Consider the following 115,343-nt stretch of genomic DNA (forward strand, 5'->3'; position numbering starts at 1 on the left):
TTCTTAAATGTGTGAGATAGCGCTTTAGCAGTTGATTTACGAACTTCTCTATCAGAATCAAGTAGTAATTGATATGCATTTGTCAAAGAAATTTTTTTGTCATTTACTTTAAATCGTAGAGATTCTAGAGTTTCAGAGAAAAAACGTTTGAGTGCGTCTCTACCTGTTTGAGATGTGTCGGAAAAGAGGCATTCCATCTCGTTTGACAATAGATGTTTCTTAATTTTTCTTATATTGTTTATCCAAGAAGAGTATTTAGGTGTTAAAGAATCTTGAGCATATGATTTTTCTAAAATCGTATCATCTAGATCATTTATCTCTAGTGTGAAAAAGATGAGTGTTTTTTCAAAATCAGTCAGCTTTGCCATGATATCTGTATAAAATTTTCGGATGATTTGATCCGACAAATTGCAGTGGTATAATAACACTGCATAGGATGCAATACGCCCGATGAGTTCAGCAATTCTTTCATATTCAGTAATAGCCGCGCCTAATCCATGACAATCTTTCTGACTGGCGGCGTGTGTTAAATTACCTTTCCAGCGTGATCTAAAAGCTAAGCTTTCATGTTCAATGCGTTCGAGATCATCCTTAATTTCTTGGCTATCATGAGATGGATATAGATCATTTAAATTCCAACGAGGAAGATTTCCTAGATTTTCTTGAGAATGAGTTGTTGTTTCTATATCACCAAAAATTCTAGGGAATAACGCACTGGCGCGATATTTAACATCAAAATATTTCGTCATTATTTTTTAGGCCCACCGGTTAAAAGAATAGAAAAGATTATACTGGAATACAGAATAGAAAGCAATTTGATTATTTGTGAAATAATTTTCCTAAAATTAAAACAATAAATCCAACATTTTTTTTAACTATAATCAGTACTCTGATAGGTATTGGGTTTTTTATTCTATAATGAAGGAAAAGTGAAAAAAATGCCTAAAGTAAAGAGCATGAATTATCGCAAAGGGGTTTTAATTATAGATGAGGATGACGAACAAAGCAATTTTATAAAAAGTTATTTAAAATCATATGGATATGATGTTTTTATTGTAAATAATTCGGATGCATTGGTTTCGTATAAGATACGAGTAGATGTAATTTTTTTAAGTCTTATGAAATTTGAGAGAGATAAAAGAAACATTTTAAAAAACATTGTAGAAAATATACCACTTGTTCCGATTGTTGTACAAACGAGACAAGATGATATGAAAAGTATTCGTTATTTTCTACATGATAGAATCGTTAAATTTTTTTTCAATATCGTTTCAAAAGACTATATTTGCGATTCTATTATATCTGTTTTAGAAAAAAATTTAGTATCTGCTATGCAAGCCGTTGAAGATTGTACGTTGAATTCTTTAGTTGCCGTGAGTCCTGCCATGACTCACGTATTAGATTTAGCGTGGAAGGCGGTAGATTGTGCGACTCCATTGATGATAGAAGGGGAATTTGGTGTCGGGAAAAAAAAAATAGCTAATTCTATTCATGCATCTGGAAGGCGTTCATTGTCTCCTTTCGTGATTGTGAATTGTAGATTTTTTGATCAAGATAAAATTGAGCATATTTTATTTGGTAATGTGGATTTAAAAACTAAAAATAGTACGCAGTATCTTGGAAAATTTATTGAAGCAAATGGAGGTACTATCGTTTTAGAAGAACCAGATGCATTACCTTTGAGGGTACAAAGCAGGATTTACCATTTTATAAAAACAGGGAAATTGAGATTATATGATTCTGAAGCTTCTCGAAAAATAGACGTTCGGCTTATTTTTCTGACAGAGAAAAATTTACTTCAAGAAAAAAATGTATTCCGTAAAGATCTATATTATAAAATTAGTGTTTTTCTTATAAAAATTCCTTCATTGCGTGATCGTCCAATGGATATTCCATGGTTGGCACACTTTTTTTTGAAATCTTTTTGTGTGGCGAATAGTCTAAATAATATTAATATATCGGATGAAGCTCTTGCTTTATTAACCGATTATCATTGGTCTGATAATGCGCAAGAGCTTAAAAATACTATACTACGATCTGTAATTGGTCTGAAAAAATCTTATATTACAGCAGATGATTTTATGTTTTTACTACCGGGGAAAAAAGCACAAATCAGTTCAAAAAAATTAGATACTTGTTATACGATAAGTGAAAATAGCGATCTTCTGTCTGACAAAAGTATTGCTGCTCTTGACCAAGATGGAGAAGTACGTCGTTTATCTGATATTGAAAAAGAAGTGATTGGATTAGCAATAAAATTATATCGAGAACAGATGAGCGAAGTTGCTAGAAGGCTTGGTATAGGGCGTTCTACTCTTTATCGCAAAATTAGAGAGTATAATATCGAGGTATAGTAAGGCATTCAATTTAAACGTTTTATATCGATTTACTCTGCATCTTATTTATGGATTCGGATATAATGGGAAAAGAAATAATCCTTAAATTTTGAATGCCTAAGCGTATTCCATTGGCTAATTTGAGGATATTTTAGTGATTATTTTTTCTAACTATCTTCTACCATTATATGGTATTTCCTTCTACTTCTCCAATAAATAGTGAATCATTGCACTTCATTGCGGATGTAGATCTAAATGCTGGAGGATAATAAATTACTCTCAATAGTAGAGTAAAAAACAATCAATTTTTAAAAGGAAGATTAAAAGAATACGTTCGACGCTAAAGATGGGTTTTAGAAAAAGTACAAGATTATCATGGAAAAATGATATGATTTTCAATTTTCCTAAAGCGTGCATAGAAGCGGTAGAACAAGATATTCTTAGACATATACCAACTTTGGACAAAAGATTGTTCCGATATCCTAGGAGAAAAATTAACTGTAGCTAAAGGAATATCTCCACGTTAACAGTAGCACGAAACTTAGAATCTGAGGGAATTTAAATATGGGAAATAATGGAAAAACACCTGGCTTAATTTCATATATTTAATACTTTAAACTCGTTTCAATGGTTCAAAGATAAATCCATAAATGCTGTCGATACTAGGGGGATGATGAGTTTTGTTAAGATAAAATAGGTATCATAAAACTTTAAAAAAACACTTCAATAAAATAAAATCAATAAAAGGTAGTGTTGAAGTTTGCTTTGTAGGGTGGAAAATAATTGCCATTCTTTGCAGTTGAGGCGGTAAATATGAACGACTCGATGATTTTATATGCTATTATTTGCTATCCTTTATTGTATAATTTAGGTGGGGAGATAATTGAAAGGAGCCGACGACATTATGCGCGATTAAAGGTGAATTAAAGAAAAACTAGATAAGTAGGTGTAAAATTATTTTTCTTTGATATACCTTATGTTAATTTTAAGTAGCATTAGGCGATGATCATATATAAAACCGTAAGGAGAGAAGAGGTCATATCAGAAGATGGGATAATAAAATTCAGCAATGATTGAAAATAATCGTTTTTTCATATCGGGTTATTAACAATTATTGATGCAATACCTATTAAAATTATTTTTTTAATTTGGGATTATACTATAAAAATATAGTGATCTATTATTCTAGACAATTCTCAGTATAATTAAGGATGATATGTATATAAAATATAATATTATCGCAATTAAATAGTTTTTTGGCATTGTTTTTTCAATAGAAATAGATGTGAATTTAGGTGGTTGTTTTTTTACATTTATTACTTTTCGAAGTAATAAATCTTATTTGGTATAAATAAACCAATTTGATATTGGGATACTAATTAATAATTAATCGTCTAAAAACATTCAAGTATCGTATTATCTATTTTTAAAGAAGGGGGATTATTTTTTCAATAATGAGGAATTTTTTTTGTGTTAGATAAGATATTATCTCCTGCCGATAGAGAGATTCTGTTGCGTATTGCAAAAGAGAATATTCATAAGCATGCATGGTGGTATTCTGTGTCCATTATTGCAATGATAATTGTTTCTGCAATGACGTCATCTAGTGCATGGATTATGCGTGATGTGATGAATGCAATGGTTGTATCAAAGGATATGTTTCATATTATTACTGTTTCTAGTACAGTAGCAATAATATTCATTGTTAAAGGTATAGCATCTTTTGTGCAAAATTACTATTTGAGTTGTGCGGGTAACTCCATTATTGCAGAACAGCAGAAGAAAATTTATCATCGCCTTCTTCAGTATGGTATGGACTTTTACGATAGTAGTCAATCTTCGGATTTGCAGGTACGGTTCATCCACGCTACGCAGTCAGTAAGAAGTGTTATTGATATACTCATTACTTCTTTTCTTCGAGATTTTTTATCACTCATCGGTTTGATAGTAGTAATGTTTCTACAAGAACCGACTTTATCATTTTGTACAATTATTATAGGGCCTCTTTGTATTTTAGGTATTCGTATTCTAGTTAAAAAGGTACGTTGTATTATGGAACAAGGTTTGGTCGCGACTGGTCATATTATTCAAAATTTGCAAGAGACTGTTATAGGTATCCGGATTGTCAAATCTTTTGCAATGGAAGAAGTTATGAATCAGCGCATGTGTGATATGATAAAAGCAGTTGAAGATCGTTTGAATAAGGTTGCTAAGATAGAATCTGCGACAAGTCCAATCATGGAAACTATTTCAGGGTTATCTATAGCAGGAATTATTCTTTTTTCTGCTTTTTTAGTCTCTAAAAAAGGCACTAGCAATGCTGGTGAAATCATGTCCTTTATTACGGCTTTGCTTATGGCATATGAACCAGCAAAGCGTATAGCACGTACTCGCATTACTTTAGAAGGAGGAATGGTTGGGGTACGTTGCATGTTTTCTATTCTTGATCATCCTATTACAATACAGGAAAGCCCTAATGCAGTAGATTTGCCTGCCGGGAAAGGACAGGTTGTATTTCGGGATGTCTGTTTTTCATATCATCCAGGACATCCTGTCCTCTCGGGAATAAATCTGTGTTTCGAAAATGAAAAAATGACAGCTTTAGTTGGCCATTCGGGAAGTGGAAAATCGACGATCGTTAACTTATTAATGCGTATGTATGATCCGTCATCTGGATCAATTGAGATTGATGGGATTAATGTTCGTGACATTAGTTTTTCTTCTTTACGGGAACGCATCTCATATGTTGGGCAGGATATTTTTTTGTTTTCTAATACGGTGCGGTATAATATTCTTGTAGGACGTCTTATGGCTACAGAAGAAGAAATGATCGAAGTGGCTAAATCTGCTAATGCACATGAGTTTATTATGAATTTGCCTCAGGGATATGATACGCATGTAGGAGAAAATGGTAGCAATCTTTCTGGAGGACAGAAGCAGCGTATAGCAATTGCGCGTGCTATGTTACGCGATAGTCAAATTCTTGTATTAGATGAAGCTACTAGTGCCTTAGATACGCATACTGAAAGTCTTATTCGTCAAGCTCTTTCTCGTTTAATGAAAGGACGTACTACAATTGTGATTGCTCATAGGATATCAACAATTACCGAGGCAGATCAGATTATTTTTATAGAAAACGGAAAAGTATCTGAAATGGGAGACCAAAAATACTTATTGCAGCAAAAAGATGGTAGTTTATATAAGAAAATGTATGATTCTCAGATTCTTGGCAATCCATCATAATGGACGTGCAAAAAATGACTACATGCATGATCTAATGGAGTAATGATATCCTATTCTACTTTTCATGCATTTTTAAATGATACGATGTTTTCAATATTGATATATGCTATAGAAGTTTTTTCTTCTATAGCAAATAATTTATGTCAAATGTTTTCTTATTATGTGGTGTGAGCAAGCATATCTAACCGAGGTGGATAGGCTAGGGCGTGATGTCCTTCGTATAAGAGGCTTAAGTTTGGATTATAACAAGGATCTCGTTTGATAATTTTTCCCCAACGTTTTTGCAGATACGCAGACGCTTTGTAAAAGGCCATAATTTTTTCTCTAGTTTCATAATCATATTTTCTTGTACTAGATTCGTCATGATATAAGTCTGCATGAGGCGTCCAAACATTCCTATATTTTTTTTCAAGTACTCTCAAGCAAAGATCAGTATCACTGAATGCAACAGGAGTGTTTTCGTCGTCAAATCCACCGACATGCATAAAGCATTTTTTGCTCATAACCATACAAGCACCTGTAACAGCAGTGATTGAATGTGTAAAGATCATTGCAAAATATTGATAATTAATAGTACGTGGTCTTGCTCTATGATGTTTGTTTTTATGTCCTGCAATGCCGCCTATTCCCATAACAACACCACCATGTTGTATGCGTCTTTTACGGGTTTTCTGGAATCTTTTTTCACGATACCACAGACGTGCACCAACAATACCAACTTTTGGTTGGCTGGCTATTGACACCATTTCATATAACCACTCTCCATTAATAACTTCTGTATCATTATTGAGAAAGCAATAATATTGTCCTTTAGCATGTAGTGATGCACGATTATTTATCCGTGAATAATTAAAGGGATATGTATCGTCAGGTACAACACGCAAGTTTGAATGTTTTTTTGAAATATTTGTTAGATAAGATAAGGTTTTTGGATCATCAGATAAATTATCAACGACAATGACTTCAAAATTAGGATAGGTGGTTTTTTGATAGATGCTTTCCAGACATATCTTTAAGAGATGATGGTTATTATAAATAGGGATGATAATACTGACCAAAGGATAATCCGCACCAGTCATTATGTAGTGAGTGCGATATTGTGAACCATCAAAAATTGCCTTAACTGATATTCCAGAACGCTTAAAATGTTCATTTAAAGCACGTTCACCTGCACTTCCAGCATAATTTTTATTACTTATATTTTTAGATGTACTTCCATCATGAATACGCCAGTGATAAAGAACCCGAGGTATGTGTATTATTTGTGAAATGTTAATTTTCTCTAAGAATCTAAGGACTAGATCATAATCTTGTGCTCCTTCGAATCCTTCTCTGAATCCTCCTATTTTTTCAAAGGTTTTTTTTCTATAAACTCCTAAATGGGTTATCATATTCTGCACATAAAAAAGATCAATATTAAAATCATATTTGAAATATGGTGCACATCGCAGTTCATTTTCATTAATTTTATCTTCGTCGGAGTAAATGATTTCAGCATTTGGATTACGATTAATGGTGTCTGCTACATGGTATAGTGCTGTGGGATGCAATAAATCATCATCATCTAGAAGAGCAAGCCACTCACCTGTTGCTAATTCAGAGGCGCTATTAGAAGCAGCGGAGATATGTCCATTTTTAGATCGAAAAACAACTTTAATGCGTGGATCCATATTGGCATATTTTTTGAGTAGGGGTACTGTTTCCGTATCATCGGAACAATCCTCTGCAATGCATAATTCCCAATTGGTATAAATTTGGCTTCGAACAGATTCTATCGCCGCTTCTAACCATTCCTTTTTTGTATTATATACTGGCATAATCACGGATATAAGTGGTTTTTCTTTCCACTGTGACATCTCTAGAATCATTCTTTTTGTTAGTTGAGTAGATGCATCATGAAATACTGCAGACCATTCTCTATATTCTTTTTCAAAATTTTCGAATTTTCGAATACGACGTCTATATCGCCAAGACAATTTAAATCTTATTTTTCGAAAGATTGGCCTAGCAATATTTTTAAAGGATTTTAACATGGTTATTTTGTCCGTTATTTTATGTAAAAGTTTCTTTTTTTTTAAGTGCATTTTGAATTTTAAGTGCATTTTGAAGCTGTGTTTTCTATATACATGAAATTAATAAAACAACGATGAAAAATTAAATTAAAAATACAAACTAACAAAACATATATTTTAAAATGAATAAAAATATGTACATTTTAGAGATTTTATGTTTGATACTCATTCTACAATTATTAACTGTTTTTGTATATCTGTAAAATGATTTTATGAATTTTTTGACAATTAAATGAATGAGTTTTAATATGGATAGTAATCCCGTACGCGTTATAAAGACGAGAAAATTTGAGGATTCAAGAGGATGGTTTTCTGAGACTCATAATGATAAGTTTTTAAAAAAAAATGGTTTTCAAGATTTTTTTGTTCAAGACAATCATTCTTGCTCATTTCATTCTGGCACAATAAGGGGATTACATTTTCAGTATCCTCCATATGCTCAAGCAAAGCTTGTGAGATGTGTTTTTGGTCGTATTTTTGATGTTGTCGTAGACATAAGGAAAAATTCTCCTACTTATGGTCATTGGGTTTCTTTAGAACTCTCTGCCAGTAATGGTTTTCAGCTTTATGTACCAGTTGGATTTGCACATGGATTTATCACTTTAGAAATGAATACAGAAGTAATTTATAAAGTCACAAATTTTTATTCTGTAGAGCATGATTCTGGGATTGTTTGGAACGATAGAAGTATAAATATAACATGGCCTTTATTAGAACAAATATCGCCATATCTGTCGGAGAAGGATAAGAACCTCCCGTGTTTAAATCAATTAGATAGTCCGTTTGAGTACGATGGTTTTCCTCTTCGTTCATTGGAATTAGATAGGAACTTGTTATGCGTTTAATTGTTACGGGAGGAGCAGGTTTTATAGGCTCAGCATTGTGTCGATATTTAGTAAATGATCTAAAAATACACGTTTTAATAATAGATAAGTTGACTTATGCCGGAAATTTCAATTCTCTCAAAGAGATTTCTCATAGTAATTTGTTTTCATTTTTACAAGGAGATATTTGCGATCGAGAGTGTATTCGCTCTGCTCTAAAGGATTTTCAGCCCGATGCTATTATGAATCTTGCTGCTGAAAGTCATGTGGATCGTTCTATTTTAGGTGCAGATGCATTTATTACTACTAATATTATGGGCACTTTTGTTTTATTGGAAGAAACAAGATTATGGTGGTCGTGCTTATCGGGAAACAAAAAAGATAATTTTCGTTTTTTACACGTTTCAACAGATGAAGTATATGGATCTTTAGACAAAGGCTTGTTTTCTGAAGATATGCCGTATAATCCATCTTCTCCTTATTCTGCCACAAAGGCTTCTTCAGATTATTTAGTTTTGGCATGGGGAAACACATATGGAATCCCAGTTCTTTTATCTAATTGCTCTAATAATTATGGACCGTATCATTTCCCTGAAAAATTAATACCTTTGGCGATTACGAGGATGATAGAGGGGTCTCATGTATTTCTTTATGGTGATGGGAAAAATGTACGTGACTGGCTTTATGTTGAAGATCACGTTCGTGCATTATACTTAGTTCTTAAGAAAGGTAGGATAGGAGAAAGATATAATATTGGTGGCAATAATGAAAGAAAAAACATTGATATTGTTCTTCAAATTGGACGGTTATTAGATTTATTAAGTCCAAAATCTTATTCTCATACTGAATTAATTAGTTTTATAGAAGATCGTCCGGGACATGATCGTCGTTATGCTATTGATTCTTCTAAGATTAAATCTGAAATAGGATGGTCTGCTCAAGAAGATATGGAAAGCGGATTAAGTAAAACTATGCATTGGTATTTGAATAATAATTGGTGGTGGTATCCTTTATATAAAGAATTAAACCTTGGTAATAATTATTCCAAATGGAAAGATTTAAATGAAGTGTCTTGTAATAGGAAATAACGGACAAGTCGCACAATCACTATCTAATATATCTATGCAAGATGTTGAGGTTGTTAGAGTAGGGCGTCCTGACATTGATCTTTTAAATCCAAAAGATTTTGCGGAATTTTTTTTGAGCTTCTCTCCAGATATTATTATCAATCCTGCTGCGTATACAGCTGTAGATAAGGCTGAAGATGAGCCAGAGGATGCTTTTTCTATTAATGCCACAGGTGCAGGTGCCGTTGCAAGGGCGGCTAATTCCATTGGAGTTCCTTGTATTTATATATCTACAGACTATGTTTTTGATGGTTCATCCCATGCTCCTATTAATGAATCCTCTCGGACTAATCCTCGTAATATATATGGAAAAAGTAAATTAGCTGGAGAAAAAGAAGTGGCATCTTCTACTAGTAATTACGTTATTTTACGTACAGCATGGGTTTATTCTATGTTTGGTACAAATTTTTTACTTTCTATGTTGCAATTATCAAAAGAACATCATGAAATAAATGTTGTAAGTGATCAATTTGGAGCGCCAACCTCAGCATCGCAAATTGCTAAAGCAGTTATTCAAGTCGCTCGCAATTTAATAGAAAACTCTGATCCATCATTACGGGGTATATTTCATATGATAGCTGATGGAGGTCCTATTAGTTGGGCAGATTTTGCTGAACAAATTTTTCTATTATCGGTAGAACATGGGGGTTCTTATTCTAAAGTTTGTCGTATTCCCACAAAAGAATATCCTAGAAAAGCACATCGTCCAGCATATTCTTGTCTTGATTGTAGTAAACTAGAAAAAATCCATAAGGTACGGATTCCCTCTTGGAGAGAAGGGCTTCGTGATGTTTTTTTTGAACATTTAAACAGATAATAGGTATATGCATTTTTTATTGGAGGTAAGATGAAGGGTATTGTCCTTGCTGGTGGTTCTGGTACACGTCTTAAACCATTGACGGATTTGATTTCTAAGCAGATGTTGCCGATTTATAATAAGCCGATGATTTACTATCCTGTGAGTACTCTCATGGATGCGGGAATTCGTGATATATTAATTATTGCTACGCCAAGAGATCTTCCTGTTATGAAGGAATTTCTTGGATCAGGAGAAAAATGGGGGGTACAGTTTTCATATATAGCCCAGCCTTTTCCAGGTGGTTTGGCGCAATCTTATATTTTGGGCGCAGAATTTGTTGGGAATTCTCCTTCTGTTCTTATTTTAGGTGATAACGTTTTTTACGGTTATGATATCTCAACTGTTTTTCAGAAAGCGATTGCTCGACCACAGAATGCCACTATAGTTGCTTATCATGTTAAGGATCCAAGACGTTATGGTGTTGTTGAAGTGGATTATTTGAATCGAGCTATTTCTATAGAGGAAAAACCTCAAAATCCCAAATCATCTCTTGCCGTTACAGGAATTTATTTTTACGATCAAGAGGTCGTTAATATAGCTCGTAATCTTCAACCTTCTGCTCGTGGAGAATTAGAAATTACGGATGTTAATGCTTATTATCTTAGCAAAGGTTTGCTTTCAGTGGAAATTTTGCGTGAAGGTAGCTGGTGGTTTGATGCAGGTACAGCAGATTCTTTATTGGATGTTTCTGTCTTTGTTCAAAGTATTGAAAACCGTCTAGGATTATCTGTTGCTTGTCCTGAAGAAATAGCGTATCGCCGTAACTTTATCAGTGAACAACAATTTTTTCATCTGATTGATGAATTTGGTAATTCTCCTTACGGGTTATACCTTAAAGAAGTCGTTGAGAAAAAATGTACTGTCGTTGTGTAATAAACGGTGAATTTTACTTACATTTTTGAGTAATATGTATGATGATACCTTTTCCCACTGTATATCGTCTGATTCTGAATCGTGAATTCCGAAATTATTCGTTATGTATTGTTCAGATGACTTCTTCAAAGAAGAAAAAAATAGTTGTCTGTTTGCCGGTTAGTAAATACAACGAAGGTTATTTTTTATTCACTTCTCGTTTTGAATCTTGGAATTTTTCTAGCGATCATTTTACTATTGTGAAGGTGGATTATTTTAGAGGTTTTTTTTTCTGGGTTTGGTCTTTTTTGCATAGGCGTGCAAGAAGATTGTGTTACAATGAAAACTACGTTATAGCGTATGGTTCAAAAAAAGGAAGGAAACTTTTTTATAAATCTAATCGTTATATGATGAGACGAGGACTCCATTTTGATGGACAAAAAATTCATAATTTCCCAAATTTACTGTATGGGTGGCAATCTCCTATCACGGAAAAGGTTGTACAGGTTGCGATCAAAGCAAAAATAGCTATTGTAGTTCACATTTATTATTTTGACCTTTGGGCGGAGATAGCAAATCTACTTTCGAATTTAAATTTTTCTTTTGATTTACATGTCACGCTTGTTGACGAAAGTGCATCTATAAAACTGGAAATTTTAAAAATTTTTCCTGATGCTCAAATTCATATGATGGAAAATTGTGGACGTGATGTTCTTCCTTTTCTCATATTGCTGGAAACAGAAAAATTGAGTTGTTATGACTATATATGTAAAATTCATGGAAAGAGATCCTATAGACAAGGGCATGTTTGGTGGGAGGGGGATTTATGGAGAAGATGGCTTTTTTATGATCTTCTTGGAGCACCTGGTATTGCTCTTAAAATTATTCGCACTTTTGATACAAATAGTGAAATAGGGATGATTGGTTCTCGAGCATATCGTTATCCTAATAGATATTGTAATGATAAGTCCTCTTTAGGAACAAATCATAAGATGATTTGTTCTATTGCGGGTAGAATGGGCGTTGAATTTCAAGATCAAAATCTTGATTTTTTTGCTGGAACAATGTTTTGGGTTCGAACTAAAGCTTTAGATCCTATAAAAAAAATAAAGCTTTCACGGGATTTTAAAAGAAAATCTCATAAATCTTTAGATGGAGAGATTGAGCATGCTATTGAAAGGTGTTTTCCCTTATCCGTTAAAAAATCAAATTTTCACATTGCTGATTTTGATTGCGTTTTAGAAGAAAAAAATGAAAAAGAGCTGTAAATACCCATTTCAAAAGTTTAATATTTAGGGTAAAGTATTCTTTGATTGTATACTCCTCGTAAATGCACTTTTGGACAAGATTTAAGACTATGGATATTTGTAGAAGCAATGAAATGTATTCTTAATAGGTAATATGAGCAATAGAATGAATTTTGTGAATACTTTTATTTAAATTTATGTCTTTATTTCATACTAGTCATTCCAAGTACACGATTTATTAGGAATTTTCAATCATTAAGGTAGTGGGTTGTTTTTATTCCCATTTAAAGAGTTTTTAGCTTTTTTTTTACGTAGTACATAGTACGCTATAAAGTCCTAGGCGAAGGAAAAAAAAGTTAATGTTCTTACATATTGATCAGAAGATATTTTATGTAGGGTGACTACGAGATTGATTTTTTAATTATACATATTATTTGTTTTTCTCGTGTTTACAAAATATTTTATGATGTCTTTAATCTAAGAAGATGATTTATTTCATCTTATGGGGATTTTTTATGTCGCACGAGACACCTTTTATGACTACCATTATATGGGGTTTTGTATTGGCTTTTATTTTTGGAGCCATTGCAAACCGATGTCGTTTGCCGACATTAGTCGGGTATCTTGTGGCGGGTATTCTTGTAGGCCCTCGTACTCCGGGATTTGTTGCTAGTCAATCTTTAGTTCCTTCGCTTGCAGAGATAGGAATAATCCTATTAATGTTCGGAGTTGGTTTGCATTTTTCTGTAAAAGATCTCATTTCTGTACGTGGTGTTGCTCTTCCTGGAGCTCTTATTCAAATACTTTTAGGCACAGTGCTTGGCGCCTTAATGGGAATGGTTATGGGTTGGTCTCTAGGGGGTAGTCTTGTATTTGGCCTCGCTCTTTCCATTGCATCCACGGTTGTTCTTTTAAAAGCTCTTCAAGAGAATCGTATTCTTGAAACAGAGCGTGGGAAGATTGCTGTTGGATGGTTGATCGTTGAAGATTTAATAATAGTCCTTGCGCTTGTTTTCATTCCCGCTGCTGCAAATAATTATTCAACAGGTTCTTCTGCTGTATCACATCCATGGAATTTTTTTGCCAGTCAATTGGTAGGTTTTGAATTGGGAATGGTGGGGCTTATTATTGTTACCTTGTTAAAAGTTATTGCTTTTATTGGGGTAATGTTGGTTTTTGGTCGGCGAGTTATTCCTTGGATATTGCATAAAATATTTTATACAGGATCCCGAGAACTATTTCGTCTTGGCGTATTAGCTATAGCACTTGGATTTGCATATGGATCCTCAAAACTTTTTGGAGTTTCACTGTCTTTGGGTGCTTTTTTTGCAGGAATGATTTTAGCAGAAAGTGAGCTTAGTCAAAGTGCGGCACAAGAAAGTCTTCCTTTACGTGATGCGTTTTCAGTGCTTTTCTTCATTTCAGTTGGGATGATGTTTAATCCTGACATTTTGATCAGCAATCCTATTCTTTTAATTATGGCGGTAATCATTGTTATTTTAGGAAAAGCTTTAATAGCATTTATGGTAGTGATTGCTTTTGGAAGGTCTATCGCAACGGCTTTGACAATTGCAGCTAGTTTATCACAAATTGGAGAGTTTTCTTTTATTTTAGCTAATCTTGGAGTAGAACTAGGGATCTTGCCAGATCAGGCTAGAGATCTTATTCTAGCATCATCCATTATATCTATTATATTAAATCCACTTGTATTCGTTTTAGCTGAATCTTTGCAGTCTTTTCTTGTTTTCCGTTTGGCTAAAAGAACGGATAATAATGGTATAGAAACGTTTTCTCATACTCATACGGAACAAGATGCAAAAGAAATTCTTGTGGAATCAGTGTTAGAACAGCAAGAAGTTGCAATACAGAATACAGATCTGTGTGATCATGCTATTTTAGTTGGGTATGGACGTATTGGTAAAATAATAGTGCAAAATTTGAAAGCAGCAGGTATTTCACTTCTTGTTATAGAGGATTCGGAGAAGAGAATTGAAGAATTGCGGTCATTAGAGATTGATGTGATATACGGCAATGCTACCCTTGAAAAAGTTCTTTCAATGGCTAATATTGAGAAAGCTCGATCTCTTGTTATATCTATTCCTACTGCATTTGAAGCAGCATATATTGCACAAGAAGCACGTAAATCAAATCCCTCTATATTGATTATAGCTCTTGCTGGTTCAGATTCTGAAGTAGAACATTTAACTCGACATGGGGCAGATACTGTTGTTATGAGTGCACGAGAAATTGCTTTGGGCATGTTAGGTAGATTAAATCAAGTTCACCATGAAAATGTTGTATACGAACAGTGTAATGACGATGAAGTTAATTCAAAAGACAACCCTGCAATAGTAGGCGTTGATTTATAGATGTTTTTTCTCGTTAAGCATATTTTTTGTCTTTGAAAATTACGTGAGTGGTAGTTAATGTATTTTAGAATGAAATTATAGATGCGAAATAATCCTTGGCTTGTGGGCTTATATGCAATGATCTGTGGTATAGGTATTCTTTTTGCTTTGCCTAATTTTTTGCCAAAATATTTTTTAGATGAATTTCCTTCGTTCATGCCGAAAAAGCATGTTTCTTTAGGATTGGATTTACAAGGAGGATCGCATTTAGTCTTGGAAGTAGATGAAGATGATTTGATTAGTGAATATTTGAACACATATTTAGACGAATTGCGCTCTTTTTTAAGAACAGATAATGTATCTGTTCTTTCAATGCGTCAGATCAAAAATCGAATAACACTTTCTTTCCCTGATTCTAGATCAAAGGAAAATGTTGTCGGTAAAATTAATAATTTTCTTCAAAGTCTTTCTTCTAAATTCAATATGGATCCAAAGAAAAATTTGTTGATTGCAACTAATATCGAAAATGAAATATCGATTGTATTAAGACAAGATGCGATTGATTCGTTAGTTTCTCCTGCGATTAAACAAAGTATGGAAATTATTCGTCAACGTATTGACCAAATTGGCATCAATGAACCAACGATACAGCGTTTAAGTTCAAACCGTATACTTATTCAGCTCCCAGGAGAACAAAATTCTTCCCGTTTGCGTCAATTATTAGGCACAACAGCTAAAATGAGTTTTCATAAAGTATTGCCGAATGATCGTAATAAAGGATTTGTTCTTGGTGCGAGTCTTTTGAAAGATAATGATGGCAATCAATATCTTGTCGAAGATAAAGTTGAAATTTCTGGCACACACTTGAATGGTGCTACTGCTAATTTTGATCGTGGAACACATAATCCAGTAATTGATATTAGTTTTGATGACATAGGTGCTCGTCGTTTTTTTGAGATGACGCGTGATAATGTAGGAAAGGTTGTAGCTATAGTTCTTGATGGCAGGGTTTTAACTGCTCCTGTTGTGAATCAGGCTATTCCAAATGGTAGAGCACAAATATCTGGTAAGTTTACGATTGAAACAGCCGGCATTTTAGCAGCGATGTTACGTGCGGGTTCTTTGCCAGTAAAATTAAATATTGTCGAAGAGAGAAGTGTTGGTGCAGATCTTGGTAGCGATTCTATTAATAATGGAATGTATGCTATTACATCAGGATTGGTTCTTGTAGTTTTTTTCATGATCTTTCTTTATGGGAGATGGGGGCTTCTTGCTGATTTTTCTATTTTTTTAAATATTATTTTAACCCTTGCTCTTTTGAGTTTGTTGGATGTTACTTTAACGCTTCCTGGTATTGCAGGAATTGTATTAGGTATAGGATTGGCTGTTGATTCTAATATTTTAGTAAATGAACGAATACGAGAAGAGAGTCGTAAAAATCAAAGTGTTTTTTATAGTTTAGATATGGGTTTTTCCCGTGCTTTTTCTACTATTTTCGATTCTAATATGACGGCTTTGATATCGAATGTTATCTTGTTTTTTTTCGGTACTGGTCCAGTTCGTGGTTTTGCTGTTACAATGGGTTTATCCATTTTGATCTCTATGTTTACGTCAATCTCTATTGTTCGTGCTATGATGATTTTTATTGTACGATACACACAAAATAGATCTATAAATATCCAGCCTTTATTGCGATTTTTTCTGATTCCCGATCATACCACTATTCAGTTTATGAAAATGCGTTTTTGGGGAATTGGAATTTCTATTATTTGTTCCATTGGTTCTATGGTTTTATTGTATACACATGGATTAAATTATGGAGTTGATTTTGAAGGTGGTATTCAGATAGGTGTACTCACTAGTAAATCCGTAGATTTATCTGTAGTGCGATCTAATTTAGAATCTTTGCAAATAGGGGATGTCTCTTTTCAAAATTTTGATGGAGATAAAAATTTTCTTGTTAGGTTAAAATATCAGCATGGTAGTATTGCCGATCAAACTCGTGTTTTAGAAGAAGTTAAGAAAAAAATAACTGAAACAGTGCCCTCTGCTATGATTCAACACACAGAAATAATAGGTCCGAAAGTTTCTAGAGAATTAATCGAAAAGGGAATTACAGGGGTTATTATCTCTGTAATTACAATTTTAATTTATATTTGGATTCGTTTTGAATGGCACTTTGCTGTAGGTGCGATAACAACATTGATATTAGATATAACTAAAACATTGGGTTTATTTTCTTTATTTGCAATAGAATTTAATCTCACAGCGGTTGCGGCGATTTTGACGCTGATCGGTTATTCTGTTAACGATAAGATCGTGGTATACGATCGAATGCGTACGAATATGAAACTGGATTCTTCTATTCCGTTTCGAGATTTGATAGATAAGTCTATCAATGAGACTTTGAGGCGCAGTATTTATACTTCCACAGCTGCTTTTATGTCTGTATTGCCTATGGCTATTTGGGGTGGAACTGCTATAGCAAGTTTTGCAGTCCCTATGGCATTTGGTATTTTTATAGCAGCTTCTTCTTCTATTTTTATTGCTGCTCCGATATTGCTCTTTATCCATAAATGGCGCTTTAAAAATGCTATGATATAATAAAGAAATATTGCATCAAATAGATGTTTTTTCGTTTTAAGGCAAGGGTTTATCTAAAAAATATGTTTTTATTTTTCGCAACAACATTCTTTCATAGGAGAGATAAAGAGATCTTTTTGTTTATGGTGCTGCAAGAGAGAATCGGACTCTCGACCTCTCCCTTACCAAGGGAGTGCTCTACCACTGAGCTACTGCAGCGTATCTGATAGAATAATTATATTGCTTATCTATATGTATATCAGTTACAATTTTATTGCTATATCTTATTATAATATATTATAGAAAAATGTGCTGACTTTTTTGTATTCTAGGGGATTTTTGAATGAAAATTAGTAATAATAAAGACGATTATAGTAGTGAAAAAGATATTTTATTTAATGAAAGAAAAAATGTTAATTCTCAGGAAGATCGCAAAAAAAGATTAGCGTCTATGCTAAGAAAGAATCTTCATCGTCGTAAAGAGCAGGCACGTCTTAAAGATTAAAAATATAAAAAAATCTTAGATGACATGAATTTCTTTTTTGTCTATGTTATAAAATTATTGTGAAATAAGAGTTTTTATTTGTGGTTTTCATAAGAAAAGATTGTTTGTTTTTTAGAGGAGAATTTAGGTTTTAAAAACCTTGTAGAAAATGGAGCGTATAAAGATTATAGGGGGCAATAAACTTAATGGTATTATTCCAATTTCTGGGGCAAAAAACGCTGCTTTGCCGCTAATGATAGCATCATTACTTACAAGTGAAACGTTAACGTTGGAAAACATTCCTAATTTAGCGGATGTGAAACTTCTTATTCGTATTTTAAAGTCCCATGGAGTTGAGATATCAAGTGATAGTGGTGATCAGGATGATAATTATTCTTCAACAATGCACTTTAGGTGTCCTCTTATAGTTGATCTGACTGGATCATATGACTTAGTTTCTAAAATGAGAGCTAGTTTTTGGGTCATTGGACCTTTATTGGCACGAGCAGGATATGCTCGTATATCTTTGCCTGGTGGCTGTGCTATTGGCACACGTCCTGTTGATTTGTTCGTAGATTCATTAAAATCCTTAGGTGTTATAATAAAAATTGATGGTGGTTATGTAGATGCTCGTGTTTCTAGTAAAGGCTTGAGAGGAACGGATTATACATTTTCGAAAGTCTCTGTCGGCGCAACACAAGTGATGATGATGGTCGCGTGTTTGTCGAGTGGAGATACATCTATTCATAATGCGGCATGTGAACCAGAAGTTGTTGATCTTGCCTATTGTCTTAATGCGATGGGAGCAAAAATTTCTGGGATAGGTTCTTCTACTCTAATGATAGAAGGAGTTACGAGTTTATCTGGAACACGTTATAAAGTTCTTCCAGATCGAATTGAAGCAGGAACTTATGCAATGGCTGTGGCAATGACAGGAGGAGATGTCATTTTAAAAATCACTGATTCTTCTCCTTTAAAAACAGTTTTTAAAGTAATGCGCCAGACCGGGGTGGATATTGATGTTATAGATAAGGGTATTCGTGTACGATGGAATGGAGATAAATTAAGGCCTGTTGATATTGTAACAGCTCCTTTCCCTGGTTTCCCAACTGATTTGCAGGCGCAATTTATGGCTATGATGTGTTGTGCATCGGGTGTTTCACATATCACTGAAACTATTTTTGAAAATCGTTTTATGCATGTACAAGAACTAGTTCGACTTGGTGCTCAAATTTCTCTTTTGGGACAAACAGCAAGAGTTGAAGGGGTTGATTTATTACGAGGAGCTCCTGTCATGGCGACTGATTTGCGCGCTTCAGTTTCTTTGGTGATAGCAGCATTAGCAGCTCAAGGAGAAACAGAAATTTCTCGCGTGTATCATCTTGATCGAGGTTTTGAATCTTTAGAAAAAAAATTGAGCGGATGCGGTGCCTTGATACAGCGTATTTAGAAATAAATTATGAATAACATATCCATTTGAACGTCATTCCTTATTGTAGTAGTTATGATTTAATATAAAAACTAGTCTTTTTTGTAAAAATATAATGCTGTTTCTTTGGTGATAGCAGCATTAGCAGCTCAAGGAGAAACAGAAATTTCTCGCGTGTATCATCTTGATCGAGGTTTTGAATGTTTGGAAAAAAGTTGAGCGGATGCGGTGCCTTGATACAGCGTATTTAGAAATAAATTATGAATAACATATCCATTTGAACATCACTCTTTATTTTAGTAGTTATGATTTAATATAAAAACTAGCCTTTTTTGTAAAAATATAATGCCGTAGAATGTTTTTTAAAGAATTATTTGAAACGAAATTTTCTATATTTCTTCTTTGGTATATTGCAATATTCTTTTTACAGTAGAGACTAATTCAGAAACAGGAATCATAGTTTGAGCTACGCGCGCTTCACGCCAAGATTCATTATTTTGTATTTCTTTGGAGAGTTCTTTCCCTTTGATTAGGTCTTTAATTTGTAGCATTCCTTGAGATCTTTCTCCTGTTCCTTGAATAATAGCAATAGGGCAATTACGTCGATCGGCATATTTCAATTGATTGCCAAAATTCTTAGAAGATCCTAGAAACATTTCAGCACGTATACCCGCTGATCGTAACATTTGGGTATACATTTGATATTTGCTTAAGCTATCTGGATCATGATCCATGGTGGTTATGAGTACTGGTCCTATTTCTTTTGTATTATTTATGGAACTTTCAAGGCTTTTTAGAGCAACGATCATACGTGAAATTCCAATAGAAAAACCTGTTGCAGGTACGTTTTGTCCTTTGAAACGTGATATGAGTCCATCGTAACGACCACCACCTCCAACGGATCCAAAAATTACAGGTTGTTGTTTTTTGTTCATTACAGGAAAACGTAGGACAGCCTCGTAGACACATCCTGTATAGTATTCTAGACCTCTGACAATCGTAGAAGATATTGCAATGCGTTCTGAATCATATCCAGATTTTTTGACAAGTTCACTAATCGAAATAAGTTCATTATATCCTTTTTCTCCGATAGCTGAGCCTTTCACTAGTTCGTACAACTCATTCATCGATTTTTCAAGTTCAATGGAAAGGAAAGACATCACCACATCGATTTGCTCAGATGTAAGATTGGCTCCTGTCGTGAAATCTCCTGAGCTATCTATACGTCCTTTCCCAAGCAATAATTTAACTTCTTGCAGTCCAAATTTATCCAGTTTATCAATTGCGCGTAAGACAATTAATCGTTCTTTGAGCTTATTATCACCATGCAATCCAATTTTTTCTAAGATACCATCAAGTATTTTACGATTATTGATTCTTATTTGGTAATGATTTTGTTTTATTCCTACGGATTCAAGTGTATCTGCCATCATCATACACATTTCGGCATCAGCTGTTTCGGCTGAAGATCCGACGTTATCTACATCACATTGTATAAATTGTCTAAATCTTCCAGGTCCGTGTTTTTCATTACGGAATACAGGTCCAATACGGTATGTGCGATATGGAAAAACTATTGTATCAAAATTTTCTGCAACATGGCGTGCTAAAGGAGCGGTTAAGTCATAGCGCAAGCTAATCCACTGACCGTCATCATCTTGAAGAGAAAAAACACCTTTGTTAGGTCTATCGTCATCGGGGAGAAATTTTCCCAAGGCATCAGAATATTCTAATAAAGGTGTTTCAATGGGATCAAAGCCATATTTTTCATATATATTACGAATGGCATCAATAATCTTATCGCGAATACGTATTTCTTTTGTTGGACAATCAACAAATCCACGAGGTAATTCTGCCCTTAACTTTGTTGTTTTTTTCATATCTCCTCGCATATATCAAAGGTATATTATTCTGTTATGGTGTAAAAATAAATTTGGACTGCAACTAATGGGCGATAAAGTGATGAGAGTTATTTGGGCTATCGCTGGATAGATCATATCTATGGTTATATTGTATGTTATTTAAATTATTATGTATACATTGTTTATATTAAGGTTAGAGAAGATTGTTCTTTTGTGCTGTCATTATTATCTATTTTTCGGTGGATTGTATCCACTTCCAATTGCAGTATAAAGATCTACATAGTCTTTTGCTAATTGTTTTTTAGCTATAGATAAATTAATTTTTTCTTTTTCGGTAGTACGTTGTATGTCTAATAGATTATACAAAGAGTATCTTCCTTGTGTATGGTTGATCATTGATAGTTTTGTAGCTTTTTCATATAATTCCACAGTATCTTGGATTTTTATGATGATTTTTTTATCTGCGTCAATAGCTACTAATGCATCTTCTACTTCTTTAATAGCTTGTAATACTGTTTCTTTCCATGCAACGTACTGCTCTTGTGCTAAGGATTCGGCTCTGCGTATGTTAGATTTAATTTTTTGTCTGTTAAAAATTGGTAGGGATATTTTTGGACCAAAAGACCAGTTAGTATTTTGAGGAAATCTACTATCGTGTGTAAGGGAGATAGAACCATTTAATGAAATCGAAGGATAAAGATCGGATTCAGCTATACCTATTTTAGCTGTTAACTCAGAAAGTTTTTTCTCTTGATAACGAATATCTGGTCTATTTCGAATCATGTCTGCCGGGATTCCGATATTAATAGGTACATATAAATTCAACTGAAAGGGAGCAGGCTTCTTTTGCATATCATGTAAAAGATCAGTGGCGGGATAACCAAGAAGAGTAGAGATGTTATGCACGTTAACACGAAATTCTTTTTCAAGATTCAGTATATCAGATTCGGCTGATTTTATTTCTGCTTCTAGTTTTATAAGAGATAATTTTGATATGGCTCCTTTGGAGTATTGAAGATGACTTAGTTCTATATTTTTTTTGTGTAAATCTACTATTTGATGAGCAATTGATATTCTTTCTTTAAAATGACGTGCGTTTATATATGAGTATATTATTTTGGAAATAATGGTGAGTTTTGCCATATCTGCTTGAGCATATGCACCATCAAAATATGCTACGGCACTTTCCATACGCTTTTTTTGTCCAAATAAGTCAATTTTCCAATCAGCATCTAATCTTCCTGTGGAATTAGTGTTCAATTCGGGCATAATGTCATGGGATATTGACGTATGCAAAGAAGGGGCCATCTCTGCTTGAGCAGATAGGATGTTTTCCTTTGCGATATTTATACGTTCTTTTACTTGAAGTATTGTGAGATTTTGTTGTAAGGCAATTTGGACAAGTTTATTAAGATAGGTATCGTTAAATGATTCCCACCATTGTAGTGTGTCTATATGGATGATTTTTTTTGAATTTCCTATAGAAAATTTTGTGGGTAACATTGGTATTTGAGGGCTTGTGTATTTAGGACCCACACTGCATCCCGGCAACAATACAATAAAGAGAGAAAAAATTATTTTTATAATATTCATGAAAATGAGATCTTTTAGATAAAAATAAAAAAGAAAATTGGTAATGCTACTTGAATGAAATATGTTATATAATTCGAAAATGTTTATTTTTTCGCATTAATATACATAATATTGAAAATAGTCTTAAGCATTTGATTTAAGAGTATTTTTTATATTTACTGTGTGCTTTTTTATGGAATTCATGGTTATTTTATTTCTTACATTTTCAATCTATATGGGAGAAAGATGATCTTTTATTTTTGGAATACTCAAGGGTATTTTATTGTCTTCTTTTATATGCTTTGTTGTCTGTGATCCTGATTTATTTGTATACCGATAATCAATTCAAGGGTATTAAATGCGAGCTCTAATTACTGCTTATCTATGCAATATCTTTTTTTAAAACATTTCCCCATTCGATTGAGATTTAATGCCACTAGCATAAATTTTTTTGTAATATTTGATTGCATATTGCAGATTCGAACAAAACATCACAGTTGTTCAAACAACAGCCTATTTTTTAGTATTTAATAATCTCGGCATTAATAGATCATTTATTCACGATCGTTCAAACTTGTTTCGTATCCTTTTGACCGATTTTTTTGTATTTGAATATCAATGGTAAAGAAAACAGATTTAACTATATGACCCAATGCAATGAATTATGGACATGATTATATATGATTTACAGGTTGTGGGAAATGATATGTGCGACAATTGGCAAACACGTTGAATTAAAATATTTCTATATTTTAAGTGAAGATGATACCAACTATTAGTTATACAAAATCTTATATAAAATTCACATGGAGGCCTCGCCCAGAATCGAACTGGGGTTGAAGGATTTGCAGTCCTCTGCGTAACCATTCCGCCACGAGGCCGAAGATATAAAGCAATAAAAAAAGGTAGAAATCTTCTTTTTTTAAACATCTAGCGCTTCATAAAGGATACCACCACAATCCATATAACAGTAAATTTTTTTTCTCGCAAGGATAAATTTAATTAACGTCAAATATTAATAATCCAAAAAGTAAATTCGTCTATAATGGAATTTATGAATTATATGAGTGTATTTTTTGATAAGTAACATTTCCATTATTAATTATTTTAAAACAATATTCCCATTATGAATGAAAAAATTGTGAAAAATTAATAATTTCTTAATAATATCAAATATTTTGGTTTATTTTTTGAAATGATTTTTATATATTGATCGTGGCTGTTTTGGTACTATCATGAAAAGATTGTAACAGGTAAATGTCAAAATGATACTTTGCGATAGGTGGGTTAGTATATGAAAGTAGATTGTGATTTTAGATTAGTGTAATTTTGCTATGTCTCTTCATGATAATGCCATTTTGATGGCGGTTTAGAATAGAGATTTAAAATTAAAATAAATAGTTCTTTTCTTATATATTTTTTTTAAAAGGGGATAAAAATGGTTCAATCTACTAATGCGGTATCCGAACCATCTATGGAAGAAATTGTCAATTCTATTCGTAGAATATTAGAAAGTAATGATCAGGAATTTTCTTCGTCTAATAATGTGCAAACTCAGGTTCAAGAGCGCAAAGAAGGTGTGGATGAGAACAAAGATCTTATGCAAGAGGATAAAATGTCGACTCGTCTTTTTTCAGATTCAAATTCTCGTTTGAGAAAATATACTGTAGAGCGTCCGCAACAGGAATCTGTATCACTTTCTGATATTGCGGCGCGTGTTCGTTCTGAAGCACGGAGCGATTATCCTCGTGCGTCTTCCGATGTATCTTCTCCTGTAGAAGGGTTGATGCCTACGAAGAGTGTGTCAGAAGAAGATATTATCCAAGATGAATCTTTGAATGAAGATATTTCTTCAAATTTGGATCTTAATGTGCAGATGAAAGACCCAATGCATTCTTCCGATGTCGTGGATGTATGTAAAGAAGAAGATCAGGCGATTATTTCATCTGACATTGAAAATCAAGTTGCTTCTTCTTTTGATCAGTTGGTAAAGGCTCTTAAGGAATCGGATAGTCGTTCTCTTGACCAGCTTTCTATAGATGTATTGCGTCCTATGTTGCGTGAATGGTTAGATGATAATTTGCCAGGCATTGTAGAGAGACTTGTACGGGAAGAAATAGAGAGAATTGCTAGGGGTCCTGTTCGGCGTTAATCTGTTTTTTTGAATTTTTAGTCTTTTTCTAGGAATTTTGTTTTTCATTTTAAAGCATGATTAGAGGTGATATTTTAATTGGTTTTTGTGGATGATAGATAAAACATATGATTTCTCTCTGGTAGAAAGAAAAAGTGCAGACAAATGGCATTCCATTGATGCATTTCGTATGGGTGCGAATGCTAGTCTGAATTCTGAATCTTTCTGTATTGTTATGCCTCCTCCAAATGTAACGGGTTCGTTACATATGGGGCATGCTTTTAATAGTACTATACAGGATATCATCATTCGTTTTGAACGCATGAGAGGGAAGAATGTATTGTGGCAACCAGGAATGGATCATGCTGGTATTGCTACGCAGATAACAGTTGAATCTCGTTTGCTTTGCGAATCTTCTCTAACTCGAGAAGATATTGGGCGTCAGGCTTTTATTGAGAAAATTTGGGATTGGAAAGAAAAATCTGGAGGATTCATTCTCAGTCAATTAAAAAGGTTGGGTGCATCATGTGATTGGTCTCGTGAGAGATTTACAATGGATCAGGGAATGTCTCAAGCAGTCATCAGTGCTTTTGTCATTCTTTATAAAGACGGTTTGATTTATAGAGATAATAGGATTAGTAATTGGGATCCGCATCTTAAAACTTCTGTATCTGATCTTGAAGTAATTCAAGATGAGGTTGATGGAAGTTTATGGTATATACGTTATCCATTAGTTGACGGAGTCACGTATTGTCATCCAATTACATTTGATAATGATGGGATTCCTATTGATTGGGAAGTTCGTGATTATATTATTGTGTCTACGACTCGTCCAGAAACAATGTTTGGGGATGTCGGTATTGTTATTCATCCCGATGATTGTCGTTATAAAGATCTTGTGGGGAAATATGCTAAGATTCCCATAGTTGATCGTATTATTCCTATTATATGTGATTCTGATCCTGATCCTGAATTTGGATCTGGAGTAGTTAAAATAACTCCTGCACATGATTTTAATGATTTTGAAGTTGCAAAGCGTCATGGATTGGATTTCATAAATATTTTAACTCCTGAAGCAAAGATTTTTCTCTTAAGAAACGAAAGTTTTTTGAAAGATCTTGTTATTTCCGATGAAATTAGAGATATTTTAAACGAATTTGAGGGTTTAGATTGTCTTACTGCTCGCTCGAAAATAGTTTCATTTCTTGAAAAAATTAATCTTCTTGATGAAGTTAAATCTTATAGGCATGTTGTACCTCGTTGTGAGCGTAGTGGTGTAATTATCGAACCTCGTATAACAGAACAATGGTATCTTGATGCTAAAGTTTTAGCGGAATCTGCGATTCTTTCGGTAAGAAGCTCTCGTACCTCTTTTATCCCTCAATCTTGGGATAAAAGTTATTATGAATGGCTAGAAAATATTCAACCTTGGTGTATTTCACGGCAGATTTGGTGGGGACATCAAATTCCTGTTTGGTATGGTCCCGACGGGAAGGTATTTGTTGAAAATACTGAAGATGTTGCTTTGCGTTCTGCTATTGATTATTACCTTGCGCAGAATAATGACATGACGCTCAATGTGCAAAAAATGATACAAGAGGGAAATGTATCAAAACTTTTAAAACGTGAGGAAGATGTATTAGATACTTGGTTTTCTTCTGCGCTTTGGCCTTTTGCATCTCTTGGATGGCCAGAAAAAACTACTGAATTAAAAACTTATTATCCTACAAATATTGTGGTAACTGGATTTGACATTTTGTTTTTCTGGGTCGCACGTATGATGATGATGGGTCTGTATTTTATGAAAGATACGGAAGGTAAGGGAATTGAGCCTTTTCAGATCGTTTATATGCATGCGTTGATTAGAGATAAAAATGGACAAAAAATGTCTAAATCTAAAGGCAATGTTATAGATCCAATTGATTTGATAGATCAATATGGTGCAGATGCTTTGCGATTTTATTTTTCTATCATGGCCGTTCAAGGGCGTGATATTAAGTTGGATTTAGAGCGTATTATTGGTTATCGCAATTTTGTCACTAAATTTTGGAATGCTGTGCGTTTTGCAAAAATGAAAGATGCAAAACACAGTGTTTCTTTTATTCCCCAAAATGTAGAGTGGATTATTAATAAATGGATTATCGCACGACTTGCCGCTGTGATTAATGAAGTTACAATAGGGATAGAGAATCGTCGTTTTAACGATGTGTCTGCTATTTTATATCGTTTTGTGTGGAATGAGTTATGCGATTGGTATGTTGAATTTATTAAATCAATTCTCAATCAAGAAGATAATAGATTTGTTTCTGAAACTTTATCATGTTTCTCTTACGTATTATGTAATGTTTGTAAGTTGTTGCATCCAATTATACCATTTGTGACAGAAGAACTTTATGCGCATGTTTCTCCTTATGATGACATGAAAAAAAGTGGTTTTTTATGTCATGCACAATGGCCATCACTTTCGTTCTATGAACCTGCATCTGTAGAAGAAGTGAATTGGGTTATTCGTTTGATTTCTGAAGTTCGTTCCGTACGTACAGAAATTAATGTACCATTGAAAGCAGTAGTACCATTAGTTTTTGTCAACATAGATCCAGTTATGCGAGAAAGATTAATGTTTCATAAGCATATTATTGATCGTTTATCTTCTGGAAATATTATATTTGCAGATTCTCCTCCAGATCATTCAATTCAAATTATTCTTGATGGAATGGTATTTTTTTTGCAAATTGGTGATTTTATTGACTTTGTTAAAGAAAAACATCGCCTCGAAAAATCTCTGGAAAAAGTAATCAAGGAATTATCTTCTATAAGAAAAAGGTTAGATAATAATTGTTTTGTAGAAAAAGCTCCTCCTGAGGTTTTACAGCTAGAAAAAGAAAAGCTTTCTAAAGTTCAGAAGAAAAAACTATCTATAGAGATTTCTCTTGAGCGTATAAAAATTTTCTAGGTATGAGGATGTTTAATATAATAAAACAACCATCTTAAATCATAGTTCATATAACGAAAATGTTGTTATAGACTTTGAGAACCTTTGGCACTATCCTAGCGCTTTTGTATACTGGTTTTTTATATTTTAAAATAGATAATAATTTGAAATACAGTATTAATATCGTCGTTTTAACGATGTGTCTGCTATTTTATATCTTTTTGTATGGATTGATTTAATAAATTCAACATACCAATCGCATAACTCATTCCATACAAAATGTGCAGACAGAATAAGGTTACTTCATAAATATTATTTAGATTTACCGTATTTTGGATATTTCTACGTTTATTTTATAAAAAAGGCGTATTTGTCAATATTTGATAATGTGATTGTCATATTAATTGTCATATTAGGTGTGCGCCGGAGGATATTACACGGAAAAAATTTATAGAATCATCTATTCTAAATACGATTTCATTTATTAAAAACTATGGTGAAATATTCAGGGTATTAGGAGTAATATTTCACTTTTTTCAAAAAATCAAAGATATGATTAGCAACGGATAGCCTTTTTTCTTTTTCATATTTTGCAATAGCATATTAATCTCAAGAAGTCTCATTAAACTTTTAGGAAGTTCAATGGTTACAATTGTTCCTACTTTCTGGGTTTTGATAGAAAAGATATCACCTTTAAATTCTGATATTCCGCTCGACAAGCGTCTGAGACTCTTAATCCCATGTATAATAGAAAATCAAAAGCAAGATGTGGAAGTGTCCCTTCTTCCCAGTAAAGTTTGGACTTTTGCATTTCTTCTATTGTCCACGGTTTAAAGCCATCAGTTTTATGCCGAGGTTTTTCAATGCCAATACAAGGGTTGATCGATATGTACTTATGCTGATGTGCCCATTTAAATAAAGACCGCATTGTAGCCAAAAATTTTACTGCTGCAGCAGGTGTATTCTTTCTTGCTTCAATTTCTTCACGAATATGCATAGAAGTTATTTTTTTATAGTCAAAATCTCCTGATTTTTTAATAACTTGAGTAAAGCAAAAATTGAAAATCTTTTTAGAATTAAGAGATAAACCAGTCCAATCTGAGCTTTTTTAGTATTTCCCTATCAACTATTTTAAGGGAGCAAGGGGTTTTCTGGGGTGGGGGCACTTGGGTAGAAACTTTTTCTGTCAGTATTCCAGATAAAATAGAAATATAAGTATCCATAAAGTGAGGTTCATGCGGGTATGGTAGACTCGTACGAGGCCCGTGACTTTTTCTAAAATAATAGATTACTTTCCCATGGCGTGTTTTCTCTTTCCCTAACAAAAGGAGGAATTCTAAGTTTTGGTGGCATGCTCTTATAACCTACAAATATCATCTTCATCAGGAATAGGTGTCTTTATCTTCTTTACTTTTAAAGGCTCAAATCGAAATATTGTCCCATCTGTTTCAATTTCATAAGGATATTCATTTCTTGGACGAGACGAGCTGTTTCATACATTCTAATACGTCGTTTTTGATGTTTGCTCATTATATTTCTCCTTAAGCATGTTCTACCCAAACATCATAGTTTTCTACTGGTAGAATTGCCCTTCCAAATACAGATGTGTTTGTCTTGTAGTGGTGTCCAATCAGTTTTCGCAGGATCAGTATTAGCCCCTTGCATTGCTTTTGTTGCCATAAATCCACTTTTGATCAAAGCCTCAGCGCATTTTTCACCTTCAACGACAAAAATATTCTTGGATTTTAACAATCCAACTTGATTGTACAAAGGACGATTAATTGCAGGTATACCCGTATTTTGTGTTGTAAAATCAAAAGGAAGATATGTTTTTTACCATCAATGTCTCGGCGTGATATCCTAACAATGGGATTGCCTTGAGCATCTGTGTAAATCCATTCTTTGCGATGGATATCACTGCTATGCTTTACTTTAAAATCTTTCCCAAACCATTGAGCAATTGATTGCAAAACCTTAGGGAAATCTGCTCTAGCATCTAATCCTTTACTGATTGCCCAAAGATCAAAAATATCTCCTTTATCACCTGTAGCGAAATCATACCAAAGACCAAGAGTGTTACCTTCTAAATTAACATTTAGACTACTGCCTTTACCGCCCGTAACGTCAGACGTTCTGTATTTGCCATTTTTCCTTGTGCCGTTAGGTAATAAATACTGCACAACGGAATGAATATTATCAAACAACAGTCTTTCAGCATCTTCTCTTGTTAATACAGGGTTTCCTCCGCTTATGACATCACTGAAGTCAAGCTTGTTCATCCCAACACCTTTTTTTATAATCACAAAAACGGCACTGGAAACATTCAGGATCTGTAGATATTCTAGGGAACGTATAACCTGCCTGTGTGTCTTGTACAATGTATAAAGCTTTATCGCTCAATGATTGTGCAAGTTTAACATCAAATGGAATAAGCTCAAAATAAATTTCTTCAGTATCTTTGTTTATAGCCATGAATAAAGCAGGATTTTCGTGGTATTCCATATACGCTTGATACAAAGCAATCTGTGCAGAATACAATGGTTTTGATTTCGCAAGACCTCTATTAGAAGTAGCTAACCATGATTTGTTGTTCATGGTTTTGCACTCCAAAATACAAGGTACAGCCAAATTAAGTTCTTTTGGAGCAGATGTGATTACACCATCGATGTGACCTTGAAAAGCACCATCTAATTGCGAAAATCCAAGCTGTTCGCCGTTTTCGTCTTTGGTGATAAGTTCAAATCCTGCTTTACGTAAACATTCTATTGCTAACTATTCAAACGCATGTCCTTTATCGAATATACGTAGTGTTCTGCTTGAGAATTCTTCGTCTTTTGGTGTTTGTGTCAAATGGTATTGAAGCTTGTGAGAACAAGGATCACCTATAACAGAAGCTCCTAAATATTTTCTAGGCTTCTGTTCAGGTTTAGTCTCTTCAATTAATTCATTTACTATATCTGAAAATGTTTTAAATCTAAGCAATTTTTACCCCCAGTATCTTTTTGATTTCAGAAAGTCTGCTTTGAACGGTAATTAAGGAAGAAGCATGGGCTTTAGTTAAACTATAGTCATTGGCGAATGTTGGATTCAAAAGGCTTAGTTGTTTTTGAGTAGCAGGCTCATTAATCCATCTTTTGTTTTTAAATGCTTTATCAGTTTGTTCTTTTAAGTTAATCCAATCATTAGCCTTAGCTAAGCAATTTGCCTTTTCCCCTCGCATTAAAAAGCGAACTTTCTTATCGTCTCTTATTCCGCCAAAAGCAAACCACGTGCCTTTTGTGTACGTCACATATCCCCATGCTTCAAAACCTGTAGAAGTAAATTGTGTCCCTTGGCCTTTAACGTTGTACCATTCAAATGGCGATCCTATTAATCCATCGCATTCCTTCATTTGGAAATTAGAAATTATTATACGATCTTTTTTTGATCTATCAGGGGGGTCTTCTTCTTCTCTTGTTCCTTTTATTCTTCCATCTAAGTTTGCTTTTTGTTCTAAGAAACCATGTTTGATAAGAGAAATTCCAAAATCCATGATGATACAGTCTTTTTTTATCACATCTGGGTAAATTTCTGGATCAACAATACGTAATCCTCTTCCAATCATTTGCAAAACAGTTGATTTGTATGAAGAAGCACGAAGTAAGACAACACAAGAGACAGGTGGACAATCCCAACCTTCTGTTAGTACAGCAACATTAACAAGTACTTGAATTTTTCCCTTGTTCAAAATCTTTTAAAACTTTTGATCTTTCGTAACTTCCCATCTCTCCCCAAACCATCCCCGCATTAACACCACCTGCAATAAAAGTTTGGGTAACATCTGATGCATGTTTAAGAGTAGAACAAAATATTACAGTACTCCGATCAACAGCTTTTTCTTTCCAATGACGAACTATTTCCGAATTAATCGGTTCAGTGTTCATGATATCAGCCACTTGATCCATGTCATAATCAGAACCTTTTTTCTAACCTTATCAAGTTCTTCCTTTATTCCTACATCAATGACATAAAAACTTGGCTTAACGAGATGACCAGATGAAATTAATTCCGTCATGGAGATCTGATCAGCGACATTGCTAAAGACTTTTATTAATCCTTCTCCATCTCCTCTGTTAGGAGTAGCGGTCATGCCAAGAATTTTACAATCAGGATTGACTTTTTTCACAATATTGAGAATTTTTTGGTAGGTTTCTGCTGTTGCATGGTGAGCTTCATCAATCACAAGCATATCCAACTTTGGTATTCTATACTTGTGGTTATTGAGAGTGTGAACCATAGCAAAACACACTTGACCATTCCAATTTTTATTTGAAGAGGTAAATCTTGATGTGGTGATACCTGGGTTAACCATCTTAAACTTTGCTTCGTTCTGCTTTGTTAATTCGTCTCTATGGGGGATAACACATGCTTTGCTTGCTTCTTTCTGCTGAAAGAAATGCCCTATAATTGCAGATAACATGATTGTTTTTCCAGCCCCTGTTGGAGAAACTGCCAATGTATCTCCGTTTTTTTTTAAGGCGTAAATGGCTTTATTAACCAGATCTTTTTGTCTCTCTCGTAACAACATAATTTAAAATGGAACATCCTCATTGAAAAACCACCCACAGTATCTACAGGATAATTTTGTGGTTGTGGTTGTGGTTGTGGTTGTGGTTGTGGTTGTGGTTGTGGTTGTGGTTGTGGTTGTGGTTGTGGGGGGTATCATGCAGGTATTATGTGTATGTATCCCGCATCAAGGTATTATATCATTGTGTTCTGGTTTTATGATTTTTACGATCTTGTTTTGCTCTTCATAACCATTTGACGTCTCTTCCAATTTTTACTTCAGCCAAAAATACAAGACCATTGAGTTCCTAATAGAAATTGATTGTGACAGCTTTTTGAGAACGGGGTGATTTCTCTTTAAGCGGTACTCTTATAGCCGAAGACAATATTCCTTTAATAAAGGAGTGCCCCATATTCCTCCATGCATTATCTTTGTTAGGACTGCAGATACCTATGAAATCAAATATTGTTATATTATAATATTCTCCTTCAACCACATTAGTATTCACTGTCCAAATAGATAGAGCCTGTTTTAAAATCTAATACTGGCATGGTTTTATCCTTTATTGTTTGTAAGTAATGTTACGGACTTTATGCTGGCGACGGCCGTTATGAATTTTTTCCATGATATAAATCTAAGTGCGGTTCTTCATATAAGTCTAATTTCCCAGAACGATCCTTTGCAGTCACGTCATAGAGATTGTCTGGTTGGCATATAAAGATACGAATACGTTTTGATGGGTCTTTAGGATTTACGGTTAGCGCCATGACTAAAATTTCATCAACGATCCCTACAAGCTCATCACTTGTTTTGCTCCCTTCAATCTGGAATGAATATACAGGTATATCATGATCGTCAAGTTTCTTATCCAAAATCCCAACAAGCCAAATGTTTTTTGATCTTGCTATTTGTAAATGCCTGACCCAATCCAACATCTCTTTACTATGAATTCTGTAGATAGCCTGACCGTCTATTCCCCCATTGTTTGTGGATTCTGACTTTTGTTCACAATAGAGGAAGGCTCATACGGCTTGCTTGACTGATACTGTCTATGAAGATTGTTTTGTACTTTCCAAAATTTTCTTTTGGGTCCCCAAATCTAGCACACACATTTTGATAATGCTTTTTTGAGTAGGGGACGTTGTTGTCTCCAAGATCTGGATTAGGTACTGCTATATATACAGCTAAATCTCGCAATTCTTTCCAAGTGGTTGGTTTTAAGGCGTCTCCTTTCCAATCCTTAACAGGTAAGTCTCCTGCTTCCAAATCAACAAAAAGCGTCTTTCTTCAGGAAGTGTCTAGAGAAGGGAGCTTTTACCAATCCCGATTTCACCAAAAACACAGCATTTGATTCCTCGTTTTTCTTTCGATCGTTCATCATATGTTATAATCGACATCATGAGTTATTCTCCTTAAAATAGGTAGTCTTCTTCCTTTATTGGTTGAAAGTAAAGTCGCTGGCTGTAGGGCCGTAGTAGTTATGAATTTTTTCCATGATATGATAGTTTCCCATAGCGATAGGCTTAATCTATTTAAAGACCCTCTCTTAACTAGATTTGACGTCATTAATGACAACAGTTTAAAAGATGGCTATGGCAATATTCTGAGTATAAAATTTTACGCGAGCAATGCCATTCCTGGAAGATCTATAAAAGATAATGATGGTGATGGTAATCCATACTGGACTGAGGAAAAATTAGGCAAAGGCGTCAAACGTCTTGTTCCTTTATTTGACAGAAACGCCGTTATTTTAGGAATATGGAAGAACATTAAGAAAGAAGTTAATTTTCTGGACGACAACACTATGCAACTTACTTATGCTATGAAAATGGGTGCTACACGAATAAATGAAAAGCTTGTTGCTAAAATTTGTGTTGGTGAAACTGCAGGATATGGTGCGCCATTTAAAATCCCAGCAAAACCCTAAACAAAAGTAGGCTCTAATGCTAAAAACTTGTAATCGTGCATTACAGAAACTGGGTATCCCTCCTATAACTTCTTTAGGAGGGAAAACCAAGGTATACGAATAGTACCCTCTTTGGCTAGCGTTTATCCCGCTCCTCTTAGAAGTTAGTGATGGCGTTTTGTCATGCGGAGAGGATTATTACCAGAAGCGGATGTCGAATTAGTGGAAGGGTGGTATAGAACTTATTGTCTCCCTCCTGACTATATTGTCGCAGTAGATAATGATCCTGAGCTAATTTTCGAAGGTAACGTTATTCTTTCTCAAGAGAAGAGCAAAGACCCAGAGCATCCTATAATAAATGATAAATCCCTTCGCTAGTTTATAAGATGTTAGATGAAAGATCGAACTTGTATATTCTTTGTTAAATTAAAAGACCCTAAAAACAACAGAGATAAAACTACTAATGATGCCATAAATGGTGATGATATCGAATACATCGTTTACCCCAGTGAATCTGTTAATGGGTATCTCTATGCAAGTACTCTTGGTGAATATTCGATGTACCCCATTGATGAAAAGAGATCAGCACTCTGGAGGATTGTAGGAAAAACGAGAATGGATAGTAGAGGTGAGAACGAGGATACTCTCTATTGGGTACAATAGATATTAGAACACTATAAAACTGATGATCTTCTTGTTCCCAATATTAAAGACTTCACGCATAGTTCCCTTAAAGACGTTATATCTCGAGGAAAAAGAATTGCGACATCCTCTGTCGACCTAACAGGTGTTTTATCAAAGGATTTCTTTTCTTGAAAGTAATATCAAGAAAATATAATTTACGCCATCGGCCAGTGTGTCGCCATTCGATGAAAAAGTTTTAGCTCCGCTAAAAAAATAGGATACAGATCTCAAAAGTTAGAAACACAACCTCTTTCTACCAGTGAGGAGAGTAAAGGAGAGATCAGATCGATACAGGATAGTCTTAACGAAAGTATAAATTATAATCAAAACAAGACTTCGGTATATGATTCTAAATTAGTTGAACAAGAAAATTTTATATCCGCCCTTGAAGATAAAACCAGAGGGCTAGAAGGTACAATAGCAGAGAATGAAAAATTCAAGGAAAAAGTACGCTTCGTTTTAAAAGAACATTCCAACATGATGCAAACAAATAGCGGGCATGTGGAGGAACTTGTTCATATTAATGAAGAAAACAAAGAAACAATCAAAGGACTTCAGCAAGAAATCAAAGCTTTCCTACAGGATATATCTGACAGGGTTGATGCTATAGAGACAGCAGTGAAGAACTTTACCACTATAGTCGGAGACCTTTATTAGAATGTGGATAATGTCAATTCTGTCGAGCTTGCTAAAGACTCTTTCACTATCGCACTGTAAACATTAGAGAACGAAAATAAAATAGATCGGGTTGTATCCGATGTAACCAAGGGTAGAGAAGATCTGTGTAGTGTGGCAACACGACTACAAGTCTCCATCAAGATTTTAGAAACAAAAGAGGATGAGTTTGATAAGAAACTCACAAGTCTTGGTTCCAATTCTTCCCTCATACCAACCCCATCCTTATTTCAGCCAGTTGGTGCTGAATCTGCCACGATTGATACCAGATTTAAATTACTAATAAGAGGTCTTACGGCCGTTGTTGTAAAATTAGTGGTTTCACCGAGAAAGGAATTGGAGAATCTGTAGCAGGAAGTGATATAACAGCTTGGAAATATCCAACATTTGCTTTTACTGGTTACGGTTGTTTTAGGTCTTTTTCTATGAGTTCTTCTTCAATTCTTACTACCGATACTGAAAGAAGTGTATGCTGGATAGTTACAGATAAAATAACTTTAAAGGGGAAAGACACCTCTATTTACAAGAGGTTATAGCATAAATGACCTGAAAGAGTTATAAAATAATTACACGGAAAGAATTTAATTATCTTTATGCTAGAATTAATTGTCTTAGTACTATCTACGATAATTTTGAAAAACAATATAACGAACAAAAAGAGGGTATTGAAGAGCTTATAAGTATACTGAACACAACCAAAATGGTGGTTGAGTTTATCAAAACTATTGGTGTGATTTCTGCGAAATTAGCAGTGATTTCATATTGTGTTCAAGTTATCAAAGAGTGGATTAAATCATGATACAGTCTTTTATTGTTGGAGTAGCATTTAGGTTCTTGCTTCGTTTTATCCCGTCTGTGTTTGAAACGATAGCAGAACATATGAAGTCCAAGCAATCAATAGAACGCGATAGGTTGAGGCTTTAAATTGGCAAATATCAATGCTGAGCACATGACTACTGTTGAAGAGATTAAAGATAAACCAGTGATATTAGCTAGTATTCATGAGCATAAAACAAAAGTAGCACTCAATGGGGTTGATTATAGCTTCACGTCTATGGTTCGACCTTTGACAACTGTTTTTTGGATTATTTTTTATCCGTTATTAGTATGGTAGAGTGTGGAAAAAACTTCATTATTCAAAGACCTCTCGCTTTTCTCACTTCGTTTGAATAAGAGATAATCGCGTGTATTCTTGGCTTTTAGTATACCGAATCGTGCAGAAGGAGATAGTTGACAGTTGAAAGAGGGCTAATGGTAAGCCCTCTTTCTGTATTTATATTATTTTGTTAGCCTTCTTTAATTTTTTGTGCCTGACGTTTGTCCTTTGCTAGCATCAGTTTTTCCACCATTAACAGCAGTCTCGATAGATTTAAGCTTTTCCGCTGCAGGTTTACTATCTTCAATAATTTTCTTTATAGTGTCAATTGTATCTTTATGAGGATCTGATGCTTTTTTGCATGAAGCTAATCCACCAGCAATCAATAGGGCGGGCAAAATAGTTGTATATTTCGATATTTTCATTATTCAATCCTATATAGTAATATAATAAAAAGGTTGTATTAAGTATAATAGTATATCTACAATTATGTCAATACTTGTTAAAAAGAGAAAATTCGATGGCAAAATATCCTTGTTTATTATAACTAAAAAAGGTATGGAAAAGCAGAAATCAAGTCGCACTCTTTCGGAAGGTAAGGCCAAATAATAAAAAAAATACCGTTAAATCAAATAGTTAAATTTTTATTGGTGACCCTGCTTATAAAGCAGTTGCTTTATCCGCTGAGCTAGGGGAGGCATAATTTCCTTTTTTACGTGTGATGACCCCGAGAAGGCAGGCACTCTATCCGCTGAGCTAAGAGGCCATAATTTCTTTTAGCAATTTATCACAATCTTCTGGTGTAGAAATAGTGATGCATTCTTCATCTTTAGGAGGATATAATTGATATATTGATGAATGCAAAAAAACAGAAAAATCCAAAAGAACCTCAGATTTTTTATATAGATCATATCTCGCTTTTTTATCTCTAAGAGTAGAGTTTTTATCTCTAAGAGTGGAGTACAATAGTTGCCCAACTTCGTATAAAGTACAGACATTTTTTAGATGATTTCCACTACATTCTTCATCCCAGCTATAACTTTATCATCTAATTTCCCTTTATCATGTAGAGCTATAATATTTGCTCTGTACTCCTAAAGTATCCATAGAATTTTACATGTGGTGACCCCTGCAGGATTCGAACCTGCGACATCCTGCTTAGAAGGCAGGCGCTCTATCCACTGAGCTAAGGAGCCAAGTTTCCATTCTATAAATTACTTTAGTGAGTCCACGGCTCTAAACGATCATACGAAAAGTTTTTCTGATAAGAGAGTTTTTTCTGTGTTTCCTTATGTAATGGAATTACATAATATTGTATAAAACGATCTTTTGCATACTTTTCTGCCGTTTCGAGAGACGGGAAAAAAATCTTAACTTGCTGTAGAGTATCTTTGGAAGAAGTATAACCTAATAGAGGCTCTATATAAGGGGGGGAGCTTTTTTCAAACTCTAATACCCATTCTCCTATACGTCCTCTTCTTCCCGATTGGGTAGAGCTTTTGCTTTTACTATAAATTTTTGCTATCATATTTAGTAAGCACTTAAAATGGTCGGAGTGGAGAGATTCGAACTCCCGACCCTCTGGTCCCAAACCAGATGCGCTACCAGGCTGCGCCACACTCCGAAAATACAAGATACAACATTCTACATATAGATATTATGATTAATCAAGTTAAATAATCATTTATCAAAAAAAATAATTTTCCCTGATTGAATACAGCAAGAAAATTTTCATAAATCAAGTATCCTATTAATATCTAACTAATAAATTATTTGGCTTAAGAAAGATTGAGTTCTCTCATGCTGAGGATTGCTAAAGAATTCTTCCGGAGAGTTTTGTTCAACAATTTGTCCTTGATCCATAAATACAATTCGATTCGCAACTTGACGAGCGAAACCCATCTCATGTGTAACGCAAACCATGGTCATACCTTCTTCTGCAAGATCAATCATTATATCTAAAACTTCTTTTACCATTTCTGGATCAAGCGCAGAAGTTGGTTCATCAAATAACATAATTTTTGGTTGCATACATAAAGAACGGGCAATGGCAGCACGCTGATTTTCTCCTCCAGACAATAAAAGAGATGATCTATGAGCTTTATCTGCAATTTGTACCTTGTTTAAGTAGTACATCGCAAGTTCTTCTGCGTCTTTCTTAGGCATTTTTCTAACCCAAATAGGACCAAGAGTACAATTTTCTAAAACACTTAAATTAGAAAAAAGATTGAAATGTTGGAAAACCATACCAACATTGCGATGAATTTCCTCAATATTTCTCACATCACTGTTAAGAGGAATATCATTAACAATAATCTCGCCTTCTTGATGTTTTTCAATATGATTAATACAACGAATTAGTGTTGACTTTCCTGATCCTGAAGGTCCTGCAATAATAACGCGTTCGTTACGTAATACATTGAGATTAATATCACGTAATGCATGGAAATTCCCATACCACTTATTTAAGGATTTTATTTCAATAGCAAAGTTATTTTTTCTTGAATTATCCAAAGTATTTTTCATCTTTACAAGAATCCTTATTTTTTGCTGTTTTTAAGAATATTTTTTTCTATGAATACAGAATATGATGAGATACCAAAGCAAAATATCCAAAATATAAATCCAACTAATACTAACCCAGTAGTAGGAGTGACAGAAGATATCCACGTCGAGTCACTAAAATTTGCCCTTACGACTCCTAGAATATCAAACATATTGATGATTGAGATAAGAGAGCTATCTTTGAACAATCCTATAAAAGTATTAACAATCCCGGGTATTACACGCTTAATAACTTGTGGCACAATAATAAAACGCATTTTGGGGAAATATCTGAGCCCTAAAGAATTAGCAGCTTCAAATTGCCCTTTTGGGATAGATTGTAAACCTCCTCGAAAAACTTCTGCAATGTAAGCTGAGGCAAAAGCAGATACCCCGATAAGAGCTCGTAATAATTTATCAACGTCCCACGTATCAGGGAGGAATAAGGATAATACAACGCTAGACATAAAGAGCACGGTTATTAATGGTACTCCACGAAATAATTCAATGAATGCAATACATGCATATTTTAAGACGGGGATATGAGAATTCCTTCCTAATGCTAACAAAATACCTATTGGCATAGAAACGATAATTCCAAAAAATGAAATCACGAGGGTAACCAATAATCCTCCCCATAGTGACGTTTCTACAACGCTAAGTCCCAAGCCACCGTATAAGATGAAAAAAGAAAATATGGGGAACAAACCAAATAGCAAAACGCTATTAAGAGTTTTGCGAGGACAAGAAGGAATAAGCATAGGAATCAAAAGAATCGATCCAGTAAAAAAAACTAGAATAGGTCTCCATCGCATTGTGATGGGATAATTTCCAAATATAAACTGTTGATAGCGATCAGATACAAAAGCCCAACAAGCAGCGTTCCAACCATCAGGTCGTATTCCACCTTGAGATATAGTCGTACATACTGATCTGTCACTTCCTACCCATACAGCGTCTATGAAAAACCAACGGATGACTCCAGGAATTGAATATATTAGCAAGGATATAAATAATATAGTTAAAAAAGTATCTTTAAGTGTATAAAAAAAACTAGTGTGAATCCACGCAATAATCCCGCGTTGATATACAGGAGGTGGAGAAGGTGGCAATAATTGTTTGCGTACATAAGGAAATTCTTTATGAGAATCAATCATTTTTTCTCCTTTAAAGCGATTTTAGAATTCAGATAATTCATGAATAAAGAAATCATGATCGATAAAGTTAAATATATGAACATCCAAATTAAAATAATTTCAATTGCTTGACCTGTTTGATTAATAATAGTTCCTCCAACAGATACTAGATCTGCAAATCCTACAGCGACAGCAAGAGAGGAATTCTTCAATAAGTTTAAGTATTGACTTGTGAGAGGTGGAATAATAATGCGCATTGCTTGTGGTAGAAGGATTAAACGCATCACTTTATCAGGAGTGAGCCCAAGTGACATCGCTGCTTCTATTTGACCACGAGGAATTGCAGAAATACCTAATCGCACGATCTCTGCTATAAAAGACGCTGTATAACAGGATAAAGCTATATAAAGAGACATGAATTCAGGACTTATTGTGCTTCCTCCTATACAGTTGAATACACCAAGTATAGGATGATCAAAATGTAATTGGAACCCTAATGCCATTAAAACTAAAAATGGTAATCCAAATATTAGAAACATTGAAGAGTAGAATAAAGGAAAGGTTTTCCCAGTTTTTTCATGGAAATGACGAGATAATTTAACTGCTAAAATGCTTAAAAATATTCCTAATACAAAGGAAAAAATAAGAATTTTGGCATTTGTATCCATGATTAATACAGGAAAAGATATCCCGCGATTATTCAAGAAAATTCCAAATGGTAAGATAATTGAATGATCGGGAATAGGTAAAAAGGATAGTACAGATCGATACCAGAAAAATATAAAAACTAATGGTGGAATATTTCGGAATATTTCCACGTACACTCTGCAAATACATGAAACAAGCTTGTTAGAAGATAGGCGACCTCTTCCTACGAATATTCCTATGAGGGTAGCAGGAATAATTCCTGAAAAAGCCAACAAAAATGTATTGGAGAATCCAACTAAAATAGCTCTAATATAAGAAGAATCACTCGTGTAAGGTATAATTCCTTGACCTATCTCAAATCCAGCGCGTTCTGTTAAAAATCCTATACTTAAAGATAAGTTAGATTTCTTCATATTATGGCAAACGTTATCAATACACCATAATACGGATATCGCAATTATTAATAAAATGAATACTTGAATTAATATTCTGTGTACGCGTGTATCATATAAAAATTTCATTTCGCTAAAATGATTTGATTTTTTTTGAACATTTTTACCCATATAGTAGCTATCTCCTCCACGTAATAAAATAAAGACGTATTCAAAGGATTTTTCGCTAATTTTATTACTTTTGATATCTTTTTTACATGATTGAACAAAAATTATTGATCAAGAAAATTCAACGGATAGGTGGAGCATATATTAATCCACCCTTGGACCATAAGGAATTATATCCACGTGGAATCTTTAATATGGAATCTTTCCCAAGATTGCGATCAAAGACTTCACCATAATTTCCCATATGTTTAATAATTCTATAAGCCCAATCTTTTGTGAGGCCAAGACTCTCTCCTATATTGCCATTTTTATCCACTCCAAGAAAACGTTGTATATCTGGATTAATAGTATCACGACGTATTTGATCAATGTTCTTTTTGGTAATGCCAAATTCTTCTGCTGTTACCATGGCATAATGAGTCCACGAAACAACGTTATACCATTCGCTATCACCTTGTATAATAGCAGGGGCAAGAGGAGATTTAGAAATGATTTCTGGTAAAATTATGTGTTCACTTGGCTTATCAGTGGTAAGCTTTAAAGCATATAAAGCCGATTGATCTCCCGTATAGGCATCACAGCGATGAGCACGATAAGCCGCGTCAATTTCTTCAACACGCTCAAATACTATTGGATTATATGTCATATTATGCGCTTTAAAATAATCTGCAAGAGTGAGTTCTGTCGTCGTTCCTGCTTGGACGCAAATAGAAGATCCAGATAGTTGTTTTACTGAAGAAATTCCTTCCTTTTTATACATGATAAACCCTTGTCCATCAAAATATGTGATGGGACGAAAAGCAAGACCAAGCGCAGTTTCGCGGAGTAAGGTCCAATCTGTATTGCGACTTAGTATGTCGATTTGTTTTGACTGTAAAGAGATAAAACGTTCTTTTGCGTTCAAAGGGAGATAGTGGATTTTAGAAGGATCATCAAAAATTGCAGAGGATAAAGCTTTACAAAAATCAACATCAAATCCTTTCCATTCTCCATTTGCTTTAATTTCTGAAAAACCTATAAGGCCGGTATTAATTCCACATTTCAAGAAACCTCTTTTTTTTATTTCTTGCAAGACATTGGCATTAGCAGAGAAGCTTGTACAAGATAGAATGGTCAAGCAAAGAATACCGATAAAAAAATCTCTGTACACAAATGTATCCTTTCTTTGAAAATGGCCGTTATGTTTGAGATATAAATTTAGAATAAATGCTCCGCAGGCGTATACCTAATCAAAAAATATATCATTAATAAATCAGCTACGAAAAAAGTAATAGAGATGCTAAACACTCTGTGAGAGACTAAGCAATTGTCATACAATTTCAAGATATTTTTCGGAAAAAACATCAATATTGTAGGATAAAAATATCATTTTAATTAGTTAATGCTTAAATGGCGTTTTTATTTGCTTTCAACATTTGTTTTTTTATTTTTCTTATGGGGGTACTATAATAAAAAATATTATTGATTTTGCTTCATTTAAACATATTTAAAAAGCTTTATAGATTTAGTGATAATGATAGTGGTATTTGAGGTAGAGAGTAATGTGATCTTGAAATTGTTTCTTTCATCGCAGTATGTAGAACTTTGAATTCTTGATTCGGCAATTTATTGGTTTGGGAAATCTTTCATTATTTAATTTATTGAATATTTTTAGATACAGTTATATTTGTATATCCAGTCTAAACTTTGGTGCAATGGTTTGTTAATACCTAAGCGAAGATAGGTGTCTCTAAAGAGGCTAGCTGGTTTATGCATGTGGAAGAATAACTGATTTAATTTTTTACGATAGTATATTCTCTTCACTCGTGCAGTGCGTGTTTTCTGATAAGTAACAATAGCTTGAGATATTGTCTTGGTGCTGATAAGTCGTGATAAAACATAAGAATCTTCTATTGCTATATTAGCTCCTTGAGCGGTAAAAGGTAAAAATGTATGTGCTGCATCACCGATTAAAACAGTATCTTTATTATTATGCCAACGCTTACATATACATTCAAATAAAGGGTAAATATGAGCATTATTTGTTTTTAAAATAAGCTGGATTATTTCGTCATGCCAATTGGTTAAATGCTTTAAAAACCATTTTTTATTGGCAGTTTTTTTAAATAAAGAGATATCATTTAAGGTATGCTTATCGCTGATGAAAACCATGTTAATTGTATTATCTTCGCGCAATGGATAGGTTACTAGATGGGAATCTGGTCCGAAAAACACATTCACTGATTGAAGATCAATAAATTCAGGGGCATCATTTTGTGAAATCAGACAACGTAAGGCAACATGTCCTGAAAATGTTATAGGTTTTTGGTCTACATATTGTCGTATACTGGAATTCAATCCGTCAGCACCTACTATTAGATCAGGTTTTTTGTTGTGTATATTAGATATTTGAGTGCAGTTTAGATGGTTGATTCGAGTTGATAAATGTAATTTTGCTAAAGATTGTTTTTGGAGATTTTTTAAAAGTATATTGTGTAATGTGTTTCGCTTTACTACTCCATAGACTCCACCCCAATTATTGCGTGAGTAGTCCTTGCAAGAGAACCGGCTCAATTCTTTAAGGCTAGATCCAGAACGAAAAACAAAATCTTTTGGCTCAATCCAGACATCTTCTAATTGATCTAAGACGCCGATTTTTTTAAGTATGCGTGAAGCATTGGGGGATATTTGTATACCAAATCCTCTGTCATACCATTGATCCCTTTTTTCAAAAACACAAGATTGTATTCCACAACTAGCGAGAGAGTTAGCGAGAGTTAACCCAGATATTCCTGCTCCGACTATCGCTACAAATGGTGGATCTTTTAAATGACAAAATTCCTTTGGTGACATTTTCTTAATGAGTCGACAGAAAGCATCCTACGGGGAATGTCTCTTCTGAATTAAGGGAAGAATCAAACTTATAAAGTGTTGAGCAGTAAGGGCAATATTTTTCGTTTTCTTCTCCCATATTGATAAAAACATGGGGATGATCCAAAGGAAATGACGCCCCGACACACATAAACCTTTTAACGCCTATCTTGATGCTGGGATGTCCTTGATCATTTTGGAAATGAGAGGTAGGAGTATGAGCCATATATTTTTCCTTATTAAAATATTGCAAATATGAGGCCAAATTACACGGTGTACTTTTAACATTGATTACTCTAAAGGTAAAGGATAATAATTGAAATGTGTGTTAGAAAATATATGAAAGATTCTTGTGATTAATAAGGTTAATTTTTTTAGTTCTTGGAGAAAATTCCAATTAGCGTTTTGTGATGTAGGAGATAAAAATGCTCCTGTGGTCATGCTCATTCATGGTTTCACGTCTTCCTTCCGGATTAACTGGTTATCTACAGGTTGGATAACACTGTTAAGTGATCAGGGTTTTCGAGTTGTTGCTATTGATAATTTAGGTCATGGTAATAGTGATAAGCCATATGATTGCAATGATTATCGTCTTGTTTTAATGGCGGAAGATGTTGTTTCTCTTCTAGAGCATCTAAATATCAGTAAAGCGCATATCATGGGATATTCGATGGGTGCGCGCATAGCATGCTCTATGGTGTTGTCTTATCCATCTTATGTGCGCTCTGTTGTTTTGGGTGGAGTAGGAAGTGGTTTATATGAATCATCTGTTGATTGGCAGCCTGTTATAAACTCTTTTTCTCTTCCATCTATTGATGATGTACAATCTCCTTTAGGAAGAAAATTTAGAAAATTTGCCGAAAGTGTTCCTGGCAATGATCTACAAGCACTTTCTTCATGTCTTTCAATGACGAGAAAGCTCTTTTGTAAATATGATTTAAGTCGCATTGATGTTCCGGTATTAATTGCGGTTGGATCTAAAGATGATATAGCGGGTTCTCCGCAAGATTTGATGTCATTGATACCATCTAGTCAACATTTAAATATTAACGATAGAGATCATATGCTAGCAGTTGGTGATAAGCAGTTTAAGGCAGGGGTTGTAGAATTTTATACAAAAATAAGATATAGATAAAAGAATGATGTGTAGGTAAAAATATCCGCTTTTACATTTAAATAATTGGTTGGTTATTTGGATGTTTTGATTAAAGATATTCGATGGCTTTCTTTTTTGTGAATATTAAAAGTAATGTTATATCAAAAATTATTTTTTTGCATTACTGAAATGTTTTGTTTTCAATATCTCGCTTCATTAATTTTAATGATGTATGAGTATTCTTTAGTTTAAAAATAATATTATTATAATGGAGATAGGAATGCTTTCTGATGAAATTAAAAAACTAGAAAGGTATCTTCAAAAGATGTTTGGTTCTGGTATTTATGTCCAATCACGGAATAATCAATCGGATTCGGTGGAAGTTTTGATGAATTCTGAATTTATTGGTCTCATTTATCGTAATGATGATGAAGGAGAAGTTTCATACCATTTTGATATGTCTATTCTAGAAGGTGATCTTTGATTTTTATTAATTGCTTCCTCAGGAATATTATGTTTAAAATTATTGTGTAGTAATGATTAATTGGAAATAAAAATGTTTTTTTTCATTGGTAAGGGGTTTATAATTATTTTTCGGACAATGGTTTTAAATATCATTGGATTAAGGAGTAGTGGGATTAGTGGCATTAGTGTCGACTATTTTTATGGTTAAAAACCATATGAGCAAAAAAGAAGTTGCGGGAATCGACGATTGCTTAAATACTAAGGCAAAAGTCTCTTTTAAGGTGCAGACTCCTAGATTATATCGGGTTTTGCTTGTCAATGATGATTATACTCCTATGGAATTTGTTATTCATGTATTGCAGAGTTTTTTTACAAAGATCATGAAAGTGCGAAGTGTATTATGTTAAAAGTTCATCATCAAGGTATAGGTGAATGTGGTGTTTATTCGTATGAAATTGCTGAGATGAAAGTAAGTCAAGTGATGAATTATTCACGACAACATCAATATCCTTTGCAATGTATTATGGAACAGAAGTAAGGGATTGAGTCTTGTCTTTGTTTTCAGAAAAACTTGAAAAAGCTTTACACCAAGCATTGGTTTTAGCCAATGATAGGAGTAACGAATATGCGACGTTAGAGCATTTGTTGTTAGCTTTGATTGATGATTCAGATGCGGCAGAAGTGATGGTGTCTTGTAATGTTGATCTCAAGGTTTTGAAAGATGAGTTACTACGTTATATAGACAATGATTGTTCCAATAAATTAAAAGATGATTTTTGTGTAGAATGTAAGCCTACTGCTAGTTTTCAAAGAGTTGTTCAGCGTGCCGTTCTTCATGTTCAGTCGACTGGTAAGAATATTGTGACAGGTGCCAATATTCTTGTGGCTCTTTTTTCTGAACCTGATAGTCATGCTGCTTACTTTTTGCAAGAACAAGAAATGACTTTGTACGATGCGGTTAATTTTATCTCGCATGGTATAAGCAAGAGAAGAGAATTTTCAAATTTTCAATCTTCACTCAATGTGAATGGTTCTAATCCAGGGAATGAAGATTTTGCAAATAGTTGTAAATCGCAAACATCTTCCGATCGTTTCCCTGCTTTGAGTGCTTATTGTGTAGATCTGACAGAAAAAGCGAAAAAAGGGAAGATAGACGTTCTAATTGGTCGGCGTGAAGAGATTAATCGTACTATACAGATACTTTGTCGGCGTTCAAAAAACAATCCATTATATGTTGGTGATCCTGGCGTTGGTAAAACAGCCATAGCTCAAGGATTTGCTAGGCAAATTGTAGATGGTATGGTTCCAGATTCCTTGCTGGGTGCGAGAATTTTTTCATTAGATATAGGGAATCTTATTGCTGGTACGCGTTATCGAGGTGATTTTGAAGAGCGTATCAAGAAAATTGTCAAAGAAATTGAAACTTTCGCTAACGCGATTCTTTATATTGATGAGATACATACGCTGGTTGGAGCGGGCTCTGCCTCTGGGATTGCAATAGATGCCTCAAATCTTCTAAAACCTGCTTTATCTTCTGGTGTTGTGCGTTGTATAGGGGCGACGACTTATGCTGAATATCGGCAATTTTTTGAAAAAGATAAAGCATTGGTACGTCGCTTCCAAAAAATTGATATTGATGAGCCTTCAATTGAGGATGCAATTGAGATTGTTAAGGGAGTTAAGCCATATTTTGAAGAGCATCATCAGTTGCGATATTCGAAAGAAGCAATCAAAGCGGCAGTTGAATTGTCAATGCGACATTTTTCTTCTCGTAAACTTCCTGATAAAGCTATCGATGTGATTGATGAAGCAGGCGCTTCGCAGATATTGCAGCCTGTATCAAAAAAAAGAAAAATTTATCACTGAAAAAGGATATTAAAAGAACGATTGCATCAATGAGTCGTAGTATCCATACAACTAATGTTGCGAATGATGATGATTCTATCTTGATTAATTTAGAAAGCAATTTAGAAAGAGTCGTTTATGGGCAAAAAGAAGCGATTAAGAAACTTGTCTGTTCTATTAAAATAGCTCGAGCAGGACTTTCTGACCCCAATAAGCCAATAGGTTGTTATATGTTCTCTGGCCCTACAGGTGTTGGAAAAACAGAAATAAGTAAACAGTTAGCATCTTGTTTGGGTGTAAAGCTTTTGCGATTTGATATGTCGGAGTATATGGAGCGCCATGCTGTTTCGCGTTTAATAGGCGCGCCTCCTGGCTATGTAGGTTTCGATCAAGGGGGTATCTTAGCTGATTCTGTTGATCAAAATCCATATAGTGTCGTTTTATTGGATGAGATTGAAAAATCTCATCCTGATGTTGTGAATATTTTATTGCAGATTATGGACAATGGTATTTTAACTGATCAAAGTGGGAGAAACGTTAGTTTTCGTAATGTTATTTTAATTATGACTACTAATGCTGGTGCTTTAGAAATGTTTAGATCCAGGATAGGTTTTGGTGCATCAGGGAATGATGATGCTGATAAAGAAGCGATAAGAAAATTTTTCTCTCCAGAATTTTTAAATCGTCTAGATTCTATTATTCCTTTTGCTCCATTATCTCCAGAGATTATTCGTCAAGTAGTGCAGAAGTTTACCATGCAATTGGAGTTTCAATTGCAGGAAAAAGGGATTACGTGTCATTTTTCGGAAGAGGTTATTATTTGGCTTGTTAAACATGGTTATGATGTAAAAATGGGTGCACGACCTTTAGAACGGATTATTAAAGAATATATTAAGATACCACTTGCAGACGAAATTCTTTTTGGAAAACTTAAAAAAGGCGGGGGTATTGTTCGAGTTTATTTGAATCCTGAGGAGGATGCTTCGTCTCCTATTTGTTTTGAATTTGAACGTTCTATCACAAATATTTCTTGTGAGACAGAAGAAAAAGAAGCAGAGGATGTTAAGAATGATACAGATCCTTTGAGTGTTGTATGATACAATACTATAATTTCTGGGAATTCTCATAATATTTTTATTTATTACGTCAATTTTCTTATAAGGATAGCGTATTATGGTCCATGTTTTGAGAAGATAGGTTATGAGAAGTGGATATATCTATTGATGGATTTGCGATGTTCTATATTATGATTTACTGCGATTTATTTTTTCTGCATAGATGGTATTAAAATTTTTCAAAAAAAAAAAGAAAAGAACAAATAGAATTTTTTCCCGGGATTCTCTCTTTGTTTTACATAGCTTGCGAGATATGGATTACAACCATTATTTAGCCTGTTTGCTTTCTCCTTCAACTTTTCGTATTTCGATTGCTTTTCTTTATCATTTTAATGCAGATTTGATGCGCATACGGGATGTAGCAAGAAATCCAATAATGGGGGACATACGTTTGCAATGGTGGAAAGATATTTTTGAATCGTCTCATCATGATATCCCCCCTAAGAGTGCATCTCCTTTTGCTGTTGAATTATTATCTATTATTCATCAATATCATCTTCCATATCAGTGCTTTCTTGATATGATCGAAGCTCATTTGTTTGATTCATATAATGATTCAATTTTTGATTGTAAAAATTTTGAGATTTATGCCTTTAAAACTTCATCTCATCTGATTCGTCTTGTTGCTATGATGTTAGATAATGAGAAGTATTCTTCTTCGTTAAGATTCATCAAACATGCGGGTATAGCGCAATTAATTGGACAATTGATTAGCCAATTACCTATACATTGTCATAGAAGACAACTATACATTCCTTTAGATATTCTTGGGGCAGTCGGACTTGATCGTGAATCTTTTTTATATGCTCAAGATAGCGAAAGAATTTCACGTGTTATTAGGATTTTTGCTGAATTAGGGTTAGAAAACCTCTACAAGGCAAGAGAAGGACTAAGTTATATCTCATCGAATATTTTTCCTGCATTTATTCCTGTTGGTATAACCGAGGGCATTTTGAAAAATGCTCAGAGTAATGGCTTCAAAATCTTTTCTAATTCACATAAAATTTCTCAGTTTATGCATCAGTGGCGAATGCTTTATTCTTCTATAAGAAAGCATTTTTAATCTGAATAGCTATAGTATTATAGACATGAACTTTCTCTTTACATCATAAACAAATAATCTTCTGAAACATTGGGCCTAAATAAAAAGACTTTATATATTTCAGAAGATTTATTGATAGTTACATCGGTATTTTTTTGATCTAGTCGATTAATGTTTTTATCGTCATTTGATCGTTGGCATTTATTTTTTCTTATTATGATTCTCATTACCATTATGATTCTCATTACCATTATGGTTGTTATTATTACCATTATGATTGTTATTATCGTTAGGATTAGATTTTGAATCTTCTTTTTTATTCCAGTTAAACCAAGAAGTCTTATTGGCATTACTATCATTATTATGATGATGAGTAGGATCATAACATGTGGAATCACAGGAGGCAATTATCATGCTTATGATAGATAAAAGGATAAGGTTACTTTTGCATGTTTTCATTATAGATTTTCCTTTTTAAAATATATTAATTGTTTATTGATGTATAAAAAATATTTCGTTTTAATTGATGGAATCTTTTAGATGGGTTGAAGATCTTTTTTTTCGTCTTTCCTTATCATATTCAGTCCTAGATCGATTCCTAGATTCAGAATGTCATGAGAAATGCCTCTTGCTTGTTTTTCTATACTTTGTGGAGAGGGTTCATCAAAATTATCTGGAGCTGGAGTTGGAGGTGGTGCAGCAACAGGATTTGCGACAACAATAGGAGTAGGGTCGATGTTGCTTTTTTGGACGGGATCAGCGGCGGAATCACAAGAAAATAATGCTGCGCTGAATACAAACATTTGTGTGATAGGAGAAAGAGATAGCTTCATTGTGTAAAATCCTATAAATTATCAATTGTCTCTCTCATACAATGTTCATAATCATATGAGAGAGTATGGTTTCAAAAATAGTTTTTTGGTTATAATTATTTTTTTGCTATAATATCTACCTGTAGTGGTATTATTATGATTTGTGATTTGTGATTTGTGATTTGTGATTTGTGATTTGTGGGTTTCTCAGCAATCAAATATATTACCGATCGCTTTTCGATATTCCTCTGTGGTTACTTACCCACCCTTAATTTTTTTGCTCATCTCTTCGATAAGTGCTTGTGCTTTTTCAGATGCCTCTCTAGTTAATCTATCTACTGCTTCTTTCGCAAGATCAGTCATTGTCCTTGGAGGTGGTGGTTGTTCTGGTTGCATGTTACAAGAAGAAAGTCCCATAGCTGTAAAGGCAATTAGAACGAATATGCTATTTGATATTCTCATGGAAATATCCCTTTCTATTTCTATTTATAGTTATATTTTTGTACGAATGTTGGATTAAGTATAGTTGTTATATATTATTTTGCTGTTTAATTATTTTTATGTATTAAAAATTTTTTTTAAAAAAAATACTTTAAAATTAAAGTGAAATATTTTTTATATATTATATATTTTTATTTTTTAAATAAAAAATATTACTTATAATAATAAAAAATTTTTTTTTTACTTTGTTAATAATTATAAAAATTAAGTATTATTTATAATTATTATTTTATAAATTAGTGAAATTATTTGTATAATATATATTTATGTATTAAATGGGGTTAGATTTTATCTTTTAAAAATTGTATGATCTTTTTTATTTCTGTAGACTTGAATTAGTAAAAATGGAAATAGTACTTAATAGAGGAACAATTTTTTTTATTAAATAATTGTAATATGGAGTATTTATGAATCGAGGGCACCTTTTACCTCTGACTATTAATCAGCGAGGAATTATGTTGGTGATTTCCTCTCCTTCTGGGGTTGGAAAATCTACTATAGCAAGTCATCTTCTCAAATCTGATCAAAATTTTGAGATGTCAATTAGTGTTACTACACGTAGTCGTCGTCCGAATGAGGTAGATGGCAAGGATTATTACTTTTTAAGTTTAAATAAATTTCATGAGTTGAAAAAAGATAATGCTTTTATAGAGTGGGCTGAAGTGCATGGTAATTTTTATGGTACTTTGCGAGATCCTATAGAAAAAACTATATCTCAGGGGAAGGATATGCTCTTTGACATTGATTGGCAGGGAGCTCAGAATCTACATAAGCAGATGAAGCCAGATATTTTGTCTTTTTTTATTTTGCCTCCGACAATGCGGGAATTATCTTCTCGTTTGATTATGCGTTCAGAAAGAAATCAAGAAGATAAGGAAAAAGTTCAATTACGATTGCGTAATGCTTATGTGGAAATAGAGAAATGGAATGCTTATGATTATGTTATTGTTAACGATAATTTGGAATCATGTCTTAGAATATTAAAATCTGTGATTGAAGTTGAGAGGATACGTCGTAATCGTCTTAAAAAAGGTATTGGTTTATTCGTAGAAAGACTACTAGAAGAAAAGCTGTAAACTCATCAAAAAATTTACGTAGGATTTCTTTATTCAGAGTAATTGTGCGGATGAGTGGGAAAGACGATGGTTTTCCGTTTAAAAAGGTATTGGTTTATTCGTATAAAGACTACTAGAAGAAAAGCTGTAAACTCATCAAAAAATTTACGTAGGATTTCTTTATTCAGAGTAATTGTGCGGATGAGTGGGAAAGACGATGGTTTTCCGTTTAAAAAGGTATTGGTTTATTCGTAGAAAGATCACTAGAAGAAAAGCTGTAAACTCATCTTATGCTATAAAAAATTTACGTAGGATTTCTTTATTCAGAGTAATTGTTCGGATGATCGGGAAAGACGATGGTTTTCCTTTTATTTATGAAAACGCGATGTTGAATATGGGCGGTTACTGCACTAGTTAATACCTTTGCTTCTATTTTTTTTCCTATTTTAGAGTAATCTTCGACATTTTGTGCATGCGTGATGTGTTTAACATCTTGTGCTATTATTGGGCCAGCATCTAGTTCGGAAGTTACATAATGTGCTGTTGCTCCAATGATTTTTACTCCATATTCATATGCTTGTTTATAAGGATGGGCTCCTTTAAAAGAAGGTAAGAACGAGTGGTGTACATTGATGATGCGTCCTGCCATTTTAGAGCATAATTGATCAGAAATAATCTGCATGTATCGCGCTAAGACTATTAGTCCTACATTGTGTTTGTCTATTATTTCGATGAGTTTTTTTTCAGATTGTATTCTAGTTTTTTGTGTTACTGGAATATAATGAAATGGAATATGATAGTTTTCGACCATTTGCTTGTGTAGGAGATGATTAGATACTACGCCAATTATGTTTAGATTAAGGGTCCCCATATTCCATCTATATAATAAATCGTGAAGACAATGATAAAGACGTGAGACTAATATGAGGGTTTTTACTGCTTTTTTTGCATTTCTAATGGAAAATTTCATTGAAAACTGCTGGATAATTGGTTGAAAATCATCAAGAAAATTTTCTATAGAGGTATTGTTTTTGAAGGTAAAGTTTACTCGCAGAAAAAAAAATCTGGTATCCAAATCATCAAATTGAGATAAACATAATATATTACAATCTTTTTTAACTAAATACCTGGAAATGACAGGCATAATTCTTTCATTGGATGGGCAGGTAACCGTTAAAATATAACTGGACATTAGATAAATTCACATTTTTGAATTTGAGTATAGATCAGAAAACAGGAAGAAAAGATGGTGATAGGATTCAGAAAGTATTTGTTTCTTTAGCAAATATAGGAAATTGGATATGATATAGACCTCCTAGGCAATGGTTATCTCTTGAATATTTAAACTTTACATTACAAAGACACAATTCATTACTACATATAAAACAAAAAAACAATTGTTCCAAGACATTGCTTATAAAAGTGAATTAATTTTGATTGTTTAACTAAAATAATGAGATTAAGAAGATCTCATCTGAAGCCACTTCCTAATAAAAATACCTAAAAACAGCATTAACAGCAGATTAAAGGGAAGGAAGGCGTAAGCTATAATTTTTTAAATATTTTTGATAATCAAACTTACAATACGTTGGCCAACATCTTTTATTTTTTGAGACATAAATCATAAACTATATGACAAAACCATTTAAAATGTAATTTATAGATATGCTACGACGATTATAGAAATAAAATATAGCTACAAAAAAGCTAAAAAGCAAAAGATATGCTATAAAAAAGTGCTTCCACTAATAAACTTCTCACAAACGATAACAACGCTATAATATGAGAAAATCTAAAAAAATTATGAGCATTTTATAACGCTGTTACGTTTTAATACATAAAGGATATTAATCTAGCCTAATATTCTCTGCGGAATATTTTCCAGTCGCCTCGTTTTTTACGAAATCATAAGTGACCTCTTGACCTTCTCTTACATTGCTCAATCCGGCGCTCTCAACAGCAGATCTATGCAAGAAAACATCACTCTCACCAGGTACACTGGGGGAAATAAAACCATATCCTTTTTGGCCATCATACCACTTAATTAAACCCTTCGGCACTATTATTTCCTTTCACGTGCAAAAACAATTTTTTTCCAAAGATCAATAACTCGAAATCATAAGAAAGATCAGCAGAAAAATCTAACAGATAAAACCGCACCTAATTATATAATCGCGAATACCGATGCTACGCATCAATTATCGTTCATAAAGATCATTATGTCAAGATACGAAATAGTTTTTGATTCCTAACTTTGATAATCAAATATTTTTTCATGAATAAAAAAAATCTTTATAAGAATGGCATTCGCTACATGATTTTTTTGTTATCACAATATTACATTGATAATGATTAAAAACCATTATAGCACACAAGTTTTTTTGACGTTATTATGTTTTTGAAAATACTATTTTACTTAGTTAACATTTAGTATATATATACTGACTATTATTAATTGTTTTTTCATTAGTCATTTTTCATAGATTATATTTTAGGTATTATATGTTTCAGAATAGGAATATGGTATTAGGCTTTTTGCGTCTAAAAAAATGTAACAGCGGTTCTTTTTTCATTGTCACAGCTGTTTTATTGTCTAGTTTCTTGTCTATAGCCGATGTCTTGTTAGATTTTATGGCGGTCATGCAGACAAATTATATGCTTCGAGATATTATGCATTCTGTTGTTTATCAAATACATATAAATGATTTATATGAGGGGAATTCTAAGTATTATATGAGAACCATTGGGCAAGGTGGGGAGGGTCGGATTGCGATATTAACGGGGGAGAAAGAAGTGGAGGCTGTTAGAAAGCGCATAAAACAATTTTTTTACGTCAATGATTTCTCAGATTTGTTAAGCAAAGAAAATATAGATTCAGCTATTAATAATGCTTCTATTGTCATTAAAAAGAAGAGCGAATCTCCTTTAGAGTTTCACGTTACAATTGATATGGTGATGGATGTTGAGTTAAAAGGATTCTTTCTGAAAATATTATCACAATTTTGGGGAAGAAATTCTAATAGTAAAAGTAGTGTTAAAATTTTCTCGCAAAAAAAAATTTCATATAAACAAGAGCCTTCTATAATGGGCATTTTCTTTACATGGGAAAGTGATCTTCCTGTTTTTGCAATGAATGCAGGGGCTGGAGTCTATGGACTGGTCAGTAATACTCAAAAAAAAATACTTATAAGCAATGAATTGCAAAATAATTTTTCCAAATATTCTTTTATCAAAGATATTATATTAAATGAGGTAATAGAATACATTCCATTATGTATAGCTCCATATAATTTTTCTGGCATAAGTTATTGGTATAAAGGATTTTTTCAATATGATAAAAATGGTGAAAGTAGTTCGTCTCGATCCTCATATCTGGTTAATAGAATATACCGCACTAGATGGACAAATATTAGTAATATTACTAAATCCTCTTTTGATGATTTGTTTTTCAAGGAACCTGGATATGTGACAAATTCTTTATTGTTACGTGAAAGGATCAATCCTTGTTTTCCTGAGAATGGGAAACAACAAAGAAATATGCTGATAGTAGCAATGGGAGGTGAGCTTACTACGGGTTATTTAACTAATCAAATTATTATGAATCAGATGTCACAAGCTTGCTTTGATATTCATGTAGATCCACCGCCAAAGTATAAAAATTATGATAAAAAGCATAATGTAGTATCTATAGGGATTGAGCCAGATATGACTACACGTAATATTTTAAAAAAATGTGCTAATAGCACCTCTTCTAAATATTATGAGATTGATGATGTTAGTAAGATTAATGAGTTTAAAAAGGATGGAAAGACTTATCCGATGATCCGTGAAATTGCAAAACATATTAAGAAGCTAGTTTCGGATAATTTTACGGTTACTATTTTAAATGATTAAACAAAATTAAATCGCAAAATATAGTATTTTTGATTTCTTTTTTTTTTAGAGGAAAATACTCTTTGGTGGTATTTTTATTCATGGAATAAAGTAATTTTGATAGAATTATTCAGCAAGTACACGTTTTTATTGTGGATATAGTGGAAAAATTTGGAAAAAATGTTTGCTTATATCTTTTACACTTATTAAGCAGTAGAGAATGTTAATTTTCTACTGAAAGTTATTAACGTATTTTATCTGTTGTGCAAAAAACAATTAAATATCATGGCGTTTTGTTTTGTTCTCGATTTTAGGGTTCGAAATTAAAGTTGTAGATTTATAATGTTTTGTACTTTTAAGCAGATGTGGCTTAGTATGTGAAAGATATGTAATTGAGTAAAAGAAAAACAATCGAGGTAAAGACAAGAGATTATAATTGCTGGGATACTATAAAAATTTTTAGTATCAAATCTTTTTTTTATAATACTATTTTCATTTATAAAATATTGTGTTCTAAAAATGTATTTTTTGTATTTTTTTTGACATTAAATATTAGCATTGCCAATGCTGTAACAAATAATCCTTCACATAAAATGCATTCTCAAATACTTAATCCCTCATATCAAAGGGATTTGAGTATGGCTATGATCAATGGCATTATTAATATGAGTGATTTTTATTCTTGTGTCAGTCCTAAAGCTGGTTATCGCAACAGAATCATTTTTATGAATTCCTCAAATGCTTTTTATGATTGGGCAAAAAGAAATCATCATTATGAGCGTATATGGTTTAGAGTCGCTAATTTTTATTTATTTACTATGTTTAGTATTTTGAATCACGAATTGGGTCATGCGACAAGAACGACAGAAATGAATAGTAAAGTGACTAAACTAAGGATTTATCCATTATCAATGTCTGGTTATACATCGTATGAATCGTTGGGGAAGTATCCAGAAAGTGCTGTTGTTACATTAGGTGGTATAGAGGCGAATTATGTTTTATCGCGCGATGCATTCTATAAAAAGAGACGCATTAACCCAACTTCCGCAACGATGTATTTGTCTTCAGCGGGGAATCAATTTGCTTATGTGAAGTTTATAAAGGATCAGCCTGGTCATGATATTAATAGTTATGTAAAAGATATCGCCCTTATATACAACTTGAATTATGATAAATTTATCACAAGACTTCGTCGATTAGCTTTATTAGATTGGCTAGATATCAGGATTTATTATTCGTTTTATTCTGTGATAAGTGGTCGAGATACGGTTTTGCCTGCATTAAAAGTCACCAAAAATGTTGGTATTCTGCCATCGATGCGTTTGATTATAACGCCATATGCTGTATTGGAAAAGCGTTTTTTACTTGATGTTTTTGCGGGTGACAAAGAAGTAAGGATGGGCTTTAGTTATGAGCGTGATGTTAGAGGAAAAGATCATTTATATTATGGAGAGATTGAAATCAACAAAATAGCTTCTTTAAAGAAAACGGATATTGGAGCTCATTTAATTGTATGGAAACAACCAGAATTACTAGTACAAAAGGATTTTTCCCTTGTATCAAATAAACACGGTGCAATGGTAACGCTAGACTTATTACATCACTTAACTGATCATTTAAAGTTTTCTATGCGTATAGGATATAAAGCTAATGGATATGTTATGGGAGAACCGGTCCATAAATCGTCTATTGTAAAATTTGGTTTGAGCTTTATTTGAGTAGTATATTTAATTGTTATCTTTACGTTTATACATTAGCTCATGAGAAGATTTTTAACGATTAGGGTGGACTTTGATCTTTAACAATAATCAAGGAATATACCTTTTTATTAAAAGCTAATATTAAAATAATTTGAATAGCGCAATAGTATAATTGGTGAGTGATATTGTTGCTTATTTTACAAGTAGATACGTGGTTTGTCTGTGCGCCGATAAAGAAAATCTCTTTTTTCAACTTTCTTACTTATAATATACTGTTTATTCATTGTGACATCAATATTTTATGAATCATGAATCCTATGGAATAAAAGTAAATAACAGGGGAAATTATGACAAATTAAATGGAATAAAAACGCTTCGCACAAGTTATATTTTATATCAATTTATTTATCTGTCTGTCTTGATGTATTTATATCCAACCAAACGCCTCTCTGGTCATCAGGATAGGCAGAATATTTATCACTATCGTTATCTCCATTATAGCGATATGTTTTGACCTGTAAAGGTTTTGTTAAGGGTATTCCTGGTTATTACTTGTATGATGAATATATTTTTCGATGTATGGAGTCTTATCTGGTTTTAGTGCTATTTTTATTATAAATTATCCATACCAAGAGATTAACTTTATACAGTGTAATTCCGAACCGCCTAAATTCATCATGTTAACGAATACTCATTCTATGGTGTAAATTATTAAATACATAAAATTTTTCTTTTATTTTTAATTTTAATTCAATCTTTGTATACAATAAAAATTTTTTTGAGAAAAAATTAAGAAAAATGAACGCTTCGTTAACCTTGATGTATTTACATATCATATTGATTATTAAGAAGATTAATTTCTGCATATTATAGATCAGTTTATGGTAAACAAAATAGACATAAAGAGTACACATGTAGCAGTTATCATGGGAGGCCTATCTGCCGAGAGAGAAGTCAGTCTTTCTTCAGGTAAATCTTGTTCCTCTGCTTTAAAAGATACAGGTTTTCAAGTGAGCCAGATAGATGTTGATCGTTCTATAGTATCAACTCTACAAAAATTAAATCCAGATGTGGTTTTAAATGTCTTGCATGGAAGTTTCGGAGAAGATGGGCTCATACAATCGATACTAGAGTTTTTGGAAATTCCTTATACACATTCTGGGGTTTTAGCTTCTGCGTTATCGATGGATAAGATGCGCGCTAAACAAATTGTGAAAAGTTGCGGTGTGCCAGTTTGTCCATCGATTGTAGTTAATCGTTTTGCAATGGATTATCAGCATCCGATGTCACCTCCTTATGTTATCAAACCCTTGAAAGGCGGATCTTCTTTAGGAATTATGGTGATAAAGCCAGGTCAAAGTGTTCCTTTAGATATATTGCAATCTTTGTCATGGAATTATGGAGATCAGCTACTGATTGAACAATATATTGATGGCATTGAATTGAGCTGTGGTGTAATGGGAGATACTCCACTCGCTGTTACTGAAATTATTGTGCCAAAATCAGATTTTTATAGCTATGAATTAAAATATTTATCTTCAAATTATACACATGTTATGCCAGCAAAAATTCCGTTGGATATCTATAAAGAAGTGCAGAGAAACGCTGTTTTAGCACATCATGCAATTGGTTGTCGTGGAATTAGCAGATCCGATTTTCTTTTTGATCCTATTTCAAGAAAAATTTTCTGGTTAGAAATTAATGTTCAACCAGGTATGACACCTGTTTCTATATTTCCAGAAATGGCTATGCATGCTGGATATTCTTTTCAAGAATTGTTGTTGTGGATGGTGGAGGATGCGTCATGTTTGCGCTGAATCACAGAGGTTTATTCATTGATCGGAGATTTGGCTTTGTTGTGGGGATGTCATTGCCTTTGTATTGTATATTGGGTTTGGGAGATATGAGAAATTTTCTAAACTTTTGTGTCTTTATAAACAAGATATTTCCACCGTGTTATAGGGTTGTTTTTATTGTTTTTTTCTGTGCAATCGTTGGTGTATATGGGATTTTTATTGGAGGACATACACGTTATGTTATCAACTTTATTGATTCTTTCATTGGTTTTTCAATAGATAAGGTAAGAATCATTGGTAATGTTGAAACTTTAGAAGGTGATGTTATTCGTTGTTTAGAGCTTAACAGATCAACTTCATTAATTTCCTTTGATGCGGTAAAAATTCAGAATAATTTGTTGTCTTTGCCATGGATTGCGAATGCTGAAATTCATAAGGTATACCCTGATACGATAGAAATTCGTCTTACGGAGCGTATTCCTTATGCGATTTGGCAAAACAATTCCAGTCTTTATCTTATTGATAAGAATGGTTATGTGATTTCTTCATTAAAAAATACAAGATTTTCATATCTTCCTATGTTAATTGGAGAAAACATCAATAAAGCCATTAGATCCTTTGAAAAGTTATCAACTATAGAAGAAATAACCAAGTTGGTTAAATCCTATCATTGGGTTGCTGAAAGGCGTTGGGATTTGCATCTCTACAATGGTATTATTATTAAACTCCCAGAAGAAAAATTTGATACAGCAATCTCGAATATTTTGGAATTACAGGATAAATATAAAATTTTAGATAGAGATATTTCCATTATTGATATGAGATTACCAGATCGTCTTGCTATTCGTTTGACAGTAGGTTCTTTTATAGATCGTCAAGATATTGTTGATAAGCGTAATCTTGAGTTGAATAGGGGATAGAGTAATGGGTATTTTTACAATGCCTTTTAGGTCGAAGTATACCAATGGCTTATCTTCTGCTCGCACGTACATTATATCGGTATTAGATATTGGTTCTACAAAGACTGTATGCATGATAGGAAAGCTTTGTCCTCAAAATACAACCGATATTTTTTCTAAGAGAACACATCGGATTGAAGTTGTGGGTATCGGATATCAGCAATCACACGGCGTTAAAATGGGGACTATCGTTGATATTGATGCTACCGAAAGAGTTGTGCGTCAAGTTGTCGATACTGCAGAACAAATGGCAGGTTTTACGATTGATAGCTTGATGGTCAATATTTCTGCTGGACGTTTGAAATCTAGTCAGCATTCTGTTAAAATGAAAATAGGATGGCGGGAGGTAACAAAATCTGATATTCAGATGTTGATAAGGTCTTCTCAACGTTATTCTAATGATCAAGATCGCACTTTATTGCATTCTGTAATTACCGATTATGTCTTGGATGGGAAATCTGGAATAAGATCCCCTATATCCATGTTTGCTGGTAGCATATGCATCGATATGCATATGCTTACAGTAGAAAAATATGCAATGAAAAATTTAGGAATAACGATTAATCGTGCGCATCTTTCTGTAGACAAAATGGTTGCATCTCCGTACGCCAGTGGTTTGTCTATTCTTGTTGATGATGAATTTGAGCTAGGTTCTGTTGTTATTGATATGGGAGGAGGAACAACAAAGATTGCAGTTTTTGAAAAAGGAAAATTAGTGTATACTGACGTTATTGCTATCGGAGGATCACATGTGACGAATGATTTAGCGCGTGGCTTGTCTATATCTCGTGACGATGCTGAGCGTCTCAAGGTCATGAATGCTAGTGTTATCCCTAGTATGATTGATGAACATGATCTTCTTTCTATACCTAGTATCGGTAATACTGATCAAGATGATCTAGTTCAGATTTCTAGAGCGACTATTTCAAGGATTGTTCGAGCTCGTATTGAAGAAACATTTGAATTAATCGAAGAACGTATTAAGAATTCAGGGTTTAAATCTCTAGCTGGTAAACGTATAATATTGACAGGAGGAGCAAGTCAGCTGAATGGTTTACAAGAGATGATTAGGCAGATGATCAGTCCTAATGTGCGAATAGGAAGACCTATAGGAGTTATAGGATTACCATTTCCAGCAAGAAGCCCTGCTTTTGCAACAGCTATAGGATTAATGGTGTATCCGCAATTAATTGCAAAAGAAGTGGATTGCGTAGGAAAAGATTCTTCTTTTTGGAATATAAAAAAGTTTCCTTTATTAAAGAATTGGTTTAAGCGCAGTTCATGATTTGAAGATCATGTTAGATTTTTAGAAAGAGATTACAATATTATTTGACCTTTTTAAATATGGATATTGGGAAATAGTGTCAATGGGAAGGAATCGGCAGATGATGGGAAAACAGTCTAATATGGATATAACTGAATTAAAGCCTCGGATAACTGTATTTGGTGTAGGGGGTGGAGGAGGAAACGCTGTAAACAACATGGTTTCTTCAGGTCTTCAAGGTGTGAATTTTATTGTTGCTAATACTGATGCACAGGCCTTGATGATGTCTAAGGCTGAACATATTATTCAGCTTGGATCTGGAATAACTGAAGGTCTAGGAGCAGGGTCTCATCCAGAAGTTGGTCGTGCTGCTGCAGAAGAGTGTATTGATGAGATTACCAAGACTTTGGATAAAACACATATGTGTTTTGTCACGGCAGGCATGGGAGGTGGCACAGGAACAGGTGCAGCGCCGATTATTGCGAAGATAGCACGTAGTAAAGGGGTGTTAACTGTTGGTGTCGTGACTAAGCCTTTTCACTTTGAAGGTTCTCGGCGTATGCGTGTGGCAGAGTCAGGAATAGAGGCATTGCAAGAAACTGTTGATACACTGATTGTTATTCCTAATCAAAATTTATTCCGAATTGCCAATGATAAAACAACATTTGCCGATGCTTTTTCTATGGCAGATCAAGTTCTTTATTCTGGTGTTTCTTGTATTACTGATCTTATGATTAAAGAGGGATTAATTAATCTTGATTTTGCAGACGTCCGTTCTGTAATGCGTAATATGGGTCGTGCTATGATGGGAACAGGAGAAGCTTCTGGCCATGGACGTGGTGTACAAGCGGCTGAAGCAGCTGTTGCTAATCCATTGCTCGATGAAGCATCAATGAAGGGTTCGCAAGGATTGTTAATTTCAATTACAGGAGGGAGCGATCTCACATTGTTTGAAGTTGATGAAGCCGCAACACGTATTCGTGAAGAAGTTGATTCTGAAGCTAATATTATTCTTGGTGCTACTTTTGATGAAGCGCTTGAAGGTGTGATTCGTGTATCTGTTGTTGCAACGGGAATAGACAATCGTTTTCATAAAGAAGAGGATCATAACGACGGCTCTTCTATGTCCTCCTATGAATCTTTAACCGGTGAAAATTTTCTGAATCTTTCTTCTCACAAATTATCGATGAACGATTCTCATACTGCATGTGACGATACAATGGAGGATGCTAATTTTGCAAAAAGTATAGAAAATATGTCTAATGAGACAAATATTTTGACAAGAGATAACAATAAAGAATTGTCGTGTGAGGAAAGCATTATCCCAGAATCTTCTTCTCCACAGCGCTTCACATCTCAGAAATATATAGAAAAAAGTGATGATTATCCAGAAGAAAGAGGTGTGATGGCATTATTCAAACGTATTGCAAATTCTTTTGGTTTACAGGAAAATTTTTCTGTAAAAGTAGAATCTGTTAATCCAGAAAGTGATTCTGCTATTTCTATTTTGAGAGAAAAGAATAATGCTCCTGAAAATATTGGTAATGATGTTCATATACAATCAAAATCAAATATTAAGTGCGAGGAGGATCAATTAGAGATTCCTGCTTTTTTACGCCGGCAATCGCATTGATTATGGATTACAAACTAGATATTTTTATTACTTGAAGAATTGTTGATAATTTTGTACAACTATTAGTAAATAATCATCAAAACGGAAATGATAAAAAATCATGCTGCAAAGTCGATCACAGCATACTATTGCGGATTCAATTACTATTACAGGTATTGGTGTTCATTCGGGGAAAAATAGTATTTTAAGACTATGCCCAGCACAAGAAGGGGTAGGGATATTATTTCGTTCCATTCAGTCAAGAATGGGTAATTTTTCTTCATCAGCGTTGTGGAATAATGTTTTAACGACGTCTTTAAGTACGGCTATAGGTTCTTCTTTATGTCAATTTCATACTATTGAACACTTGATGGCAGCACTCTATGCTTATGGTATCGATAATGTTATCGTTGAATTAGATGGGATAGAAATTCCGATTATGGATGGAAGTGCTTTAGCTTTTGTACAAAGTATAGATCGTGTTGGTGTAAAAAAACTAAAAGGTAAACGCCGTTATTTGAAGATTATTAAATCTGTTCGAGTTACTAATAATGAATCTTGGGCAGAATTTCTGCCTTATCCTTCTACACATTTTGAAATATCTATTCAATTTAATAGTAATGTAATAGGCTATCAAAAATGGGAAGGAGATTTAACTAAAGAAGTTTTTTGTAATGAGATTTGTATTGCTCGTACATTTGGTTTTCTGAAGGACGTTAAGCGTTATAGAAAAGCAGGTTGTGCATTAGGGGCATCTTTGGAAAATAGTGTTGTCATTTCTGAGGATGATAAAGTGATTAACACTGAAGGATTGAGGTATTCAGGCCAAGAATTTGTTCGTCATAAGGCTTTGGATGCAATTGGTGATATAGCTTTAGCAGGCTATCCTTTGATAGGATGTTATCGTTCGTATCGAGGAAGTCATAAGATAAACCACATTGCGTTATCTGCTCTCTTTGCAGATAAAAATGCTTATGAGATAGTTGATGACTATATTGTGTGATTGTCCTTTTGTTTTTGAAAATCCCTGTTAAGAAGAGTTATAGCTTCTTTGTCTTTTCTAAAATATCTTTACAATCTTTATATTATATACTAAAATTTGCGAAGTTGAACTATAAAAAATTCGTAGAATAAACATCCCATTTATTCAAGTTTGGATCATATAAATTATTGATTTAACTGATTTTTTTAAATTTAGTACTTTTATTTTTCGAAGAGTGAGAACTTTAGTTGTATAAATTTGCGTTAACTATATTTTTTGCTAGTACCGTTTTTTTGTTGGAGAGCTGTTGGTCACGACGTTATTCAGATGACTATTTTTTAAATAATATTGTAAACATCGAACGTCACAACGAATCCTATGAAAATGCAGTTCAATTAATGAAAAACAATGATTTTAATGGATCATATAAAATTTTTAGTGAAATTTTAAGAGATTTTTCATTTTCTAATTTAGCTCGTAAATCTTTGTTAATGGCGGCATTTTCTCAATATAGTGCGGGAAAATATAAAGAATCTGCTACTCTCGGCGAACAATATCTTGCTCAATATCCGGGCTCACAAAACATTGATTATGTGTATTATCTTGTTGGAATGTCTTATGCAAATATGATTCGAGATGTACATTATGATCAACAACCTGCACGTTTAATGCTCCAGTACATGAGTCAAATTGTTAGGCAATATAAGGATTCTGTCTATTTCAAGGGTGCTCGATTCTATGTGACAGTTGCGAGAAATCAATTGGCGGCTAAGGAAATGGATATAGGGCGTTATTATCTGGATAACGGAGAATACACGTCTTCTATTCTACGATTTCAATTAGTTGTTGAACAGTACTCTGATACAGAGCAATTAGAAGAAGCAATGGTTAGACTTGTAGAATCATATTTTGCTCTTGGTTTAATGGATGAAGCAAGAGATATGGCTTTCCTCATTCAAGAACAATATCCTCAAGGTTATTGGTCTCAATACGTTAGAAAACTTGTTCAATCAAACAACAAAAAATCATAGTATTTTTTAGTAATTATGGTTTTTATAATTATCGTTTTTCCCTATGCTGACGCATCTTTCAATTCGTAATATTGTTCTTGTAGAGAGTATAGATATCGATTTCTCTGCAGGATTGTCCATAATAAGTGGTGAGACTGGATCAGGAAAATCCGTCTTGTTGGATGCTTTATTTCTAGTGACTGGAGGTAGAGGAGATGGGTCATTAGTGCGTCATAATTCGGAAAAAGGTCATGTTACTGCTGTTTTTGAAAATCCTTGTGTTCAAGAACTAGAAAATATTTTTACAGAAGCTAATTTTACTCTTGAAGAGTGTATTGTATTACGCCGTGTGCAATTTCCTGATGGACGAACCAAAGCCTATGTGAATGAGCAGTTGGTCAGCGTTAATTTTATGCGTTTAGTAGGGTCTTTTTTAATAAATATTCATAGTCAGCATTCAGATAGAGCTTTGCTTGATGTTAATGGGCATCGGAAAATTCTTGATTCTTATGCAGGTATTGATCTCTCCCTTCGTGAAATGAAAGTATTATATCGTAATTGGTGTCATGCTTCTAATGCGTTGAAGGAATATAAAGAACGCAAAAAAACTTCTTCTAAAGATATTGAATTTTTACGATTGGCAGTAGAAGAACTACAAGCTCTTGCAATACAGCCAGGAGAAGAAAATAACTTGGTAGAAATGCGTTCAAAAATATTAAAAAAAGAGCGTATAGCTGTTGAGTTATCAAGTATTATGAACGAATTTCAGCATTCTTCTTCTCCTATTTCCGTCGTGTCTTCCATGTTACGTAGACTAGAGCGTAAAGGATCTGAATTTCATGATTTATTAAAGAATATCATCTCTTTTTTAAATGAAGCGCAAGACAATTTATCTGATGCTCAGAATGAAATAGAAAAAAGTTTTTTAGAAGTTCAATATGATGCAAAAGAATTGGAAAATATTGAAGAACGTCTTTTTGCATTGCGTGCTATGAGCCGTAAGTATTCTGTTTCTATTGATCAGCTTCCTCAATTAGAGAAGAAAATGGGAGAAGATCTTGTGGATATTTCCGCAGGAAATCAAAAAATTGTTTCTTTGGAACAGGAGCTTGATGAAGCGCGACAAGCTTATGATCAGGCTGCACAAAATATTTCTGCAAAACGTTATAAATTTGCCAAAATATTAGAAAAAAATCTTATGGAAGAGATGCCTGATTTAAAATTAGAAAATGTTAGGTTCTCGGTAAATATTACATCAGATATAAAAGATATTTCTCCTGATGGAATTGATAAGGTAGAATTTTACGTTCAAACCAATATAGGAGAGAGTTTTGGACCTTTGATAAAATTAGCATCAGGGGGAGAGTTATCTCGATTTTTATTAGCCTTCAAAATAGTCCTCGTCGATCAAGGACTGGTTCCCACGTTGGTATTCGATGAAGTAGATTCGGGAATAGGAGGAGCTGTTTCAGCTGCTATCGGATATCGCTTAAAAAAATTATCAAAAAAAATACAGTTATTTGCTATAACACACGCACCGCAAGTAGCTGCACGTGCTGACAAGCATTTTCTTGTTTATAAAAAAAATGAACCAGGCAATATACAGAGGGTAAAGACATATATCACCGTTATGACGTTGCAAGAACGACGTGAAGAAATTGCCCGTATGTTATCCGGAAGTCATATAACTGTAGAAGCACGCGCTGCTGCAGAAAAGCTTTTGGATTTTTCCAATTAAATATACATATATATATTCAATATTGTTATTTTTATTGTTATTTTTTTCACTATATGTCACTATATGATAGTTATTTTCCTTTTTTTAGTATATTTTTTATTGTAACACAAACTACCTCTGATTTTTGGTATTTCTTAAGATTTTTAATAGAAAAATTACAGTACGCGATAAATGAAAGAACGTCAGATTATTCCAATTGCTGAATTGAATATTGAACAAGCAAGAAAAGAGTTGTCTTTTCTTGAACGGGATATATCATATCATGATGATCTGTATTATTACCATTCAGAACCTCAAATACCGGATTATGAATATGACGAGTTAAAAAAACGTTGTGATGCTATTGCACGTGCTTTTCCCGATTTAGCACGCCCTGAAGATCCTAATGGGCCTCTTAATAAAATAGGAGCAGAAAGATGTGGCTCATTATTTAAAATCACTCATTTACTCCCGATGTTATCATTAGAAAAAGTTTGTACTAGAGACGATATTAAAAAGTTTATTACTAAAACTTACCGTCTTTTTCACAGGAATGTTGATAATAGCATTTTTTTTACTCTTGAGCCTAAAATTGATGGAGTAGCAGTTGATATACGATATGAAAAGGGAAAATTTGTTTCTGCTGCTTTACGTGGCAATGGTGATGACGGAAGAGATGTCAGCGCTCATATTCTATCTCTCCCTTCTGCTATTCCCTTAAATTTGCCTTCGAAATTTCCAGACATTCTAGAATTACGTTGTGAAATTTACATCACAAAAAATGATTTTCTTGCTCTTAATGATGAAATGATTGCGCTCAAACGAAAACCGTACGCTAATCCTAGAAATACAGCGTCTGCTGTATTTCGTTGTTTAAATCCTACGCATCTTATTCGATATTTAAATTTGTTTGTCTACGGGTTAGGATACACATCTGATATATTTGCAGAAAATCATTATGAAATGTTGCAAACAATTCGTGATTTAGGTTTTCCTGTCAATGATAAAATCCGACAAACGAATACTTTAAAGGGCATTATGTCGTATTATTCTGAAATGCAATCAATTCGTTCTTCGCTTCCATATGATATAGACGGAGTTGTGTATAAAGTAGACGATTTTTTTTTGCAAAAACAATTAGGAGTAAGGAAACGAAGTCCACGTTGGATGATATCTCATAAATTTCATGGATTAACAGCTCGGACTCGTCTTTTAGATATTGATATTCAAATTGGTCGTACAGGTATAATCTCTCCAGTAGCTCGTCTTGAACCTGTTAGTTTAGGGGGAGTTATTATCACCAATGCAACATTGCATAATGAAGATTATATCAAAGGATTAGATGCATCTGGTAAATTAATTCGCGAAGGAAGAGATATTCGAGTAGGTGATACAGTTATTGTTACCAGAGCAGGAGATGTTATTCCGAGAGTTGTTGATGTCATTATCGATGAAAGACCTCTTGATGCCCAAGTATTTTCTTTTCCCTCTTCTTGTCCGATCTGTAACAGTCGGGTAGTTCGTGATTTAAATATGAAAACAAGAAAAGTTGTTGCGGCTCATCGTTGTACAGGAGGAATTTTATGTTCAGCACAGCAGTTAGAATATCTCAAACATTTTGTATCGCTAAATGCTTTTGACATAGCAGGTTTAGGGGAAAAACAGCTTGATTTTTTCTTTAAATCAGAAGATCCAGATATTTCTATCAAGATCCCTGCTGATATTTTTACGTTACAGCGTCGTCAACAAACTGCAACTAAAAAGCTTGAAAATATTTCAGGATTTGGGTATGTAAGCGTATCCAATCTCTATGATGCTATTAATAAAAGACGCAATATTTCTTTGCAGAGATTTATTTTTTCTTTAGGTATTCGATGCGTTGGTATAGAGATTGCTGGGTCTTTAGCAAAGTACTATCTTTCTTATCAAAATTTAGAAAAAGAAATAAATAACATTATTGCCAATGCCAATGCCAATGCCAATGATGCTTATTTTCCTTTGAAAAAAGTTCCGTTAGTAGGGGATATAGCTGCTCAGGCTATTATAGAATTTTATCAGAATTCTGCATGTGTTCATGCTACAGAAGAACTATTAAAGGAAGTAACTCCATCAATATCTAATAGTCGTGATAAAAATTATCTCGTTTCTATTTTTAAAAATAAAAAAATAGCATTTACTGGAACTCTTAAGACCATTAAACGTCATAAAGCTAAAGAATATGTTGAACAGTTAGGCGCTGTAGTTTCTAATACTATTTCTCGTCAAACTGATATGATTATTGTTGGTGATAACCCTGGGTCAAAATTAAACGAAGCAAGTAGATTAGGTGTTCGGATAATAGATGAAAAACAGTTTATATCTTCATTAGAAGAATACGCCGAAACATTGTTACAGGCAAAGTCCCAGCTGAAGATTTGGAGAAAAAAGTAACAATCAGCGCAGGGGACATTCCTTTAAACACGGTAATTGGATTAAAACCTTATCTTTTAAAGAAAATGATGGCTCTTAAAGATATTATAAAAATTAAATTGTGGACCTACTTAACAATATTTTTTGATAAATTATCACTTGGGGAATATGTCGTTATTTAAAAGTTTTACGTTTCAATATCATCCCCTTGTATCAAGGTATTCTTGTCTTGATTTGAATTAGGATAACCTTTATTCACTATCACAGTTACACAAGAATCAGACCAAACATTTAATGTCGTTTCTATCATGTCTACAATACTATAAAAAGGTAAAATCATGCTCATGATACTAATGGGTATGCCCATATTTGTTAATAAACTTGCACTGAGAAAAAAGCATCCCATTGGCACACCTGCATTACCAATTGCAGAGAGAGAAGCTACTAAAATCCATAAAAACATGTTTGGAAACACTATTTCTACACCGTTATTTTGCATTACATAAATCAGTGTGATGCATATGAAAGCAGCACAACCATTCATATTAATAGATGTACAAAAAGGTAAGATAGACCTACTTACTTGCGGGGAAACATTGAGATTTTCCTCTGCAGATTTCATTGTTACAGGCAAAGTACCAGCTGAAGATTTGGAGAAAAAAGCAACAATCAGCGCAGGGGACATTCCTTTAAACACGGTAATTGGATTAAAACCTTTAATATACAATAATATTGGTAATACAATCATCCCCTGTATGAGGTTAGACAAAATTATAACCGATAAGTATTCTCCCAAACCTGATATATTGATTCCTTTTTTAAATTGCAAAATTGTGACGGCAATAAAACTACCTAAAGCAATAGGTATCATTTTCATAACCCAATTAGTGATTGTTAGGAATATTCCGTGAATTCCCTCAAAAATTGCAACAGTAGATTTTTGTATATGTTTATCAGTTATGAAATGAGTAGCAATGCCTATAGCGCCAGAAATCAACAAAATGCTTATAACCTGACTTTCTAAAAATGGAGATATTATATTATTGGGAATTAAGTTCGCAACATACTGTAGATAACTAATTTGACTAACATGAACAGCATTCTCTGGTTTGACAATTATGTTAGAGGGAGAAATAAGCTTATATGTAAAAAAAGCAATAGATGCAGCTAATAACGTTGTAAGAATAGTATAAAATACGGTTTTTCCCCATAAACGGACCATTCCTTGTTCGGGAGAACATTTTGATAAACTGACGATTAAAGAGAAAGATATCAGAGGCAAACTGATAAATTTAAAAATTCTAACAAAAATATTGACAACAAATTCTGCTATATCATTGAATAACACATTGTGACTCATTCCTAGAAATATGCCAATCAGTATAGAAGATGTATATAGGAGATAGACTCTTTGCTTTTTATTAAGGGTGATTGTGTTTTTTAAATACACCTTTTCCTCCTTTTTTCATCTCAGTTCTAAGATATTGTGCAATATACCCAACAAGATAATGATAATTCATAGCAAAATGGTATTTTTTTATCAAGTTTTTTTTATTAAAAAATTATTTGTCTGTTTTAAAAAAAAGAGGAGTGATTATCTTGTTTACTATTGTAAAAATATCTCAAGATCCATTAATTTTATTATTAAAGATAATTTCAGATATAGAATTTGTATTTTGAATTAGTGATGAAAATATTAGTTTTAACTTTTTAGACCATAACTTTTTAGACCATATAGATACAGGCGAATTATGAATGGGAGATAGCATCGGCAAGACCATGATTTTTGCTAGTCATTTGTATCAAATTTCTTTGCTGTGTAATATTGATTGAGCGCACGGTCACGCGCTTCTTTATGGTCAATTATTGGAAGCGGATAATTAAGCGTCGAGTCTTTTCCATTAATCCAATTATGGGGAGTGTGAATGTATTTTTCAGGGACAGTTTTAAGTTCAGGTAACCAGTAACGTATAAAGATCCCTTGAGGATCAAATTTTTTTCCTTGGGTGGTAGGATTAAAAATACGAAAATAAGGAACAGAATCATTTCCTGTAGACGCTGCCCATTGCCATCCTCCATTATTTGATGCAAAATCACCATCTAATAGTTGTGACATAAAATATTTTTCTCCAATGCGCCAATCTATTAAAAGGTCCTTAACTAAAAAGCTGGCTGTAATCATGCGAAGGCGGTTGTGCATCCATCCAATTGTATTGAGTTGACGCATCGCTGCGTCAATAATAGGAAATCCTGTAAGTCCTTGTTTCCATGCTTGTATATCATTAGGATTATTGTTCCATGCTATTTTTTCAGTCCATAAAATAAAAGGAATTCCCTTACAGATAGAAGGATATAATGCCATTAAATGACGGTAAAATTCACGCCAAATTAGTTCATTGAGCCAGCTAAAAGCTCCGCTATTGGGTTGGATGAGTAAATCTACAAATTCCTTTTTCAATCTGTTCCAACATTGGCGAGGAGAGAGGACACCAATGGATAGGTAGGGGGATAATTTACTTGTTCCTTGAATGGCGGGAATATCTCGGTGTTTTACATAATCTTGTACTTTTTGTTTGCAGAATTCACGTAAAATACATAATGCATTCTGTTCACCAATAGGAAACATTGGATCTACTTCTTGAAAAGAATAATTAAAAAATTGAGGAATCTTTTCTATATTAACGGGACCAGTTTGACGAATTACAGGAGCTGCTAAAGAACTAAGATTTGCTTGTGCAAGTTTTTTTATAAATGCTGTACGAAATGGAGTATAAATTTTGTACATTTGACCTGCATTATTTAGTATACTACCAGGGGGAAAAAGAACACTATCATCAAAGCTCTGGCAAACAACTCTGTTTTTGAGACGTTTTTCTAGAATAGCATCGCGACGGGCTTCATTAATTTCGTATTGGCGATTATAAAAAAAATCTGTAACTTTTTTTTGCAAACAATAAGAATCTAACCATTCGATCATATCAATAAAATAATCACATTGATGATACTCGAAAAAAATACCTCTAAGCGCAAGAGAACGTTGAACTTGGATAAGATTAGTGTAAATAAAATTAGCTTGACGTGCAGACATCCTATGTTGGAGCCATTGTTTAGGTGTAGCAATAAATACCGCTATTACTTTTGCATTTTGATTATGACAAGCGGCGTAAAGTGCTTTGTTATCGGTAATACGAAGATCGTTGCGTAGCCAAACTAGATGAACTTTCATAGCAGATTTTTTTTCATTTTACATAATCCTTGAAATGTAAAGATCGAAATAACATGCCACAAAAATTGTATGTTGCGTATAGGGAATAAATAGAACAATAAAAAAATATCCCAATTCACGAGAATAATTAATCCTAAAAGATTATAAATTACTGTTATTCTTTTTTTTTTCATGCCTGAGTTCACGACTGGCATAAAACATATAAACAAAGGCTAATAAAATAATAACGATAATAAAAAAACGAGTAAAATAAAAACCTTGCATAATCAATGGGGCGACAAGAGACCAATCTGCCATTCCCATCCAACTGTCTGTTTTTGCAAGTTTTATAGCCCAAACACTGCCAATAATTTCAATGACACCCATAACAAAACATATTTTAGATGCTGCACGCCATCCTCCATAGTGATTAGCAAAAATTCCTATAGTAGCATTAGAGAAAAACATAGGAATAAATCCAGGGATAATCAGTATAGGAAAATGAAAGAAAATCATGGTAATAATTGTTAATATTTGGCCGATTGCACCCCAAATAAAACCCCATATCAATGCATTGGGGGCAAAGCCATACATTGCAGAACAATCAATAGCAAGAATGGCTCCAGGAATAAGAGATTTTGAAATTCCGCGGAATGAAGTCGTTAGTTCTTTAACAAACATCGAAACACCCTGCATAATAATAGAGATTCCTACAGAAAATAACAGTCCTGTTTCCAAGACATAAAGTGTCCAATGTGTTTTTCCAGCCATTTCTTGAACTTTTTCAATACCTAAAGATAATAGGGCTGTTCCCCAAAAAAAAGTCATGACAATCGCTGTAGAGATTACATAGTTATTTAATAAAACAAGCCATTTAGAAAGCTTGAGGGAATTAATGTTTTCTGATTTATTGCCCAAATAAGGTGCGATCTTATACGCAATCCAAGATGCTACTTGTTGTTGATGTCCTATTGAAAAACCAGAATTATTGGTGATTTCTTGTGTTGGTTTATATAAGATATTAGAGGTTATACCCCAGTATAAGGCTAAAAGACAGGATGAGTAGGCAACGGATTGCCATATTTCTGTGTTTAATGACATGTGAAAAAAAATAAAAACAAGTCCAGCTTGTTGAAACATTACTTCTCCATTGAGTACAATGGTACGGATACCAGTAAAACGATGCAAAGTAACCATCAAGAGATTAAGTAGAAATGCTATCAAAACAGTATAACCTACAAAATTATACTTATCTCCCAAAGATGTTATACAAGAAAACATAAAAACATAGGGATCGATAATTGAACCGTCAATATGATGGATAGTAGAAATATTCGTAATAATAGCTTTGGATTTGTTGACAAGAATATCTGCGCCTACTCGCAAAAGAAGAAAACCAATAATCGTGTGGATTGTAGAGGAAATAATCGTAGTGATCTTTTTAGCCAGGAGAATATTCCCTATCATGACAATGAGACCAAGCATAAAATAAGGCTTGGTTAATATCTGGCTATGAAAAAAACCGAAGCAATTAGCTATAAAACCCATCATTCCTCTCTTAGACTTATCTCATGTTTTTTATTTTGATAACAAAAGAAATTTTTCTAAAAATAGTAGCTGATAGGTTATAGCACGAAACTACGGATAATGTTTGCAGAAAAATATAAATATAACTCAGAATTATAAAAGGTTTAAGATTTAAATATGGATTTGAGTAAGAATCTAGTAACGTTGTAACTATACGCTAGGATATATCTGTTACTTATATTATTTGTCAGATTTGTCAGAGTCGAATAACCCTTTACCCACTAAACACCAAGCAGTTAAAACAGCTGGTGGCATAGATATCACGGCTGAAAATTTAAACGGACATAATTTTACTAAGTAAGGATGATCTAATACTTGAGACATTATAAAAACTACCAACACATACATCAAAAATAAAGTTATTAAAAAGGTTTTATCAAAATAATTTAAACGCATCTTTTTGCTATCTTCCATACCATTCAAAAATACGCCTTTAAGTTCCCATATTTTCTGTTGCTCATTTAAATAATATCTATCTTCATTATTATCCATATTAAGATCTCCCCCCGCATGAATCAATACTTTGTTTCGTATTTTAGTATATCGTCAACTGTTATGGTTTTATTTAAGTACGGTTTGCTAGGACCATATGATTTTTCCCAAGCTCTTCCTGCTTCATGGGCTATTTTACTTAACTCATTACCTAAACATTCTTTATATCGATCCCAGATATCATTCATTATATTTATAATATTTCGATCGCTTATTTCAGGAAACACATCCAAAGCTAAAGCCATGGGAAGTCTAATTTTATAATCATAAAAATACTTGAATCTATGGTATATGCCCGCAAATAATGGCCCTTTTCCCCAAGCTTGCGGCTCTTCGTCTAGCATTGCTTTTTTATATTTAAGAACAATATTACAGTGAGTGAAATAGAGAAGCTTTTGTAATTTTAAATTAGTTACGGGTAACTGGGATTTTACTCCTTTATCGATGAAGAAGTTTGCGACTGACAAACAACAATAAGGAGGTTTCTTATCTTTAATTATTTTTTGCATTTTTCATTCTTTTCATAATATAATCTCCACCCTTAGATTCGGTCTTATACACTGAAAAAATATAATATGCAACCTTTAATATAAATATGCAACCTTTAATATACAACCTTTTTTATCAATTTGCTAAGCTATCGCTTCTTATAACTTCCCATGGAATGACAAACCAAGAAGATAATGAGAATATTATTTTATCTCGCATAGCTTTTACCTTTTATTTTGATTGTTTTAAAAAGAAAATAATCCGTTAACCACATAAAACGGAAAATTTAGTTGAACATATTTGTATAAAGTAAGGGCCAATTTATTACTAGAGATGCTATAATTATCGTCATCGCCCCTAGCAAATTTTTATTTACTCTAAAGATTCTTTCGAAATATATTTCCTGTCTTATCTGTTCCTCTTTCGAATTTTCTATATTTTTCATAATACTTTCTCTTACATGGCGGTGCACAGAAAACTTTTTAATTATGGGTACCGCTGTCTTTTTTCCAAATAAACCATGATAATTAACATAAAATATATTATTAAGAATCGAGCTTCTCTGCAATTAATCATGATATCGTTTCATGGCATTTGTCAAATTCATTAATGTATGATGGTGTGTTATTAAATTGTTCGATAACAATACTGAGGTTAGGAAGAGAATGTTGTACGAGAATCGCAAACTACAACTTTAAGGAACAGAATGAATGTTAGCATACGAATTAAATAAGATTTCCTCAGAGGGAAAACATAATGTTCATTTGTTTCCGAAGGTTTTTGCAGTAGCGCCGATGGTTGATTGGACTGATCGACATTATCGTTTTTTAGCTCGTTTATTGACTAATAATGCTTTGCTTTATACAGAAATGATTGTAGCTGATGCAATTTTATACGGGAAAAAACAAAATATTTTAGGGTTTAGTGAGCAAGAAAAGCCGCTTGCTTTGCAAATTGGTGGTTCTAATATTTCCAAGCTTGTTGAAGCTGCCAAAATCGGAGAAGATTTTGGCTACAATGAAATTAATTTCAATGTTGGTTGTCCTTCAAGTAATGTTCTTGCGGGATCTTTTGGTGCATGCTTGATGCTTAATCCTGATGTTGTCGGGGATTGTATTGCGGCAATGAACGAGGCGGTTTCCATTCCTATAACAGTTAAGTGTCGTATTGGTGTTGATGATCAAATTCCGGCAATTGCTTTGCGTAATTTGATAAAATCCATAAAGAAATCAGGAGTAAAAGGCATATGGATTCATGCTCGCAAAGCCATGCTTGATGGAATTTCGCCAAAGGATAATCGTAAAATTCCAGAGCTTGATTATGAAATAGTATATGAGGTAAAAAAGGAAAATCCAGACCTTTTTATCGGTCTTAATGGTGGTTTGGAAAATATAAAACAAGTTTTGCAGGTTTTGCCCCATGTTGATGGAGTCATGGTTGGCCGAGCAGCTTATCAAAATAGTGCCATGCTTACTGATGTAGATGAATACTTTAGTAATCCTCTCACATCTTCTCTTCCCGTAAAGAAGAAAGTTGATAAGGACTTTTGGAGATACATCAGGGACTCCATGACTGAGTATGCTGCTCGCTATATTCATGCGGGAGGAAAATTAAAACATATCGCTCGCCATATGATCGGTTTATTCCATGGACTTCCGAATTCACGGCGTTATCGTCACATTTTAACTTTTGAAGCTAATGCGCCAACAGCAAGTCATAAAGTCATTGAAACAGCTTTTGATCTGATGATCGATTCTTTATAATTACTCTTTATCCAAAAAATAACACCCAGCTATCTCAAAAAAATAACCCATAAATCAAAGCAGATCTTTTTATTCGATAATTTATGGTAGGGTATTTTTTACCATATTTCATATGTTACATTATTTAGATTAGGGGGTATGAGAAGAATCTTTGACTACAGATATGTCGGGGGCGTCTTCGGCTTTCATGCCAACAACATGATATCCAGCGTCTACAAAATGGCATTCGCCAGTAACGCCACTAGACAGATCAGAAAGCATATAAAGGGCGGATTTTCCTACTTCTTCATGGGTAATATTACGACGAAGAGGGGCATTATATTCGTTCCATTTTAAAATATATTTGAAATCACCAATAGCAGAAGAAGCAAGAGTTTTAGCTGGTCCAGCAGAAATTGCGTTTACTCTAATACCAGATTGCCTTCCTAAATCCATTGCAAGATATTGAACGGAAGTCTGCAATGCTGCCTTTGCAAGTCCCATGACGTTATAATGTGGCATTACTCTTTCGGCTCCGAGATACGTAAGGGTAAGCATGCTTCCACCTTTATTCATCAATGAATGTGCACGAGCGGCTAAAGCAGTAAAAGAATATACTGAAACATCCATCGTATCGAGGAAATTTTGACGACTTGTATGAAGATACGGCCCTGTTAATTCCGATTTATCAGAAAAAGCAACGGCATGAACCATAAAATCTATTTTTCCCCATTTCTTTTCTACATTACAAAAAACATCATCAATCGTTTTAGAGCATGAAACATTGCAGTTTCCTGCCATGAAAAAATTCATTCCCTGAACGAGGCTTTCAACACGCTTTTTAGTAGCGTCACCTTGCCATGTTAAAGCAACTTCAGCACCTGCATCATGGCACATCTTAGCGATTGACCAAGCAAGTGAACGATTATTGGCAACACCAAAAACAATACCTCTTTTGTTTTTCATGAGGTCATCTACTGCAAGCATCTAAAACTCCTATTTGGGGAAATATTTATCTTTGGTATGTATACATATATTAAAGGTATATTCAAGTTCACTCTATACAAGAAAAGTGTGCTCGAACTTAGAGAGGATCTAATCTATGGGAAAAGATGATGATATCAATAATCATTATGTATTTACATTGTTATCACAATGGATGCAAGAAGCACAAGATAGTGAATTTAAAGATCCTCATGCTGTGGTGCTGGCAACTTATGATTATCATGGATTTCCAAATGCACGCGTAGTTTTAATTAAACACTTTGATCAGGATGGATTTGTATTTTACACTAATAGTCAAAGTTCTAAAGGCAAAGAAATAATAGAAAATCCAAAAGTATCTTTGTGCTTTTATTGGAAAAATTTGGGTCGGCAGTTGCGTGTGCGAGGTTTGGTGGAAAAATATTGTGATCGTGAATCAGATAATTATTATGCTTCTCGACCAAGGGAAAGTAAAATAGGAGCATGGGCCTCAAAACAATCACAAAAGATGGAACATTTTGGTGATTTACAGGAATCCGTGCAGCGATATTCTTCTCTCTATGAAGGAAAAGAAATTCCGCGTCCTGTTTGGTGGTATGGTTTTCTCATTCGTCCTTTATCTATAGAATTTTGGACAGAGAAACCATATCGTCTCCATGAACGTATAGTATTTTCTCGTGAAAAATTTACAGAAAAATGGACTAGATCTTTATTATATCCATAATAAAGATTACAGAAAAACAAAAATATCATAAAAATACAGCATAAGAATTTTTTGCTTTAGCCAAAAATGTTTCTATTATAATGGATATTTTAATATAAATATTTTCAAATCGAATTTAAGGAGATAATTATCTATCTTAGCTTAAGGGAAATAAGAGTTAATGTTGTTTAACTTCAGGTTATTTTTTAATGTCTTGAAAAATCAAATATTTATAACATAAAAAGAGTTTTATTTGATAAATTCATCTTATAAGTGTATGGAAATAATACAAACGAAAATGATGTTGTTTTTTCTTTAATTTTATTTGTTGCGGAGATGTAGTCATTGACAAAATATTTGAATTTTGTTCCTGAAAATCCTGATCATGATTTTTCCATTTGTTCCATGCACGCAGAAGCTTTTGGTCCTGGTCGTTTTTCTCGAGCTGCTTTCTTGTTACGCGAACAAGGAATGCACGATCTTTCTCTTTCGTTTCTTTGTACAGATGGTCAAATAATTATAGGATCGGTGCGTATGACGCCCATTTCTATAGAAAAAATTACGGGACACTTGCTAGGGCCTGTAGTGGTTCATCCTTTATATCAAAACAAAGGAATTGGACAAAAATTAATTGATATGTCTGTTGATGCTGCTAGAAACAAAGGATCTGAAGTAGTTGTGCTCGTTGGGGATATTGCTTATTACAGTAAGTTAAACTTTCAAAAAGTTCCTTGGAAATCCCTTTTGTTTCCTGCTCCCGTCGACCCTAATAGAGTGCTTTATCTTCCGCTTATTGGGAACATCGACAACCTCAAGGGAGCAATCTACTATAGAAAATGTTAATCAAACATTGCTTAGCACATTGTAAGAGTAAATCCTTAATAAGCATATTCTTCAAAACATGGATCTATAGACTTATTCCACCTACTATTAAATGCTGCAAGCATTTCATCTGAAGTAGTTTGATTGCTATTAATTATTTGCTCTAATGGTTGCAAAAAAATTGTCTCATCTTCTTGTAAGTGGTTTTTCTTAGAACGGTTTTTCAATCCATTTTTGGAAAAAGTGATAATTTGGGTCGCAATGCTCTTTAAAGATTGGCCGTTAATAGTGGCTTTCATTCCTTGGGATGGTACAGCTTTGTTCAGTTCATTCATATCGTTAAATGACCAATTAGACGTTAAATCATCTGCATCCTGCAATGCAGATGAGTCATAGAGAATACCTGTCCAAAATGCTGTAACAGCAAAAATATTTTTCACACTACCACAATCAGCGCCACGCATTTCAAGGCAATTTCTTAAACGTACGATAGGAAACAGTGTTGATAAGTGATTTTCCCAATCTCCTATTCTAGGATGCCATTCTTTTATTCTATCTTTGAGTGCTCCATTCATAAACTGACGAAATGTTATATCCGTGCAACAATGATATTCTCCTTCACGTAGGATAAAATACATTGGAACATCCAATGCCCATTGCGTATATTTTTCAAAATGATTATCGCTCTCAAAAACAAAAGGCAAAATTCCTGTGCGATTGTTATCAGTATGATTCCATATCTCGCTTCTCCATGATTGAAATCCATTGATTTTTCCTTCTGTAAATGGAGAAGAAGAAAAAAGTGCTGTAGCAAGTGGTTGTAATTTTAAAGAAACACGTAATTTAGTGGCCATATCTTGCTCACTACTAAAGTCAAGACTGACTTGTGTAGAGCAGGTTTTAAACATCATGTCTAAACCGGGAGTTCCAACTTGGGGCATATATTTTTTCATGAGTGTATAACGTGATTTAGGCATGACTGGTATTTCATCTAATCTCCATTTGGGATTAACGCCCATACCTAAGATACCGAGATCAAGACCGCTAGTGATCTCTTTAAGTATTGTGATATATTTGAGCATTTCTTCTTTGATTTGATGGGTGTCATATAATGTAGAGCTAGAGAGTTCTAATTGTCCTCCAGGTTCAAGAGATATTCCAGCTTCACTCAAAGGATCCGTCAATCCTATAATATTTCCCTTATCCATGATCGCTTCCCAAGAAAGTCTTTTTTGCATCTTTCTTAAAATTGTGACGATGCTTTTTTCTCCAGCATAAGGGATAGGACGATGATCTGATCGTGAAAAAATAAAACTTTCATGTTCCGTTCCTATTTTAAATTTTTCTTGTGGTTTTATGCCAGATGTAAGGTATTGCAGCAGATCATCAGTAGAAGTTATTATGGCATCAGTTGATAGATTACGTATCATATCTATTCCTTTAAAATTAAGAAGGATAAAACATTGAGGCGATAAGAGGATAGGTCAAGTGATTGTGATTTTCACATAGTTACTCAATACCAATCACCACAAATAGATTGGACTAAAGCCATGGTTGCAACTGCTGCAGTATCAGAACGCAAAATTCTTGGGCCTAGCGAAATAGGGGTGATGAAAGGAAGAGAATGCAATTTTTCTTTTTCTTTAGGATGATATCCTCCCTCCGGACCAACAAGAATAGCTATATGAGGAATATGTGATATGTTTTGAAGCTTTGCTAATGAATCATTCTGGTAACATGTTTCATCGGCAAAAACTATTTGATGATTATGATCCCAGTTTTTTAATAAACAATCTAGTTTAATAAGTGGATTTATGGAGGGCAGTGTGAGAGTATTGCACTGTTCTGCTGCACTTATTGCATACGAACGCATACGATCCATATTACAGTGTGTGTTTTGTGTATACTGAGTGACGACAGGATGAAGAGTTCCTATCCCCATCTCTACTGATTTTTGAATCATATACTCAAGGCGATTTGTTTTAATCGGAGAGAAAATGTAGTGTAGATTAGATTTTTTAGTTTGAGGTTTATTTTGAGATACTATTTCAAATACAATATCTTTTCCTACATATGTAATGTTACTAAGCCATTCTCCATTTTCCCCGTTAAAAAGTAAAATATTTTCTCCATCTTTCATGCGCATTACATGGGCGAGATAGTGGTATTGATTTTTAGTTGCTTTTTTTTTGATTGCAGCGCACAAAGGAAAATCGACAAACAAACGCTTAAGATGAGAACGCATTTTCATAATGTATAATTTCAATGTAAAAACAGGTATTAAAGATCCCATAAATTATAATATAAGCAGTAACTAATTGATACCATAGTAGCATTGTTTTGTAAAAGAACAAAGATTTAGTTAACAGCATATGGTAAAAAAATCGTATTTTTCTATGGTAATTTACTATTACTTGTTAATATTCATATCATTTAAACTCACTGTATTGGTGTTATTGATAGGATCAGATAATTTATTTTTCCATAAGTGAGTAATGTTTTTCTATTTTTGAGATTATTTGACTGTTAATCATATTAGTTTATAAAATATTTTGTACGGTAATTCAGGTGGATCTTAAAAAAACCATTTTTCTGGTTTTGTTTGGAGATTTCTAAGTGTCAATGCAACTTTGACATAGTGATATTAAATTTATTTTTTATAATTGTTTTAATGTGGATAAATCTGTGGATAAGTTTGTAGGTAAATTTCTAAATTACGTTAGCGTGGAATGCTTAGTTTTATCTAGGAATATTTCTAGGTTAATTGCGTACAATCCTGATATCAAAAAGACAGTATTTATAGGACTTGCGCTATTTTATGGTGCTTTAATTGGAAAAATTTTAAGATTCTACTTTTATTCTCATTGATGTTTTGCGGGTATAATACATAGGTATTATTAAAAATCCTTGTTTTAACATGTAAAATAACTTTCTGTTCATTAAAATAACATGGAATTTTCTTTATAATCAATTGTGCATTTGTAAAATATCTGTTTCAATCGTATTAGTTTTGTAATACCGTCGACAAGAATGGGTGTTTCGTTCTTTGAAATGTTGGTGACATGCAATTGTGATGTGTCGTCGTGCGTTTTACATTATTGGGTCAAGTATTAAATAATTTAAGGATAATAAATTATAATGTTGGATATAATACGCAAAGCTTCTCGTACATGGGTTGCAAAAATTTTTCTTGTTGTTTTACTCATTCCTTTCCTTGTGTGGGGATTAGTAGAGTCTATTTTTTCTATTTCAGGATCGTCGACAATAATCTCTGTAGGTTCTGAAAAAGTACCATTGGAAAATTTTATTTATTATTGGAAAAAAGAATTAGAAGCTTTGTCTCAGCGTATTGGATTCGTCGTTACTTCAGAAAAAGCACGTGCTGTTGAGTTAGACAAAAAGATTGTCGAAAATCTCGTTTCTGTAGCTGTTGTTGATAATTTTATTAAAGAGATGGGAGTTGAAACTTCGCGTAGTCGTGTTTTAGATTTGATAGGACGTTTTCCTTTTTTTCATGGAAAAGATGGGAAATTCAGTCGGGATGTTTTTTTGTCGAAACTTGCTCAGCAAAATTACGATGAAGGAAAATACATAGACCAATCTATACGAGATAGATCACGTGCCGACATTGTCCCAATTCTTGCCGGAGGAATCCAGGTTTCTAAACTTTTACAAGATCAAATAGTACGCTTTTATTATGAAAATAGATCCGTTAAATATATTGTGATAAATGGTGATGACGTTGCTGCTGTTGGAGATCCGTCGTCTGCAGTCATTACGGAATGGTTTGAAAAACGTAAAGATAGCTATCGCTTTCCGGAGTACAAACGCCTGTCTTATATCTTATTCGATGTTCATCAAAAAGCAAAACAAGTGCAGATAACAGAAGATGATTTGCGTGCAGAGTATAACAAGAGGAAAGATTCGTATTCTTCACCTGAAACCCGAACAGTAGAACAGTTATTTTTTGCAAATAAAGAAGAAGCAAATAATGCTTTTACATCTTTGCAGAAGGGTAAAAATTTTCAACAATTAGCTAAGGAACAAGGTAAGTCTCTCAAAGATATTTCTTTAGGCAGTTTGTCTAAACAATCTATCCCAGATGCTGCATTAGCTGATGCGGTTTTCTCAGTTGCTAAAGAGGATGGTTATACTAATGTTGTTAGTGGTTCTTTCGGATACACAATTGCTCATGTAAGTAAGATTAAACCTAGTTTTACTCCATCTTTTGAGAAATTAAAAAAGGAAATTGAAGATCAAATGCGTCTTGTAAAAGCAAGTACGATTGTTCAAGAAGAGTATAAAAAGGCGGAAAAAATGTTTTCCTCAGGTAAGAGTATGACGGAAATTTCTCAAAAAGAAAATTTGCCTCTTGTAGATCTTCAATTTATGGATTCTTTAGGCAAAGATAAAAATGGTAAAGAGATATCTTCCATACCTTATAAAGATCACTTGTTATTTAGTGCTTTTAACAAAGAACAATCTTCTATGGATAATAAATTAGCTTTACCTGATGGAAGCTACATGTTGATTAAGGAAACAGAAGTGATTCCTGAACGTGAGAAGAAATTAAATGAAATTATGCCTGAGGTTATAAAAGATTGGAAATATTCGAAAAAAGCAGAAAAAGTGGCTGATAAAGCAAAGCAGTTGGTTCTTGAATACAACAAAAAAGGAAAATGTTTTTATAGTATAGGTAAACCTTTTGGAAAATCCATTTTAACTAAAAGAATTACTCGTACAAGTAAGGGGGAAGAATTCTTTGAAAATGGTGTTTCCGAGATCTTTTCTGGACCTATAGGAATGGTTAAAAGCTTTCCTATTAAAAATGGGGCTGAATATGTAATTTTTAAGGTAGTTGATTATAAAATCGATCCCGTTCCCAATAAAGATAAATTAACGGATTCTATTAAAGCAACGGTCAGTCAAGATGCGTTCGATTCAATTATTTCTTATTTGAAAAGTAAGTATCCAGTTACTATCCATGAAGACATTATTGATAAATATTTAAATAGTGAACAATAGAGGGAAACGATTTATGGATAGTTTTTTATCCGGTTAAATACTTAAGTTATAGGAGGGATGGATTATAGTAAAAAAATGCCTCCTATAACCATATCATCTTGGTAAATGTTGATAAAATAAGTAAAATACCTTTTTGCATTATTTTCGATTATGCGTAAAAATTATTTTTTAAATTTAAATTATTTATTTAGAAGTACTTATATCTTATAAGTCTACACATTGTTATGATTTGAAAACATGTTTTCAAGATACTTTTGTTAGAAATTACTTGGTATTTTCTATATTGCCTATCGTATTCTAGGACTATGTGTATTGATCTTTTTCAGTGTGTATTTCCCTGTGATTCAGGAAGTTTATTTTTATGAAATAGAATAAGTAAAAAAGCATAAAAATAACAGACTAACGCTGTATATGGTAAAATGTTCAATTTAACTTACATCATATTTCTTGATTATATCAATTTAAAAACTGTACAAGTTAATATGGAAAAAATAGCTGAATCAGATAAATAAAAATGAGTAGTAGGATTTTTTAGATGTTCTGTTTGGATTTTAAATAACTGCAAATTTTTCTATTTTAAACCATTTTTTTGATTGAATATTGTGTGATGTAGAAGATTGGCGATAATGGTTTTTTATAGTAAATGTCGGATTAAATTTTGGAATAGATGATAGCAGTATCGTATTTCAATCGATAATATCTTGTTTATTTCATCAATAAATAATGGTTTAAAAAGGATTGCTTACATGATGAAAAAAGCGGTTTATACAGGATCATTTGATCCAATTACCAATGGACATATGGATATCATTGTCCAAGCTCTTTCTTTTGTTGAAGAGGTAGTGGTAGCTATTGGTTTTCATTCGATGAAACAAGATTCTTTTTTGTCTATTCAAGATCGTTCTGATTTGATTATGCAATCTATTCTTCATTTAATCCCTGAGAGTGTCGGAAGAGTCTCTGTTGTTTTTTTTAAAGGATTAGCAGTCAATTTAGCAAAAGATGTTTCTGCTCAAGTGATAATACGTGGCTTGAGAGATATGACAGATTTTGATTATGAAATGCGTATGACATCAGTTAATCGCCGTCTTTGTCCGGAAATTGCAACTATTTCTCTTTTTTCGAAGGATTCTTCTCGATATATAAGCTCTACTTTAATTCGTCACCTTGTTTCGATAGATGCGGACATAACTTCTTTTGTACCACATCCTGTTTGTGATTTCTTAAAAAAAATCCCTGAACCATCTTGCTAAAATCTTAGTCTATAAAAATATTATTTTGAAATAATATTTTGTGATTACAATCTTTCTCTTATTTTTATGGTTGATCTTGTGTAAAGATAATGATTTCAAATATCTTTGCTTAATGTATTCTATATGAATTAAATTTCTATTTTTAATGGCGCTATAAATTTATTCAGATAGCTCAAAAACGAAGGAGATAATGCAATTATGATGGTGAAAGAGTTCGATTTTAATCTTCCATCTTCTAGAATTGCCTTAAGACCAGCATCTCCACGAGACAGTGCTCGCCTCATGGTTGTGCAGCCAAATTTATCAGGAATTTCGATGATTTCTGATCATTTAGTGTCTGATCTTCCTTATTTTTTAAACTCTAATGATGCAATTGTATTTAACAATACTAAGGTTATAACCGCACAATTAAGTGGAATAAGATTACATCATATAAATAACAAAGAAACGCCAATATCTTGTACTTTGCATATGCGTTTTTCTTCTAATAGTTGGAGTGCATATGCTCGGCCAGGTAAAGCAATTAGAACAGGGGATATAATTCTTTTTTTTTCGCAAGATAGACAATATAGATTAGAGGCTACTGTTGCAGAAAAGTGGGATACAGGGGAGATTTTATTGACTTTTCCTCTTTCTGATATGGTCTTGGAAAGACAAATTTCTCTAGTAGGGACTATACCATTACCTCCTTATATTGCTAGGAAACGTCCTATAGATGCACGTGATTATGTGGATTATCAAACGACATACGCTAAAATTCAAGGTTCAGTTGCAGCGCCTACAGCTGGTCTTCACTTTACATCTAATCTTTTATCTAGGATTATTTCTATAGGTGTTGAAGTACATTTTATAACTTTACACGTTGGTGCAGGAACTTTTATGCCAGTAAAAGTAGAAGATACTGATGATCATAATATGCATAGTGAAATAGGTGTTATAGATATAGCAACAGCGAAAGCGTTAAATTCTGTTAAATCTCGAGGAGGACGTATTGTTGCTGTTGGAACAACTTCATTGCGTCTTTTAGAAACCGCAACAACAGAAGATGGGATCATAATGCCTTGGTCTGGATCTACTAATATTTTTATAACTCCAGGATATTGTTTCCGAGCTGTTGATGTGTTGATGAGTAATTTTCATTTGCCAAAATCGACTTTATTAATGTTGGTATCGGCATTCTGTGGAATAGAAGAAACAAAAAAAATATATCAACATGCTATTTCTCATTCGTATCGTTTTTATTCATACGGTGATGCAAGCTTGCTATTTCCAAAACGATGATTAAACAAGGGGAAAATATTTTTTATGCCTTGTGAAATAAAAAATATTAAAAATTCTTAGTAAGATTATGCTTTCTTGATTTTGCTGATAATCTTTTTCTATACTCATAGTATTGATAAGAAAATAATAAATTGCTATTGAACAATGTATAATTGTTCTTTCGTGAAAGAATATTGATGCAATAAGAAGTAATATTATTTGTCCTTTTAGAAATGTGTTGAATGTGAATAAAGATTTTTGCTTTAATATTAAAGCTATCAGTGGAGGGGCTCGTTTAGGTGAGATTATCACTCCTAGAGGAATTATTAGAACGCCAGCATTTATGCCCGTCGGTACTTCTGGAACTGTTAAAGCGATGTACTTTGATCAAGTACGTGATGTGGGAGCAGATGTTATTCTAGGAAATGCTTATCATTTAATGTTGCAGCCTGGAGCTGAGCGTATTGCGCGTCTGGGAGGAATACATAAATTTATTCGGTGGTCTAAGCCAATACTGACGGATTCAGGTGGTTTCCAGGTTATGTCTCTTTCAAAGTTATGTTCTGTAAATGAACAAGGTGTTAGTTTTAGGAGTCATATTGATGGGACCTTATATAAGGTTTCTCCAGAAGAATCGGTTCGAATTCAAAATCTTATTGGATCTGATATACAGATGCAACTTGATGAATGTTTATCGCTACCTGCTGAGGATAAAGAGTTAAAACGTGCAATGGAATTATCATTGAGATGGGCTGAAAGATCCAGTGTAGCATTTGGTAATCAACCAGGGAAAGCTTTGTTTGGTATTGTGCAAGGTGGTGATAATATTGATCTCCGTATTTTTTCTGCTGAGCGTTTGAAAGAATTAGATCTTAAAGGTTATGCTATTGGTGGTTTAGCAGTTGGTGAGCCACAAGAAGTAATGTTGCGTATTTTATCAAATATTGTTCCTATATTACCCATTGAAAAACCACATTATTTGATGGGAGTTGGTACGCCAGATGATATCTTAAAATCAGTAAGTTATGGGATAGATATGTTTGATTGTGTCATGCCTACTCGTGCTGGACGACATGGTTTGGCTTTTACTCGTTTTGGCAAAATAAATTTGCGTAATGCAAGACATACCGATGATATGCGTCCTCTGGATGAAGAGTCACACTGTCCTGCATTACGTGATTATTCTCGCGCTTATTTACATCATCTTTTACGTGTTAATGAATCTTTGGCAGGGATGATTCTTTCTTGGGCAAATCTTTCTTACTATCAAGATCTTATGAAAGGGATAAGAAATTCTATTGCAGAAAATTGTTTTGTAGATTTTACAATGCAAACACAAGAAAATTGGGAAAAAGGTGACATTCCGTCTATATCGTGATAAGCAACACAGACATGATATACCCTTAGTTCAAATGATGTACTATTTAACATTTTCTAAAAATACAAACGTTTGACACGGAAACCCCTCTGTCAAAATATCAACTTCACCCAAATCACAAGGTTTCACATTTCTAATATCATCTTGAATTAAACGATGATTGAAATTTTCTTGATATGTAATGCATGCTTTTTTATTAATTTCATTAGCCCAAGATATTTTAAACCCTGCTTGTTTGAAAACTAATCCAATCCCTCCCATACCCGCAAATAATTCTCCAACGGTTAATTGGGAGTCTTTATTGCAATGTGATACGGGATAGCCTTTCATGAATCCTTAATACTTTGTTTCATATTTTAGTATATCATCAACTGTTATGATTTTAACAAGGTCTTGTCTATCAGTAGCACCTATTTTGTACCACGCTCTTTCTTTTTCAGTTACTATTTTATATAGTTCATCCTCTGAATATTCTTTATATCGATTCCATATATCATCCATTATATCTATAATATTTTTATCGCAAATTTTATGGTACATATCAAAAGCTAAATCCACGGGTAATCTAATTTTACCATCAAGATACTCTACTTCTGGATAAATATTATCAAAAAACTTTAACCTGTGGTAAATGCCGGCAAATACCGAGCCATCCCTCCAAGCTTGTGGCTCTTCATCCAGCATCGCTTTTGTATTTAAAAACAATATTACAGTGAGTGAAATAGAGTAGCTTCTGTAATTTTAAATTTGTTAAGGGTAATTCGTCTTCTACCCCTTTATCTATGAAGAAATTCACGACTGCTAAACAAGAATAAGGAGGTTTATCATATACAATTATTCCAGCTGTTCTTTTTTCTTCTATTGCTTTTTAGTTTCTTGGGCTTCTTCCCTGATCTCTTTGAGATGTTTTTCGATATCTTTTTCGCGATTTTCGAGAATACGAATTAGGATTTTTAGGAACTTAGTAATATAATCTATAATCGTCCATATTGTCATATTATCGATCCTTATTCTTTTTATTTATTAAAATAAGATAATCTATATAAGACCTCATATTTGCTCTTCTACCCATATTACAAGCCAACTTATAAGTATTTCTACTATAATCAATTATTTTCGAATTTTTTCTTCTGAACGTAACATAAGCCATATAAGATCTAACATCTGACGATCTTCCGCTCATAATGTAATAACTAATAAATCTATTGCAAAGCAAAAGGACATAGGTTTTCTATAAACTCTTAAACATTGTTAGTTTTCTTTTTTGATTTATGAATTTTCTGTATCGCTAAAAGAGATATACTTGCAAATCTCAATAACTATCTTGAATCTTTTACATTTTTCATAAACTTACGGTCTACTACTTTATGAAGAGAACATAAATTTTTCATTATTTGATCAGTTGCCAATAAAGTGAGCGACGCCCCTACAAGAAGACCCATATGAGGATTTCTTGGATCTGACTTTTTCCTTATTTCTTCGATAAAATTCTCATTATAAATATAAAAGATAAGACACCCAAAAAGGAAAATACGCTTAATGCTAATGTTGCCATCAAAAAGTTATCTTGCGTGTTAATTTTTTTATTTATTTCCTGTTTATTTTCATAAAGTATTTTATCTAGCTATGACCTAGTTTCATCTAGCTCAGACCTAAATTGATGTTTTTATTTCATGTAATACAAAGGGGGAATGCCCAAGATATCCTCAATAGACTCTTTTGAATCAACTGTATTCTCGAGTTCACGTTGTCTTCTTTCGAGTATATATTGGTTATTTCCGATTCCATCTTGTCTTTGTTCGAGTGTATTTTGTCTGTATTCGAGGTCATAAACACCCATAATTAGGTGTAGACCTATTTTATATACTAATAAAATAGACAACCAAATGTAACCATACGACTGATATTAAAATCGCTATCAACCATTTCCTTTGCATGCCAAAGAGTCTATGCAAGTTCGACATCATTTCAGATCTATTTTTACTAAATATTTTACGCATGTCCGATCTATGTTCATAAAATATTGTAATCATTTCTTTATGAAATATAGCGTTTTCTACACGGAAATTTGCAAAACATTCACGATAGCTTGATCAACTTTATGTTCGATTATATTTTGTCTTTGTTCGATGTCATAAATTATTTTATTCATCGTTCATTGATATACGCATTCCACTCATTATTAGTTTCCTTTAGTTATTTTTATGCCACGTTTATTCGTACAGCCCATATTTTTATTCCAGCCCATACTGTATGTTTCCTAGAAAAAAAAGCAGATTCAGATTTTAAAACCCAATTAGAAAACTGATATTCGCTTTCTATCTTGTAACTTTCAGCTAGCATCCTTTCTAACTCACGAGCTGTTAAAATATAGGGTAGCGATAACTCATTGTATGTTTTCATGCTAATCAAGCCAAAGATGGATGCTAAACTTGTAGCAATGATAGGTGAGAATGCGGCAATGCCAATATGACAATATTTCTCTGCAAGCCCTAAAAAAATCAACAAAATCATGAGAACCTTAGATATACAACGCCACTTTTTAAGATTATAGATGTGAAAGTCCGCTCCCATATTATTCAAAAAAATCTGATCTTTCACTCTATAATCTACGTATATATTTTTACGACGTTACCAAGGCAAAACTTGATAATTTTTCACATCACGCAAAATATAAGATATATTATGTTTTTCAACCTCTTTTTTGTCGCCTACTATATCGATTAAATGACCTTTTAGCTTATCCTCATCTATTCTATCCTCATCTATACGATAACCTTTAACTCCCATATAGAATTCCACATTTTAGATTTCAAAGATTCAGCTATAGTTCTACTCATATACCAACGCTTTTCAGCTTTGTAAGGAGACTTAAGGTTTTCTAATAGTGTCCAAACACCATAAATAGGGGTAGATAACACAAGAGTTCCCAAATAAACCCCCAATAAATCTCCCAAAAAACCCCACAATAAAGAAGAAATAACCAATACAATAATACATTCAATAAACAGCTCGTATTGTAATTTAATATAACGTAAAACCTCATTTCCGCTGTCAATTGCATTTTGATTGTATTCATCATAAATCTTAGGGAAGACTACTTGATTATTAGACATAAAAACCACCTAAAGTTTAAATCTTTTTTTCTTATTATATCAAGAATATCATTAATTAATTTGTCTTATAGCTTTTTCAGAATTATCAATAACATCTAAACGAAGCTTACATTCATTAAGATGATCGTGGGCGTAATAAAGAACCTTAATCTCACCCTTGAAATGAAACCATTTAAGGTAATGCGTAGCACTCTTTATTTTTTCGTCTATATTACCCGTAAAAGCATATAGTAAGTCCCGTAAAAAATAAAATAAGTCTTTTATTAAATGATAAAAAACCAAAAATTATAGACTGTACAAATGTAATAAATAACGTTGATGGGGATATTATTTAGCTTACGCAACCCGAGTACCTTCAGTCGCACAGGTTAAAATAGATGGAAAAGTTATAATTACTAAAATTAATGCTTCATCTATAATTCGTATTATAAAACCTACCGTTTGTGAATCTGGTGCTAGTGTGTTTGGTTAGGAAGAATATATTTCAAGGAAATAATGGTCTTTGTGATGCTTTAGCTGAATTTTAAGTAATGATATTCTCGCCGAAGTGGAAGTGGAAGCGGAAGTTGTTGGAGGTGCTTTTGGCGCAAACACTGTTGGGTCTGTTTCATTGCCAAAGACAAAGAACTTTGATCAGAGTATGATCATTCCTATTGATTATAAATCATCATCATCTTCCACAATTTATATTGCGGATAAGAAGATTATCTATGCATATTCCACTCTGCTTAAAGATGGTGTTAATATAGGTTCCTCTGAAGTGTTTTTATCTCTTACAAGTAGAGCTTATGTAAGTTTGTTTGAATGTATTGAGTTTATCTTATTAATAGCTATTGCGTTATTTATTTTTTGCATATTCGTGCAATATTGTCGGTCCAAAAACGCTTTCAAATGACTGGCGAATTAGTGTATCTATGTATTCCATTGAGTAATGATAACCAAGTTTCTTGAGACTTGTTACGCCATGTTGATTAATGCTGCAAGGAATAATTCCAGTATAGTGGTTTAGATTTGGAGAAACATTTAACGAAAATCCGTGAAATGATATCCATTTACGTATTCGTATTCCAATGGCGGCAATTTTTTCTTCAATTGATATCTGTTGATTATTTAGTATTATATTTGGTTGAATTATCCAAATTCCAACACGATCTTCACGTCTTTCACCAACTATACCTAATTTGTCGAGAGTACGTATGATAACTTCTTCAATAGCAGCAATAAAACAACGTAAATCTTTGCGACGTTTTTCAAGGTTAAGCATGATATAAACAACACGCTGTCCTGGTCCGTGATAGGTATATCCACCACCACGTCCTGTAGAATAAACAGGGAAACGTTTGGGGGTTAATAAGTCATGGGAATTAGCGCTAGTTCCACCGGTATAGAGAGGAGGATGCTCTAGAAGCCAAACCAGATCTTCTGCATTTCCTGAAGAGATGCGTTGCACCTCACTCTCCATAATTATCTGAGATTCTTCATAAGAAACAGGATAATGCGTCACCCACCAACGAATGGGAGGCATGTTTTTCATATGAAATACTGAGATATCGAGAGTATTTCTTGACAACAATTTCATAAAAAGGCCATTTTTGGTGCGGTCGAGAAGACTCGAACTTCCACAGGTTTCCCTACAGCGACCTCAACGCTGCGCGTATACCAATTCCGCCACGACCGCTTTTTTACTTATCAGATTTAACTAACAGAAGATGTATTTTCGCACAAGACAGTATAATAGATAATTTTTTATAATTCCTTATTGAAAAATTTGCCATTATTAACATGTGTTCAAATTATTTATAAAAAAATATTAAGAATAGAAATTCCTATTTCTCAATAATCCACATAACCACTTACATCATATTACTATTAGATAACAAGGTTTATTTTATGTGTTTTTTTATTTTTACCATATTTTTCTATTCATACCCCCAATAAAAAATAAAACAATTGAACAATGTGGAGTAAGTCGTTATAAAGTACGTACGAACTGTTAAACAGCAGTTTAAAATTTTACATATGACTAATAAAAATATCAGTTCATTACTTAAAGATATTTGATACAACAACGGATTATAACAGATACAGTATATACTTTTCCCATAATATAAAAAAATAATTTCAAATAATGATCTATTTTTATTATATAGGGTTGCGTTTATGTAAAATTGTTATTTTTTGCGGATATATTTTTGGTTTTTATAAAGTTATATTATATGAAAAATTTTCTATCTACATAAATTTGCTATCAATACTGTGATTTTTATAATGTTATTAATAATATTTATTGCGAGAGATTTATGATATGATCAATGTTAAATATAGGATTATGCTCATCCTTATATTATTTATGGGTGCTATTTTACTTTCTTATTTTGTTTATCAAAAAGTTTTTTCTTCACAAGATCGTATTTTCCCGTTTTCTGAAAAAAGTGTATGGGAGTTTAAATATGATACTTCATATAAAGAATGTAACGAGAATAACCAGGATACGAAGATTTGTCTCATCGATCTTATTAAAAGAACGGGAGGAAGAAAAGAGGCAGTTCAAGCTGCTGAATATTTAACAATGGAAGAGGGAGTATATGCATACGTATCTTCGTATCGTAAAGAAGGTTTAATTGGTGTTTTAGAGGTTGAATATCCCAATAGAGCTAATGCAACGTCAGAAAGTTTTCTTATTCCTCCTATAGGCAATATCCGCGTTCGTGTTGATGATTCTATAAATGATTTTTTTGATAATTATTCTTCTGTTGTAAAGGATTCTTTATTGAAGAATCAAAAGATTTATCCCTTTGGTCCAGGATGGTTTATGCAAAGCAATCGCAAGGATAAATATATAGAACTAATTTTTTACTATCCTTTAAGAAAGTGTCATGCTTGTGAGGACATTGCTTTTTTTGATATTGCATATCGATTCACGCTTGAAGGTATGTATATTGGAAGAGAAGTATCTGGCATACGCGATAATAGTTCAAAAAATGATCATTTTTTATTTATAGTATAAAATATTAACGTATTGTATCGGACTATTTCTATAGTAGATGGTTTGTGTTAATGAAATATCATTTAATTTATAAGCGATGGAATAGACGTGGAAGTAAATATAATTTATAAGCGATGGAATATACCTGAGAGTAAATAAAATGGGTTTATTACTGGTGTTGTTTATAAGTTCTTTATATTTTCCTGTGATTTATTTTGTGGTGTAGAAATGACTATTTCCTCTAGTTATCAATTATTTGAAAAAATAAATGTGAAATAAAAGAAATATTCTGTTGTTCCGAATCTTATAAAGAACTTATTAAGATAGTAAAAAACATTAATTTCAGATGGTTATGAAAAAATATATTTGCTGTTTGTATTAAATTAAAAATAATAAATATTTTGTCTATCTGATTTTTGTTTTTGAAATTGCTATTTTTTCAATGCAAAATAATGATAGACAGAAAATATTTTAAGAAAAAATGTGATCAAGGCACTAATAGCAAATGATAAATATTGTCATAAAAAAGCTTTTCCATCTTTTATCGGAGATGTGATTTTCTAGCGGAAAAATTTTCATATTTCTTAAAATAGATATTTTTTATTCATGGGAAAGGTAATTTACTTAAAATTATATAATATATTTTCTAGCAAAAAATAGGGGATGAGAAATAAAAGATGTTTGAAACATTGTTTTTTTCATGATTTTTTCCTTCTGAACATTTCATTACCTTCAACTATAAATATGCAAATAAAGCACAATATTGCTATTAAGAAAAATCCTATAGTAATAGGATAAGTGGTTCCATTAAAGGATTGTCCTATTATTATTCCCACAATTGTGCTTATTAACGTATTGGTAAAACCAAATACAGATGATGCTGTTCCTGCTAAATGTGAGAATGGTCCCATAGAGATACTACTAAAATTACAATTGATTAATCCAAATTGAAATGATGCTAAAAAGAATAACATTATAAAAACAGGTAAATTTATATGATGTACAGTAGTGATTTGCGTTAAAAGCCATAATCCTGTAATTAGCATAAGCATTAGCAGAGAGTAATGTGATACAAGGCGTACGCTAAACTTTTCTATCAGACGAGAATTAACAAAAGAAGCAATAGACATAGCTATGCCACCAATTGCAAATGCTAGAGGAAATAAATTCCCCAAATTATATATTTCGACATAGATTTGTTGTGAAGAGTTTACAAATCCTAATATGGCTCCCATAGTTAAGCTATTGGCAATATTATATAAGGTAGAAACACGATTTTTAAAGATAAGAGAAAAGCTATGCAATATAAGATTTAAATTTAAAGGACGTACATCTTGTGGATTAAGAGTTTCTGGAAAACGTATGTAATACCAAAGCATGACGATAGTAGTGACTATTCCCATACAAATAAAAATTCCACTCCAATGACCTGAAACAAAAATTACAGCTTGTCCCATACTAGGCGCTAATATTGGCATAATCATAAAAATCATTATAGCTATAGATAATACTTTAGCCATATCAGCTCCATCATAAACATCACGAATAATTGAAATAGTAATAATTCGTGGCGCAGCCCCTCCGATTCCTTGAATAAATCGCATGACAAGCATTCCAGAGAATGAATCTATCACTATCATGAATAATGTAGATAAGATGTATATGACTAACCCGGACATCATAACAATTTTACGACCAAAACGATCTGATAAAGGTCCATAGAAAATTTGAGCTATCCCATAACCGATAAGATAAAAAGATATCAAATGTTGTCTGTGGTTTTCATTAACAAGTCCTAAAAAACTACTAATTTGAGGTAAGCATGGTAGTATTATATCTATGCCGAGAGAATTAATACCCATCAACATTGCTATAACGATGAGGAACTCTGTATAGCTAATATTGGCATTTTGTAATTTTGAGGGAAGTTGCTTTTTCACGGCAATATTCTTTCATAATTAAGATAAGTAAATAAAAATGAAATCATTTATTTTATTGTATTATCGCCTAGATTTTATCGATACTTAAAATTTGTTGCAGTTCTCCAGATTCAAACATTTCGCACACGATGTCACAGCCACCAATAAAATCACCTTTGACATAGAGTTGAGGAATAGTTGGCCAATGGGAATAATCTTTGATTCCTTGGCGTAAGGCTTCATCTGCAAGTACATCTATCCCTTTATAAGATACACCGATTTTATCAAGAATCTCTACTACTTTCCCAGAGAAGCCACAACGTGGAAATTCAGGTGTACCTTTCATAAATAGGACAACATCATTTTTTTTGATTTCATCATGAATCGTAATATTATTCATGCTTCGTATACTCCGTTTTTTAATTATATAATTCAACTAAACTTCTATTTTTCGACAAGGTTTATCTGTTAATTTGAGTTGTGAGAATTTGGAACTGAGGTTTTAATAGAGAGAGCATGGAGATCATTTCCCATTTTTTCTCCTAAAGCGGCATATACCATTTGATGTTGTCGTATACGACTCTTACCACGAAATTCTTCAGAAACGATTTCTGCAGCGTAATGATTTCCATCTCCTTTTAGATCATGGATGGTAACAATAGCCTGCGGTATTCCTTTCTTGATCATTTTTTCTATTTCTTGTGGATCCATAGACATATTTTACTCTCTTATATTTAATAATTTATACAGCTCGTTAATTTATAAATTGAGGAAACCACGATTCATACTTTTCTTGTAATATTGCAACAGGTATATCGAGTATTTTATTAATAGACAAAGCATCACCTGACACTTTTCCTAAATGACGCCAAGGAATGTTTTTACGATTCGCTTCCGATACTACTGAATCCTGAATTTCTGGAGGAATGCAAATTACATAACGTCCCTGATCCTCTGCAAAGAGAAAAGGGGTTGGATCTTCTTCTATAGGCAAAATAATATTCATGCCTTTCCCAGAAGATATTGCCATCTCTGCCAGAGAAATGATTAGTCCTCCCGTAGAAATATCATGGCATGCTGTAATTTTTTTCGTATTAATCATAGAAAGAATAAAATCTCCATGACGCTTTTCGAGATGACAATCAACTTTTGGAGGAGGACCTATATCACCTAACGCGCATTCAATGCTATATATTGAACAGTCAAGATGACTCCCATCATTCCCGATCATAAAGATAAGATCTTCATCATGAGCGCTATCAATTCTTGCCATCAGTGACCAATCAGAAAGAACTCCAACTCCAGCGATGGTTGGTGTAGGGAAGATTGATTGTCCGTTAGTTTCATTGTAGAAAGATACATTTCCTGAAACTATTGGCATATTTAATATTTGACAAGATTCACGCATTCCCTTTATAGAATGTACAAATTGTCCCATAATCTCTTCTTTTTCAGGATTACCGAAGTTAAGGTTATCTGTTATAGCTAGCGGTTTTGCCCCAGTTGCTATAATGTTGCGCCAACATTCAGCAACCGCTTGTTTCGTCCCTTCAAACGGATCTGCCTTCACATAGCGTGGTGTTACATCAGAAGAAAAAGCCAGAGCTTTAGTTTTATGTCCTTCTACTCGGATGACGCCCGCATCTCCGCCCGGAAGCTGTATAGAATTACTCTGGATAATTGTATCATACTGCTCATATACCCACCTTCTTGAAGATAGATTCGGAGAAGATAAAAGTTTTAGCAAACTACTAGTATAGTTTTCAGTAGAACGAAGGAGTTTAGGATCTGAAGGGGGAATGCTGATAGGCTCACACCATGCTCTATCATATTCTGGTGCTTCATCGCTCAATGCTTTTATGGGAATATTTGCAACTTCTTCGCCACGGTGGAATACACGAAATAGCATGTCATCGGTTGTTATACCAATAATTGAGAAATCAAGTCCCCACTTATTTAAAATATCTTGCGCTGTTTGTTTCTTTTTTGGATTGAGAATCATGAGCATACGTTCTTGACTCTCCGAAAGCATCATTTCATAAGCAGTCATACTTTCTTCGCGTGTTGGTACTTGATCAAGATCCAGTTTAATTCCAAGATTCCCTTGATTTCCCATTTCTACTGCAGAACATGTTAATCCTGCTGCTCCCATATCTTGGATGGCAATGACAGCATTTGCTTGCATTAATTCTAGACATGCTTCCAACAAACATTTTCCCGTAAACGGATCTCCCACTTGAACGGTAGGGCGTTTTTCCTCAATGTCTTCTCCAAATTCTTCTGAAGCCATTGATGCGCCACCGATGCCATCTCGACCAGTTTTCGCACCTAAATATACAATAGGGAGGCCTACGCCTTTTGCTTTTGAAGAGAAAATTGCATCTTTTTTGGCAAGTCCAGCAGCAAAAGTATTGACGAGAATGTTTTCATTATAACAAGGAAGAAACTCCACTTCTCCTCCGATTGTTGGCACACCAAAGGAGTTACTATATCCAGCAATACCTGCCACTACTCCAGACAGTAATCGTTTTGTTTTGGGGTGATTAACAGAACCAAATCGCAATGAATTCATAACAGCAACGGGTCGTGCACCCATTGTAAAAATATCACGCAGAATGCCACCTACACCTGTTGCTGCTCCTTGATATGGTTCAATATATGATGGATGGTTATGGCTTTCCATTTTGAAAACAACACAATCGCCATCTCCAATATCAACAACGCCAGCATTTTCTCCAGGTCCTTGGATAACGTGTTCGCCAGTAGTAGGGAGGGTCTTTAACCATTTTTTTGACGATTTATAAGAACAGTGTTCATTCCACATAGCTGATATAATGCCTATCTCTGTCAAAGTTGGTTGGCGTTTGAGAATACGCAATATTCGATCGCAGTCGTCTTTTTTGAGACCATGCGCATCGAAAATTTCAGGTGTAATAAGAGATTTAGGCATTAATAGCTACGCAATCTTGATTGACAATTTAAATGACAGACATAAATTCATACTTTGCAAATGTAAATACCAGTTTTACGTTTATGAACTACGAAATAAGACATCTCTGTTGTACTAAGATAAAATATTGTTTACAGATAGCAGATTTGGTAATAAAATATAAGACGCATGAACAATATTGCTGTTTGCAGAAAAATTAGTACTTTTACTTTATTTGTACCATGAGCATACTTCCCATATTTTACTAAAATATCATTAATATTTTGGTATATTTATTGTTTTAATCACTAAAATTTTTCAATATATTTAATATAATAATTAGAGATCGTACTAAAGAAAAATTATAGCATAAATTACCAATTTATAATATAAAGCATTGATTTAACCGTATTTTCATCTTCATTTTTACGAATTAATTAAAAATTTATTCGCACTAGGCGATAAGAGATGTAAAGAGAGTACGACCACCTTCTCCTCCATGAATTTCTTCTATCATGTTTTCTGGGTGGGGCATCATGCCTAATACATTTCCCTGTCGGTTTATAATACCTGCGATGTCGTTTAGAGATCCATTGGGATTGGTGCCAGATGCATAGCGAAATAAAACTTGATTATTGCTTTCTATTTCATCTAATTCTTTTGCATCGACAAAATAATTTCCATCGTGATGGGCAACGGGACATTTAATAATTTCATTCATCTTATACGACTTGGTAAATGCTGTTTTAGAATTAACAACTTCTATTAATACTTGTTTACAAACAAATCTTAATGAAGCATTACGCATAAGAATACCAGGAAGCAGGTTTAGTTCTACGAGAATTTGAAATCCGTTGCAAATTCCAAGAACTTTTACTCCTTGTTGTGCTTTTTTTTTGACGACTTGCATCACTGGAGTACGTGCAGCAATCGCTCCACAACGAAGATAATCACCGTAAGAAAAACCACCAGGAATAATAATAAGATCGACATTTGGAATATCGGTATCAGATTGCCATACTAAAAGTGGAGGTCGTTTGAAGATTTTTGTCACGGCCTTAATCATATCTCTATCGCGATTCAGACCTGGAATCTGTACTATAGCGGTTTTCATAGATATTTCCAAAAAGGTATGAAAAATAATTTATTCAGAATAATAGCATTAATGTTCTAAGGGTTACTTTGCATAAATAAAAAAATACCGCAGTGATATTTTTTAATCAAGGAAATTAAGTAGATTTTATTTTTAGGATTGTATAATTTCGATATCGTAGTCTTCGATAACGGGATTAGCAAGAAGATTCTTACAGATAGAATCAAGTTCTTTTTTTGCAACATCAGCGTGCTTTTCATCTAGTTCTATGTCAAAAATTTTCCCTTGGCGGATTTGAATAATATTATGGAATTCAATATTCGAAAGGGCGGTTTTTAATGCTTTTCCTTGGGGATCAAGAACATCTTTTTTTAGTTTAACCGTAATTTTTGCTTTGATCACAAATCTATTCTCCTTTATTATTTCTTATTTACAATGAGAGTTGTCTTGAGCGCGGGTTCATTTTTTTTAAATATGCCCAAACGGCGAGCTACTTCAGAATAACCTTCTAATAATTGATTATTACCTCTGCTAAAACGTTGTTTATCACATTCGTCTTGCTGGCTAATATCCCACAAGCGACAGCAATCAGGGAAAATCTCATCTGATAGAACGATACGTATGATATCACCATCGAGTAGACGTCCGCATTTAATTCTGAAGTCTACAAGTTGAATATTGATTCCTAGGAAAAGACCTGTAATAAAATCATTGATACGAAGGCTCAGAGCTGTTATTTCTTCTATTTCAGATTGAGTAGCCCAATTAAAAGCAGTTATATGTTCTTCAGAAACCAATGTTTTTTTAGAACAATCAGGTTTATAATAAAATTCAACAATAGATCGTGGAAGCGACAAACCTTCAGACATATTTAGTCTTTTAGCTAAAGATCCTGCAACAGTATTTCGAACAACGATTAAGAGAGGAATCATTTCTACATCACGAACTAGTTGTTCTCGCATGTTTATTCTACGAATGAAGTAATGCGGAATACCAATTTTATTGAATTGCGTGAACATGTGTTCAGATATTCGGTTATTTAACACACCTTTACCATTGAGTATTGCACAGCGTGATGTATCTTCCACATGATTATCATCATGATTATCATCTTTAAAAAATTGGATAAGAGTTCCAGGTTCAAGGCCTTCATAAACAATTTTGGTTTTTCCTTCATAAATAGGATTTCGCGATCTCATCCATCCTCTCTTTCAACCGTTATAAATAACCAATCTTTATGCCGAAAGTGATATAAATTTTTTTTTCTTAAATCAAACAAAACTAAAATTATCGTAAAACGATTTTCTACTATATCTGGAAAACACGTTCAAAAATGGTATCAACATGTTTAGTATGATATTTATGGTCAAATTTATCGCATATTTCTTTTTCAGATAAAACTTTTCGTATATCAATGTCTGCAAGCAACTCATCAAGAAAAATAGATCCATTTTGCCATACTTTCATGGCATTACGCTGAACAAGTTGATATGCTTCTTCTCTTGATACTCCTGCTTGCGTTAATGCTAGAAGTATACGTTGGGAGTAAATCAATCCTCTAAGATGTTCAAGATTTTTCTTCATATTATCTGGATAAACAACTAATTCTTCTATGATATTTTTTAAACGGTTAAGTGCAAAATCAAGATGTATTGCTGCATCAGGCCCTATAACTCTTTCAACAGAAGAATGTGAGATATCTCTTTCATGCCAAAGAGCTACGTTTTCCATGGCAGGAATCACGTGAGAGCGTATTAATCGAGATAATCCTGTTAAATTTTCAGTTAGGATAGGGTTGCGTTTATGAGGCATAGATGAAGAGCCTTTTTGTCCAGGATGGAAAAATTCTTCTACTTCAAGAATTTCAGTGCGTTGAAGATGCCTTATTTCTGTAGCTAGTCTTTCTATGGAAGAAGCAATAATTCCCAGTACTGAAAAATACATCGCATGTCGATCGCGAGCAATAATTTGGGAAGATATCGGATCCTCTTTCAAACCCATAGCTTTTGCAACATGTTGTTCAACATACGGGGGGATGTTTGAAAATGTGCCAACAGATCCAGAAATCGCACAGATAGCTATTTCTTCTCGAGCACGAAGGAGTCGATCACGAGAACGAGAGAATTCTGCATAAGCCATAGCTAATTTTAGACCAAAAGTTGTAGGTTCTGCATGTATCCCATGAGATCGTCCGATGGTTATGGTATCTTTATGTTCAAAAGCACGCTTTTTCAAGCTATCCAGCAATTGATTCATGTCTTCTAATAAAATATCAGTAGATCGCATAAGTTGGATACTAAAGCATGTATCAAGAACATCAGATGAAGTCATTCCTTGATGAATAAAACGTGCATCAGGGCCGATGATTTCTGCGAGATGTGTTAAAAAAGCGATGACATCATGTTTAATTATTGTTTCAAACTCAATAATGCGATCTACGTTAAAAACGACATTTTTACCTTTTTCCCAGATATTTTTTGCTGCTTCTTTGGGAATAATACCAAGTTCTGCTAAAGCATCACAAGCATGTGCTTCTATTTCGAACCATATTCTAAATTTTGTTTCAGGAGACCATAGAGCGGTCATTTCAGTTCTAGCATAACGAGAAATCATATTTTGACCATTTAAAGGAGAACCAAATCATTTACACGTTTCATGCAAGAAAAGCAAGAGCAGAAAACTTTCTTGTGAAAGCATATAAATATAATAATTTGGCTATTTACTGACTGACTGACGTATCAATTAAATTATACGCAAGAGGGCGATACATACAAAACATTATCAAATATAAATATTAAGTATGTTTTTAACGATTATAAATTAACAGGAAACAAATATTATTTAAATAGAAAAAGAATCTATCTATTAATCAATCGTTAATGCTGATTTTTTTAAATCATTTAAACGCTTTTCATAAGATATTTCTCCTTTTTTATTGAAAAAAGATGATCCGACTACTAAAAGATTCGCTCCTGCTTGTACCAAAGACTTAATGTTTTTGGATGTAATCCCCCCATCAACTTCAAGAGAAATAGGGCGATTACCAATTAATGATTTAGCCTGTCTGATTTTTGGAATGGTAGATTCAATGATTTTTTGTCCACCAAATCCAGGATTAACCGTCATGATGAGAATCATGTCGATTTCATCTATGACATCTTCAAGTATGGAAACAGGAGTTTCAGGATTTATTGCTACGCCAGTTTTTTTGCCCATTGCGTGGATAATACGTAATGAACGGCGTATATTAGGAGAAGATTCTGCATGAAAGGTTATGATATCACACCCAGAATATGCAAAAATCTTTATATGCGAATCAATGGACGAAACCATTAAATGGCAATCAAACACAGCATCGCTATAAGATCTCAATGATTTAATGACATCTGCCCCAAAAGAAATATTGGGAACAAAGTGGCCATCCATAACATCGAAGTGAATTTGCTTAGCACCTGCTTTAGTTACATCAGAAACTTCCTCTCCTAAACGAGAGAAATCTGCTGCTAAAATAGATGGAACTATTTTAATTGATGAAATCACTATGAAAAAATTTTTCCGATTACATTCCAAAAAATGAAGAATACCCCGACTGTAACATAAAAATATATAATATTAAAACTATTCTTCCTTGTTTTAGCGGAATAAACTTTTGCACATTGCGGATTGCATTGTTGTTCTATACGTTTTGGTCTAAACATCTTTTCCTTCAAATCATGTAAAAATTATTATTTTATAATCTGATTATAGCCTAGTAATACTATTTTTGTTATTGGTCTAGATAGAGAGACATAATACTAGCAAAACATTCTATACTATTTATTAGAAATTCACAGCATTTTTTCCTATTCCATTTAATTATATGTTCATTATGATCCAGTTGGTTTAACATAAGAGCGTATTTTTATTGCCCTATAAATTAAAATTCATTAATTTATTGTCTTTAGGGATAAGCATGGTAACTCCTTATTCTTTGAATGGGAATAGTTATTTCACTATTCAAATAGTCGATTCTTCAAAAAATACGAGATTGCTATAAAAAATATTATGAATCAATACCTTTATAATTATAAATATCTCGTTTTTAGGAAACGAGAACAATAAAAAGTCTATTATTCGCTATAAGGCAAAAATATTCTAATAGAAATAATCCCAATGATGTATTGTTCTTTTCAATAATCTTCTAGGAAAGAGTAATTATATGAATAACTGTGATATTTATAATGATATAGATGTCTTGGAATATGATATTGTTATTATAGGTGCTGGTCCAGCAGGATTATCAGCAGCGATTCGTTGTAAGCAAATCAATCCTCATTTATCTGTTGTGATTTTAGAAAAATCTGCAGACGTAGGAGATCATGTTCTTTCAGGTGCGATTATTGATCCCATTGGCATAGATACTTTATTACCAGGTTGGCGTGAAGAAAAAACACATCCATTTAATACTATTGTAAAAAAAGATCTTTATTGCTTTTTAAATTCGCGTAGATCAATACAGATACCACATTTTTGTTTTCCATCTTTTATGAATAATAAGGGAAATTATATTGTTTCTTTAGGACGAGTGTGTAGATGGTTGAAGAATAAAGCCGAGGAACTAGGTGTAGAAATCTATTGCGGTTTTACAGCTACTGATTTTTTTTATGGAGAAAAAGAAGAAGTTCGTGGTGTTTTTACAGGTGATAAGGGTAAAAATTATGATGGAACACCAGGAAAAAACTATGTTCCTCCTATGTTGTTGTTAAGTAAATATGTTTTAATAGGAGAAGGAGCGTGTGGATCTCTCACTCGAAAACTGTTAGAACGATATTCCTTGATGGATGGACGCCAACCACAAAAATTTGGTCTTGGCGTTAAGGAATTATGGAAAATTCAATCTCGACATTATACAAAAGGTCTTGTTCTTCATACTGTTGGTTGGCCACTTGACAATAGTAATTCTGGAGGAGGATTTATTTATCACTTTGATGATAACTTAGTGTCGGTGGGCTTTGTTTTACATCTTGATTATCGCAATCCTTGGATATCAATTTATGAAGAATTACAGCGCTTTAAAACACATCCAGCTATCAGAACAATATTTGAAGAAGGAGAACGTTTAGAATATGGGGCGCGTGTTATTAGTGAAGGAGGGTGGCAGTCAGTTCCAAAGCTTTCTTTTCCAGGAGGAAGTTTGATTGGTTGTGCAGCAGGATTTGTTAATCTTCTTCGCATTAAAGGATCGCATAATGCTATCCTTTCTGGAATTTTAGCGGCAGAAAAAGTCGTCCAGCGCTTATCCAGCGATTGCAAAAATGATGATCCTATAGAAATTGAAAATTCTTGGCGTCAAACGTACATTGGTAAAGATTTATGGATTACAAGAAATGTTAAGCCCTTTTTATCACGTTTTGGAACAGTAATCGGATTTTCGTTAGGATTGATAGATGTATGTATTCAAAAATTTTTAGGTTTTTCTTTTTTTGGTACCTTAAAACATTCTAGAATAGATTATGCTTCTTTGGAACCTGCTGCTAAATATAAGAAGATTGACTATCCTAAACCTGATGGAAAATTGACTTTTGATATTATGTCATCTCTTTTTTTAGCAAAAATAAAATATGTAAAGGGACAACCTACGCATCTTTTTATCAAAGATAAAAATTTACAAAAAAATTCAGAATTGAAAGTTTATTCTGGTCCTTCCATGAGATATTGTCCAGCTAGGGTATATGAATGGCACCAAAACAATGGTGAAAATAATTATATTATACATTCACATAATTGTATTCATTGTAAGGCATGTGTGATTAAAGATCCTAATCAGAATATTGAATGGAATCCTCCTCAAGGAGGTGATGGTCCATACTATTTGGATATGTAGATTATCGTATTTTTTCTTTTTAGGATTTACGGATGCAAGAATGTATTATCTTCAATAAAAGAAAATAATATTTCTTTCCCGGATATTTTTATGACCGATCAATTATTATAGTTCGCATATTATGTGTTTAAAAAAATCATTGACAAATAACTACTTTTTGAAATACATCGGAAGTTATGCAGTCTCTATATATACCTTTTATGCGTCTTCCACATGCGAATGGCATTCCTCTTCCGGAATATAAAACAATCGGATCTTCAGGTATGGATCTGTTTGCAGCTTTGCCAGAAAGTAAACCGGTTAATTTAAGTCCAGGAATGCGTTCTTTGATTCCTGGAGGATATGTTGTTGCAATACCTCATGGTTATGAAGGACAAATAAGATCTCGTTCTGGATTGGCATTAAATTATGGTATTTCATGCTTGAATTCTCCAGGAACAATTGATAGCGATTATCGCGGTGAAATTAAGATATTATTGATTAATCTTGGTCAAGAAAATTTTTTGATTACTAGAGGTATGCGTATTGCTCAATTAGTTATAGCAAGTTCTATTCGTGTCCATGCTGATCTTGTATCAGAAATTCCTATAGAAGAAAACGAAAGAAATAATAATGGCTTTGGTTCGACAGGACTTTATTAGAATATTTTTACTATTGAGTATGATCTTATCAATTGTCCTTTTATTGGCATTTAGATAGAAAAAATATCTGCTCCATGCTGATCTTGTATTAGAAATTCCTATAGAAGAAAACGAAAGAAATAATAATGGCTTTGGTTCGATAGGACTTTATTAGAATATTTTTACTATTGAATATGATCTCATCAATTGTCCTTTTATTGGCATTTAGATAGAAAAAATATCTGCGAATGGTGTAAATTAATAAAAGACAGGCTATTGCTTTGGTATCGAAAATTGGTTAGATCTACGATAAGCAATTGCTTCTGCAATATGCACTTTTTTAATTTCTTCTGATGAATCTAGATCTGCGATTGTTCGGGCTATTTTTAGTATTTTATGATATCCACGTGCTGAAAATAGCATTTTTTCAGCATATTGGTATCAATACAGAAGAACAAGTAGCATTATATTTTAATGAAGATCCGATTTTTTCTAGCCTATTTTTTTGTATTTCCCTTGCTAGAAGAACGCGAGAAGTTATTTCTTCGCTTGTTTCAGATTGCTGTGTTGCAAATAGATCGGATGCAGGTACAGCAGGTACAGCTATGCGTATATCTATTCGATCCATTAAAGGGCCAGAAATACGTGCCTGATATTCAATTGCACACCGTGGACCTCTTATACAAACATCTTCATCTTTATTAGACATGCCACACCGACAAGGATTCATCGCTGCTATTAATTGAATGCGAGAAGGATACGTTATTTTTCGATTAGCTCGAGCAATAACACATTCGCCGGTTTCCAGAGGTTGACGTAAAGCATTAAGTGTATGAGGTGAGAATTCAGGAAATTCATCTAAAAATAGCACGCCATTATGCGCTAAAGAAGCTTCTCCTGGTAATACTTGCGTGCCTCCACCTATCAATGATGGTATAGTAGCAGAATGATGTGGAGAGCGAAATGGTCTATCTTGTACAAAAGAATATTCATAAGATGTTTGGCCAAACATTGAGTAAATCATTGATACTTCTATCGATTCTTCTAAAGATAAAGGGGGAAGTATTGATGGTAAACAAGAAGCAAGCATAGACTTACCTGAGCCAGGTGGTCCTATCATTAATAAATTATGTCCTCCAGCTGCTGCTATTTCAAGAGCACGTTTGACGCCTTTTTGTCCTTTTATATCTGCAAAATTTGGAAGATTACCGCGTTTTTTATATATAGATTTGATAGGTCGAGGGATAATTTTTTTGTTATTCAAGTGATTTATTAGCTCTAAAATATTAGAGGGTGCTATAATTTGCAGGCTGTCTGATGCCCACGCAGCTTCAGATCCACAAGATTGAGGACATATTAAATCTTTTTTAATATTTTTTGCGCAAATAGCTGCAGATAGTGATCCATTAATTTTAGCTAATGATCCATCAAGATTTATTTCTCCTATTGCTAAATATTTTGATAATGATTCACTACTAATTGCTTGGATAGATGCCATTAACGCAAGAATAATAGGGAGGTCATAATGAGATCCTTCTTTAGGCAAATCAGCTGTTGATAAATTGATGGTAACCCGTTTACTAGGAAGAGCAAGCCCGCATGAATAAAGTGCAGATTGAATTCTTTCTCGGCTCTCTATAACAGCTTTATCTGCTAATCCAACTATCTGCACTCCAACTCTTCCTGGAGATACCATTACCTGAACTTCGACAGGGATTCCCTGTATACCTTGAAACGCAATCGTAGAAATTCTCGAAATCATATTTCAAACTTTAAAAACTAATCTTAAAATAAAAAAAAATATTTATACGACCATGTATATTATTAAAAATTAGTCTATAGCAAGTATCAATTTATGCCATATGAAAAAGATAAGTGAAAATTTTTAATTTTCAAAGATTAAGATATCTAAAAAAATACAGTGTTTAACAAGCGAAAAATTATTTTCTATTTCAATAGAAATTATTTTAATGAGTATACAAAATCACTATCAACGACAAAGTATCACATCATCAACGACAAATTATCACAGCTATGGCATTAATTGATTGCTTAGTATCTTTTTATAAAGTTCTCCCAGATGCGTGTACAAGCATTATATAGGCTTTTCCATAATTTGACATGATATGTTCTTGTACCATAGAAGGATCAACATTTGATTCAGCGTTTTCAGAAAGCATTTCTTCAAAGTCTGAGATATAGCGATCAACATCATTCCTAAACTTCGAATCAATTTTGTATTGTTCTTGAAGATTTATAAATACTTTTTGCCCCTTTATTGTATATAGGCGTTGGCTTAAGATGTCATCTTTTCCTTCTGTATAAGACTTCCACGAATAAACAAAAGCATCATAATCAATAAAGTTAGATATCTCTTCTACAAGAGAATCTATAGAGGATAGTGATTTTTTGTTTTGAAAACTCATCGATGAAGAATTATCATTTTTACTATTGATAGAAGAATTTAAAATACCGTTAAACCATTTTTTTATTAAATGACTATTGTTTATTTTGTTATCTGATTTTGTCGTATTGCTTTGATCATCATTATGCAATTTTTTGCTATAAGAAGTAGTAGTATTTGCTGCCGAATCGATGACTAATTTTTGAAAATCTTTTAATGCACTAACTTGTTCTTCAAGAGCACTGCGTATTACATCAGCGCTTTCTTTTGCTTCTTGCGCTAAAGACACATAATCACGTTTTAAAACATTCTTAGAATTGTTTAAATTTTCAGCTATTTTATTTGAAGTCAAAGCAATATCATCACTTGTTTTAGATAATTTTTTAGTAAACAAATCTATTTTATTATTGAGAGAATTCAAAAATTCTTGCGTGGATTGACCTGTTTTTTCCTGCATTTTCAAGAAAATCTCTTCAATATTAGGTATAGCAGAACGTATTTTTTCAATCATATTACTTGATAAACCATGCGACTTTTCTTCTATCTTCATAAAATCTCGGTCAAGAGTTTTAACCGTTTTATTCCCAATATCAGCCAAATCATTATTGATTAGTTGTATCGTATTACGACTACGTTTTTCTACGTCAGAGAGGGTTCCATCTATTTTGACAAAAGAGGCTTTAACATTATCCGCCACATTTTTAACAACTTTTCCTGAAATAAAATCAGCTTGTTGGACAACCTCTTTAATATCTCCTAAAAGAGAATTAACAAATTTTTGAGCTTCACGAGATTTGTTAATCAATTGATTGGTCAATTCTGCTAAGTTGTTTGCACCGTTGTCTAGATTAAATCCTGTTTCGGATTGCGCTTTTACTAGTGAATGATGAGTTTTGATGATAATTTGAGAATTTCTATCGAATTTATTTACGAGTTCAGACATTTGCAATAAAGCGTTTGTGGATATTTCATTGAGATCTTTGATTTTTTTCTCAAATAATTTCGATGATTCCAAAAGGACATTATTGATTTGTCCTGTCGTTTCCGTAATGCGATTAGTCGTTTGGTACAAGCGCTCATCTACTTTATGCAGAGAATTTGTTGCGTCATGGATTATTGTTGTTATATCTCGACTACTATGAGCAATACGACCAGTTATATTTTCAACGTCACTGATCAATAATTTTTCAAGATCTTTCAACGCATTGGCAGCATTATATATTTGCTTATCTATAATATTGACAATAGTATTTCCTTCTTTATGAAAGGCACCAGAAATAGAATTTGATATTTCATTGGAGCATTTCGAAAGGATATTATCAAGAATATTAGAACGTTCTTCAAAAGATAATAACATGGAATGATTGTTTTTATCAAAAAGGCTTTCCATATTTTTCATGTTTGATTCAAAATAATGGATATATTCTTTAAACTGTTTAAACACAGTAGATTCATGATTTTTTAATGAACGGTCTAGATTGGAAAGAACTTCTCTTACTTCATCTACTCTTTTCTCTATTAAAGAACGAGAATCATTGGTATGAGAAGAAATTGTATTATCAACTTCAAGGATGCTCTTAGATATACCGTCGCTGAAAACATCTAAACTAGAACGGAACTTCTCTTCTCTTTTTTCTAATAACTGGCTCGTTTCAACAAATTTTTCTGAAATATCATGGATTTCTCTACTTATACGAGAAGTATTATCTATTATTTCACCAGTTACAATATCACTATCTCGCAATAATTGTTGCGAAATTTCTTGTGTTCTCTGAGATATTCTTTGCTCTGAATTTTCCATTGCCTTAGATATTTCGTCGATAAAGAACATAATTTTCTCTCCGAAGAAATTTCTGCACTTCTGGATTTTTTTGTCTACAGAATCTAGAGACACTTCTAATTGTCCAGAAATATCGGTTGTAGATTGAGACATATTACCAACAACCGCAACTAATTCTTGAGTAAGAGCATGGATATTGTTTGATAAATCTTTGAAAGAAGAAGAAGAAGTATCGACAGCTTGAGACAAAGAATTCTCTTGTTCTTTTAATTTGTTTTCTAACTCATCAGTTTTCTGAGCAACCGCAATAGATAAGCAAGATGCTTTATCATCAAGAATTCGGACGAGCTCATCTGATTTTTCTTGTAACAACTTATCAAATTTCTGATGACAACGAAGTAAGGTGATGTTCACTGAATTATTACTACAGTTTAGCAAAGACTCAATACGTGAGGAATTTTCTTCTAAAAGATCTTGAATAAATTTTGATGCAGATCCAACAGTACTATCTATTTTACTTTCGTTACCCGTAAGGGTTTGTTTTAAGGTATTAATGTGATCAGAAAGTTTTTTATCTAAAGTTTGATTGTTCTCATCGTAAGATAATAAGATATTTCCCATACACTCTTTAAATGTTTTTGCAACTCGCACATCAGCATCGGAAATTTTTTCTAACATAACTTGAGAATGATTCTCTAAAGCAACTCCAATATCCCCTTGGATTTTAGTGAGAGAATTAGCTACATCTACTGCTTTAGCATAGGCTATATCCGTTAGTTTTTCGATATCTTGAGAAATTTTCTCAATTAAAAAATGAGATTTACTTACAAGATTATTCTCAAATTTTGATTGATTATCTGATAAGGCAGTGATGAAACTATTATTATGCCGATTAAAACTATTGCATAGTAATTCTTGCGCTTGTTCAAGAGAGGAAAGAATCTTACTAGAATTTCTTACAAGATCGCTTCCTAATTCTTTGCATGTTTTTTCTAATGTCATCGATATAGTTTTAACATCATCGATTGAATCATTCATTGTATTGTTAACTATTGATAATCCTGACTCAATATTTGCACTACCACTATTTAACAATTCTTCTATACATTGTGCATTATGAGAAAATACACCATCAATATGTTCGGTAGATCTTTGTAGAATATCGTTTACATGATCGCTTTTACTGCTAAATGTATCATTGAAAGATGCAAGATGTTTTTGGAAAATCGTTTCAAGTTTGTTGTTACTATTATTATAAGAGAATACAATTTTTTCAGAGCTTTCATCAAAGCGACTTACTAATTGCGTTTCAGCATTTTTTATTTGATTAACAACATCAGAAACATGGTTTTCAAGGCTATCATCAAGATGTTTTTGATTTTCTGATAACGCTGCGACTAAAACCATTATTCTATCATAGACACTGTCTGTTAGCTTTTTAATATTATTGGACATTGAATCGACAATAGATTGCGGACGACCTGCAAGAGTTTCTTCAAATTGCAACTGCGCGCGTGCGATAGAATTGGAAAAAAACTGTTCTTTATCAGCAATAACATTGCTTACCTTTTGATACGAAGAATCAAATGAAGAGCAGAGTTCTTCTGATTTTTTTGCAATATCGGAATCAAATTTTTGACGTCTTTCTTCGAGCATATCTTTGAGATTATCGATATTGATTTTTAGAGTATTGTTCAATTGTTCTGTATTTCTATCTGTGATCTGAGTGATATTATTTTGCTTTTTAGATAGAATATCTTCAAGAAGTAGGGCCTTCTTTTCTAAATTAGAATCAATAGTTTGTATGTTAGAAAGAAAAATATCTCTCATGCTAGAATGTGAATTTTGAAAACATCCATGAAGCTTATCTACATTATTTTCTAAGTTTGTTTTAATTTCATGGAAATTATTTTTGAAAAACAAACTAAATTCATTAATTTGTTTATCAAATGTTTCAATAGTTTCTTCAAGAAACGATTTCATTACATTAGCTATTGCATTCTTACGGTTTTCCACTTCATGCAACGCTGTATCTGTAGTAGAAATAAGTTTATTGCGAAAAACATCTTCTTTTTCTTGAAAGAACACGCGCATATCCCGCAACATACCATCTAAAACAGCATTCATAGAAATTTGTTTTTCTGAAAAGAAGTTTGAAATTTCACAGATATGTGATGTAAACGACTGCATTAACTGAATCGATTGTTCTTTGAGTGTAATGTTTACTTTATCTGTATTATTTTCTACCATTGACGCATAACCATTCAACTGTCTAGATAGGTTATTACTCGAATTATCAAGTGTATTAGAAAGATATTTTATACGACTATCAAATTCTTCGGTAACGATAATAGATGTTGAATGAAGAACTTCCAATAATTGGTCTATTTTCGAAGAAATTATTTCTGCTGATTCTTGAACCACTTGGTTTGTTTTTTCAGTCATTTTTACTATGCGCGTGTCTACAGTGGACTTAAATGAATCTGTAGCTCTTGATAGATGAAAAGAAATTTCTTCACATGTCAGTGATAGTTCATCTTTTAGAGATTCATGCACTTCAGAAATAGAACTACGAAGTTCCATTCCATGACTAACGATTGCTTCACGTTCTTCTTTGAGTTTTTGGGTTATGCTATTAATCCGACCTTCGTTTTTTACATAAATGTTTTCAAGAACCTCTACTTCAGAACGGACATTTTTTTCTAATTCAGATGCGCGTGAAATAGTACGTTCTATTCCCTCTGTCATCAATGAAATTTCTCTACTTACAGCATTACCGATCGACTTTATTCTTTCAGAAGAGTATTCTTCTGGATCTATTAAACGTAACGCAACCTCAGCTATTGATTGAGAAGCATCGTGCATATCTCGTGCACGAGATATCATTATAAAAAAAGAAAAAAAGAGCGAAATAGGTACAACACTTGCTATGATAAACAAGGTTATTGCTTCTGGTTGCATAGCAAATGCATAAAATGAATTTGCAGTTGAATTTGCGTAAAATTTAATTACAAAACCTACCTCGCATGCAAACCAGATTAAAGAGGATATAAATGCATTGCGGAGTGCTATGTTGAAGGAATTTTTGCCAATATTTTGCAATATGCGTGTAATAGTTCCGCTGTTTAAATCATTGGCAGGATGGAATCCTGGATAATAACTTTTATTCTTTGTCTGTTTGAAATTTTGTGCATTTCCATCTTCCACAGTATCAGAGGTGGGATCGCTGTTGTCGACAGTAAGACAATCCTTTTTTCTATTACTTTTATTTGTGCTTTTAGAATGGGAGTAATTTTTATCTTTGTTTGTATCTGGCGTTGGTAGCTCTTCAAGATCTTTAAGTGATTCTCTATAAGCTGACTTATTTTGTTTGTTATTGCTCATATACACACCTTTAGATTATTAAACTTCCAGACTTCTCAAATAAATTTGAATATTAATCTCTGAATATTATTGATAAAAATCAATTAAATGCGATAAAAAATCCCAATAAACCGACAAATCGAAAGACTCCTATGAAAAATAACTCTTTCGACAAACGATATCCTTTTCTAGGATGAAAGAGAAATATTTACCTTATAGATTAATCATCATCATCAAACCTCTACACGTACTTTCAATAAAAAAATATTCACTGAATAAGTGTATATATTTAAAATCATGATGTATACAATAATGATATCTTTATGCACAGATGCTATTCACTAACAGTGAAAAAATATCGATCAAAAATCAGATCGGTAAAATATGATGAATAAAAAAATTTGCACCTATAAATGCAACTAGTGGATTTTTACATCCATTTTATATTTCGCCTTCTTTTTTTTCCATACTCTTGAATACTATCTATTTGTCAGTGATAGATATTTTGCACTGCTAATGATTGCGAATATT

At 33.2% G+C, this 115,343-nt stretch carries 98 protein-coding genes, 5 tRNA genes and 4 pseudogenes (1 of these 107 cut by a window edge); 47 read left to right on the forward strand and 60 right to left on the reverse strand.

Going from position 1 to position 115,343, the window contains the following annotated elements; all coding sequences use genetic code 11:
* Positions 1-749, reverse strand: partial view of a M3 family oligoendopeptidase gene (locus G293_RS04200; protein ID WP_047264433.1) — the beginning only. The gene continues 1,129 nt to the left of window position 1, outside the view; the window shows 749 of its 1,878 coding nt (coding positions 1-749); the start codon lies at positions 747-749; its stop codon lies beyond the left edge, outside the window.
* 189 nt (positions 750-938) lie between these two features.
* Between G293_RS04200 and G293_RS04205 the strand changes: the two genes are divergently transcribed.
* Both G293_RS04205 and G293_RS04210 read left to right on the forward strand, forming a co-directional pair.
* Complete coding sequence (locus G293_RS04205; protein WP_047264434.1) at positions 939-2,354, forward strand: sigma-54-dependent transcriptional regulator; 1,416 nt, start codon at positions 939-941, stop codon at positions 2,352-2,354.
* 1,452 nt (positions 2,355-3,806) lie between these two features.
* On the forward strand, positions 3,807-5,579 hold the full coding sequence (locus tag G293_RS04210) for an ABC transporter ATP-binding protein (protein WP_047264435.1): 1,773 nt from the start codon (positions 3,807-3,809) through the stop codon (positions 5,577-5,579).
* Between the two features lie 158 nt (positions 5,580-5,737).
* Here the strand turns inward: G293_RS04210 and G293_RS04215 are convergent, their stop codons facing one another.
* Positions 5,738-7,612, reverse strand: a complete 1,875-nt coding sequence (locus G293_RS04215) for a glycosyltransferase family 2 protein (RefSeq protein ID WP_047264436.1) — start codon at positions 7,610-7,612, stop codon at positions 5,738-5,740.
* Positions 7,613-7,899: 287 nt separating this feature from the next.
* On the opposite strand from G293_RS04215, the gene rfbC reads away from it, so the two are divergent.
* From rfbC to secD, 7 genes are all read left to right on the forward strand, one after another.
* Positions 7,900-8,496 carry a dTDP-4-dehydrorhamnose 3,5-epimerase gene (rfbC, locus tag G293_RS04220; protein WP_047264437.1) on the forward strand — a complete coding sequence of 199 codons (597 nt, stop codon included), beginning with the start codon at positions 7,900-7,902 and terminating at the stop codon, positions 8,494-8,496.
* A complete protein-coding gene (rfbB, locus tag G293_RS04225) occupies positions 8,487-9,563 on the forward strand; it encodes a dTDP-glucose 4,6-dehydratase (protein ID WP_047264438.1) in 1,077 nt (358 codons plus the stop codon). The genes rfbC and rfbB overlap by 10 nt, the downstream gene beginning before the upstream one ends.
* Positions 9,538-10,419 carry a dTDP-4-dehydrorhamnose reductase gene (rfbD, locus tag G293_RS04230; RefSeq protein WP_047264439.1) on the forward strand — a complete coding sequence of 294 codons (882 nt, stop codon included), beginning with the start codon at positions 9,538-9,540 and terminating at the stop codon, positions 10,417-10,419. The genes rfbB and rfbD overlap by 26 nt, the downstream gene beginning before the upstream one ends.
* 30 nt (positions 10,420-10,449) lie before the next feature.
* Complete coding sequence (gene rfbA, locus G293_RS04235; RefSeq protein ID WP_047264440.1) at positions 10,450-11,334, forward strand: glucose-1-phosphate thymidylyltransferase RfbA; 885 nt, start codon at positions 10,450-10,452, stop codon at positions 11,332-11,334.
* Positions 11,335-11,375: 41 nt separating this feature from the next.
* Positions 11,376-12,581: a rhamnan synthesis F family protein gene (locus G293_RS04240; RefSeq protein ID WP_047264725.1), complete on the forward strand. Its 1,206-nt coding sequence runs from the start codon at positions 11,376-11,378 to the stop codon at positions 12,579-12,581.
* Between the two features lie 494 nt (positions 12,582-13,075).
* Positions 13,076-14,929 (forward strand): cation:proton antiporter domain-containing protein, encoded by a 1,854-nt coding sequence (locus G293_RS04245; RefSeq protein WP_047264441.1) that lies wholly within the window; start codon positions 13,076-13,078, stop codon positions 14,927-14,929.
* An 81-nt stretch (positions 14,930-15,010) separates the two neighbouring features.
* Positions 15,011-17,512 carry a protein translocase subunit SecD gene (gene secD / locus G293_RS04250; RefSeq protein WP_047264442.1) on the forward strand — a complete coding sequence of 834 codons (2,502 nt, stop codon included), beginning with the start codon at positions 15,011-15,013 and terminating at the stop codon, positions 17,510-17,512.
* A gap of 123 nt (positions 17,513-17,635) precedes the next feature.
* On the opposite strand, the gene G293_RS04255 is transcribed toward secD, so the two are convergent.
* Positions 17,636-17,710, reverse strand: a tRNA-Thr gene (locus tag G293_RS04255).
* Between the two features lie 124 nt (positions 17,711-17,834).
* On the opposite strand from G293_RS04255, the gene G293_RS05810 reads away from it, so the two are divergent.
* From G293_RS05810 to G293_RS06050, 3 genes are all read left to right on the forward strand, one after another.
* Positions 17,835-17,996, forward strand: coding sequence for a hypothetical protein (locus G293_RS05810; protein WP_200897306.1), 162 nt, complete (start codon positions 17,835-17,837; stop codon positions 17,994-17,996).
* A gap of 148 nt (positions 17,997-18,144) precedes the next feature.
* The gene (gene murA / locus G293_RS04260; RefSeq protein WP_047264443.1) at positions 18,145-19,425 is read left to right on the forward strand and encodes a UDP-N-acetylglucosamine 1-carboxyvinyltransferase; all 1,281 of its coding nucleotides are present in this window, start codon (positions 18,145-18,147) and stop codon (positions 19,423-19,425) included.
* A gap of 108 nt (positions 19,426-19,533) precedes the next feature.
* Entirely contained in the window at positions 19,534-19,623 is a 90-nt protein-coding gene (locus G293_RS06050) for a hypothetical protein (RefSeq protein ID WP_342027542.1), read from the forward strand.
* Positions 19,624-19,793: 170 nt separating this feature from the next.
* Here G293_RS06050 and hisS read toward each other — a convergent pair whose 3' ends face one another.
* From hisS to G293_RS04275, 3 genes are all read right to left on the reverse strand, one after another.
* Positions 19,794-21,296, reverse strand: coding sequence for a histidine--tRNA ligase (hisS, locus tag G293_RS04265; protein ID WP_047264444.1), 1,503 nt, complete (start codon positions 21,294-21,296; stop codon positions 19,794-19,796).
* Between the two features lie 195 nt (positions 21,297-21,491).
* Positions 21,492-22,859: an efflux transporter outer membrane subunit gene (locus tag G293_RS04270; RefSeq protein ID WP_047264445.1), complete on the reverse strand. Its 1,368-nt coding sequence runs from the start codon at positions 22,857-22,859 to the stop codon at positions 21,492-21,494.
* 786 nt (positions 22,860-23,645) lie between these two features.
* Positions 23,646-23,719: transfer RNA gene (locus tag G293_RS04275), tRNA-Cys, on the reverse strand.
* Between the two features lie 557 nt (positions 23,720-24,276).
* On the opposite strand from G293_RS04275, the gene G293_RS04280 reads away from it, so the two are divergent.
* Positions 24,277-24,990 (forward strand): PopZ family protein, encoded by a 714-nt coding sequence (locus G293_RS04280; protein ID WP_047264446.1) that lies wholly within the window; start codon positions 24,277-24,279, stop codon positions 24,988-24,990.
* Between the two features lie 91 nt (positions 24,991-25,081).
* Positions 25,082-27,922 carry a valine--tRNA ligase gene (locus tag G293_RS04285; RefSeq protein WP_047264447.1) on the forward strand — a complete coding sequence of 947 codons (2,841 nt, stop codon included), beginning with the start codon at positions 25,082-25,084 and terminating at the stop codon, positions 27,920-27,922.
* 637 nt (positions 27,923-28,559) lie between these two features.
* On the opposite strand, the gene G293_RS05455 is transcribed toward G293_RS04285, so the two are convergent.
* From G293_RS05455 to G293_RS05825, 8 genes are all read right to left on the reverse strand, one after another.
* A complete protein-coding gene (locus G293_RS05455) occupies positions 28,560-28,898 on the reverse strand; it encodes a site-specific integrase (protein ID WP_052775031.1) in 339 nt (112 codons plus the stop codon).
* Positions 28,899-29,464: 566 nt separating this feature from the next.
* Positions 29,465-29,653 (reverse strand): hypothetical protein, encoded by a 189-nt coding sequence (locus G293_RS04295; RefSeq protein WP_158402227.1) that lies wholly within the window; start codon positions 29,651-29,653, stop codon positions 29,465-29,467.
* Positions 29,647-30,180, reverse strand: coding sequence for a hypothetical protein (locus tag G293_RS04300; protein ID WP_047264449.1), 534 nt, complete (start codon positions 30,178-30,180; stop codon positions 29,647-29,649). The genes G293_RS04295 and G293_RS04300 overlap by 7 nt, the downstream gene beginning before the upstream one ends.
* Entirely contained in the window at positions 30,167-30,496 is a 330-nt protein-coding gene (locus G293_RS05660; RefSeq protein ID WP_052775032.1) for a hypothetical protein, read from the reverse strand. The genes G293_RS04300 and G293_RS05660 overlap by 14 nt, the downstream gene beginning before the upstream one ends.
* A 177-nt stretch (positions 30,497-30,673) precedes the next feature.
* A complete protein-coding gene (locus tag G293_RS05665; RefSeq protein WP_052775033.1) occupies positions 30,674-30,883 on the reverse strand; it encodes a hypothetical protein in 210 nt (69 codons plus the stop codon).
* Positions 30,876-31,628 (reverse strand): DEAD/DEAH box helicase, encoded by a 753-nt coding sequence (locus G293_RS05815; protein ID WP_052775034.1) that lies wholly within the window; start codon positions 31,626-31,628, stop codon positions 30,876-30,878. The genes G293_RS05665 and G293_RS05815 overlap by 8 nt, the downstream gene beginning before the upstream one ends.
* Positions 31,597-31,845, reverse strand: a complete 249-nt coding sequence (locus G293_RS05820; RefSeq protein ID WP_052775035.1) for a hypothetical protein — start codon at positions 31,843-31,845, stop codon at positions 31,597-31,599. Before G293_RS05820 ends, G293_RS05815 begins: the two co-directional genes overlap by 32 nt.
* Positions 31,821-32,468 (reverse strand): DEAD/DEAH box helicase, encoded by a 648-nt coding sequence (locus G293_RS05825; RefSeq protein ID WP_052775036.1) that lies wholly within the window; start codon positions 32,466-32,468, stop codon positions 31,821-31,823. Before G293_RS05825 ends, G293_RS05820 begins: the two co-directional genes overlap by 25 nt.
* Positions 32,469-32,490: 22 nt before the next feature.
* On the opposite strand from G293_RS05825, the gene G293_RS05795 reads away from it, so the two are divergent.
* The gene (locus G293_RS05795) at positions 32,491-32,697 is read left to right on the forward strand and encodes a hypothetical protein (RefSeq protein ID WP_162488566.1); all 207 of its coding nucleotides are present in this window, start codon (positions 32,491-32,493) and stop codon (positions 32,695-32,697) included.
* Between the two features lie 358 nt (positions 32,698-33,055).
* Here G293_RS05795 and G293_RS06020 read toward each other — a convergent pair whose 3' ends face one another.
* A complete protein-coding gene (locus G293_RS06020) occupies positions 33,056-33,421 on the reverse strand; it encodes an AAA family ATPase (RefSeq protein ID WP_083965959.1) in 366 nt (121 codons plus the stop codon).
* A 31-nt stretch (positions 33,422-33,452) separates the two neighbouring features.
* Positions 33,453-33,719, reverse strand: a pseudogene (locus tag G293_RS06025) (AAA family ATPase); the annotation flags it as partial.
* Positions 33,720-33,927: 208 nt separating this feature from the next.
* Between G293_RS06025 and G293_RS04320 the strand changes: the two are divergent.
* The 4 genes from G293_RS04320 (at position 33,928) to G293_RS04335 (ending at position 35,694) form a co-directional block, all read left to right on the forward strand.
* Positions 33,928-34,374, forward strand: coding sequence for a phage capsid protein (locus G293_RS04320; protein WP_148407342.1), 447 nt, complete (start codon positions 33,928-33,930; stop codon positions 34,372-34,374).
* Between the two features lie 162 nt (positions 34,375-34,536).
* A complete protein-coding gene (locus tag G293_RS04325) occupies positions 34,537-34,731 on the forward strand; it encodes a hypothetical protein (RefSeq protein ID WP_047264451.1) in 195 nt (64 codons plus the stop codon).
* 15 nt (positions 34,732-34,746) lie between these two features.
* The gene (locus G293_RS04330; protein ID WP_047264452.1) at positions 34,747-35,016 is read left to right on the forward strand and encodes a hypothetical protein; all 270 of its coding nucleotides are present in this window, start codon (positions 34,747-34,749) and stop codon (positions 35,014-35,016) included.
* Between the two features lie 498 nt (positions 35,017-35,514).
* Positions 35,515-35,694, forward strand: a complete 180-nt coding sequence (locus G293_RS04335; protein ID WP_047264453.1) for a hypothetical protein — start codon at positions 35,515-35,517, stop codon at positions 35,692-35,694.
* Here the strand turns inward: G293_RS04335 and G293_RS05680 are convergent.
* A complete protein-coding gene (locus tag G293_RS05680) occupies positions 35,691-35,924 on the reverse strand; it encodes a hypothetical protein (RefSeq protein ID WP_148407343.1) in 234 nt (77 codons plus the stop codon). The two genes, G293_RS04335 and G293_RS05680, sit on opposite strands and share 4 nt — an antisense overlap.
* Before the next feature lie 583 nt (positions 35,925-36,507).
* Between G293_RS05680 and G293_RS06030 the strand changes: the two genes are divergently transcribed.
* Both G293_RS06030 and G293_RS05975 read left to right on the forward strand, forming a co-directional pair.
* A complete protein-coding gene (locus G293_RS06030) occupies positions 36,508-36,636 on the forward strand; it encodes a hypothetical protein (protein WP_280136106.1) in 129 nt (42 codons plus the stop codon).
* Position 36,637: 1 nt separating this feature from the next.
* Positions 36,638-36,826 carry a hypothetical protein gene (locus G293_RS05975; protein ID WP_244464374.1) on the forward strand — a complete coding sequence of 63 codons (189 nt, stop codon included), beginning with the start codon at positions 36,638-36,640 and terminating at the stop codon, positions 36,824-36,826.
* A 182-nt stretch (positions 36,827-37,008) separates the two neighbouring features.
* On the opposite strand, the gene G293_RS04350 is transcribed toward G293_RS05975, so the two are convergent.
* The 11 genes from G293_RS04350 to G293_RS04400 form a co-directional block, all read right to left on the reverse strand.
* A complete protein-coding gene (locus G293_RS04350) occupies positions 37,009-37,233 on the reverse strand; it encodes a hypothetical protein (RefSeq protein WP_047264455.1) in 225 nt (74 codons plus the stop codon).
* A 331-nt stretch (positions 37,234-37,564) separates the two neighbouring features.
* Positions 37,565-37,774, reverse strand: a complete 210-nt coding sequence (locus G293_RS04355; protein ID WP_047264456.1) for a hypothetical protein — start codon at positions 37,772-37,774, stop codon at positions 37,565-37,567.
* A gap of 154 nt (positions 37,775-37,928) precedes the next feature.
* Positions 37,929-38,004: transfer RNA gene (locus tag G293_RS04360), tRNA-Arg, on the reverse strand.
* A 23-nt stretch (positions 38,005-38,027) separates the two neighbouring features.
* The gene (locus tag G293_RS04365; protein ID WP_047264457.1) at positions 38,028-38,336 is read right to left on the reverse strand and encodes an NADH dehydrogenase ubiquinone Fe-S protein 4; all 309 of its coding nucleotides are present in this window, start codon (positions 38,334-38,336) and stop codon (positions 38,028-38,030) included.
* Positions 38,337-38,355: 19 nt separating this feature from the next.
* Positions 38,356-38,432: transfer RNA gene (locus tag G293_RS04370), tRNA-Pro, on the reverse strand.
* Positions 38,433-38,569: 137 nt separating this feature from the next.
* Positions 38,570-39,334, reverse strand: coding sequence for an amino acid ABC transporter ATP-binding protein (locus G293_RS04375; protein ID WP_047264458.1), 765 nt, complete (start codon positions 39,332-39,334; stop codon positions 38,570-38,572).
* A gap of 14 nt (positions 39,335-39,348) precedes the next feature.
* The gene (locus G293_RS04380) at positions 39,349-40,509 is read right to left on the reverse strand and encodes an amino acid ABC transporter permease (RefSeq protein WP_047264459.1); all 1,161 of its coding nucleotides are present in this window, start codon (positions 40,507-40,509) and stop codon (positions 39,349-39,351) included.
* Entirely contained in the window at positions 40,506-41,699 is a 1,194-nt protein-coding gene (locus G293_RS04385; RefSeq protein WP_047264460.1) for an amino acid ABC transporter permease, read from the reverse strand. The genes G293_RS04380 and G293_RS04385 overlap by 4 nt, the downstream gene beginning before the upstream one ends.
* A 118-nt stretch (positions 41,700-41,817) precedes the next feature.
* Positions 41,818-42,846, reverse strand: coding sequence for an amino acid ABC transporter substrate-binding protein (locus G293_RS04390; RefSeq protein ID WP_047264461.1), 1,029 nt, complete (start codon positions 42,844-42,846; stop codon positions 41,818-41,820).
* Between the two features lie 500 nt (positions 42,847-43,346).
* Entirely contained in the window at positions 43,347-44,528 is a 1,182-nt protein-coding gene (locus tag G293_RS04395; protein WP_047264462.1) for an FAD-dependent monooxygenase, read from the reverse strand.
* A gap of 4 nt (positions 44,529-44,532) precedes the next feature.
* Entirely contained in the window at positions 44,533-44,772 is a 240-nt protein-coding gene (locus G293_RS04400) for a zinc-finger domain-containing protein (RefSeq protein ID WP_047264463.1), read from the reverse strand.
* A gap of 126 nt (positions 44,773-44,898) precedes the next feature.
* Between G293_RS04400 and G293_RS04405 the strand changes: the two genes are divergently transcribed.
* From G293_RS04405 to G293_RS04425, 5 genes and pseudogenes are all read left to right on the forward strand, one after another.
* Positions 44,899-45,681, forward strand: a complete 783-nt coding sequence (locus G293_RS04405) for an alpha/beta fold hydrolase (RefSeq protein WP_047264464.1) — start codon at positions 44,899-44,901, stop codon at positions 45,679-45,681.
* Between the two features lie 241 nt (positions 45,682-45,922).
* Positions 45,923-46,126, forward strand: coding sequence for a DUF3126 family protein (locus G293_RS04410; RefSeq protein WP_047264465.1), 204 nt, complete (start codon positions 45,923-45,925; stop codon positions 46,124-46,126).
* Positions 46,127-46,322: 196 nt separating this feature from the next.
* Positions 46,323-46,645, forward strand: a pseudogene (gene clpS / locus G293_RS04415) (ATP-dependent Clp protease adapter ClpS).
* Positions 46,646-46,656: 11 nt separating this feature from the next.
* Positions 46,657-49,049 (forward strand): annotated as a pseudogene (clpA, locus tag G293_RS04420) (ATP-dependent Clp protease ATP-binding subunit ClpA).
* A gap of 271 nt (positions 49,050-49,320) precedes the next feature.
* Positions 49,321-50,130 (forward strand): squalene/phytoene synthase family protein, encoded by an 810-nt coding sequence (locus G293_RS04425; RefSeq protein WP_244464376.1) that lies wholly within the window; start codon positions 49,321-49,323, stop codon positions 50,128-50,130.
* Between the two features lie 180 nt (positions 50,131-50,310).
* Here the strand turns inward: G293_RS04425 and G293_RS04430 are convergent, their stop codons facing one another.
* The 3 genes from G293_RS04430 to G293_RS04440 form a co-directional block, all read right to left on the reverse strand.
* Positions 50,311-50,568 carry a hypothetical protein gene (locus G293_RS04430; protein ID WP_047264467.1) on the reverse strand — a complete coding sequence of 86 codons (258 nt, stop codon included), beginning with the start codon at positions 50,566-50,568 and terminating at the stop codon, positions 50,311-50,313.
* 77 nt (positions 50,569-50,645) lie between these two features.
* Positions 50,646-50,942 (reverse strand): hypothetical protein, encoded by a 297-nt coding sequence (locus G293_RS04435; RefSeq protein WP_047264468.1) that lies wholly within the window; start codon positions 50,940-50,942, stop codon positions 50,646-50,648.
* Positions 50,943-51,179: 237 nt separating this feature from the next.
* Entirely contained in the window at positions 51,180-51,383 is a 204-nt protein-coding gene (locus G293_RS04440; protein WP_047264469.1) for a hypothetical protein, read from the reverse strand.
* Between the two features lie 446 nt (positions 51,384-51,829).
* On the opposite strand from G293_RS04440, the gene gmk reads away from it, so the two are divergent.
* A complete protein-coding gene (gene gmk / locus G293_RS04445) occupies positions 51,830-52,498 on the forward strand; it encodes a guanylate kinase (RefSeq protein ID WP_047264470.1) in 669 nt (222 codons plus the stop codon).
* Positions 52,499-52,796: 298 nt separating this feature from the next.
* Here the strand turns inward: gmk and purU are convergent, their stop codons facing one another.
* A complete protein-coding gene (gene purU, locus G293_RS04450) occupies positions 52,797-53,669 on the reverse strand; it encodes a formyltetrahydrofolate deformylase (RefSeq protein ID WP_047264471.1) in 873 nt (290 codons plus the stop codon).
* 655 nt (positions 53,670-54,324) lie between these two features.
* Complete coding sequence (locus tag G293_RS04455) at positions 54,325-54,537, reverse strand: cold-shock protein (protein WP_047264472.1); 213 nt, start codon at positions 54,535-54,537, stop codon at positions 54,325-54,327.
* 442 nt (positions 54,538-54,979) lie between these two features.
* On the opposite strand from G293_RS04455, the gene G293_RS04460 reads away from it, so the two are divergent.
* From G293_RS04460 to ligA, 10 genes are all read left to right on the forward strand, one after another.
* A complete protein-coding gene (locus G293_RS04460) occupies positions 54,980-56,371 on the forward strand; it encodes a CLIBASIA_04065 family virulence factor (protein ID WP_455423861.1) in 1,392 nt (463 codons plus the stop codon).
* 617 nt (positions 56,372-56,988) lie between these two features.
* A complete protein-coding gene (locus G293_RS04465; RefSeq protein WP_148407345.1) occupies positions 56,989-58,068 on the forward strand; it encodes a zinc metalloprotease in 1,080 nt (359 codons plus the stop codon).
* Between the two features lie 881 nt (positions 58,069-58,949).
* Positions 58,950-59,867 carry a D-alanine--D-alanine ligase gene (locus G293_RS04470; RefSeq protein ID WP_162488570.1) on the forward strand — a complete coding sequence of 306 codons (918 nt, stop codon included), beginning with the start codon at positions 58,950-58,952 and terminating at the stop codon, positions 59,865-59,867.
* Positions 59,855-60,766, forward strand: coding sequence for a cell division protein FtsQ/DivIB (locus tag G293_RS04475; RefSeq protein ID WP_047264476.1), 912 nt, complete (start codon positions 59,855-59,857; stop codon positions 60,764-60,766). Before G293_RS04470 ends, G293_RS04475 begins: the two co-directional genes overlap by 13 nt.
* Before the next feature lie 4 nt (positions 60,767-60,770).
* Complete coding sequence (gene ftsA / locus G293_RS04480) at positions 60,771-62,090, forward strand: cell division protein FtsA (RefSeq protein ID WP_047264477.1); 1,320 nt, start codon at positions 60,771-60,773, stop codon at positions 62,088-62,090.
* A gap of 100 nt (positions 62,091-62,190) precedes the next feature.
* Entirely contained in the window at positions 62,191-63,702 is a 1,512-nt protein-coding gene (ftsZ, locus tag G293_RS04485; RefSeq protein WP_047264478.1) for a cell division protein FtsZ, read from the forward strand.
* A gap of 100 nt (positions 63,703-63,802) precedes the next feature.
* Positions 63,803-64,684 (forward strand): UDP-3-O-acyl-N-acetylglucosamine deacetylase, encoded by an 882-nt coding sequence (lpxC, locus tag G293_RS04490; RefSeq protein WP_047264479.1) that lies wholly within the window; start codon positions 63,803-63,805, stop codon positions 64,682-64,684.
* Between the two features lie 227 nt (positions 64,685-64,911).
* The gene (locus tag G293_RS04495; protein ID WP_047264480.1) at positions 64,912-65,694 is read left to right on the forward strand and encodes an outer membrane protein assembly factor BamD; all 783 of its coding nucleotides are present in this window, start codon (positions 64,912-64,914) and stop codon (positions 65,692-65,694) included.
* 43 nt (positions 65,695-65,737) lie between these two features.
* Positions 65,738-67,411: a DNA repair protein RecN gene (gene recN / locus G293_RS04500; protein ID WP_047264481.1), complete on the forward strand. Its 1,674-nt coding sequence runs from the start codon at positions 65,738-65,740 to the stop codon at positions 67,409-67,411.
* A 171-nt stretch (positions 67,412-67,582) separates the two neighbouring features.
* On the forward strand, positions 67,583-69,820 hold the full coding sequence (ligA, locus tag G293_RS04505; RefSeq protein WP_047264482.1) for an NAD-dependent DNA ligase LigA: 2,238 nt from the start codon (positions 67,583-67,585) through the stop codon (positions 69,818-69,820).
* Positions 69,821-69,986: 166 nt separating this feature from the next.
* Here the strand turns inward: ligA and G293_RS04510 are convergent, their stop codons facing one another.
* From G293_RS04510 to G293_RS04530, 5 genes are all read right to left on the reverse strand, one after another.
* Entirely contained in the window at positions 69,987-71,249 is a 1,263-nt protein-coding gene (locus tag G293_RS04510; RefSeq protein ID WP_047264483.1) for a dicarboxylate/amino acid:cation symporter, read from the reverse strand.
* A gap of 339 nt (positions 71,250-71,588) precedes the next feature.
* Entirely contained in the window at positions 71,589-73,025 is a 1,437-nt protein-coding gene (phrB, locus tag G293_RS04515; RefSeq protein ID WP_047264484.1) for a deoxyribodipyrimidine photo-lyase, read from the reverse strand.
* A gap of 141 nt (positions 73,026-73,166) precedes the next feature.
* Complete coding sequence (gene ulaA, locus G293_RS04520) at positions 73,167-74,552, reverse strand: PTS ascorbate transporter subunit IIC (RefSeq protein WP_047264485.1); 1,386 nt, start codon at positions 74,550-74,552, stop codon at positions 73,167-73,169.
* Between the two features lie 219 nt (positions 74,553-74,771).
* The gene (locus tag G293_RS04525) at positions 74,772-75,083 is read right to left on the reverse strand and encodes a hypothetical protein (RefSeq protein ID WP_047264486.1); all 312 of its coding nucleotides are present in this window, start codon (positions 75,081-75,083) and stop codon (positions 74,772-74,774) included.
* Between the two features lie 23 nt (positions 75,084-75,106).
* Entirely contained in the window at positions 75,107-75,592 is a 486-nt protein-coding gene (locus G293_RS04530; protein ID WP_052775039.1) for a Panacea domain-containing protein, read from the reverse strand.
* A 690-nt stretch (positions 75,593-76,282) separates the two neighbouring features.
* Here G293_RS04530 and dusA point away from each other — a divergent pair.
* A complete protein-coding gene (gene dusA, locus G293_RS04535; protein ID WP_047264487.1) occupies positions 76,283-77,335 on the forward strand; it encodes a tRNA dihydrouridine(20/20a) synthase DusA in 1,053 nt (350 codons plus the stop codon).
* 129 nt (positions 77,336-77,464) lie between these two features.
* Here dusA and fabI read toward each other — a convergent pair whose 3' ends face one another.
* Positions 77,465-78,301 carry an enoyl-ACP reductase FabI gene (fabI, locus tag G293_RS04540; RefSeq protein ID WP_047264488.1) on the reverse strand — a complete coding sequence of 279 codons (837 nt, stop codon included), beginning with the start codon at positions 78,299-78,301 and terminating at the stop codon, positions 77,465-77,467.
* A 115-nt stretch (positions 78,302-78,416) separates the two neighbouring features.
* Between fabI and pdxH the strand changes: the two genes are divergently transcribed.
* Both pdxH and G293_RS04550 read left to right on the forward strand, forming a co-directional pair.
* A complete protein-coding gene (gene pdxH / locus G293_RS04545) occupies positions 78,417-79,022 on the forward strand; it encodes a pyridoxamine 5'-phosphate oxidase (protein ID WP_047264489.1) in 606 nt (201 codons plus the stop codon).
* 324 nt (positions 79,023-79,346) lie between these two features.
* The gene (locus G293_RS04550; RefSeq protein ID WP_047264490.1) at positions 79,347-79,844 is read left to right on the forward strand and encodes a GNAT family N-acetyltransferase; all 498 of its coding nucleotides are present in this window, start codon (positions 79,347-79,349) and stop codon (positions 79,842-79,844) included.
* A gap of 35 nt (positions 79,845-79,879) precedes the next feature.
* Here G293_RS04550 and G293_RS04555 read toward each other — a convergent pair whose 3' ends face one another.
* Together G293_RS04555 and G293_RS04560 are read right to left on the reverse strand one after the other, a co-directional pair.
* On the reverse strand, positions 79,880-81,253 hold the full coding sequence (locus tag G293_RS04555) for a glutamate--cysteine ligase (protein ID WP_047264491.1): 1,374 nt from the start codon (positions 81,251-81,253) through the stop codon (positions 79,880-79,882).
* An 83-nt stretch (positions 81,254-81,336) separates the two neighbouring features.
* Positions 81,337-82,074 carry a 16S rRNA (uracil(1498)-N(3))-methyltransferase gene (locus tag G293_RS04560; protein ID WP_047264727.1) on the reverse strand — a complete coding sequence of 246 codons (738 nt, stop codon included), beginning with the start codon at positions 82,072-82,074 and terminating at the stop codon, positions 81,337-81,339.
* Positions 82,075-82,961: 887 nt separating this feature from the next.
* Here G293_RS04560 and G293_RS04565 point away from each other — a divergent pair.
* The 4 genes from G293_RS04565 to tgt all read left to right on the forward strand — a co-directional run bounded on the left by G293_RS04565 (position 82,962) and on the right by tgt (position 88,739).
* Positions 82,962-84,848 carry a peptidylprolyl isomerase gene (locus G293_RS04565; protein ID WP_047264492.1) on the forward strand — a complete coding sequence of 629 codons (1,887 nt, stop codon included), beginning with the start codon at positions 82,962-82,964 and terminating at the stop codon, positions 84,846-84,848.
* Between the two features lie 746 nt (positions 84,849-85,594).
* Entirely contained in the window at positions 85,595-86,101 is a 507-nt protein-coding gene (gene coaD, locus G293_RS04570; protein WP_052775040.1) for a pantetheine-phosphate adenylyltransferase, read from the forward strand.
* 198 nt (positions 86,102-86,299) lie between these two features.
* The gene (queA, locus tag G293_RS04575; RefSeq protein ID WP_047264493.1) at positions 86,300-87,382 is read left to right on the forward strand and encodes a tRNA preQ1(34) S-adenosylmethionine ribosyltransferase-isomerase QueA; all 1,083 of its coding nucleotides are present in this window, start codon (positions 86,300-86,302) and stop codon (positions 87,380-87,382) included.
* A gap of 223 nt (positions 87,383-87,605) precedes the next feature.
* Positions 87,606-88,739, forward strand: coding sequence for a tRNA guanosine(34) transglycosylase Tgt (gene tgt / locus G293_RS04580; RefSeq protein WP_047264494.1), 1,134 nt, complete (start codon positions 87,606-87,608; stop codon positions 88,737-88,739).
* A gap of 42 nt (positions 88,740-88,781) precedes the next feature.
* Here the strand turns inward: tgt and G293_RS04585 are convergent, their stop codons facing one another.
* From G293_RS04585 to G293_RS04615, 8 genes are all read right to left on the reverse strand, one after another.
* On the reverse strand, positions 88,782-89,069 hold the full coding sequence (locus tag G293_RS04585; RefSeq protein ID WP_047264495.1) for a DNA cytosine methyltransferase: 288 nt from the start codon (positions 89,067-89,069) through the stop codon (positions 88,782-88,784).
* 6 nt (positions 89,070-89,075) lie between these two features.
* Positions 89,076-89,423, reverse strand: a complete 348-nt coding sequence (locus tag G293_RS04590; protein ID WP_148407346.1) for a Panacea domain-containing protein — start codon at positions 89,421-89,423, stop codon at positions 89,076-89,078.
* 1,518 nt (positions 89,424-90,941) lie between these two features.
* Entirely contained in the window at positions 90,942-91,358 is a 417-nt protein-coding gene (locus G293_RS04595; protein WP_280136113.1) for a hypothetical protein, read from the reverse strand.
* 12 nt (positions 91,359-91,370) lie between these two features.
* Positions 91,371-91,529, reverse strand: a complete 159-nt coding sequence (locus G293_RS05745) for a hypothetical protein (protein WP_158402231.1) — start codon at positions 91,527-91,529, stop codon at positions 91,371-91,373.
* Positions 91,505-91,855, reverse strand: a complete 351-nt coding sequence (locus G293_RS04600; protein WP_047264497.1) for a hypothetical protein — start codon at positions 91,853-91,855, stop codon at positions 91,505-91,507. Before G293_RS04600 ends, G293_RS05745 begins: the two co-directional genes overlap by 25 nt.
* Positions 91,856-91,906: 51 nt before the next feature.
* Positions 91,907-92,137: a hypothetical protein gene (locus G293_RS05690; RefSeq protein ID WP_148407348.1), complete on the reverse strand. Its 231-nt coding sequence runs from the start codon at positions 92,135-92,137 to the stop codon at positions 91,907-91,909.
* A 556-nt stretch (positions 92,138-92,693) separates the two neighbouring features.
* Positions 92,694-93,434: a lipoyl(octanoyl) transferase LipB gene (gene lipB, locus G293_RS04610; RefSeq protein ID WP_047264729.1), complete on the reverse strand. Its 741-nt coding sequence runs from the start codon at positions 93,432-93,434 to the stop codon at positions 92,694-92,696.
* Positions 93,435-93,448: 14 nt separating this feature from the next.
* Positions 93,449-93,533: transfer RNA gene (locus G293_RS04615), tRNA-Leu, on the reverse strand.
* A gap of 627 nt (positions 93,534-94,160) precedes the next feature.
* Between G293_RS04615 and G293_RS04620 the strand changes: the two genes are divergently transcribed.
* Positions 94,161-94,862, forward strand: a complete 702-nt coding sequence (locus G293_RS04620) for a hypothetical protein (RefSeq protein ID WP_047264499.1) — start codon at positions 94,161-94,163, stop codon at positions 94,860-94,862.
* A 677-nt stretch (positions 94,863-95,539) separates the two neighbouring features.
* On the opposite strand, the gene G293_RS04625 is transcribed toward G293_RS04620, so the two are convergent.
* The 9 genes from G293_RS04625 to rpe all read right to left on the reverse strand — a co-directional run bounded on the left by G293_RS04625 (position 95,540) and on the right by rpe (position 104,322).
* A complete protein-coding gene (locus tag G293_RS04625; protein WP_047264500.1) occupies positions 95,540-96,781 on the reverse strand; it encodes a multidrug effflux MFS transporter in 1,242 nt (413 codons plus the stop codon).
* A gap of 67 nt (positions 96,782-96,848) precedes the next feature.
* The gene (grxD, locus tag G293_RS04630; protein ID WP_047264501.1) at positions 96,849-97,160 is read right to left on the reverse strand and encodes a Grx4 family monothiol glutaredoxin; all 312 of its coding nucleotides are present in this window, start codon (positions 97,158-97,160) and stop codon (positions 96,849-96,851) included.
* 68 nt (positions 97,161-97,228) lie between these two features.
* Positions 97,229-97,477, reverse strand: coding sequence for a BolA family protein (locus tag G293_RS04635; RefSeq protein ID WP_047264502.1), 249 nt, complete (start codon positions 97,475-97,477; stop codon positions 97,229-97,231).
* Positions 97,478-97,514: 37 nt separating this feature from the next.
* The gene (purL, locus tag G293_RS04640; RefSeq protein WP_047264503.1) at positions 97,515-99,710 is read right to left on the reverse strand and encodes a phosphoribosylformylglycinamidine synthase subunit PurL; all 2,196 of its coding nucleotides are present in this window, start codon (positions 99,708-99,710) and stop codon (positions 97,515-97,517) included.
* Positions 99,711-100,143: 433 nt separating this feature from the next.
* Entirely contained in the window at positions 100,144-100,803 is a 660-nt protein-coding gene (gene purQ / locus G293_RS04645; RefSeq protein ID WP_047264504.1) for a phosphoribosylformylglycinamidine synthase subunit PurQ, read from the reverse strand.
* Between the two features lie 132 nt (positions 100,804-100,935).
* The gene (purS, locus tag G293_RS04650; protein ID WP_047264730.1) at positions 100,936-101,181 is read right to left on the reverse strand and encodes a phosphoribosylformylglycinamidine synthase subunit PurS; all 246 of its coding nucleotides are present in this window, start codon (positions 101,179-101,181) and stop codon (positions 100,936-100,938) included.
* A gap of 20 nt (positions 101,182-101,201) precedes the next feature.
* Positions 101,202-101,981, reverse strand: a complete 780-nt coding sequence (locus G293_RS04655; protein ID WP_047264505.1) for a phosphoribosylaminoimidazolesuccinocarboxamide synthase — start codon at positions 101,979-101,981, stop codon at positions 101,202-101,204.
* A 109-nt stretch (positions 101,982-102,090) separates the two neighbouring features.
* On the reverse strand, positions 102,091-103,395 hold the full coding sequence (purB, locus tag G293_RS04660) for an adenylosuccinate lyase (RefSeq protein WP_047264506.1): 1,305 nt from the start codon (positions 103,393-103,395) through the stop codon (positions 102,091-102,093).
* 252 nt (positions 103,396-103,647) lie between these two features.
* On the reverse strand, positions 103,648-104,322 hold the full coding sequence (rpe, locus tag G293_RS04665) for a ribulose-phosphate 3-epimerase (RefSeq protein ID WP_047264507.1): 675 nt from the start codon (positions 104,320-104,322) through the stop codon (positions 103,648-103,650).
* Positions 104,323-104,980: 658 nt separating this feature from the next.
* Here rpe and G293_RS04670 point away from each other — a divergent pair.
* Positions 104,981-106,645, forward strand: a complete 1,665-nt coding sequence (locus tag G293_RS04670; protein WP_047264508.1) for an electron transfer flavoprotein-ubiquinone oxidoreductase — start codon at positions 104,981-104,983, stop codon at positions 106,643-106,645.
* A gap of 176 nt (positions 106,646-106,821) precedes the next feature.
* The gene (gene dut / locus G293_RS04675) at positions 106,822-107,286 is read left to right on the forward strand and encodes a dUTP diphosphatase (RefSeq protein ID WP_047264509.1); all 465 of its coding nucleotides are present in this window, start codon (positions 106,822-106,824) and stop codon (positions 107,284-107,286) included.
* Positions 107,287-107,538: 252 nt separating this feature from the next.
* Here dut and G293_RS04680 read toward each other — a convergent pair.
* Positions 107,539-109,027, reverse strand: a pseudogene (locus G293_RS04680) (YifB family Mg chelatase-like AAA ATPase).
* A gap of 301 nt (positions 109,028-109,328) precedes the next feature.
* A complete protein-coding gene (locus tag G293_RS04685; protein ID WP_047264510.1) occupies positions 109,329-114,833 on the reverse strand; it encodes an apolipoprotein A-IV repeat region-like domain-containing protein in 5,505 nt (1,834 codons plus the stop codon).
* Positions 114,834-115,343 lie beyond the last annotated feature (510 nt).

It is taken from the genome of Candidatus Liberibacter africanus PTSAPSY (assembly GCF_001021085.1).
GTDB lineage: Bacteria > Pseudomonadota > Alphaproteobacteria > Rhizobiales > Rhizobiaceae > Liberibacter > Liberibacter africanus.

Bases quoted from the DNA above. Each gene is read 5' to 3' on its own strand.
- G293_RS04205 (WP_047264434.1), top strand. From the start codon at position 939: ATGCCTAAAGTAAAGAGCATGAATTATCGCAAAGGGGTTTTAATTATA.
- G293_RS04215 (WP_047264436.1), bottom strand. From the start codon at position 7,612: ATGTTAAAATCCTTTAAAAATATTGCTAGGCCAATCTTTCGAAAAATA.
- rfbC (WP_047264437.1), top strand. From the start codon at position 7,900: ATGGATAGTAATCCCGTACGCGTTATAAAGACGAGAAAATTTGAGGAT.
- rfbB (WP_047264438.1), top strand. From the start codon at position 8,487: ATGCGTTTAATTGTTACGGGAGGAGCAGGTTTTATAGGCTCAGCATTG.
- rfbD (WP_047264439.1), top strand. From the start codon at position 9,538: ATGAAGTGTCTTGTAATAGGAAATAACGGACAAGTCGCACAATCACTA.
- rfbA (WP_047264440.1), top strand. From the start codon at position 10,450: ATGAAGGGTATTGTCCTTGCTGGTGGTTCTGGTACACGTCTTAAACCA.
- G293_RS04240 (WP_047264725.1), top strand. From the start codon at position 11,376: ATGATACCTTTTCCCACTGTATATCGTCTGATTCTGAATCGTGAATTC.
- G293_RS04245 (WP_047264441.1), top strand. From the start codon at position 13,076: ATGTCGCACGAGACACCTTTTATGACTACCATTATATGGGGTTTTGTA.
- secD (WP_047264442.1), top strand. From the start codon at position 15,011: ATGCGAAATAATCCTTGGCTTGTGGGCTTATATGCAATGATCTGTGGT.
- G293_RS05810 (WP_200897306.1), top strand. From the start codon at position 17,835: ATGAAAATTAGTAATAATAAAGACGATTATAGTAGTGAAAAAGATATT.
- murA (WP_047264443.1), top strand. From the start codon at position 18,145: ATGGAGCGTATAAAGATTATAGGGGGCAATAAACTTAATGGTATTATT.
- hisS (WP_047264444.1), bottom strand. From the start codon at position 21,296: ATGCGAGGAGATATGAAAAAAACAACAAAGTTAAGGGCAGAATTACCT.
- G293_RS04270 (WP_047264445.1), bottom strand. From the start codon at position 22,859: ATGAATATTATAAAAATAATTTTTTCTCTCTTTATTGTATTGTTGCCG.
- G293_RS04280 (WP_047264446.1), top strand. From the start codon at position 24,277: ATGGTTCAATCTACTAATGCGGTATCCGAACCATCTATGGAAGAAATT.
- G293_RS04285 (WP_047264447.1), top strand. From the start codon at position 25,082: ATGATAGATAAAACATATGATTTCTCTCTGGTAGAAAGAAAAAGTGCA.
- G293_RS05455 (WP_052775031.1), bottom strand. From the start codon at position 28,898: ATGCATATTCGTGAAGAAATTGAAGCAAGAAAGAATACACCTGCTGCA.
- G293_RS04300 (WP_047264449.1), bottom strand. From the start codon at position 30,180: ATGAACAAGCTTGACTTCAGTGATGTCATAAGCGGAGGAAACCCTGTA.
- G293_RS05660 (WP_052775032.1), bottom strand. From the start codon at position 30,496: ATGAACAACAAATCATGGTTAGCTACTTCTAATAGAGGTCTTGCGAAA.
- G293_RS05820 (WP_052775035.1), bottom strand. From the start codon at position 31,845: ATGGATCAAGTGGCTGATATCATGAACACTGAACCGATTAATTCGGAA.
- G293_RS05825 (WP_052775036.1), bottom strand. From the start codon at position 32,468: ATGTTGTTACGAGAGAGACAAAAAGATCTGGTTAATAAAGCCATTTAC.
- G293_RS04320 (WP_148407342.1), top strand. From the start codon at position 33,928: ATGAATTTTTTCCATGATATGATAGTTTCCCATAGCGATAGGCTTAAT.
- G293_RS04325 (WP_047264451.1), top strand. From the start codon at position 34,537: ATGCGGAGAGGATTATTACCAGAAGCGGATGTCGAATTAGTGGAAGGG.
- G293_RS04330 (WP_047264452.1), top strand. From the start codon at position 34,747: ATGAAAGATCGAACTTGTATATTCTTTGTTAAATTAAAAGACCCTAAA.
- G293_RS04335 (WP_047264453.1), top strand. From the start codon at position 35,515: ATGATGCAAACAAATAGCGGGCATGTGGAGGAACTTGTTCATATTAAT.
- G293_RS05680 (WP_148407343.1), bottom strand. From the start codon at position 35,924: ATGAGGGAAGAATTGGAACCAAGACTTGTGAGTTTCTTATCAAACTCA.
- G293_RS06030 (WP_280136106.1), top strand. From the start codon at position 36,508: ATGATACAGTCTTTTATTGTTGGAGTAGCATTTAGGTTCTTGCTTCGT.
- G293_RS04350 (WP_047264455.1), bottom strand. From the start codon at position 37,233: ATGAAAATATCGAAATATACAACTATTTTGCCCGCCCTATTGATTGCT.
- G293_RS04365 (WP_047264457.1), bottom strand. From the start codon at position 38,336: ATGATAGCAAAAATTTATAGTAAAAGCAAAAGCTCTACCCAATCGGGA.
- G293_RS04375 (WP_047264458.1), bottom strand. From the start codon at position 39,334: ATGAAAAATACTTTGGATAATTCAAGAAAAAATAACTTTGCTATTGAA.
- G293_RS04380 (WP_047264459.1), bottom strand. From the start codon at position 40,509: ATGATTGATTCTCATAAAGAATTTCCTTATGTACGCAAACAATTATTG.
- G293_RS04385 (WP_047264460.1), bottom strand. From the start codon at position 41,699: ATGGGTAAAAATGTTCAAAAAAAATCAAATCATTTTAGCGAAATGAAA.
- G293_RS04395 (WP_047264462.1), bottom strand. From the start codon at position 44,528: ATGTCACCAAAGGAATTTTGTCATTTAAAAGATCCACCATTTGTAGCG.
- G293_RS04400 (WP_047264463.1), bottom strand. From the start codon at position 44,772: ATGGCTCATACTCCTACCTCTCATTTCCAAAATGATCAAGGACATCCC.
- G293_RS04410 (WP_047264465.1), top strand. From the start codon at position 45,923: ATGCTTTCTGATGAAATTAAAAAACTAGAAAGGTATCTTCAAAAGATG.
- G293_RS04425 (WP_244464376.1), top strand. From the start codon at position 49,321: ATGGATTACAACCATTATTTAGCCTGTTTGCTTTCTCCTTCAACTTTT.
- G293_RS04430 (WP_047264467.1), bottom strand. From the start codon at position 50,568: ATGAAAACATGCAAAAGTAACCTTATCCTTTTATCTATCATAAGCATG.
- G293_RS04435 (WP_047264468.1), bottom strand. From the start codon at position 50,942: ATGAAGCTATCTCTTTCTCCTATCACACAAATGTTTGTATTCAGCGCA.
- G293_RS04440 (WP_047264469.1), bottom strand. From the start codon at position 51,383: ATGAGAATATCAAATAGCATATTCGTTCTAATTGCCTTTACAGCTATG.
- gmk (WP_047264470.1), top strand. From the start codon at position 51,830: ATGAATCGAGGGCACCTTTTACCTCTGACTATTAATCAGCGAGGAATT.
- purU (WP_047264471.1), bottom strand. From the start codon at position 53,669: ATGTCCAGTTATATTTTAACGGTTACCTGCCCATCCAATGAAAGAATT.
- G293_RS04460 (WP_455423861.1), top strand. From the start codon at position 54,980: ATGTTTCAGAATAGGAATATGGTATTAGGCTTTTTGCGTCTAAAAAAA.
- G293_RS04465 (WP_148407345.1), top strand. From the start codon at position 56,989: ATGGCTATGATCAATGGCATTATTAATATGAGTGATTTTTATTCTTGT.
- G293_RS04475 (WP_047264476.1), top strand. From the start codon at position 59,855: ATGTTTGCGCTGAATCACAGAGGTTTATTCATTGATCGGAGATTTGGC.
- ftsA (WP_047264477.1), top strand. From the start codon at position 60,771: ATGGGTATTTTTACAATGCCTTTTAGGTCGAAGTATACCAATGGCTTA.
- ftsZ (WP_047264478.1), top strand. From the start codon at position 62,191: ATGATGGGAAAACAGTCTAATATGGATATAACTGAATTAAAGCCTCGG.
- lpxC (WP_047264479.1), top strand. From the start codon at position 63,803: ATGCTGCAAAGTCGATCACAGCATACTATTGCGGATTCAATTACTATT.
- recN (WP_047264481.1), top strand. From the start codon at position 65,738: ATGCTGACGCATCTTTCAATTCGTAATATTGTTCTTGTAGAGAGTATA.
- ligA (WP_047264482.1), top strand. From the start codon at position 67,583: ATGAAAGAACGTCAGATTATTCCAATTGCTGAATTGAATATTGAACAA.
- phrB (WP_047264484.1), bottom strand. From the start codon at position 73,025: ATGAAAGTTCATCTAGTTTGGCTACGCAACGATCTTCGTATTACCGAT.
- ulaA (WP_047264485.1), bottom strand. From the start codon at position 74,552: ATGGGTTTTATAGCTAATTGCTTCGGTTTTTTTCATAGCCAGATATTA.
- G293_RS04525 (WP_047264486.1), bottom strand. From the start codon at position 75,083: ATGGATAATAATGAAGATAGATATTATTTAAATGAGCAACAGAAAATA.
- G293_RS04530 (WP_052775039.1), bottom strand. From the start codon at position 75,592: ATGCAAAAAATAATTAAAGATAAGAAACCTCCTTATTGTTGTTTGTCA.
- dusA (WP_047264487.1), top strand. From the start codon at position 76,283: ATGTTAGCATACGAATTAAATAAGATTTCCTCAGAGGGAAAACATAAT.
- fabI (WP_047264488.1), bottom strand. From the start codon at position 78,301: ATGCTTGCAGTAGATGACCTCATGAAAAACAAAAGAGGTATTGTTTTT.
- pdxH (WP_047264489.1), top strand. From the start codon at position 78,417: ATGGGAAAAGATGATGATATCAATAATCATTATGTATTTACATTGTTA.
- G293_RS04555 (WP_047264491.1), bottom strand. From the start codon at position 81,253: ATGATACGTAATCTATCAACTGATGCCATAATAACTTCTACTGATGAT.
- G293_RS04560 (WP_047264727.1), bottom strand. From the start codon at position 82,074: ATGAAAATGCGTTCTCATCTTAAGCGTTTGTTTGTCGATTTTCCTTTG.
- G293_RS04565 (WP_047264492.1), top strand. From the start codon at position 82,962: ATGTTGGATATAATACGCAAAGCTTCTCGTACATGGGTTGCAAAAATT.
- coaD (WP_052775040.1), top strand. From the start codon at position 85,595: ATGATGAAAAAAGCGGTTTATACAGGATCATTTGATCCAATTACCAAT.
- queA (WP_047264493.1), top strand. From the start codon at position 86,300: ATGATGGTGAAAGAGTTCGATTTTAATCTTCCATCTTCTAGAATTGCC.
- G293_RS04585 (WP_047264495.1), bottom strand. From the start codon at position 89,069: ATGAAAGGCTATCCCGTATCACATTGCAATAAAGACTCCCAATTAACC.
- G293_RS04590 (WP_148407346.1), bottom strand. From the start codon at position 89,423: ATGCTGGATGAAGAGCCACAAGCTTGGAGGGATGGCTCGGTATTTGCC.
- G293_RS05745 (WP_158402231.1), bottom strand. From the start codon at position 91,529: ATGGGAGTTAAAGGTTATCGTATAGATGAGGATAGAATAGATGAGGAT.
- G293_RS04600 (WP_047264497.1), bottom strand. From the start codon at position 91,855: ATGTCTAATAATCAAGTAGTCTTCCCTAAGATTTATGATGAATACAAT.
- lipB (WP_047264729.1), bottom strand. From the start codon at position 93,434: ATGAAATTGTTGTCAAGAAATACTCTCGATATCTCAGTATTTCATATG.
- G293_RS04620 (WP_047264499.1), top strand. From the start codon at position 94,161: ATGATCAATGTTAAATATAGGATTATGCTCATCCTTATATTATTTATG.
- grxD (WP_047264501.1), bottom strand. From the start codon at position 97,160: ATGAATAATATTACGATTCATGATGAAATCAAAAAAAATGATGTTGTC.
- G293_RS04635 (WP_047264502.1), bottom strand. From the start codon at position 97,477: ATGTCTATGGATCCACAAGAAATAGAAAAAATGATCAAGAAAGGAATA.
- purL (WP_047264503.1), bottom strand. From the start codon at position 99,710: ATGCCTAAATCTCTTATTACACCTGAAATTTTCGATGCGCATGGTCTC.
- purQ (WP_047264504.1), bottom strand. From the start codon at position 100,803: ATGAAAACCGCTATAGTACAGATTCCAGGTCTGAATCGCGATAGAGAT.
- G293_RS04655 (WP_047264505.1), bottom strand. From the start codon at position 101,981: ATGAGATCGCGAAATCCTATTTATGAAGGAAAAACCAAAATTGTTTAT.
- purB (WP_047264506.1), bottom strand. From the start codon at position 103,395: ATGATTTCTCGTTATGCTAGAACTGAAATGACCGCTCTATGGTCTCCT.
- G293_RS04670 (WP_047264508.1), top strand. From the start codon at position 104,981: ATGAATAACTGTGATATTTATAATGATATAGATGTCTTGGAATATGAT.
- dut (WP_047264509.1), top strand. From the start codon at position 106,822: ATGCAGTCTCTATATATACCTTTTATGCGTCTTCCACATGCGAATGGC.
- G293_RS04685 (WP_047264510.1), bottom strand. From the start codon at position 114,833: ATGAGCAATAACAAACAAAATAAGTCAGCTTATAGAGAATCACTTAAA.